Origin of the sequence: Mycobacterium montefiorense, assembly GCF_003112775.1 — a bacterium.
In the GTDB taxonomy this organism is placed as follows: Bacteria; Actinomycetota; Actinomycetes; order Mycobacteriales; family Mycobacteriaceae; genus Mycobacterium; species Mycobacterium montefiorense.
Genome location: NZ_BFCH01000002.1, coordinates 363,899 through 476,618, shown reverse-complemented (window position 1 = coordinate 476,618; position 112,720 = coordinate 363,899). Strand labels below are relative to the sequence as shown.

113 protein-coding genes, 1 tRNA gene and 3 pseudogenes (2 of these 117 cut by a window edge) are annotated in these 112,720 nt (G+C 64.4%); 55 read left to right on the top strand and 62 right to left on the bottom strand.

Annotation, left to right across the window (positions count from 1 at the left end):
• Positions 1-39, bottom strand: partial view of an aminodeoxychorismate lyase gene (locus DB708_RS03370; protein WP_108920582.1) — the beginning only. The gene continues 822 nt to the left of window position 1, outside the view; the window shows 39 of its 861 coding nt (coding positions 1-39); the start codon lies at positions 37-39; its stop codon lies beyond the left edge, outside the window.
• A gap of 136 nt (positions 40-175) precedes the next feature.
• On the opposite strand from DB708_RS03370, the gene ygfZ reads away from it, so the two are divergent.
• A complete protein-coding gene (gene ygfZ / locus DB708_RS03365; protein ID WP_108920494.1) occupies positions 176-1,267 on the top strand; it encodes a CAF17-like 4Fe-4S cluster assembly/insertion protein YgfZ in 1,092 nt (363 codons plus the stop codon).
• 147 nt (positions 1,268-1,414) lie between these two features.
• A complete protein-coding gene (locus DB708_RS03360) occupies positions 1,415-1,591 on the top strand; it encodes a DUF3073 domain-containing protein (protein ID WP_108920493.1) in 177 nt (58 codons plus the stop codon).
• Between the two features lie 63 nt (positions 1,592-1,654).
• Here DB708_RS03360 and purM read toward each other — a convergent pair whose 3' ends face one another.
• From purM to DB708_RS03345, 3 genes are all read right to left on the bottom strand, one after another.
• Positions 1,655-2,749: a phosphoribosylformylglycinamidine cyclo-ligase gene (gene purM / locus DB708_RS03355; RefSeq protein WP_108920492.1), complete on the bottom strand. Its 1,095-nt coding sequence runs from the start codon at positions 2,747-2,749 to the stop codon at positions 1,655-1,657.
• Positions 2,750-2,819: 70 nt separating this feature from the next.
• Positions 2,820-4,346 carry an amidophosphoribosyltransferase gene (gene purF / locus DB708_RS03350; RefSeq protein WP_108920491.1) on the bottom strand — a complete coding sequence of 509 codons (1,527 nt, stop codon included), beginning with the start codon at positions 4,344-4,346 and terminating at the stop codon, positions 2,820-2,822.
• Positions 4,347-4,476: 130 nt separating this feature from the next.
• The gene (locus tag DB708_RS03345) at positions 4,477-4,872 is read right to left on the bottom strand and encodes a sterol carrier family protein (protein WP_108920490.1); all 396 of its coding nucleotides are present in this window, start codon (positions 4,870-4,872) and stop codon (positions 4,477-4,479) included.
• Positions 4,873-4,891: 19 nt separating this feature from the next.
• On the opposite strand from DB708_RS03345, the gene DB708_RS03340 reads away from it, so the two are divergent.
• Positions 4,892-6,097, top strand: coding sequence for an MCE family protein (locus tag DB708_RS03340; RefSeq protein WP_108920489.1), 1,206 nt, complete (start codon positions 4,892-4,894; stop codon positions 6,095-6,097).
• A 1-nt stretch (position 6,098) separates the two neighbouring features.
• Here the strand turns inward: DB708_RS03340 and purL are convergent, their stop codons facing one another.
• Both purL and DB708_RS03330 read right to left on the bottom strand, forming a co-directional pair.
• Positions 6,099-8,387, bottom strand: a complete 2,289-nt coding sequence (purL, locus tag DB708_RS03335; protein ID WP_108920488.1) for a phosphoribosylformylglycinamidine synthase subunit PurL — start codon at positions 8,385-8,387, stop codon at positions 6,099-6,101.
• A gap of 102 nt (positions 8,388-8,489) precedes the next feature.
• Entirely contained in the window at positions 8,490-9,560 is a 1,071-nt protein-coding gene (locus tag DB708_RS03330) for a phosphotransferase (RefSeq protein WP_108920487.1), read from the bottom strand.
• 84 nt (positions 9,561-9,644) lie between these two features.
• On the opposite strand from DB708_RS03330, the gene DB708_RS03325 reads away from it, so the two are divergent.
• Complete coding sequence (locus tag DB708_RS03325; RefSeq protein WP_108920581.1) at positions 9,645-10,232, top strand: TetR/AcrR family transcriptional regulator C-terminal ligand-binding domain-containing protein; 588 nt, start codon at positions 9,645-9,647, stop codon at positions 10,230-10,232.
• Positions 10,233-10,235: 3 nt separating this feature from the next.
• Here DB708_RS03325 and DB708_RS03320 read toward each other — a convergent pair whose 3' ends face one another.
• Positions 10,236-11,492, bottom strand: a complete 1,257-nt coding sequence (locus DB708_RS03320; protein WP_165839710.1) for a M18 family aminopeptidase — start codon at positions 11,490-11,492, stop codon at positions 10,236-10,238.
• A gap of 10 nt (positions 11,493-11,502) precedes the next feature.
• Between DB708_RS03320 and DB708_RS03315 the strand changes: the two genes are divergently transcribed.
• Positions 11,503-12,564 (top strand): Dyp-type peroxidase, encoded by a 1,062-nt coding sequence (locus tag DB708_RS03315; protein WP_201263407.1) that lies wholly within the window; start codon positions 11,503-11,505, stop codon positions 12,562-12,564.
• Entirely contained in the window at positions 12,561-13,361 is an 801-nt protein-coding gene (locus DB708_RS03310; RefSeq protein WP_108920485.1) for a family 1 encapsulin nanocompartment shell protein, read from the top strand. The genes DB708_RS03315 and DB708_RS03310 overlap by 4 nt, the downstream gene beginning before the upstream one ends.
• A 32-nt stretch (positions 13,362-13,393) precedes the next feature.
• Here the strand turns inward: DB708_RS03310 and DB708_RS03305 are convergent, their stop codons facing one another.
• Positions 13,394-15,088 (bottom strand): MOSC and FAD-binding oxidoreductase domain-containing protein, encoded by a 1,695-nt coding sequence (locus tag DB708_RS03305; RefSeq protein WP_108920484.1) that lies wholly within the window; start codon positions 15,086-15,088, stop codon positions 13,394-13,396.
• Between the two features lie 28 nt (positions 15,089-15,116).
• Positions 15,117-15,824 carry an SDR family oxidoreductase gene (locus DB708_RS03300; RefSeq protein WP_165839717.1) on the bottom strand — a complete coding sequence of 236 codons (708 nt, stop codon included), beginning with the start codon at positions 15,822-15,824 and terminating at the stop codon, positions 15,117-15,119.
• A 191-nt stretch (positions 15,825-16,015) separates the two neighbouring features.
• On the opposite strand from DB708_RS03300, the gene DB708_RS03295 reads away from it, so the two are divergent.
• The 3 genes from DB708_RS03295 to DB708_RS03285 all read left to right on the top strand — a co-directional run bounded on the left by DB708_RS03295 (position 16,016) and on the right by DB708_RS03285 (position 18,331).
• A complete protein-coding gene (locus DB708_RS03295) occupies positions 16,016-16,885 on the top strand; it encodes an alpha/beta fold hydrolase (RefSeq protein WP_108920482.1) in 870 nt (289 codons plus the stop codon).
• Between the two features lie 76 nt (positions 16,886-16,961).
• Entirely contained in the window at positions 16,962-17,663 is a 702-nt protein-coding gene (locus tag DB708_RS03290; protein ID WP_108920481.1) for a TetR/AcrR family transcriptional regulator, read from the top strand.
• A complete protein-coding gene (locus DB708_RS03285) occupies positions 17,660-18,331 on the top strand; it encodes a TetR/AcrR family transcriptional regulator (protein WP_108920480.1) in 672 nt (223 codons plus the stop codon). Before DB708_RS03290 ends, DB708_RS03285 begins: the two co-directional genes overlap by 4 nt.
• A gap of 32 nt (positions 18,332-18,363) precedes the next feature.
• Here DB708_RS03285 and DB708_RS03280 read toward each other — a convergent pair whose 3' ends face one another.
• On the bottom strand, positions 18,364-19,509 hold the full coding sequence (locus DB708_RS03280) for an LLM class flavin-dependent oxidoreductase (RefSeq protein WP_108920479.1): 1,146 nt from the start codon (positions 19,507-19,509) through the stop codon (positions 18,364-18,366).
• Positions 19,510-19,982: 473 nt separating this feature from the next.
• On the opposite strand from DB708_RS03280, the gene DB708_RS03275 reads away from it, so the two are divergent.
• From DB708_RS03275 to DB708_RS03250, 6 genes are read left to right on the top strand one after another with little or no spacing between them, the layout of a single operon-like run.
• The gene (locus tag DB708_RS03275; RefSeq protein ID WP_235616596.1) at positions 19,983-21,026 is read left to right on the top strand and encodes a zinc-binding dehydrogenase; all 1,044 of its coding nucleotides are present in this window, start codon (positions 19,983-19,985) and stop codon (positions 21,024-21,026) included.
• A gap of 32 nt (positions 21,027-21,058) precedes the next feature.
• Complete coding sequence (locus DB708_RS03270) at positions 21,059-21,937, top strand: DUF427 domain-containing protein (RefSeq protein ID WP_108920478.1); 879 nt, start codon at positions 21,059-21,061, stop codon at positions 21,935-21,937.
• Complete coding sequence (locus tag DB708_RS03265; RefSeq protein WP_108920477.1) at positions 21,937-22,530, top strand: TMEM175 family protein; 594 nt, start codon at positions 21,937-21,939, stop codon at positions 22,528-22,530. Before DB708_RS03270 ends, DB708_RS03265 begins: the two co-directional genes overlap by 1 nt.
• Before the next feature lie 2 nt (positions 22,531-22,532).
• A complete protein-coding gene (locus DB708_RS03260; RefSeq protein ID WP_108920476.1) occupies positions 22,533-23,219 on the top strand; it encodes a haloacid dehalogenase type II in 687 nt (228 codons plus the stop codon).
• Between the two features lie 39 nt (positions 23,220-23,258).
• The gene (locus DB708_RS03255; RefSeq protein WP_235616595.1) at positions 23,259-24,389 is read left to right on the top strand and encodes a hypothetical protein; all 1,131 of its coding nucleotides are present in this window, start codon (positions 23,259-23,261) and stop codon (positions 24,387-24,389) included.
• Positions 24,390-24,431: 42 nt separating this feature from the next.
• The gene (locus tag DB708_RS03250; protein WP_108920474.1) at positions 24,432-24,899 is read left to right on the top strand and encodes a cupin domain-containing protein; all 468 of its coding nucleotides are present in this window, start codon (positions 24,432-24,434) and stop codon (positions 24,897-24,899) included.
• Here DB708_RS03250 and DB708_RS03245 read toward each other — a convergent pair.
• The gene (locus DB708_RS03245; RefSeq protein ID WP_108920473.1) at positions 24,893-25,291 is read right to left on the bottom strand and encodes a VOC family protein; all 399 of its coding nucleotides are present in this window, start codon (positions 25,289-25,291) and stop codon (positions 24,893-24,895) included. The genes DB708_RS03250 and DB708_RS03245 overlap by 7 nt on opposite strands.
• Positions 25,292-25,503: 212 nt before the next feature.
• Between DB708_RS03245 and DB708_RS03240 the strand changes: the two genes are divergently transcribed.
• The 3 genes from DB708_RS03240 to DB708_RS03230 all read left to right on the top strand — a co-directional run bounded on the left by DB708_RS03240 (position 25,504) and on the right by DB708_RS03230 (position 28,993).
• Positions 25,504-26,712, top strand: coding sequence for a cytochrome P450 (locus tag DB708_RS03240; protein ID WP_108920472.1), 1,209 nt, complete (start codon positions 25,504-25,506; stop codon positions 26,710-26,712).
• Between the two features lie 34 nt (positions 26,713-26,746).
• Entirely contained in the window at positions 26,747-28,429 is a 1,683-nt protein-coding gene (locus DB708_RS03235; protein WP_108920471.1) for an amidohydrolase, read from the top strand.
• Positions 28,430-28,528: 99 nt separating this feature from the next.
• On the top strand, positions 28,529-28,993 hold the full coding sequence (locus DB708_RS03230) for a type III secretion system chaperone family protein (RefSeq protein ID WP_108920470.1): 465 nt from the start codon (positions 28,529-28,531) through the stop codon (positions 28,991-28,993).
• A 6-nt stretch (positions 28,994-28,999) separates the two neighbouring features.
• Here DB708_RS03230 and DB708_RS03225 read toward each other — a convergent pair whose 3' ends face one another.
• Positions 29,000-30,064, bottom strand: a complete 1,065-nt coding sequence (locus tag DB708_RS03225) for an NAD-dependent epimerase/dehydratase family protein (RefSeq protein ID WP_108920469.1) — start codon at positions 30,062-30,064, stop codon at positions 29,000-29,002.
• Positions 30,065-30,209: 145 nt separating this feature from the next.
• Between DB708_RS03225 and DB708_RS03220 the strand changes: the two genes are divergently transcribed.
• Both DB708_RS03220 and DB708_RS03215 read left to right on the top strand, forming a co-directional pair.
• Complete coding sequence (locus DB708_RS03220) at positions 30,210-31,016, top strand: lysophospholipid acyltransferase family protein (RefSeq protein ID WP_108920468.1); 807 nt, start codon at positions 30,210-30,212, stop codon at positions 31,014-31,016.
• A gap of 38 nt (positions 31,017-31,054) precedes the next feature.
• A complete protein-coding gene (locus tag DB708_RS03215) occupies positions 31,055-32,416 on the top strand; it encodes a WS/DGAT/MGAT family O-acyltransferase (RefSeq protein ID WP_201263402.1) in 1,362 nt (453 codons plus the stop codon).
• On the opposite strand, the gene purQ is transcribed toward DB708_RS03215, so the two are convergent.
• The 3 genes from purQ to DB708_RS03200 all read right to left on the bottom strand — a co-directional run bounded on the left by purQ (position 32,387) and on the right by DB708_RS03200 (position 34,040).
• Positions 32,387-33,061 carry a phosphoribosylformylglycinamidine synthase subunit PurQ gene (purQ, locus tag DB708_RS03210; protein ID WP_108920466.1) on the bottom strand — a complete coding sequence of 225 codons (675 nt, stop codon included), beginning with the start codon at positions 33,059-33,061 and terminating at the stop codon, positions 32,387-32,389. The two genes, DB708_RS03215 and purQ, sit on opposite strands and share 30 nt — an antisense overlap.
• Positions 33,058-33,297 (bottom strand): phosphoribosylformylglycinamidine synthase subunit PurS, encoded by a 240-nt coding sequence (purS, locus tag DB708_RS03205; protein WP_108920465.1) that lies wholly within the window; start codon positions 33,295-33,297, stop codon positions 33,058-33,060. The genes purQ and purS overlap by 4 nt, the downstream gene beginning before the upstream one ends.
• A gap of 65 nt (positions 33,298-33,362) precedes the next feature.
• On the bottom strand, positions 33,363-34,040 hold the full coding sequence (locus tag DB708_RS03200; protein WP_108920464.1) for an ATPase: 678 nt from the start codon (positions 34,038-34,040) through the stop codon (positions 33,363-33,365).
• Between the two features lie 32 nt (positions 34,041-34,072).
• Here DB708_RS03200 and DB708_RS03195 point away from each other — a divergent pair, with 32 nt between their 5' ends.
• Complete coding sequence (locus DB708_RS03195; RefSeq protein WP_108920463.1) at positions 34,073-34,711, top strand: MBL fold metallo-hydrolase; 639 nt, start codon at positions 34,073-34,075, stop codon at positions 34,709-34,711.
• Between the two features lie 19 nt (positions 34,712-34,730).
• Here the strand turns inward: DB708_RS03195 and DB708_RS03190 are convergent, their stop codons facing one another.
• Positions 34,731-36,398: an FAD-binding dehydrogenase gene (locus DB708_RS03190; RefSeq protein WP_108920462.1), complete on the bottom strand. Its 1,668-nt coding sequence runs from the start codon at positions 36,396-36,398 to the stop codon at positions 34,731-34,733.
• Between the two features lie 49 nt (positions 36,399-36,447).
• Positions 36,448-37,152, bottom strand: a complete 705-nt coding sequence (locus DB708_RS03185) for a DUF2334 domain-containing protein (RefSeq protein ID WP_108920461.1) — start codon at positions 37,150-37,152, stop codon at positions 36,448-36,450.
• 236 nt (positions 37,153-37,388) lie between these two features.
• Here DB708_RS03185 and DB708_RS03180 point away from each other — a divergent pair, with 236 nt between their 5' ends.
• Together DB708_RS03180 and DB708_RS03175 are read left to right on the top strand one after the other, a co-directional pair.
• Positions 37,389-39,008 carry a DHA2 family efflux MFS transporter permease subunit gene (locus DB708_RS03180; RefSeq protein ID WP_235616594.1) on the top strand — a complete coding sequence of 540 codons (1,620 nt, stop codon included), beginning with the start codon at positions 37,389-37,391 and terminating at the stop codon, positions 39,006-39,008.
• A gap of 213 nt (positions 39,009-39,221) precedes the next feature.
• On the top strand, positions 39,222-40,862 hold the full coding sequence (locus DB708_RS03175) for a DHA2 family efflux MFS transporter permease subunit (RefSeq protein WP_108920578.1): 1,641 nt from the start codon (positions 39,222-39,224) through the stop codon (positions 40,860-40,862).
• 6 nt (positions 40,863-40,868) lie between these two features.
• Here DB708_RS03175 and DB708_RS03170 read toward each other — a convergent pair whose 3' ends face one another.
• Positions 40,869-41,432: a TetR/AcrR family transcriptional regulator gene (locus DB708_RS03170; protein ID WP_108920459.1), complete on the bottom strand. Its 564-nt coding sequence runs from the start codon at positions 41,430-41,432 to the stop codon at positions 40,869-40,871.
• A gap of 92 nt (positions 41,433-41,524) precedes the next feature.
• Here DB708_RS03170 and DB708_RS03165 point away from each other — a divergent pair, with 92 nt between their 5' ends.
• Positions 41,525-41,971 (top strand): DoxX family protein, encoded by a 447-nt coding sequence (locus DB708_RS03165; protein ID WP_108920458.1) that lies wholly within the window; start codon positions 41,525-41,527, stop codon positions 41,969-41,971.
• Here DB708_RS03165 and DB708_RS03160 read toward each other — a convergent pair.
• Together DB708_RS03160 and DB708_RS03155 are read right to left on the bottom strand one after the other, a co-directional pair.
• Entirely contained in the window at positions 41,900-44,062 is a 2,163-nt protein-coding gene (locus tag DB708_RS03160) for a S9 family peptidase (protein WP_108920457.1), read from the bottom strand. The genes DB708_RS03165 and DB708_RS03160 overlap by 72 nt on opposite strands.
• Positions 44,059-44,952: a phosphoribosylaminoimidazolesuccinocarboxamide synthase gene (locus DB708_RS03155; protein ID WP_108920456.1), complete on the bottom strand. Its 894-nt coding sequence runs from the start codon at positions 44,950-44,952 to the stop codon at positions 44,059-44,061. The genes DB708_RS03160 and DB708_RS03155 overlap by 4 nt, the downstream gene beginning before the upstream one ends.
• Before the next feature lie 57 nt (positions 44,953-45,009).
• Here DB708_RS03155 and DB708_RS03150 point away from each other — a divergent pair, with 57 nt between their 5' ends.
• Positions 45,010-45,630, top strand: a complete 621-nt coding sequence (locus tag DB708_RS03150) for a hypothetical protein (RefSeq protein ID WP_108920455.1) — start codon at positions 45,010-45,012, stop codon at positions 45,628-45,630.
• On the opposite strand, the gene DB708_RS03145 is transcribed toward DB708_RS03150, so the two are convergent.
• The 3 genes from DB708_RS03145 to purB are packed head-to-tail and all read right to left on the bottom strand — an operon-like array spanning position 45,627 to position 49,269.
• Positions 45,627-46,610, bottom strand: a complete 984-nt coding sequence (locus DB708_RS03145; protein ID WP_108920454.1) for a tellurite resistance/C4-dicarboxylate transporter family protein — start codon at positions 46,608-46,610, stop codon at positions 45,627-45,629. The two genes, DB708_RS03150 and DB708_RS03145, sit on opposite strands and share 4 nt — an antisense overlap.
• Entirely contained in the window at positions 46,607-47,854 is a 1,248-nt protein-coding gene (locus tag DB708_RS03140) for a cytochrome P450 (protein WP_108920453.1), read from the bottom strand. The genes DB708_RS03145 and DB708_RS03140 overlap by 4 nt, the downstream gene beginning before the upstream one ends.
• Positions 47,851-49,269 carry an adenylosuccinate lyase gene (gene purB, locus DB708_RS03135; RefSeq protein WP_108920577.1) on the bottom strand — a complete coding sequence of 473 codons (1,419 nt, stop codon included), beginning with the start codon at positions 49,267-49,269 and terminating at the stop codon, positions 47,851-47,853. Before purB ends, DB708_RS03140 begins: the two co-directional genes overlap by 4 nt.
• Before the next feature lie 38 nt (positions 49,270-49,307).
• Here purB and DB708_RS03130 point away from each other — a divergent pair, with 38 nt between their 5' ends.
• Positions 49,308-50,054 (top strand): DUF429 domain-containing protein, encoded by a 747-nt coding sequence (locus DB708_RS03130; RefSeq protein ID WP_108920452.1) that lies wholly within the window; start codon positions 49,308-49,310, stop codon positions 50,052-50,054.
• 4 nt (positions 50,055-50,058) lie between these two features.
• Here the strand turns inward: DB708_RS03130 and DB708_RS03125 are convergent, their stop codons facing one another.
• Positions 50,059-50,676 (bottom strand): TetR/AcrR family transcriptional regulator, encoded by a 618-nt coding sequence (locus DB708_RS03125; RefSeq protein ID WP_372510740.1) that lies wholly within the window; start codon positions 50,674-50,676, stop codon positions 50,059-50,061.
• Between the two features lie 61 nt (positions 50,677-50,737).
• On the opposite strand from DB708_RS03125, the gene DB708_RS03120 reads away from it, so the two are divergent.
• Together DB708_RS03120 and DB708_RS03115 are read left to right on the top strand one after the other, a co-directional pair.
• Positions 50,738-51,652: an alpha/beta hydrolase-fold protein gene (locus tag DB708_RS03120; protein ID WP_108920451.1), complete on the top strand. Its 915-nt coding sequence runs from the start codon at positions 50,738-50,740 to the stop codon at positions 51,650-51,652.
• A 75-nt stretch (positions 51,653-51,727) separates the two neighbouring features.
• Positions 51,728-53,311 (top strand): gamma-glutamyltransferase family protein, encoded by a 1,584-nt coding sequence (locus DB708_RS03115; protein ID WP_108920450.1) that lies wholly within the window; start codon positions 51,728-51,730, stop codon positions 53,309-53,311.
• Positions 53,312-53,589: 278 nt separating this feature from the next.
• Here DB708_RS03115 and DB708_RS03105 read toward each other — a convergent pair whose 3' ends face one another.
• The 3 genes from DB708_RS03105 to DB708_RS03095 all read right to left on the bottom strand — a co-directional run bounded on the left by DB708_RS03105 (position 53,590) and on the right by DB708_RS03095 (position 56,949).
• Positions 53,590-54,018: a hypothetical protein gene (locus DB708_RS03105; protein ID WP_108920448.1), complete on the bottom strand. Its 429-nt coding sequence runs from the start codon at positions 54,016-54,018 to the stop codon at positions 53,590-53,592.
• A gap of 141 nt (positions 54,019-54,159) precedes the next feature.
• The gene (locus tag DB708_RS03100; RefSeq protein ID WP_133250970.1) at positions 54,160-55,344 is read right to left on the bottom strand and encodes a lectin; all 1,185 of its coding nucleotides are present in this window, start codon (positions 55,342-55,344) and stop codon (positions 54,160-54,162) included.
• 846 nt (positions 55,345-56,190) lie between these two features.
• The gene (locus tag DB708_RS03095; RefSeq protein ID WP_108920446.1) at positions 56,191-56,949 is read right to left on the bottom strand and encodes a helix-turn-helix domain-containing protein; all 759 of its coding nucleotides are present in this window, start codon (positions 56,947-56,949) and stop codon (positions 56,191-56,193) included.
• 754 nt (positions 56,950-57,703) lie between these two features.
• Between DB708_RS03095 and DB708_RS03090 the strand changes: the two genes are divergently transcribed.
• Positions 57,704-59,314 carry a wax ester/triacylglycerol synthase family O-acyltransferase gene (locus tag DB708_RS03090; RefSeq protein WP_338103925.1) on the top strand — a complete coding sequence of 537 codons (1,611 nt, stop codon included), beginning with the start codon at positions 57,704-57,706 and terminating at the stop codon, positions 59,312-59,314.
• Between the two features lie 18 nt (positions 59,315-59,332).
• Here the strand turns inward: DB708_RS03090 and purD are convergent, their stop codons facing one another.
• Positions 59,333-60,601, bottom strand: a complete 1,269-nt coding sequence (gene purD, locus DB708_RS03085) for a phosphoribosylamine--glycine ligase (RefSeq protein WP_108920445.1) — start codon at positions 60,599-60,601, stop codon at positions 59,333-59,335.
• A gap of 25 nt (positions 60,602-60,626) precedes the next feature.
• Positions 60,627-61,034 carry a MarR family winged helix-turn-helix transcriptional regulator gene (locus DB708_RS03080; RefSeq protein WP_108920444.1) on the bottom strand — a complete coding sequence of 136 codons (408 nt, stop codon included), beginning with the start codon at positions 61,032-61,034 and terminating at the stop codon, positions 60,627-60,629.
• A gap of 73 nt (positions 61,035-61,107) precedes the next feature.
• Here DB708_RS03080 and DB708_RS03075 point away from each other — a divergent pair, with 73 nt between their 5' ends.
• Positions 61,108-62,202, top strand: a complete 1,095-nt coding sequence (locus DB708_RS03075) for an aldo/keto reductase (protein ID WP_108920574.1) — start codon at positions 61,108-61,110, stop codon at positions 62,200-62,202.
• Positions 62,203-62,230: 28 nt separating this feature from the next.
• Here the strand turns inward: DB708_RS03075 and DB708_RS03070 are convergent, their stop codons facing one another.
• From DB708_RS03070 to DB708_RS03055, 4 genes are read right to left on the bottom strand one after another with little or no spacing between them, the layout of a single operon-like run.
• Positions 62,231-62,665, bottom strand: coding sequence for a carboxymuconolactone decarboxylase family protein (locus tag DB708_RS03070; RefSeq protein ID WP_108920443.1), 435 nt, complete (start codon positions 62,663-62,665; stop codon positions 62,231-62,233).
• Positions 62,666-63,520, bottom strand: a complete 855-nt coding sequence (locus tag DB708_RS03065) for an NAD(P)-dependent oxidoreductase (protein ID WP_108920442.1) — start codon at positions 63,518-63,520, stop codon at positions 62,666-62,668.
• Positions 63,517-64,266, bottom strand: coding sequence for an SDR family oxidoreductase (locus DB708_RS03060; RefSeq protein WP_108920441.1), 750 nt, complete (start codon positions 64,264-64,266; stop codon positions 63,517-63,519). Before DB708_RS03060 ends, DB708_RS03065 begins: the two co-directional genes overlap by 4 nt.
• An 18-nt stretch (positions 64,267-64,284) precedes the next feature.
• The gene (locus DB708_RS03055; RefSeq protein WP_108920440.1) at positions 64,285-65,751 is read right to left on the bottom strand and encodes an aldehyde dehydrogenase; all 1,467 of its coding nucleotides are present in this window, start codon (positions 65,749-65,751) and stop codon (positions 64,285-64,287) included.
• A 232-nt stretch (positions 65,752-65,983) separates the two neighbouring features.
• Here DB708_RS03055 and DB708_RS03050 point away from each other — a divergent pair, with 232 nt between their 5' ends.
• The 10 genes from DB708_RS03050 to DB708_RS03005 all read left to right on the top strand — a co-directional run bounded on the left by DB708_RS03050 (position 65,984) and on the right by DB708_RS03005 (position 75,012).
• Complete coding sequence (locus DB708_RS03050; RefSeq protein WP_108920439.1) at positions 65,984-66,619, top strand: TetR/AcrR family transcriptional regulator; 636 nt, start codon at positions 65,984-65,986, stop codon at positions 66,617-66,619.
• Entirely contained in the window at positions 66,620-67,840 is a 1,221-nt protein-coding gene (locus tag DB708_RS03045) for a cytochrome P450 (protein ID WP_108920438.1), read from the top strand.
• Complete coding sequence (locus DB708_RS03040) at positions 67,840-68,664, top strand: SDR family oxidoreductase (protein ID WP_108920437.1); 825 nt, start codon at positions 67,840-67,842, stop codon at positions 68,662-68,664. The genes DB708_RS03045 and DB708_RS03040 overlap by 1 nt, the downstream gene beginning before the upstream one ends.
• The gene (locus tag DB708_RS03035; protein ID WP_108920436.1) at positions 68,661-70,013 is read left to right on the top strand and encodes a cytochrome P450; all 1,353 of its coding nucleotides are present in this window, start codon (positions 68,661-68,663) and stop codon (positions 70,011-70,013) included. The genes DB708_RS03040 and DB708_RS03035 overlap by 4 nt, the downstream gene beginning before the upstream one ends.
• A gap of 10 nt (positions 70,014-70,023) precedes the next feature.
• Positions 70,024-70,230, top strand: coding sequence for a ferredoxin (locus DB708_RS03030; RefSeq protein WP_108920435.1), 207 nt, complete (start codon positions 70,024-70,026; stop codon positions 70,228-70,230).
• Positions 70,231-70,235: 5 nt separating this feature from the next.
• Positions 70,236-70,781 (top strand): hypothetical protein, encoded by a 546-nt coding sequence (locus tag DB708_RS03025; protein ID WP_108920434.1) that lies wholly within the window; start codon positions 70,236-70,238, stop codon positions 70,779-70,781.
• Between the two features lie 153 nt (positions 70,782-70,934).
• Positions 70,935-72,062 carry an NDMA-dependent alcohol dehydrogenase gene (locus tag DB708_RS03020; RefSeq protein ID WP_108920433.1) on the top strand — a complete coding sequence of 376 codons (1,128 nt, stop codon included), beginning with the start codon at positions 70,935-70,937 and terminating at the stop codon, positions 72,060-72,062.
• Positions 72,063-72,077: 15 nt separating this feature from the next.
• Positions 72,078-74,132: an FAD-dependent oxidoreductase gene (locus DB708_RS03015; RefSeq protein WP_108920432.1), complete on the top strand. Its 2,055-nt coding sequence runs from the start codon at positions 72,078-72,080 to the stop codon at positions 74,130-74,132.
• 18 nt (positions 74,133-74,150) lie between these two features.
• Entirely contained in the window at positions 74,151-74,570 is a 420-nt protein-coding gene (locus DB708_RS03010) for a ketosteroid isomerase family protein (protein WP_108920431.1), read from the top strand.
• Positions 74,571-74,607: 37 nt separating this feature from the next.
• Complete coding sequence (locus DB708_RS03005) at positions 74,608-75,012, top strand: HIT family protein (protein WP_108920430.1); 405 nt, start codon at positions 74,608-74,610, stop codon at positions 75,010-75,012.
• On the opposite strand, the pseudogene DB708_RS03000 reads toward DB708_RS03005, so the two are convergent.
• Both DB708_RS03000 and DB708_RS02995 read right to left on the bottom strand, forming a co-directional pair.
• Positions 74,984-76,467 (bottom strand): annotated as a pseudogene (locus DB708_RS03000) (sensor histidine kinase). The gene DB708_RS03005 and the pseudogene DB708_RS03000 sit on opposite strands and share 29 nt — an antisense overlap.
• Positions 76,468-76,502: 35 nt before the next feature.
• Positions 76,503-77,222 (bottom strand): response regulator transcription factor, encoded by a 720-nt coding sequence (locus DB708_RS02995; protein ID WP_108920429.1) that lies wholly within the window; start codon positions 77,220-77,222, stop codon positions 76,503-76,505.
• A gap of 158 nt (positions 77,223-77,380) precedes the next feature.
• Between DB708_RS02995 and DB708_RS02990 the strand changes: the two genes are divergently transcribed.
• Positions 77,381-78,097, top strand: coding sequence for a hypothetical protein (locus DB708_RS02990; RefSeq protein WP_108920428.1), 717 nt, complete (start codon positions 77,381-77,383; stop codon positions 78,095-78,097).
• Positions 78,098-78,125: 28 nt separating this feature from the next.
• Positions 78,126-78,197, top strand: a tRNA-Thr gene (locus tag DB708_RS02985).
• 19 nt (positions 78,198-78,216) lie between these two features.
• On the opposite strand, the gene DB708_RS02980 is transcribed toward DB708_RS02985, so the two are convergent.
• Complete coding sequence (locus DB708_RS02980) at positions 78,217-78,996, bottom strand: DUF732 domain-containing protein (RefSeq protein WP_108920572.1); 780 nt, start codon at positions 78,994-78,996, stop codon at positions 78,217-78,219.
• Between the two features lie 203 nt (positions 78,997-79,199).
• Here DB708_RS02980 and DB708_RS02975 point away from each other — a divergent pair, with 203 nt between their 5' ends.
• The 4 genes from DB708_RS02975 (at position 79,200) to DB708_RS02960 (ending at position 81,166) form a co-directional block, all read left to right on the top strand.
• On the top strand, positions 79,200-79,505 hold the full coding sequence (locus DB708_RS02975) for a hypothetical protein (protein WP_108920427.1): 306 nt from the start codon (positions 79,200-79,202) through the stop codon (positions 79,503-79,505).
• Between the two features lie 128 nt (positions 79,506-79,633).
• Positions 79,634-80,086, top strand: a complete 453-nt coding sequence (locus DB708_RS02970; RefSeq protein WP_108920426.1) for a hypothetical protein — start codon at positions 79,634-79,636, stop codon at positions 80,084-80,086.
• A 103-nt stretch (positions 80,087-80,189) separates the two neighbouring features.
• Positions 80,190-80,630: a response regulator gene (locus DB708_RS02965; RefSeq protein ID WP_108920425.1), complete on the top strand. Its 441-nt coding sequence runs from the start codon at positions 80,190-80,192 to the stop codon at positions 80,628-80,630.
• A gap of 98 nt (positions 80,631-80,728) precedes the next feature.
• Entirely contained in the window at positions 80,729-81,166 is a 438-nt protein-coding gene (locus DB708_RS02960; RefSeq protein ID WP_108920424.1) for an ATP-binding protein, read from the top strand.
• 7 nt (positions 81,167-81,173) lie between these two features.
• On the opposite strand, the gene DB708_RS02955 is transcribed toward DB708_RS02960, so the two are convergent.
• Both DB708_RS02955 and DB708_RS02950 read right to left on the bottom strand, forming a co-directional pair.
• On the bottom strand, positions 81,174-82,364 hold the full coding sequence (locus DB708_RS02955) for a cytochrome P450 (protein ID WP_108920423.1): 1,191 nt from the start codon (positions 82,362-82,364) through the stop codon (positions 81,174-81,176).
• Positions 82,351-83,766, bottom strand: a complete 1,416-nt coding sequence (locus DB708_RS02950; protein WP_201263400.1) for an ABC1 kinase family protein — start codon at positions 83,764-83,766, stop codon at positions 82,351-82,353. Before DB708_RS02950 ends, DB708_RS02955 begins: the two co-directional genes overlap by 14 nt.
• Positions 83,767-83,838: 72 nt before the next feature.
• Between DB708_RS02950 and DB708_RS02945 the strand changes: the two genes are divergently transcribed.
• Positions 83,839-84,444, top strand: a complete 606-nt coding sequence (locus DB708_RS02945) for a TetR/AcrR family transcriptional regulator (protein WP_235616593.1) — start codon at positions 83,839-83,841, stop codon at positions 84,442-84,444.
• On the opposite strand, the gene DB708_RS02940 is transcribed toward DB708_RS02945, so the two are convergent.
• The 8 genes from DB708_RS02940 to DB708_RS27175 form a co-directional block, all read right to left on the bottom strand.
• Positions 84,445-86,085, bottom strand: a complete 1,641-nt coding sequence (locus DB708_RS02940) for a diflavin oxidoreductase (protein ID WP_108920422.1) — start codon at positions 86,083-86,085, stop codon at positions 84,445-84,447.
• A 123-nt stretch (positions 86,086-86,208) separates the two neighbouring features.
• A complete protein-coding gene (locus DB708_RS02935) occupies positions 86,209-86,979 on the bottom strand; it encodes an enoyl-CoA hydratase (protein WP_108920421.1) in 771 nt (256 codons plus the stop codon).
• A gap of 22 nt (positions 86,980-87,001) precedes the next feature.
• Positions 87,002-87,934 (bottom strand): MAP_0585 family protein, encoded by a 933-nt coding sequence (locus DB708_RS27410; RefSeq protein WP_201263399.1) that lies wholly within the window; start codon positions 87,932-87,934, stop codon positions 87,002-87,004.
• 51 nt (positions 87,935-87,985) lie between these two features.
• A complete protein-coding gene (locus DB708_RS02925) occupies positions 87,986-88,450 on the bottom strand; it encodes a lipoprotein LpqH (protein ID WP_108920420.1) in 465 nt (154 codons plus the stop codon).
• Positions 88,451-88,618: 168 nt separating this feature from the next.
• Entirely contained in the window at positions 88,619-89,263 is a 645-nt protein-coding gene (locus tag DB708_RS02920) for a S1 family peptidase (protein ID WP_108920419.1), read from the bottom strand.
• Between the two features lie 56 nt (positions 89,264-89,319).
• On the bottom strand, positions 89,320-89,892 hold the full coding sequence (locus DB708_RS02915) for a nuclear transport factor 2 family protein (RefSeq protein ID WP_108920568.1): 573 nt from the start codon (positions 89,890-89,892) through the stop codon (positions 89,320-89,322).
• 120 nt (positions 89,893-90,012) lie between these two features.
• Positions 90,013-90,888 carry an alpha/beta fold hydrolase gene (locus DB708_RS02910; RefSeq protein WP_201263398.1) on the bottom strand — a complete coding sequence of 292 codons (876 nt, stop codon included), beginning with the start codon at positions 90,886-90,888 and terminating at the stop codon, positions 90,013-90,015.
• Positions 90,889-90,912: 24 nt separating this feature from the next.
• Positions 90,913-91,083, bottom strand: coding sequence for a hypothetical protein (locus tag DB708_RS27175; protein WP_165839709.1), 171 nt, complete (start codon positions 91,081-91,083; stop codon positions 90,913-90,915).
• A 261-nt stretch (positions 91,084-91,344) separates the two neighbouring features.
• Here DB708_RS27175 and DB708_RS02905 point away from each other — a divergent pair, with 261 nt between their 5' ends.
• The 3 genes and pseudogenes from DB708_RS02905 to DB708_RS02895 all read left to right on the top strand — a co-directional run.
• Positions 91,345-91,845: a flavin monoamine oxidase family protein gene (locus tag DB708_RS02905; protein ID WP_108920418.1), complete on the top strand. Its 501-nt coding sequence runs from the start codon at positions 91,345-91,347 to the stop codon at positions 91,843-91,845.
• A 39-nt stretch (positions 91,846-91,884) separates the two neighbouring features.
• Complete coding sequence (locus DB708_RS02900; RefSeq protein WP_108920417.1) at positions 91,885-92,133, top strand: hypothetical protein; 249 nt, start codon at positions 91,885-91,887, stop codon at positions 92,131-92,133.
• A gap of 15 nt (positions 92,134-92,148) precedes the next feature.
• Positions 92,149-92,832 (top strand): annotated as a pseudogene (locus DB708_RS02895) (flavin monoamine oxidase family protein); the annotation flags it as partial.
• A gap of 56 nt (positions 92,833-92,888) precedes the next feature.
• Here the strand turns inward: DB708_RS02895 and DB708_RS02890 are convergent.
• Both DB708_RS02890 and DB708_RS02885 read right to left on the bottom strand, forming a co-directional pair.
• Positions 92,889-94,115, bottom strand: a complete 1,227-nt coding sequence (locus DB708_RS02890) for an alkyl sulfatase dimerization domain-containing protein (protein WP_108920415.1) — start codon at positions 94,113-94,115, stop codon at positions 92,889-92,891.
• Between the two features lie 86 nt (positions 94,116-94,201).
• Positions 94,202-95,350: a TDT family transporter gene (locus DB708_RS02885; protein WP_108920414.1), complete on the bottom strand. Its 1,149-nt coding sequence runs from the start codon at positions 95,348-95,350 to the stop codon at positions 94,202-94,204.
• A gap of 120 nt (positions 95,351-95,470) precedes the next feature.
• Between DB708_RS02885 and DB708_RS02880 the strand changes: the two genes are divergently transcribed.
• On the top strand, positions 95,471-95,677 hold the full coding sequence (locus tag DB708_RS02880) for a hypothetical protein (protein ID WP_372510766.1): 207 nt from the start codon (positions 95,471-95,473) through the stop codon (positions 95,675-95,677).
• A gap of 23 nt (positions 95,678-95,700) precedes the next feature.
• On the opposite strand, the gene DB708_RS02875 is transcribed toward DB708_RS02880, so the two are convergent.
• Entirely contained in the window at positions 95,701-96,225 is a 525-nt protein-coding gene (locus tag DB708_RS02875) for a DUF2510 domain-containing protein (protein WP_133250969.1), read from the bottom strand.
• A 379-nt stretch (positions 96,226-96,604) separates the two neighbouring features.
• On the opposite strand from DB708_RS02875, the gene DB708_RS02870 reads away from it, so the two are divergent.
• Entirely contained in the window at positions 96,605-98,188 is a 1,584-nt protein-coding gene (locus DB708_RS02870) for an LCP family protein (protein WP_108920411.1), read from the top strand.
• 41 nt (positions 98,189-98,229) lie between these two features.
• Here the strand turns inward: DB708_RS02870 and DB708_RS02865 are convergent, their stop codons facing one another.
• The 5 genes and pseudogenes from DB708_RS02865 to DB708_RS28145 form a co-directional block, all read right to left on the bottom strand.
• On the bottom strand, positions 98,230-99,021 hold the full coding sequence (locus DB708_RS02865) for an SDR family NAD(P)-dependent oxidoreductase (RefSeq protein ID WP_108920410.1): 792 nt from the start codon (positions 99,019-99,021) through the stop codon (positions 98,230-98,232).
• Positions 99,018-99,863, bottom strand: coding sequence for an SDR family oxidoreductase (locus DB708_RS02860; protein WP_108920409.1), 846 nt, complete (start codon positions 99,861-99,863; stop codon positions 99,018-99,020). The genes DB708_RS02865 and DB708_RS02860 overlap by 4 nt, the downstream gene beginning before the upstream one ends.
• A 166-nt stretch (positions 99,864-100,029) precedes the next feature.
• A complete protein-coding gene (locus DB708_RS02855) occupies positions 100,030-100,965 on the bottom strand; it encodes an enoyl-CoA hydratase (protein WP_108920408.1) in 936 nt (311 codons plus the stop codon).
• A gap of 93 nt (positions 100,966-101,058) precedes the next feature.
• Entirely contained in the window at positions 101,059-101,394 is a 336-nt protein-coding gene (locus DB708_RS28060; RefSeq protein ID WP_272889506.1) for a hypothetical protein, read from the bottom strand.
• A 339-nt stretch (positions 101,395-101,733) separates the two neighbouring features.
• Positions 101,734-101,931: pseudogene (locus DB708_RS28145) on the bottom strand (DivIVA domain-containing protein); the annotation flags it as partial.
• A gap of 590 nt (positions 101,932-102,521) precedes the next feature.
• Here DB708_RS28145 and DB708_RS02845 point away from each other — a divergent pair.
• From DB708_RS02845 to DB708_RS02835, 3 genes are all read left to right on the top strand, one after another.
• A complete protein-coding gene (locus DB708_RS02845; RefSeq protein ID WP_108920566.1) occupies positions 102,522-102,686 on the top strand; it encodes a hypothetical protein in 165 nt (54 codons plus the stop codon).
• Positions 102,687-104,171: an alpha,alpha-trehalose-phosphate synthase (UDP-forming) gene (locus tag DB708_RS02840; protein WP_108920406.1), complete on the top strand. Its 1,485-nt coding sequence runs from the start codon at positions 102,687-102,689 to the stop codon at positions 104,169-104,171.
• Between the two features lie 81 nt (positions 104,172-104,252).
• Positions 104,253-104,831: a hypothetical protein gene (locus tag DB708_RS02835; RefSeq protein WP_108920565.1), complete on the top strand. Its 579-nt coding sequence runs from the start codon at positions 104,253-104,255 to the stop codon at positions 104,829-104,831.
• Positions 104,832-104,841: 10 nt separating this feature from the next.
• On the opposite strand, the gene DB708_RS02830 is transcribed toward DB708_RS02835, so the two are convergent.
• The 8 genes in view from DB708_RS02830 to DB708_RS02795 are tightly spaced (at most 9 nt apart) and all read right to left on the bottom strand, a layout consistent with a single transcriptional unit that may run on beyond the window.
• Entirely contained in the window at positions 104,842-105,333 is a 492-nt protein-coding gene (locus DB708_RS02830) for a mammalian cell entry protein (protein WP_108920405.1), read from the bottom strand.
• The gene (locus tag DB708_RS02825) at positions 105,333-106,043 is read right to left on the bottom strand and encodes a mammalian cell entry protein (protein WP_108920404.1); all 711 of its coding nucleotides are present in this window, start codon (positions 106,041-106,043) and stop codon (positions 105,333-105,335) included. Before DB708_RS02825 ends, DB708_RS02830 begins: the two co-directional genes overlap by 1 nt.
• Positions 106,043-107,719, bottom strand: a complete 1,677-nt coding sequence (locus tag DB708_RS02820) for a virulence factor Mce family protein (RefSeq protein ID WP_108920403.1) — start codon at positions 107,717-107,719, stop codon at positions 106,043-106,045. The genes DB708_RS02825 and DB708_RS02820 overlap by 1 nt, the downstream gene beginning before the upstream one ends.
• Before the next feature lie 9 nt (positions 107,720-107,728).
• Entirely contained in the window at positions 107,729-108,880 is a 1,152-nt protein-coding gene (locus DB708_RS02815; RefSeq protein ID WP_108920402.1) for a virulence factor Mce family protein, read from the bottom strand.
• Positions 108,877-110,304: a virulence factor Mce family protein gene (locus DB708_RS02810; protein WP_108920401.1), complete on the bottom strand. Its 1,428-nt coding sequence runs from the start codon at positions 110,302-110,304 to the stop codon at positions 108,877-108,879. The genes DB708_RS02815 and DB708_RS02810 overlap by 4 nt, the downstream gene beginning before the upstream one ends.
• On the bottom strand, positions 110,301-111,365 hold the full coding sequence (locus DB708_RS02805) for a virulence factor Mce family protein (protein ID WP_409347547.1): 1,065 nt from the start codon (positions 111,363-111,365) through the stop codon (positions 110,301-110,303). Before DB708_RS02805 ends, DB708_RS02810 begins: the two co-directional genes overlap by 4 nt.
• Positions 111,355-112,407, bottom strand: coding sequence for a virulence factor Mce family protein (locus tag DB708_RS02800; RefSeq protein WP_108920399.1), 1,053 nt, complete (start codon positions 112,405-112,407; stop codon positions 111,355-111,357). The genes DB708_RS02805 and DB708_RS02800 overlap by 11 nt, the downstream gene beginning before the upstream one ends.
• A protein-coding gene (locus tag DB708_RS02795) for a virulence factor Mce family protein (RefSeq protein WP_108920398.1) crosses the window boundary here: on the bottom strand, positions 112,407-112,720 show its 3' end. It continues 889 nt past the right edge of the window; the window shows 314 of its 1,203 coding nt (coding positions 890-1,203); the start codon falls outside the window, past its right edge; it ends in the stop codon at positions 112,407-112,409. Before DB708_RS02795 ends, DB708_RS02800 begins: the two co-directional genes overlap by 1 nt.

The following is a 112,720-nucleotide window of genomic DNA, read 5'->3' as shown; positions in this document are numbered from 1 at the left end:
ATCGGGTGGATGTATTTCGCCGTCCAAAGTGACGATCACACCCGTCTGACCTGCCATGCCGACAGAGCCTAGCCGTCGACGTCAGGGGCGTAGCCGGGCGGCCGAATCCGTAGAGTTGACGAGTGAGCTGCGCTCGCGACGATGCAGAGCGAAGCGATGAGGAGGAGCAGCGCACATGAGCGCAGTACCCGCACCCGATTCCGGACCCGACGCCGGCGCTATCTGGCACTACGGCGATCCGCTGGGCGAGCAGCGCGCGGCCGAGACCGACGCGGTGCTCGTCGACCGCTCGCACCGCGCGGTCCTGACGCTGACCGGCGCGGACCGTCAAACCTGGCTGCACAACATCTCGACCCAACACGTCAGCGAGCTTCCCGACGGGGCCAGCACGCAGAATCTCAGCCTGGACGGGCAGGGCCGCGTCGAGGACCACTGGATGCAGACCGAGTTGGGCGGCGTCACCTACCTCGACACCGAACCGTGGCGCGGTGAATCGTTGCTGAGTTACCTGAGCAAGATGGTGTTCTGGTCGGATGTCACGGTTGCCGCCGCCGACACCGCGGTCTTGTCGCTGATCGGGCCGCGGTTGGCCGATCAGGCGGTGCTCGACGTGCTTGGCCTGGACGCGCTGCCCGACGACTTGGTCGCAGTTGCGCTGGCCGGCGGTGGCTTTGTGCGGATGCCCTCGTCAGTCGCCGGTCAGATGGAACTGGAACTGCTGGTGCCGCGCGGCGAGGCGGCCGGCTGGCAAACCCGCTTCACACAGGCGGGCGTGCGACCGTCCGGGGTGTGGACCTACGAATCCCATCGGGTCGCGGCGGTGCGTCCGCGCCTCGGCGTCGACACCGACGAACGCACGATTCCGCACGAGGTGCGCTGGATCGGTGGTCCCGGTGTCGGGGCCGTCCATCTGGACAAGGGCTGCTATCGCGGGCAAGAAACCGTCGCTCGTGTGCACAACCTGGGCAAACCGCCCCGGATGCTGGCGCTGCTGCACCTCGACGGCTCGGTGGACCGGCCAGCTACCGGTGACCCGGTGCTCGCCGGCGGTCGCGCCGTGGGACGCCTCGGTACCGTCGTCGACCACGTGGATCTGGGGCCGATCGCGCTCGCGTTGCTCAAGCGCGGGATACCGGCCGATACCGAATTGGCGACCGGTCCCGAGGTCTCGGTCGCGGCCGTCATCGACCCTGATTCGCTGCCGCCGACCGAGCAGATCGGCGCCGGGCGTCTGGCCGTCGAGCGGTTGCGGGGCGGCACCAGATAATGTCCGCTGAAGTCCAACACGGCGGGCAGGGGGCACCAACGCTCGTCCATGAGGCACGGTAAGCTGTCGGCAGGACAATAACGACACCAAGAGATCGGAGCCGCCTACTTGTTAGGCCGCTCCGTTATTGCGCGAGGGGGTTCCCCCATGGGCCGCGGCCGGGCTAAGGCAAAGCAGACCAAGGTTGCTCGAGAACTTAAGTACAGCTCCCCGCAGACCGATTTCGATCGGCTTCAGCGCGAGCTGGCGGGGACCGGTGAGGACGGATCCGGCGAGCTGGATAGCGACGAGGACTCTGCGGAACACGACGACTGGCGCCGCTAGAACTTCCTCCGTGCCGATGCTGCATGCATCGGCACAATGTTGTTCCCAGTTAGACGCCGGCTTTTAAAATCTCGGGTGCTGCCCAACCAGTTTTGCGCGTGGGCCTTCTTTTCCGCCCTTGCAGATTGTCCCCAACACCCAGCAGTTCAGATGCCGTGCGGTCAATATCGCCAACGCGCGGTCGGTGTCTTCGGGCGCGACGACGGCGATCATGCCGACACCCATGTTGAAGGTCTTCTCCATCTCTACGCGGGTGACCCGGCCGCGCTGGGCGATCATCGCGAACACCGGCGCGGGCGTCCAGGTCCCGCGGTCGACTTCGGCGGTCAGCCCGTGCGGGATGACGCGCTCCAAATTGCCCGCCAGTCCGCCACCCGTGACATGGCAGAACGTACGGACATGGGTTTCGGCGGCCAGCGCCAGGCAGTCTTTGGCGTAGATCAGGGTGGGCTCCAGCAACTCTTCACCCAGGGTGCGACCGAACTCCTCCACGTAGCCGGCCAGGTTCATCCGATCGATCTCGAGTAGCACCGTGCGGGCCAGCGAGTATCCGTTGGAGTGCAAACCGGAGGACCCCATCCCAATGATGACGTCGCCGGGTTTGACCCGATCGGGTCCCAGCACATTGTCGGCCTCCACCACGCCGATCCCGGTAGCCGAAATGTCGTAGTGGTCGGGTTCCATCAGCCCGGGATGTTCGGCGGTCTCACCACCTAGCAGCGCACACCCCGCCCGCATACATCCCTCGGCGATGCCGCCGACGATCGCGCTCAGGCGCTCCGGCACGGTTCGGCCGACCGCGATGTAGTCCTGCAGGAACAGTGGCTCGGCGCCGCACACCACGAGGTCGTCGACCACCATCGCCACCAAGTCGAGGCCGACAGTGTCGTGCTTGTCCATCGCCTGCGCGACCGCCAGCTTGGTGCCGACGCCGTCGGTGGACGCCGCAAGCACCGGCTCGCGGTAGTCGCCGCGCAACGCGAACAGTCCGGCGAATCCGCCCAGCCCGCCACGCACCTCGGCTCTGGTGGCTTTTGCCGCCAGTGGCTTGAACAGATCGACCGCGCGGTCACCGGCTTCAATATCCACCCCGGCCGACGCGTAGGTAATGCCCTGGCTGCCCGGTTCTTCTCCGGGGCTTTTTCCGGGATCGGTCATCGCGATAAAGGCTACCGGTAGGCGCTTCGCGCCGGTGTCAAACGTCTTTGAAGTACCGGGGCGAATTCCGTCAGCGGTCGACGGGAACCTCGTCGGCCGCGAGATCGCCCAGCTCGACGCCGCGCGCCGCGTTGGCGAGCATGTGCTCGATGACGTTCTTGCCCAGTGCGGTTTCGCTGGGCAGCTCGATCGGATACTTGCCATCGAAGCAAGCCGAGCACAGTCGTGAGGCCGGCTGCTCGGTCGCGGCGATCATGCCCCGCAGGGAGATGTAGCCCAGAGTGTCGGCGCCGATGGCATGCCGAACCGCCTCGAGCATCTCGTCCTCGTCCTCGACGGCGTTGGCGATCAGCTCGGCCGGCGACGGGAAGTCGATGCCGTAGAAGCACGGCCACTTCACCGGTGGCGAAGCAATGCGCACGTGCACCTCGACGGCGCCCGCCTCGCGCAGCATTCGCAGCAACGCACGCTGAGTGTTGCCCCGCACAATCGAGTCGTCGACGACGATGAGCCGCTTGCCACGGATCACCTCGCGAAGCGGGTTGAGCTTCAGCCAGATACCCAACTGGCGGATGGTCTGGGACGGCTGGATGAATGTTCGCCCAACGTAGGCGTTCTTCATCAGGCCCTGCCCGTACGGAATCCCGGACTCCTGCGCGTATCCCACCGCGGCGGGGGTGCCGGATTCCGGCACCCCAATCACCAGGTCGGCGTCGACGGGGCATTCGCGGGCCAGCCGGCGGCCGATCTCGAGCCGGGCGCCGTGCACCGACCGGCCGCCGATCGTGCTGTCCGGCCGGGCCAGGTAGACGTATTCGAAGACGCAACCCTTGGGCGTGGGGTTGGCAAAGCGGGTGGACCGCACTCCGTCCGCGTCGATCGCCAGCATTTCGCCCGGTTCGATGTCTCGCACGAACGAGGCACCGACGATGTCGAGCGCGGCTGTTTCAGAGGCCACCACCCAGCCGCGGTCCAAGCGTCCAAGCGAAAGCGGCCGCACCCCGTGGGGGTCGCGGCAGGCATACAGCGTGTTCTCGTCCATGAACGTCAGACAGAAGGCTCCGCGCACAGTCGGCAACAGTTCCAGCGCCGCCTGTTCCAGGGTGGAGTCGGCCGCGCCGTGGGCGAGCAACGCGCCCAGGATGTCGGAGTCCGTCGTCGCTGGAGCCGGGCAACGCTTGGCGATCAACCCCGCGTCGCGAGCGCGTGCGGCAAGTTCAGCGGTGTTGACCAGATTGCCGTTGTGCCCCAAGGCAACCCCGGTGCCGGCCGCGGTGTTGCGGAACACCGGCTGGGCGTTCTCCCAGGTGGTATCGCCCGTGGTGGAGTAACGGCAGTGCCCGATGGCGACGTGGCCCGGCATGGCCGCCAGCGTCTGCTCATCGAACACCTGGCTCACCAGGCCGAGGTCTTTGAAGACCAGCACCTGAGACCCATCGGCGACGGCGATACCGGCGGCTTCTTGGCCACGATGCTGCAGCGCGTAGAGACCGTAGTAAGTGAGTTTGGCGACTTCCTCGCCCGGGGCCCATACCCCGAATACACCGCACTCTTCGCGGGGCGAGTTCAGGTCCTGCTCGGATTCCTGGACGGTCACAGTGGGCGGCTCCCTAGCGAGGGGTAGTGACGCTACGAAGTTTACGGCTACGTAAGGCCCCCGCACGAATCTGTTGGGCGTGTTGAGCGTCAAGGTTCTCGGCGTGTCACCCTAAACCTGCAGTTCAGAGTTATATTCGGCTCACATCGAACAAGGGCAGCCAGTGGTCAATTTCACCCGCCCGAGAGCCCGACAGCGTTAGCAATCCGTTCGCCTGTGCGTCGGCGAGCGTCAACATGCCGGTGGCCAGCAGCAGCCAGGTCCTCGGGTCTGTCTCCACAACGTTGGGCGGCGTGCCGCGGGTGTGCTTCGGCCCGGACACACACTGCACCGCGACGAACGGCGGGACCCGGACTTCGACGCTGGCACCGGGCGCCACGGCGGCCAGAGTGCGCGCGGTGAGCCGTACCGCCGTCGCCAGCGTGGTGCGATCCGGTGCCCGGCGCGTCTCGTCGCACAGCCAATCCGCAACGTCCATCAGGACCTGTCGCGTCTGGACCGGATCAGCACTATCGCGGGCGGCCATACCTTAGGGTCTCAGAATCATGGAGTCGCGCCACGGGCCACCGTACAAGATCGTCGGCCTCGTGACGATCGCGGTCATGGGGCTCATCGGGTTGGCCCTGTACTCGGAGTTTCGTGGGGATCTCACACCGAAAACAAAGTTGACCATGGTGGCGGCCCGGGCGGGTTTGGTGATGGATCCCGGCTCCAAGGTCACCTACAACGGTGTCGAGATCGGCCGGGTGTCCGATATTTCCGAGACCAACCGGGACGGCAAGCCCGCCGCCATGTTGGTGCTGGACGTGACGCCGAAGTACGTCAACATGATTCCGGCCAACGTGACGGCCGAAGTGAAGGCGAGCACGGTGTTCGGCAACAAATACGTTGCATTGAGCTCGCCGAAGTGCCTAGCGCGACAATCGATTACACCGTCAAACGTAATCGACGCGACGGCGGTAACGACGGAATTCAACTCGCTTTTCGAGACGGTCACCTCGATCGCCGAGAAGGTCGACCCGGTCAAGGTGAACCTGACGCTGTCCGCGGCGGCGCAGGCGCTGACCGGATTGGGTGAGAAGTTCGGCGCCTCGCTGGCCAACGGCAACGCGATCCTCGACGACCTCAACCCACAAATGCCCCAGATCCACGTCGACGTCGCGCGCCTGGCGGCGCTGGGCGACACGTACGCCGACGCCGCACCGGACTTGTTGAATGCGCTCGAAAACGCGGTGGCCACCACGCGGACACTCGACCGTCAGCAAAGCGATCTGGACGCGGCGCTGCTGGCGGCGGCGGGGTTAGGCAACAGCGGTGCCGACGTGTTCAGCCGAAGCGGCCCGTATCTGTCACGCGCGGCGGCCGATCTGGTTCCCAGCGCTGCGCTGCTGGACGAGTACAGCCCCGAGATCTTTTGCACCATAAGGAATTTCAACGAAGTCGCACCGAAGATCCACAATGCGCTCGGCGACAACGGCTATGCATTAGGAGCTCACTCGTCGGGTTCTGTTGCGGGAGCACCTAATCCGTATATCTATCCGGAGAACCTACCGCGGACCAACGCCAGGGGCGGACCCGGCGGGCGACCGGGATGCTGGCAGTCGGTTACCCGCCAGCTCTGGCCCGCCCCCTATCTCGTGATGGACACCGGCGCGAGCATCGCCCCGTACAACCACTTTGAGGTCGGTTCACCGCTTTTTGCCGAACATGTGTGGGGACGCCAACTCGGCGACAACACCATCAACCCCTGAATCAGACCGCCGCTGAGCCAAAGAAATGTGGCAGCACCGCTTCGGACGTCGCGCGCAGTTCAGCCAGTGGCACCGTGAACAAGCCTTGAAATTCCACCGCGTCCGAGCCCTGGTCGACGACACCGATGCGCGCGGCCGGAAGTCCTCGCGCCTCGCACATCGAACGGAACCGACTCTCCTCGGTGCGCGGCACCGCAACCAGCACCCGGCCCGCCGATTCGGAGAACAGCGTCACGAATGGGTCATCACCCTCGGGAAGCACAATGCGGCAACCGGTTTCACCCGCCAGTGCCGATTCCACGATAGCCTGGGCGAGGCCGCCCTCGGACAGGTCGTGGGCTGCGGTCACCAGGCCGTCGCGTGATGCCGCGCTCAGCACCTCGGCCAGCAGCTTCTCCTTGGCTAGGTCGACCACAGGCGGCAGACCGCCCAGGTGATCGCCGGTTACCTGGGCCCAGATGGACCCGTCGAACTCGTCGCGGGTGTCGCCGAGGAGAAGCAGGGTCTCGCCCGGGTCGGTGCCCAGGGCGGTGGGGATGCGCCGATCGACGTCGTCGATCACGCCCAGGACTCCAACCACCGGCGTGGGCAGGATTGCGTCCGATCCGGTTTGGTTGTAGAAGCTGACGTTACCTCCGGTCACTGGAATCCCCAGGGCCACACAGCCGTCGGCGAGTCCTCGGACCGCTTGAGCGAACTGCCACATCACCCCGGGATCTTCGGGCGACCCGAAGTTGAGGCAGTTGGTCACCGCGACGGGGACCGCGCCGGTGGCGGCGACGTTGCGGTAGGCCTCGGCCAGCGCGAGCTGGGCTCCGGTGTAGGGATCCAGCTTCGTATAGCGGCCCGACGCGTCGGTCGACAGGGCGATGCCGCGGCCGGTGGACTCGTCGATACGCAACACCCCACCGTCGGCGTGCTCGGCCAGCACGGTGTTGCCGCGTACATATCGGTCGTACTGTTCAGTGATGAATGCGCGGCTGCACAGATGCGGGCTGCCCAGCAGCGCAAGCAAAGTCGCACGCAACTGGGCACCGGTGACCGGCCGCGGCAGGCTGCTCGACCGGTCGGCGTTCAGCGCGTCCTGCGATTCGGGGCGAGCCACCGGACGCTCGTACACCGGGCCTTGATGTGCCACGGTGCGCGGCGGCACGTCCACGACGGTCTCGCCATGCCAGGTGATGCGTAAACGATCACCATCGGTGACCTCGCCGATCACCGTGGCCAGCACTTCCCACTTGCGGCACACCGCCAGGAAAGCCTCGACGTTGTCGGGAGCGACCACCGCGCACATCCGCTCCTGGGACTCGCTGGAGAGGATCTCGGCGGGGGTCATGTTGGCCGCCCGCAATGGGACCGTCTCCAGTTCGACACTCATGCCGCCATCGCCAGCGGAGGCGAGTTCCGAAGTCGCACAGGATAATCCGGCGCCACCCAGATCCTGGATGCCGATCACCAACCCGGCTGCGTACAACTCGAGGCAGCATTCGATGAGCACCTTCTCGGTGAACGGGTCGCCGACCTGCACCGAGGGCAGCTTCTTGCGGCCGGGACCGCCGCCCTCGTCGCCACCGAACGTCTCCGACGCCAGCACGGACACTCCACCGATACCGTCGAGGCCGGTGCGCGCGCCGAACAGGATGATCTTGTTGCCGGTTCCCGAGGCGAAGGCCAGGTGTAGATCCTCCTTGCGCAGCACGCCCACACATAGCGCGTTGACCAACGGGTTGCCCGCGTACGACGCGTCGAAGACGGTTTCGCCACCGATGTTGGGCAGCCCCAGCGAGTTGCCGTAGCCGCCGATCCCGCGGACCACGCCGTCGAGCACCCGGCGGGTGTCCGGCGCGTCGGCGGCGCCGAACCGGAGCTGATCCATCACGGCGACCGGTCGTGCGCCCATGGCCATGATGTCGCGCACGATGCCGCCCACGCCGGTGGCCGCGCCCTGGTAGGGCTCGACGTAGGACGGGTGGTTGTGCGACTCGACCTTGAACGTGACGGCCCAACCGTCACCGATGTCCACGACACCCGCGTTCTCGCCGATGCCGGCCAGCATGGCCGCGCGCATCGCGTCGGTGGTGGTCTCGCCGAAGTAGCGCAGATGAACCTTTGACGACTTGTACGAGCAGTGCTCGCTCCACATCACCGAGTACATCGCCAGCTCGGTGTCGGTGGGCCTGCGGCCGAGAATCTCGCGAATCCGCTGGTACTCGTCGTCTTTAAGGCCCAATTCCCCGAACGGCTGCGGTTGGTCGGGGCTGGCGGCTGCGTGTTCGACGGTGTCGGCCACGTGAGTACGGGCGCCCGCTCCGGAGACAGTCACGCAGAACAGTCTAAAGAGCTACTCGCCGCGCAGCAGTCGGGCGCTTTGAGCGTCAGCCGCACAGCACACTCACGCGACGATCTCGGCCAGCGCCGACGCCGCATCGAGATCGGCGTAGGCGAACGAATACCGTTGTGCCAGAGCGACCGAGACGTCCGTGCGTTGCCACTCACCGGCGCTAGCGGTCACCAGCCACAGGGTCAGTCCGTGGGCCACCGAGGCCCGGTAGCGCAACCAGATCTCATCGGCACTGGGCAACTCGTCGGCCGCTAGTCCCAGCGAGTCCCGGTACTCGGTGAGCAGGTCGCGTTCGCTGCGACGGCGATCCTCAACCGTCAGGGCGCCCTGCAGGAAATAGCCCAGATCCAGCGACCAATTGCCCCGGCGTGCCACCTGCCAATCCAGGAATCCCACCTCGCCGCCGGGTAGCAGGTAGGTGTTCCCGATGTGGGGGTCGCCGTGCAGCAAGGTCTGCGGCGACGTGGTCAGCGACGCGATGTAGGGCTTCCAGATCGAGTCGATCAGGGTGTCGATGGTCAAGGACGTCACCTCGGTGGGAGCGTCATCGCCCAGGCGCTCGAGGGCGGTGGGCAACGGTGCCGCTTGCATGCCGTCCCAGGGCAGGAAGGGTTCGAGCCATCCGAGCGCCGGGGCACACAGCACGCGTTCACCCCAATACTGACCGTGCATTCGGCCCAGGCCACGCACGCCCGTGGCAACCTCATCGACGGTCATCGGCCGGGTGCCGTCGCGGGGATCGGCTCCCCGGGCTCGCAGATCTTCCATCACCAGGACGAAGTCGTAGTCGGCCTCATCGATCAGCGCGGTGTAGACGGCGGGATGCTCGAGCGGCAAATCGACCCCGCAGGTGAAAAGCCGCGGCTCGTGGAACATGCCACTGGTCAAGCGGATCAGAGCTTTGTGCGCGGGATCGGCGGCTTTGACGAAAACCGTCGCCGGACCCGCACCGGCGGCATAGGTGACGCCCAACCGGGCACGTCGGTTAGTGCCGTCGTCACGATGTTCGACGGAGACCGTGTCGACTTCGGCGCCGGGATAGTCCGGGGCCAGTGCGGCCGACATCCATTCGGGCGTGATGTCGTCCCAGGTCTTGGGCACCGACAACGACGTGGCACTCACCGGCGAGTCCTTTCGAAGAAACGATACGTATCGTTTCCTAAACTGTGCACCATGAAGTTAGCCCAACCGCGCCCCCAACCGCCAGTGCCCAACGAAAGGGTCGGTCGTCCGCGGGACGCACGGTTGAATCACGCGATCCTCGCGGCCACCCGCGAACTTCTCACTACCGGCAGTTACGCCGAGCTGACGATGGAAAGCGTTGCCAGCCGCGCACGCGTCGGGAAGAAAACCCTCTACCGGCGCTGGTCATCGAAGGCGCCGTTGGTCGCCGAAGCCGTGCTGGAGGCCTACGGCGGATCGGGATCGTTTCCCGTCGCCGAGACCGCAGACGTGCGCGCCGACCTGCAGCGTTGGCTCCGCGAGCATGCCGATTTCTTGGCCGGGCCGTCGCACACCGCTTTGGTTCGAGCCCTGATCGCCGCGGCCGCCGCCCGCCCGGCCGATGGCGAGGATCTCTACCAGCAGCTGAGTGCGCCCCAGATGGACGGGCTGATGACGCGTCTACGGTCCGCCGTCGAGGCCGGCCAGCTGCGCGCCGATGCCGACCTCGAAGCCGTCGCCGAGGCGTTGATCGGCACCTTGCTGTTTCGCGCGCTTACCGGCCCGGGCGCCGGCGGGCGTTTCGATGGGCTGCTCGACGCGATACTCGGGGGCGTGGCGAGGCCCGGGTGAGGATCACTCCGGGGAGAAGAACGCACGCATCGCCGCCGAGTAGGCGGCCACGTCGTGTGCGCCCATCAATTCGCGTGCGGAGTGCATGGCGAGCTGCGCGGCACCGACGTCGACGGTGGGAATACCGGTTTGCGCCGAGGCCAGCGGCCCGATCGTGGAACCGCACGGCAGGTCGGCGCGATGCTCGTAGCGCTGCAGCGCGACCCCGGCCTGATCGCAGGCCAGCGCGAATGCCGCCGCCGTACGCCCGTCGGTCGCGTACCGCAGATTCGGGTGCACCTTGAGCACCGGCCCCGCGTTGATCTCGATCAAGTGGCCGGGCTCGTGGCGCTCCGGGTAGTTGGGGTGGGTGGCATGCGCCATGTCGGCCGAGGCCAGTAGCGACGTGGGCAGCCGCCGCAGGAAGTCTCCCCGGCCACCGCCGGCCGCGAGCACGATGCGTTCCAGCACCGTGCTCAGCAGGTTGGACTGCGCGCCGTGGTCCGACGACGACCCGACCTCCTCGTGGTCGAACATCACCAGCACCGCCACGTTGCCGCGCGGCTCGGCCGCAAGCAACGCCTCCAGGCCCGCATAGCAACTGGCCTGGTTATCCAGCCGGGGTGCGCTGAGCAGGCTGGCGTCCGCGCCGATCACCGTCGACGGCGTCAGGTCGTGGGTCATCAGGTCGGCGGCCAGCACGTCGGCAGGAGCCACCCCGGCCCGCTCGGCGACGTAGTCCACGAACGCCCGCGCTTGGGGTCCAGCGCCCCAGACCGCATTGACGTGCCGCTGCGGATCCAGGGTCAGCGACTTGCGATCCTCGGCCAGATGGATGGCCAGCTGCGGGATCCGCAGAATCGGCTCGTCGATTCGGATCAGCCGATGATCCAGCCCTGAGCCGGCGCGCACCGACAACCGGCCGCTGATCCCCAGGTCGCGATCGAGCCAGGAGTTGAGCCACGCCCCGCCGTAGGGCTCCAGCGCCACCACCTGCCAGCCGGCGACGACCCGGTCCGGATGCTGCTTGACCCGCAGGTTGGGACTGTCGGTGTGCGCGCCAACGATCCGGAATGGACCGTCGGGACCGGTTGTGTTCCAGGCGACCAGTGAGCCGGCGCGGACGGTGAAGTAGCGCCCCGGTTGCCCGGGCCAGGGGTCGGCTTCCCGGAGTTCCGCGTAGCCGGCGGCGCCCAGTCGGCCGGCGACCGTGGCGCAGGCATGAAACGGGGACGGGGAGGCGTCGATGAATTCGCAGAGGCCTGCGGCGCTGGCCGACATGTTCAACATCATGGCTGTCCGCGATTACACAGTTAACGATAGGGTCGCCCATGTGCCTCCGGTTCAGCCCCAGCCCATCCTGGCGCCGTTGACGCCCGCCGCGATTTTCTTGGTGGTCACCATCGACGACGGCGGCGAGGCGCCGGTACATGACGCGCTGGCCGACATCTCGGGACTGGTGCGCGCCATCGGCTTTCGTGACCCGACCAAGCACCTTTCGGTGATCACCTCGATCGGCTCGGAAGCTTGGGATCGATTGTTCGGCGGCCCGCGACCCGCCGAACTGCATCCGTTCATCGAGCTGAGCGGTCCGCGGCACTTAGCACCGGCCACCGCCGGCGACCTGTTGTTCCACGTCCGGGCCGAGACGATGGACGTGTGCTTCGAACTGGCCGGTCGCATCCTCAAGTCGATGGCCGGCGCGGTCACTGTCGTCGACGAAGTGCACGGGTTCAAGTTCTTCGACAACCGAGACCTGCTCGGCTTTGTCGACGGCACCGAAAACCCCGATGGCCCAATCGCCGTCAGCGCCACCGCAATCGGCGACGAGGATCCCGACTTCGCCGGATCGTGCTACGTACACATCCAGAAATACGTACACGACATGTCGTCGTGGGATTCGCTGTCGGTTACCGAGCAGGAACGGGTGATCGGCCGGACCAAACTGGAAGACATCGAACTCGACGACGACGTGAAGCCGGCCGACTCCCACCTCGCGCTCAACGTCATCGAAGACGACGACGGCAACGAGCTGAAGATCGTGCGGGCCAACATGCCGTTCGGCGAACTCGGCGCCGGCGAATTCGGCACGTACTACATCGGCTATTCGCGCACACCGGCAGTCACCGAACGGATGCTGCGCAATATGTTCATCGGCGATCCGCCCGGCAACACCGACCGTATCCTGGATTTCTCCACCGCCGTCACGGGCGGACTGTTCTTCTCCCCCACCGTCGACTTCCTCGACGATCCACCACCCCTCCCCGCGCCACTCGAGACGGAGCGACCGGACCCGCCCACCGCACACGACGGCGCACTTTCGATCGGCAGTCTGAAAGGAACCACTCAATGAAGAACAACCTCTACCGCGATCTAGCGCCGATCACCGACCTCGCTTGGGCCGAAATCGAATTGGAGGCGACGCGGACGTTCAAGCGACACATCGCCGGGCGCCGGGTGGTCGACGTCAGCGAGCCCGGCGGTCCGGTCACCGCGGGGGTCAGCACGGGGCGCCTGGTAGACGTGCAAGCACCCACCGACGGCGTAGAAGCGCACCTGCGCACCAGCAAACCGCTTGTCCGCCTGCGGGTTCCATTTACCCTGTCGCGCGACGAGATAGACGACGTCGAACGCGGCTCGCAGGACTCCGACTGGGATCCGGTCAAGGCCGCCGCCAAGAAGCTGGCCTTCGTCGAAGACCGCGCCATCTTCGAGGGCTACCCTGCCGCGGAGATCGACGGGATCCGCAATTGCAGCTCGAACCCCGCACTAATGTTGCCCGACGATCCTCGCGCGATCCCCGACATCATCACGCAGGCGCTGTCCGAGCTGCGGCTGGCCGGTGTCGACGGCCCTTATTCGGTGCTGCTGTCTGCCGATATCTACACGAGGGTCAGCGAGACGACCGAGCACGGGTATCCGATCCTCGAACACATCAACCGGCTGGTGAACGGCGACATCATCTGGGCGCCCGCCATCGACGGTGCGTTCGTGCTCACCACGCGTGGCGGTGACTTCGATCTGCAACTGGGCACCGACGTCTCCATTGGTTACACCAGCCATGACGCCGACTCAGTGCAGCTATATCTGCAGGAGACCCTGACGTTCCTGTGCTACACCGCCGAGGCATCGGTCGCGCTGGGCGCTTAGGAAATCGGGCTAGCGCAACGGCTTTCGCTTATTCACAGATCCAGCACGAGGTCGGTGTCCGGCGCCGCCGAGCAGATCAGCACGCTGCCCGGGCCCGGCGCCTCCAATGGCGGCTGCACGTAGCTGGTCACACCCGCGACCACTCCGGTCTCGCACACGTGGCAGACACCGCTTCGGCAGGAGAAACGGGTCGGCACGTCGCAGGCTTCCGCGAAATCCAGGATGCTGCCGTAGTCCGAGGACCACTGGACGGTAAGCCCGCTGCGGGCGAAGGTGATCGACGGGCCGGTCCCCGGCGGGCCGGGCGGCACGTGTGGTGGCTTGCGCGCCGCGCCATCGACGATGCCGGGGTTTATCGGTGGCAGCGCACCGAAGAGTTCGCTGTGGATGTGCGCACCGTCGAGCCCGGCGGCCACCAGCGCCTCGCGCATGTCTGTCATGAATTGGGTTGGGCCGCAAAGGTATGCCGCGGCATCAGTCGGCAGTCCGAGTGCCGCGATGGCCGGCTGTCCCAAGCGCCCTTGGGTCTGGGTGTAGAACACGAGCTCTCGAGCCTGGGGCAACGACTCGACCAGAGTCGTGACTTCGGCCGCAAAAGCCTGGGTTTCGCGATCGCGGGTGGTGTGCAGCCACCATATGTCGCGGCTACTGCGGGTCGCGGCCAGCGCATGCAACATCGCCAAAACCGGAGTCACACCGATGCCCGCCGAGATCATGACCACCGGCCGTTCGTCATCGATGAGGTAGAAATCGCCACGCGGAGCCGCGGCTTCGACGATCGAACCGGGTTCGATGTGCGCGTGCAGCCACCGGCTCACCAGTCCGTGGTCTTCGCGTTTGACGCTGATGCGGTAATCGCTCGCCGCCGAGGATAGGGAGTAACTGCGCAGCGGCACCGGATCGCCGGCGCCCGGGATCCGCACCGTGAGGTATTGGCCCGGCAGTGCCGGTGGCAGCGCGGCCCCGTCTTCGGCCTGCAGACCAATAGACATCACCTGTGGGTTCTCCCGGCGTATCTCGCTGACCCGCAACGGGCGAAAGCCGTTCCACCCCGGCTCGAACCCGACGGTCGGCGCCGGACCGTCTTGCGAGGCGAGCATGTCGCGGAATGACTGCTGCCAGCCTGGGCTCAGCGCCGGAACGTCGACGACCTTGCGGAGTTGTTCGGCATTGCGGTCCGGCAGGTACAGCAGCGCGTCGACGTCGGCGACACTGAGTTCGTGACGGCCACGCCGGGTCCGCACGATGTCGTCGCCGGCCTGGACGCACCCCTCGGTGATGACGCGGAAATAGAAGCCTGGACGTCGTTGCGACACAAGCAGGTTCGGCATTTCCGGTTCGTCCAGCCGCACGCCGACCCGAAAGCAGGTGACCCGCGGCTGGGTCACCTCGAATTCGGCGTTCCCGATGCGGTAACGATCGCCGATGCACACATCGTGATCGGGCAACCCGGCGATGGTGAAGTTTTCGCCGAAGTGGCCGGGTTGCAGGTCGTCGCGGTTCAGATAAGCCTTCCAGAAGTCGTAGGACTCCGTCTGGTAAACCATGACCGCGCGTTGTTCGCCACCGTGGCCGCCGAGATCGCCTTGACCGTCACCGTCGATGTTGAGACGTCGCACCATGATCGGGCCTTCGACCGGCGTCTTCCAGATCCCGGTATAGACCGTCTTGTCGCGCCATCGCACGTTTTTGGGCATGCCCATATTCACCGAAACAAGCCTGCCCATCACTTCTCCTTTTGGCCGCTCCAGAAGCCTAAATCAGCGGCTCGCCGCCGTCGATCTTCAACGTCATACCGGTCATGAACGTGTTGGTCATGGCGAACAGCACCGCGTTGGCCACATCCTGCGAGGTCCCGATCCGCCGCACCGGGTTTCCGGCAGCGATGTGCTGGAAATAATCACGTTTGCCGTCCTCGCCCAGCGAATCCCAGGCGCCGGTATCGATGACTCCCGGCGAGATCGCGTTGACCCGCGTCGGTGCGAGTTCGACCGCGAGCCAACGGGTAAGGAAGTCCACGGCTCCATTGGTGATACCCACTCCGAGGTAGCCGGCGTTCAGCTTGAAGGCATGAACGCCCGAGAATAGAACGAACGATCCGCCCGGGTTAATATGCGGTGCAACATATTTGGCTAGCATCGTCGGACCGATGACTTTGGTGCCGAACGATAGCGCAAGGTTTCCGCGCTCAAGATCGGCCAGGTTCCCCCGGGCACGCGCCGACGCGGTCGATACCACGTGATCCACCGCACCCAACCGATCGGCCAGAGCGGCAATCGACGCGTCGTCGGTGAGGTCGACCACCTCGGCGGTGACGTCGGTGTCGCGGTAGGCGGTTGCAAGTTTGCCCTCGTCGCGCCCTGCCACGACGACGCGCGCACCTTCCGACCGCGCCAACAAAGCGACCGCTCGCGCGATCCCGCTGCCGCGTCCTACCACCACGACGGTCTTGTCCTGCAACATTTTACCCACGAATGCTCCTCGGCGTGGCACAGAATTGGGATAGTTGACCCAGAATATTCCCGGCTAATGGAGCGGTCAACTCCAGCGGGGGCTATTGCGAGCCGGTGGATTTGATGCATACTGGGATGTATATCCCAAAAGTGCGAGTGAGTCGGCCGACGACCAGACTCACCTGGCGCAGGAGGAATCTCATGTCCGCTGTCCATCATCGTTACGCCACCGTCGACGGCCATCAGCTGTTCTTCCGGGAAGCCGGCGACGCGGCGGCCCCCACGTTGGTGTTGCTGCACGGATTTCCGACCAGCTCGCACATGTTCCGGCGTCTCATTCCGGAGCTCGCCGACCGCTATCACGTGATCGCGCCGGATCACCTGGGCTTCGGACTCTCCGATGCTCCGGCTGTCACGGAGTTCGACTACACCTTCGATGCGCTGACCGACCTGACCGCGGGCCTGCTGCGCAGCCTGGGAGTCGATCGGTACGCGATGTACGTGCAGGATTACGGCGCCCCGATCGGATGGCGGTTGGCCCTGCGCGACCCGTCGGCCATTACGGCGATCATCAGCCAGAACGGCAACGGCTACGACGCCGGCTTCGTGGAGGATTTCTGGAAGGTCGTGCGGGCCTACCAGTCTGAGCCGACCACCGAGACCGAGGCTCCGGTGCGCCAATTTCTCGGCCTGGACGCGACCCGCTGGCAATACCTCACCGGCGTACCCGACGAGACGTTGGTCGACCCCGACTGCTGGCATCACGACTACGCGTTGCTGTCCCGGCCCGGTAATGACCTGGTCCAACTGAAGCTATTCCGCGACTACGCCACCAACGCGCCGATGTACCCCCAAGTGCACGAGTACTTTCGCGCCAGCAGGGTCCCGCTGCTCGCGGTATGGGGACGCGGTGACGAGATCTTCGGGCCCGCCGGTGCCGAGGCCTTCGCCGCCGACCTGCCCGATGCGCAGATCCATCTGCTCGACGGCGGACATTTCCTGTTGGAGTCCGCACTCGATGAGGTCACCGAGCTGATCCGCAACTTCCTCAAGGACCGCGTGCCCGCCTGACCGGGGCCCGGGCGGCGCAGCCAGCAATGGGCCATAGATCCCATAATCGGCGGTGCTCGCGGGTTAGCCTGACGCGATGGCCCATCCCGATGTTCGCGACGAACAACGGTTGACCGCCAAGGGGCGTGCCACCCGCGACAGGATTGTGCAGGCCGCCGCCCAACTGATCGTCGCCGAAGGCCTATCGGCCTCGAATATGGAGAACGTGCGTAAGGCCGCGTCGGTCAGCGGCTCTCAGCTCGCCCATTATTTCGCCGACAAGGGCGCCCTGATTCGCGCAGTGATCAGGAGTCAGATCGGGGTCGTTCTGGACTTCCACCGCCAGCCCCAGCTACGGGAGCTGGACTCGTTCGACGACTTCGAGCGATGGATCGACCTCAACATGCGCTACCTCCGGCGCATCGGAACCTCCGGTGGCACACCCACTTACCACGCGCTGACCGCGCAGTTGGCCAAGTCCGACGACGCTACCCGCACCACCCTGGCGGCCGGCTACTGGCAGTGGGTGGACTTGCTCGAGGCGGCCATCGGGCGGATGAAGGACAACAAAGTCGTGACGGCGAGCACCGATCCACGACGGCTGGCGCTGGCGATCATCAGCGCTCATCAAGGCGGCGCCACGTTGGCGTTCACCTATCGGGCGGAATGGCCGCACGCCGACGCCACCCGGTTTGCGGTCAACTACCTGCGAATGTTTGCCGCCGATCCCGATGAACGCACGCCACGGCCGCCACGGCGTTCTCGGGGTAGGCGCGCGAAGCCAAGGGCGGCAACATGACTGAAGACGGCAAGCCGCGCTTCACCCGCAAAGGACAGGCGACGCGCACTCGCATCATCGATGTCGCGGCCCGGCTGATGTTCGAGCGTGGCGTGGCCAACACCAGCATCGACGAGGTTCGTGCTAGCGCCGGGGTGGGCGGATCGCAGATCTCGCACTACTTCCGCGACAAACGCGACCTGACTCGCGAGGTCATCGCCGCGCGCCGCGACGACGTCATCGAGTTTCACAGCCAACCGCGGCTCGCTGCGCTCGACAGCATCGAGGCGCTGCAAGCCTGGGCCGACGCTTGCGTCGACGACATCGACACCGTGTATCGGCTGGGCGGCTGCGTCTACGGCTCACTGGCGGGCGAACTGATCGAAGCCGACAACGAAGTTCGCGACGACCTCGCGCGCGGCTACGACCAATGGCTGGAGCTGTTCCACACCGGCCTTATCGCGATGCGCCAGCGCGGCGGTCTGCGCCCCGACGCCGACCCGCGGCACTTGGCGGCCTCGCTGGTCATCGCGCATCAGGGTGGTGCGATGATCACGCACGCCACGGGTGACGCCGAGCCCTTACGGGTCGCCGTCAACGCCGCGGTCGACTACGTGCGTTCGTTCGCGGTCGATCCCGGGACCGGTAAAAGGGGCGCCAGGCCGTCTGCGCAACGATCGCCTCGATGACGCCGCGGCACGCCCCGCTTAGAGCAGTGGCGTCAAAGTCTCTTCAGGCCATGCACGACCTTGTTGAAAGCAAGCGTCGTAGCAAGGCCTTTGCGAAGACTCGGCTGCAGCACGCTGATATTTGCCACCACAAGATAGCGCAGGCCCTGAGCGCGCCACTGCGCCGCCTGCTCGACGACTTCGGAAGGCGTTCCGCACAGATGCGCTTGTCGCACCACCGAGACCGGGACTGCGGACGTGTAAGACCGAGCAGACTCCTCGTCCATGATGTACGGCTGAATATCCTGCAGACCGGAAAAGTCCTCTCCCAGAGGATGTATGGCGCCGCAGTCGGCGAACAGTTCCCCCGAGGCCGTCAAAGTCCAGGCTTTGACCAACTCGGACTCCATCACTTCGTTCACATCATCGCGGTTACGCCCCGTGATGACCATTGCCAACATGGCCGGAAGCACGGCCATCGGATCCCGCCCATAATCAGAGGCCGCAGTGCGGACGATGTCGAGATGCTGGGCGTACCGGCGCGAGACATGCGGCGAGTAGGGAAACCACGCGTCGGCAAAACGACCGGTAAGCCGCAGCATGCGAGGACCATGCGCGGCCACCCATATTTCAGGCCATTTCGCAGCATAGGGCGGCAGATCGAACACCGCGTTCCGCAATGGAAAGTAGGGCGACTCGCGATTGACGAGTTCACCACCGGAGTTCCACAGCGCCCGGATGGTGGCCAGTGCCTCCTCAAACCTGGCGACGGGCTTCGACCAGTCCACCCCATAGGGCTCATTGCCTTCGCGCTCACCCGTGCCGATACCAAGAATGGCTCGTCCCTTCGTGAGCAGGTGCAAAGTGGTCACGGCCTGGGCCGTAACCGCTGGGTTGCGCCGGCCCGCATCGGTGACCGCGACGCCGAGGCGGAGTTGACCGAGCCGGTTACGAGCGGCCAAGTAACCAAGCGTCGTCCATGCCTCTAAGTGCGCGTCGCTTCGCGGAATCAGCTTCGCGGCTCCACAGAATTCTGGCTTCCACAATGACCGCGGCAGTAGACCGTTGATGTGGTCGGGGCCCCAAAATGAGTCGACACGAGCAGCCGCGGCTGCCAAGTAGTTGGATCGCATCAGTACGTCGACCGCCGGCCGTGCAGCCAGAGCCGTGTCCATTACGCCAACCCGAAATCCGGTCAAAATGATGGCCTTTCGTCGCTGAGTATGGATTCACGGAGAAAACTGTTGTTACCAAAGCGTTTTCTAACCCGCGCCGCTACCCGGCGGGGTGCATTTGGCATCGCCGCGATCCTCTAATCTTGTTGCCAGGCTACTCATCTCGGGAACCACCGGGTGATTCGACGACATGAAATCCTTGGTGTCGACGGCCAGAAATCGCGAATGTCAGTTGCGCGGCTGCCTGGGCAGCTGGCATTCGCACTACTTACTCAAACCCGCGAGGATCTTCATATCGCCGAATCAAGCGGCGGGGACCCGTGGCAGTGGCTGCCGCCGTTGCGAGCGACACGACTTGACCCGGGCCGGCAACGGCCTGGACATTTTGGGTCTATCCGCCCATAATAATGGGTTATACAGCCCATTATGTCGATGTGGACACCGGGGCATAATGCAAGATGCGGCTTGTCCGCGAAACCTCTTGGGAGGAAATTTCGATGGTGACCGCCAGCAACACGCTGCCGACTGCGCCCGCCGTGGTACGCGAGGAATCCGGCGGGGAAACGATGCGGGCGATCATCCTGTCGGGGTTCGGCGACCTCGATCGCCTGGTGTACACCGAGATCCCCAAGCCACTGCCCAAAGACGGCGAAGTGGTGATTCAGGTCAAGGCCTTCGGCATCAATCACGCCGAAATACACATGCGTAAAGGCGAGTGGGCCGAAGCCGCCGAAGTCAGCGGCATCGAATGCGTCGGCATCGTCGACTCGTGCCCGGGCGGAGAGTTCCAGGCCGGGGCCAAGGTCGCCGCCCTGATGGGTGGTCTGGGGCGAACCATCAACGGCAGCTATGCCGAATACACCCGGGTCCGCGCGGCGAATGTCACCCTGATCGAATCCGATCTCCCCTGGTCACAGCTGGCGGCGCTGCCGGAAACGTATGCGACGTCCTGGACCTGCCTGTTCCGCAATCTCAAGCTGACGGCCGGACAGACGCTGGTGATTCGTGGCGCGACGTCGGCGCTTGGCCAGGCCGCACTCAAGATGGCAGTCATCACGGGAGCCCACGTCATTGCGACCGCGCGCAGCGAGGGGCATTTTCGGATGCTGGAGAAACTCGGCGCCGCTCGCGTCGAGGTGGAGCGGCCGAACCTGGCCGCCCATATTGCGGAGGCCAAGCAGATCGATGCGGTCCTCGATCTCGTCGGCAACAGCACTATCCTCGATTCGCTGGACATGCTGCGCGTCGGTGGCACTGCCTGCCTGGCCGGATGGCTGGGCGGTCTCGCGCCCATCGCTGACTTCAACCCGTTGGCGCGGATGGCCAGCGGTGTGAGCTTCAGCTTCTTCGCCAGTCCAGTCTTCGGGAATCCGGGTTTCGAGGTATCTGGCATACCGCTGGGCGAAATCGCCCAGCAGATCGCCGACGGCAAGCTCGACGCGAAGCCGGCGCGCGTCTTCTCGTTCGACCAGATTCGCGAAGCTCACCGGGTTGCCGAGTCAGGAGAAGCCGGCGGCAAAGTCGTCGTGGTCATGGACTGACCCGCGTGGGCGCCGAAAGATAGGATACGGCAATGGGATTGGCATGGCAGCAAGGTCCGCTGGCGACCGGATCGGTGGGACACTTCCTCACCGAACAGCCGTTGCCACCTCGCCTGCTGTACGCGGAGCCGTTGCGCCGTCGGATGCGGGTCCGGTTCGCGGACCGGTGGATAGCCGACAGCGAAGACGTGGTGTTGTTGCACGAGCCGAGGCGTTATCCGGTCGCCTATTTCCCCCAGCATGACATCGAAGACGGCATCCTGGTCGCCGAGGATCGCGTCACCACACACAAGGATCTCGGTGACACCCAATGGTTTACCGCCCGCGTCTTGAAACAGCAGGCGAACCACGCGGCGTGGCAGCACACCGGACTGCCCTCACATGCCGCGGTGTTGGGCACACGGGTGGCGTTTGCCTGGCGCGCCATGGAGGCTTTCTACGAAGAAGACGAGCGCATTGTCGGGCACGCGGCCGACGCGTATCACCGCGTCGATATCCGGTCTACCTCGAGGCATCTCGTGGTTCACGACGGCGACCGCGTGATCGCGGACACCCAGCATCCATTGGCTCTGTACGAATCCGGCTTCGCGCCGCGCTGGTATGTGCCGCGTGAGAATATCGACGAATCAGCGCTCAAACTCGCTGAGGGGCAAACTTTCTGCCCCTATAAGGGCATCGCCTCGTACTACGACGTCGGCGACAGTAAACACGCGGCGTGGTCCTACGTCAACGCGTGGACCGAAGTGGATCGAGTCAGCAACCTGGTGTCGTTCGAACCCGACAAGATCGACGTCTACCTGGACGGCAAGCAGCTGCACCTCGAGCCCGGTCAGACCGTCATTGCGCACGGCGTTGACCGCGGACTCGACACAGATGAGGTGCTAGGGAAAACACCGCCGGGAAACATCTAATGGCTGAGCCTAAGGCCGGCGCGGAGCGCGTACAGGCGTTCTCCGACGCCGTCTTTGCGGTCATCATCACCGTCTTGGTATTGGAGCTCAAGCCGCCCAGCGCCCACACCTTCAGCGCCCTGCTGCCGCTGTGGCCCACGGGGCTCAGCTATGTGGTCAGCTATCTGTTCATCGCGATCGTCTGGGTCAACCACCACCACTTGTTCGGCTATGCGCAGACGGCGACGCCACGGTTGGTGTGGTCGAATTTCGCCCACCTCTTCTCGGTCTCGCTGATTCCGTTCACCACCGAGTGGATCGCCGACAGCAGGCTGGCCGACGCACCAGTGGCGCTATACGCGTCCGTCTTCGTCCTGGTCAACATCACCTACATCTTGCTGTGCACCGAAATCGTCGATCGTCCCGCGCACGAAGATGTTTCACATCGTCTGCGCAGGCTGTTGCGGATGAGATCGTTCATCACGATCTTCGTCTTCGTCACGGCGGCGCTCATCGCACTCAGCTGGCCGGTCATCGCGATGGTGTTGATCTGCGCGTGCCTGATCGGATATTTGCGACCGGATCTTCCGAACCCGAAGAAGGCGCAGGAGTAGGCATGCCGACGACACCGTCCGTACTTGTTTTCGACGTAAACGAGACGCTGATCGATATCGAGTCGATAGCACCACTTTTCGCGGAACTGTTCGGCCAGGCGGAGGTGCTGCACGAATGGTTCGCTCAGCTCGTTCTGTACTCGATGGCGGTGACCCTGGCCGACCGCTATGTGGATTTCTTCACGCTCGGCCAAGGTGTATTACACATGCTGGCCGATGTATATCGGGTAGAGGTCACCGATGCCGACGTTGGCCGGCTACAAGAACAGATGCGCACCATGCCGGCGCATCCGGATGCACTGGAGGCACTCACATCGCTGCGCGACAACGGTTTTCGTCTGGTCACCCTGACGAACTCACCACACCGTTCCGGCGTCCCGACGCCGCTGGATAACGCCGGGCTCGCGGACCTGTTCGACCAGCAGCTCAGCGTGGAATCGTGTCGCGCGTTCAAGCCGTCGCCAACGGTCTATCAGCATGCGTGCGAAGCGCTCGGTGTGGTGCCCACCGATTGCATGATGGTTGCCGCCCATGTGTGGGATCTCCTCGGCGCCCAAAATGTCGGCTTCAGTACCGCTCTCATCACGCGGCCGGGCAATCCGCCACTGCCGGTGCAGGGCTTGCCGCAACCGACCCTGGTGGTCGGCGATCTGCACCAACTCGCCGAGGAACTGATCGCCGCGAGCTGACCCACGCAAACCACCGGCGACTCGGTTACTCTTCGACGCGTGCGGGGCACTCCCCTCCCGGTTGCGCGGAGCTCCGCCGGGTGCAGGTTGGCGCGCTCGGTCGTGGCCCTGTGCGCGCTCGTTCTGGCCGTCTGGCCCAGCGATGACCCACTCTCGGTACGGCTGGTCACCGAGGCGGTGAAAGAGCCGTTGCGCGGGCTGATTTCGATGGGCGCATACAAGTTCGCACCCGTGCTGGGTGAGCCCGAGAACTCGCTGGACACCGTGCGGCAGAAGGACGGCCTGGTGCAGGGCATCGTCATCCTGGCGTCGTGGCGTTCGCTTGAGCCGACCGCGACGTCCGGTCTCGCCGACAACAACGAGATCGATCAGGGCCTGGCCAACGTGCGAAAGTACAACCAGGACAACCCGAATGCGCCGCTCGCCGTGAAGATCCGGGTATGGGGCGGTTTCTGGGCACCCGACTGGGTGATGCAGGACAGCGGCGGCAAGATCCCCGTCGTGCACACCAACTTCCGGGGTGTCGCGAAGGACCGCACGCTGGGTCACGTGTGGGACGATCGCTACCACCTGCGCTGGGCGCACCTGCAGGAGCTCCTGGCTGCCAAGTACGACGGCGATCCGTTGGTCCATGAGGTCGCGGTCACCTCGTGCATGATGTTCACCGCCGAGCCGTTCTCCATCGACACGCGCCCGGCCGCGGTGGGTCCCCTTCGGAAGGCCGGAATGACCGACGCAAACTACAAGACCTGCCTGAACAGGATCGTCGACGACTACGCGCCGTGGAAGACGACTCGTTTCGAGACACCACTGAATCCGTTCAAGGCCACCGACAGCGGCAAGCCGGTGCACGATGTGGATTTCACGCTGGCATGGATGGCCGACTGCCGAAAGCGCGCGGGCGACCGCTGCGTGTTCGACAATCACGACCTCGACGTCCCGGCGAAGGTGGACAACGACCTCCGCAAGATCTACGCGGCGATGAAGCGCAGTAATGCCGAGGTGGAGTTCCAGACGGGCGGGGCGTCGCCAGCGGATCTGGCAGCCGTGATCGGCTACGGCGTCGAGATGGGCGCGACCAGCATCGAGCTCTACCAGGACTACGGAGGTTTCACCCAGGTGCCGGACGACGACCTGCGCAAATACGCCGCGATGCTCGAACACAATTGAGGCAGCGGCATACCCGGGGAGAAAAGCGGGACAATCAGCACCATGGCAACCACAGATGGATTTCACCCTGATTTCGCCGACGCCGATCAGCAGGCAACGCGCAGCCGGGTGCACCACATCAAGGCGTCGGACATCAGCTCCGACACCGCACAATCGGAAGGACTGCGGCGGTTCTCGGCGCTCAGCGGCAAGTCGGTCGGCGCCGAGAAGCTGTGGATGGGCGAGACACACGCATTACCCCAGACCGTCTCGTCCAACCATCATCACGGCGAATCGGAGACCGCGATCTACGTGCGAAGCGGCCACCCGGAGTTCGTGTTTCACGACGGCGTCGACGAGGTGCGCATCACGGCCGCGCCCGGTGATTACGTCTTCATCCCGCCGTATGTACCGCACCGGGAGGAAAACCCCGATCCGAACATGATTGCGGAGGTGGTGATCGCGCGCAGCAGCCAGGAGGCGATCGTGGTGAACCTGCCCGCGCTGCGTCCGCTCGAAAGCGGTCAGTAGACGGCGATTTCGACGAGATTGCCGTCGATGTCCCGGCAGTAGTGCGAAGTCATCGGCCCGAGCGCACCGGTCCTGGTCACCGGCCCCGCGGTGATCTCGACCCCGCAGGCTTGCAGGTGAGCACGGACCTCGTCGGCAGTGGAATCGGCGATGAAGCACAAGTCTTCGGAACCCGCCGCTTCCACGGACCCGGTGACCCAATCGGGGTCGTCGGCCAGCGCCCCGACAGGTCGTAGGTTGATCTTCTGATTTCCAAAACTCAGCGCGGTTCTGCTGGCCGGCCCGAACGCCTCACGCTTCATCCCCAGGACACGCTCGTACCACGCCGCGGTCGCCGCAATATCGTTGCAATTGACCACGATATGGTCGAACCGTTGCACCGCGAAACCCATCTTTGGCTCTCCTAGCGTTGTGCGTCGAGTGTGCATTCAGAAATTTCAGTGTACGCTCACGGCGCCGCACATGCACACGCGCCACCCAGAGCGCACACCCGATGCCGCCATCGCACAGTCCGGAACGTGTTTGCCCTGATGGCCTTGACCGCGCACGTACGCTAATGCTAAGCAGGTGCTCAGCACGCCTTGCTGGGGGTTGAGGAGGACACATGGCAACCGCGCACCTGGTCTTCGATCCGTTCTCGGAGCAATTCTTCACCGACCCGTATCCGACGTATCGGCGGATGCGTGAAGAGGCCCCCGTCTACTACGACGAGCGACACGACTTCTATGCGCTGACTCGCCACGAGGATGTCAGCGCAGCATTCAAGGATTACCAGACCTATTCCTCGGCGCGCGGGATCGACCTGGCCATGGTCAAGAACAACGCTCTGCCCCAAGAGTCCAAGTCGATGATTTTCATGGATCCCCCCGAGCACCGGCGAATGCGCACTCTGGTCAACAAGGTCTTCACCCCCCGCGCGATCACCTCGCTGAAAGACACCGTCACCGAGCTGATCGAGTACCACCTGTCCCGGATCGATCCTCACCGATTCGATGTGGTCGCCGACTTCTCCGCGCTCTTTCCCGTCGAAGTGATCAGCACGGTCCTTGGCGTGCCCGCCGAGCACCGGCAGCAGATCCGCCACTGGGTGGACACCTCGTTGCACCGGGAACCGGGACAGATCGAAATGGGCGAAGTCAACTGGGAGGCGGTCACCCAGATCGGCACGTTCTATTACAACCTGATCCAGGAACGCCGGAAAGCGCCGCAGGACGACATGATCAGCGGCCTTATCGCCGCGGAGGTGGAGCGCGAGGGCGGCGGCACCACACAGCTTGACGACTTCGAAATAACCGGCTTCGCAACACTTCTGGGTGGCGCCGGTGCCGAGACCGTTACCAAGCTGGTTGGCAATGCAATCGTGCAGTTTGCGCGCAACCCCGACCAGTGGCAGAAACTGCTCGACGACCGCGCCAAGGTACCCGCCGCGATCGAAGAGGTGCTGCGGTACGAGGCTCCGGCGCAGTACAACGTGCGCTGCTCGCTCAAAGACGTTGCACTGCACGGTGTCACGATTCCGGCGGGCAAGCCGGTGTTTCTGTTGGGGGGCTCGGCCAACCGCGATCCCAATGCCTTCACCGATGCCGACAAGTTCGACATCGACCGCGATCGCACCGAGGCGCAGAACCTTGGCTTCGGATACGGCGTGCACAGTTGCCTGGGCGCCGCGCTGGCCCGCCTGGAAAGTGCGATCGCGCTGAACAAGCTGCTGGACCTGATGCCGCGCTACGAGGTGATCTGGGACGACTGCAAGCGGGTGAGCATGCAGAACGTCGCCGGCTGGTCGAACGTCCCGGTGCGCGTGTTGCCCTGAGGTAATCCGTGTTGACCTGAGCGACAATCGATCGATGACAGTCGCGGTCACAACGCTATACCCGGCCCGGCGGGTGATCACCATGGAACCGAGTCCGCCCGCCGCCACCGCGGTCGCGGTATCGGGCGACCGGATCGTGGCCGTGGGGTCATTCGAAGAACTGCGCGACGACGGCAACGCGGTCGTCGACGAGACGTTCGCCGACTCGGTGGTGTGCCCCGGGTTCATCGAACAACACCTACATCCGGTTCTTGGAGCCACCACATTGGTCACCGAGGTGATCGCGACGGAAGACTGGGTCCTGCCCAACCGCACGTTCCCGGCCGCACACTCGGCGCACGAGTATCGGCACTCGTTGCGAAACGCGGAGCGCGCGCTGAGCGATCCTCGGGCTTGGCTGATCTCCTGGGGCTACCACCGGCTGTGGCATGGCGCGCTCGATCGCACCGTGCTGGACGGCATCAGCCGCGAGCGTCCGATCGCGGTGTGGCACCGCTCTTGTCACGAATGGTTCCTGAATTCCGCGGCCATCGATGCGTTGAGCATCACCCGCAACGAGATGGCCGGTCACGGCCCGGCTAGCGCCATGGTCGATCTCGACGGTGGGCATTGGTGGGAGACCGGGATGAACCTGCTGCTGCCCAAGCTGGCACCGATGTTCATGAGCGCCGACCGGATGAGCGCCGGCCTTCGTCAACTGGTCCGCTACCTGCACGGCACCGGAGTCACGGCTTTCAACGAGCCTGGGCTCATGTGGCAGCTGGAGCCGTGGGAGCTGTATCAGCAGATCCTCGGCGCCGAGGACACCCCGTTTCTCTCGACGTTTCTCGTCGATGCCCGCAGCCAAGCCGACGCCGGCATGGATCCCGCCGACGCGGTGGCCGACGCCGAGGCTCAGATTGCCCGCGCGGGTACCGGCAAAGTGAAGCTGCTACCCAAGCACGTGAAGTTGTTCGCCGACGGCGCGATCATCAGTCAACTCATGCAGATGAAAGACCCTTACCTCGACGACGCCGGCCACCCTGACCCCCACCATCACGGCGAATGGATGATGCAGCCCAACATTTTTCGCGCGTTCGCCAAGGTGTATTGGGATGCCGGTTGGCAGCTGCACGTTCACGTCAACGGCGACGCCGGATTGGAGCTGGTGCTCGACACCATCGAGGAGTGCATGGCGGCGCGACCGCGTGCCGACCATCGAACGGTGATCGTGCACTTCGCCAACTCGACCGAAGAACAGATCGACCGGATCGCTCGCGTCGGGGCCATCGTCTCGGCGAACTCGTACTATCCGGTCGGTTTTGCGGACAAGTACTCCGAGCACGGTCTTGGCGCGGACCGGGCCGACGCGATGGTGCGATCGGCGTCGGTGCTCCGGCGCGGTATCCCGTTGTCGTTTCACTCCGACCTGCCGATGGGTCCAGCCGATCCTCTCGCCCTGGCTTGGTGCGCGGTGAATCGCCGCACTCCCAGTGGACGGATCGCCGGTCCCGAACAACGCATTTCAGTCCATGAGGCGTTGCGTGCAATAACGATCGAGGCGGCGTACTCCTGGCGGATGGAGCACGAGCTGGGCAGCATCGCGATCGGAAAACTCGCCAGCTTCACCGTTTTGGGCGAGGACCCCTACGTCGTCGACCCGGAACGGCTGAATCGTATTCCGGTGCGGGGCACCGTCTTCGCGGGACGCTGGTACCCGTTGTCTGCCAGCGCGTGACTGGATCGTGACAAACTCAGCGAATTCTCACCAGATTCTTGGGCGACGCACTGCTCGGCTCAAAGCAACCGTAAAGCCGCAGGCCTCATCATTTATTTCATGACGACTGAAGCGTTGTCCGCGAACCTGATCGAACGCTACCTGTGCACCCGCGGCAGCCGGTACTTCCGCGGCCAGCACGACGGCGAATTCTTCTACGTAGCCAACACCCGTCCGCGGCGGCTGCACGTCCACCTCGGGATCTCCCGTTGGCACGGCGACGAGTTCACGATTCAAGTCACGCCTGGCTGCTTCTTCCCCGCCGCCGACGGCGCTGAACTGGCGGAGCTTGCCGATGCGTGGAATCACGCCAACCGCGACGTTGTGGTGACCGTCCGTGGATCCTCTGACCCGCAGCGGATCGGCGTCGTCGCGCGCAGCTCCCGCAAGGTCCGCGAGCCCGTCGCCTTCGAGGAGTTCGCCACCTACATCGACCACAGCATCGCGGCGGCGATCGAGTTCTTCGCCGAGCTGGGCTCGGTCGCCGAATGCGCAGTGCAGCCATTGCTGCTGGACGCCGGCTAAGCGGCGTCAGTTGCCGTCGGGCCGGGGCTCGCCGAATTCGGCGCGGATCGCGCCCCAGGGGTCGGCATAGTCTCCGGACGAATTCCGGTAGGCGTCACGGCGTTTGAGGAACTGGCGCGCGATCGGAGAGACCAGCCGCATCGGATAGCGCTGCCATCCTGCCGCCGCGCGCATCTCGGCCAGCATGTCCGGCCAGGGATGGCGCTGGAAACGCAAAGCCTGTTGCGCGCGTGCGGTATCCATCCAATCCGTCACGTACCAGTCGTCTTCGCTGTCGGGGTCACCCGGCCGGCCCGCGGGCAGCACGTTCACCAGACCCCTGCTGGCCGCCAGCGTCTTGCCGACATCCGACTGCCGGAGCAGATGCGACTCGTCGCCCCCGATCAGCAAGGTCTCACCGATCACATCTGCGGTGGTCGCATTCGAGAACGCGACCGCGACATCGCGCACATCGACGGTGTGAATTCGTCCGTCGGTCGGCAACGCGCTCTCCAAAAAGGGTGCATCCATACTTAGCGGCATCGCACCAAGATCGACGCTCATCACACCGGCGAGACGCAAGATCACCCAGTCCAGACCCGAGGCCCGGACCAGCTGTTCCGCTTCGACCTTGTGGGCGCCGTAGAGGTCCGCTGGCCGAACCGGGGTATCCGCGCGCAACCACTCGCGGTGCCGGCGCGGATTGCGGGAGCCGTGCACCGCATTGCTCGAGGCCTGGATGAAGCGCACCGGGCGCGGGCAGGCCTTCGCGGCCCGCAACAGCGCCGCGGTCGCGTCGACGTTGACTCGCCTGGCCAGCTTCGGGTGGCGATAGATCCCGGGCGGGATCATCGCGGCCAGATGAATGATCGTCGCCGGGGCCGTCTTGGCAACGAGGCGGTCGACCTCGGCGGGGTCGGTCAGGTCCGCCCAGTACGGCGCGGCTCCCGCGGGCAACGACCTGGCGGCCTTGCGCTGGGCAGACGTGCCGAGGTCGGACGCGACCACCCGATGGCCGTCGGCGACCAACTGACGCACGGTCTGCGAGCCGACCAACCCGAAACCACCGGTAACCAGAACATCTTCGGTCATTTCCCCCCCGATGCACGGCTACCCATAGCAAACGGATATGACATTCTCCTAAACAGAGAGTACCCTATGCCACACGCGGTGTGCCCTAGGGGATCGGCCTCGCGCTGGCAACGATAGGCAGGAACATAACCGCGGGGGAATCGCGATGGGCAACGCGCAGGCAGACAATCACGAAACCGCCAAATGGGATCCGGCGTTTACCGAACAGGTCAAGAACACGGTCGGCCCGGTGGTCAACCGCTGGCATCGGGCGCAAGTACGAAACCTGGAGAACGTCCCTTCGGCGGGCGGCGCGCTGGTGGTGTCCAACCACTCCGGCGGCATCTTCACGCCCGACGTACTGATCTTCTCGTCGGCATTCTACGACAAATTCGGGTACGACCGGCCGGTGTACACCCTGGCTCACTACGGGGTATTCATGGGGCCACTGGACGGCTGGCTGCGTCGGGTGGGGGTTATCGAAGCTAGTCGCGAAAATGCCGCCACCGCACTGCATTCGGGAGCGGTGGTGCTGGTGTTCCCGGGCGGTGACTACGACTCTTACCGGCCCACGCTGAACGCGAACAACATCGACTTCAACGGACGCACCGGCTACGTGCGGACTGCCATCGAGGCCGGAGTACCGATCGTGCCCACTGTTTCGATCGGCGGGCAGGAGACCCAGCTGTTCCTCACCCGCGGCAACTGGCTGGCCCGCAAACTGGGAATCACCAAAGCCCGCATGGACATTCTGCCGGTGAGCTTCGGCTTTCCGTTCGGGCTCAGCGTCATCTTCCCGCCGAACCTGCCGTTGCCGTCCAAGATTGTCACCGAGGTGCTCGAGCCGGTCGACGTCGTCGCCCAGTTCGGCAAGGATCCCGACATCGACGAAGTGGACGCACACGTGCGTTCGCTGATGGAAACCGCGCTCAAGCGGCTGGCCGGCCAACGCCGGTTCCCCATTCTGGGCTGACCCGTAGCAAACGCGGAATCACTACGGCGAGGTGACGTGTGAAAAGACTCAACGGCATGGACGCCATGCTGCTGTACAGCGAGACGCCCAACCTGCATACCCACACGCTGAAAGTAGCGATTCTCGACCCGTCCGATTTTGACGGTGAGTTCGACTTCGAGGCCTTCCGACACCATGTGCGCCGTCGGCTGCATCTGCTGGAACCGTTGCGCTACCAGCTCGTCGACATCCCGTGGCAGCTGCACCACCCGATGTGGCAAGAGGACTGCGACGTCGATCTGGACTACCACTTGCGCCGAGTGCAGGTGCCCGCCCCGGGTGGCCGGTCCGAACTGGACGAGGTCATCGGGCGCGTTGCCTCCACGCCGCTGGACCGCAGCCGCCCGCTGTGGGAATTCCACTTCGCCGAAGGCTTGACCGGCGGCCGGTATGCGTTGATCGGCAAGGTGCACCACGCGTTGGCCGACGGCGTCGCCTCGGTCAACCTGCTGGCGCGCGCAATGGATCTCGAGGGCATGGCGCAGGACGAGCGCGACCATGCCCGGCAGATCGCCGAGCTGCCCCGGCTGCTCATGGACGCCGCGGTGGGGATGAGCCGGGTGCGGCGCCGGTCCAAGCAGCGCGGGGATCACCCGGATCTAGCCGACGCCTTCGACGCACCGTCGACCTTCCTCAACCACGTGGTGTCCCCGCAGCGGCGATTCGCCAGCACCACGGTGCCGCTGGCCGAGGTCAAGGCGACCGCCAAGGCGTTGGGCGTCACCGTCAACGACATGGTGCTGGCAATAGCCACCGGCGGGCTGCGCACGCTGCTGTTGGACTATGACGGCCAAGCGCAGCGCCCGATCATTGCTTCGGTGCCCACTGCGACCGACAAGTCGGGCCGCGTTACCGGCAACGAGATCAGCGGTCTGATGATCTCGCTGCCGGTACACATCGCCGATCCCGCCGAGCGGGCGCGGCTGGTCTCGTTGGCGACCCGGATCGCCAAAGAGGACCACGAAATCATGGGCCCGGAACTCTACGGGCGGCTGATGGCCTATCTGCCCACAGCGTTCGCTCCGGCCGCCTTCGGCTGGCTGGGCCGTCATGACGTGCCGAACAAGCTGATGAACGTGGCGGTCTCCAGCGTGATCGGACCGCGCGAGCGAGGGCATTTCGGCGGCGCCACGGTAACCGAGATCTACTCCACCGGGGTGCTCTCACCGGGCGCGCCCGTCAACATCACGGTGTGGAGCTACGTCGACGGACTCGGCATCGCGGTACTCACCGACGACCAGACGTTCAAAGACCCGCATGAAGCAACCGATGCCATGACCAAGGCCTTCGCTGAATTACGCAGTGCCGCAGGAATTCCCGCGCAGAGTACGTCAGGCGGCGAGAACGGCATCCAGCGCTGAGTAGAACAAACCCAGACCGTCGTCGGAGGGGCCGGTCAACGCTTCGATGGCATGCTCGGGGTGCGGCATCAACCCGACGACGCGACCATTGGCCGAGCTGATGCCGGCGATGCCGCGCATCGAGCCGTTGATGTCGTCGTGATACCGAAACACCACGCGGCCCTCGCCCTCGAGTTCGTTGAGCACGTTCTCCGGTGCCACATAGCGACCCTCGCCCGATTTCAGCGGAACCAGCAGGTCCGCGTCGGGCTCGAAGCGCGACGTCCACGCCGTCGAATTCGATGCCACCCGAAGCCACACGTCGCGGCAGATGAAGTGCAAACCCGCGTTGCGGGCCAGTACCCCGGGCAGCAGCCTGGTCTCACAAAGCACCTGAAAACCGTTGCAAATTCCCAATACCGGCATACCGCGGCTCGCCGCGTACACCACTTCGGACATCACCGGGGCGAATCGGGCAATCGCACCGGCCCGCAGATAGTCGCCGTAGGAAAACCCACCCGGCACCACTACCGCATCCACCGCCTTGAGGTCGGCATCAGCGTGCCACAGGCTGACCGCCTCCGCGCCGACACGGCGCACCGCACGCGCGGCATCCACGTCGTCCAGCGTCCCGGGAAAGGTGATGACCCCGATCCGCGCTGTCACAACACTTCCCGGCTGATCGTCCAGTCCTCGATGACGGTATTGGCCAACAGCGACTCCGCTATCTCGGCGAGCGCGGTGTCATCGACGGTGTCGTCGACTTCGAGCTCAAACCTCTTGCCCTGACGGACATCTGAGATCCCGGGATGTCCGAGTCGGCCCAGCGCGCCGACAATCGCCTGGCCCTGCGGGTCGAGAATCTCCGCTTTGGGCATCACATGAACGATCACCCGCGCCACCGGCGTTCCTCCTCCTCGGATCTTTGTCGGCGCCAACTCTACCGGCGGCAGCTACCGGGTGCGGCTCACGGGCACGAGGCGATATAGGCCTCGCACAGCGGCGCCGTCAGCGAGTCCAGCACCTGAGCGTCTGCCATCGACGGCCAGGGCACCTGCGGCGGCGCGGCAGACCACAGCGTCAGTTCACTGATAGTGCTGCTTGAAACGTGTGCGACCAGGTAGGTATGCATGATCACCGGCCCGCTGATCACGGCGGCCATCCGGTTCGGCTCGTCGGTGGTGATCGACGGCGACTGCAATGGCGCCCCCTGCTGGCAGCCACGCAGCACCGCGACCGCATTGCCGAACACCGAGGACGCGATCGAGCCGCCACGGGCCGTGTCGCCGCGCCAGTGCACGATCTGGGCCTGCAGCTGCCATTGGCCGTCCGGGTGGACCACCGTCGCGCGGGCCGCGACCGCCGACGCGCGTGGGTCCTGCGCAAGTGGCTGCGTGCCACACAGCTCCTCGAACCGGAAACGCGGGCCTGCCCCGACGCCGGTCACCTGCACCGCCAGGCCCGCCAGCGGGGGCCAGTTGTAGGTCGAGTTCAGTGGCACGGCGCGCTGCTGTATCCAGGCGGTGGCCGGGATCTGGTCGCAGACCGGTGGGCAGCTCTCCGGTTCGGCCGGTGCCGGGACAACGAAAACCAGGGCGGCCACCAAGCCGCCGGCGACCAGTATCGTCGCGAAAACTACCCGCACACGACCACCCCCGTCAGGGCACAATCGTAGACATGCAATTGACGCATTTCGGCCATTCCTGCCTACTTGCCGAGTTCGACCACACTAGCGTGCTCTTTGATCCCGGAACCTTCGCGCATGGTTTCGAGGGAATCACCGGGCTGGACGCCATCCTGATCACACACCAGCACCCGGATCATGTCGACCCGGCGCGGTTGCCGGCGCTTATTGCGGCCAACCCCGGGGCCGCGCTCTACACCGATTCGCAAACCGCGGCACAACTGGACGCGCCCTTCCGGGCGGTTCAGGCCGGCGACGAGCTGACGATCGGTGAACTGACGATTCGGGCGCTCGGCGGGCAGCACGCCGTGATCCACCCGGAAATCCCTGTGATAGAGAACCTTTCGTATCTGGTAGGCGACGGCGACCACCGCGCCCGGTTGATGCACCCCGGCGATGCATTGTTCGTGCCCGACGAACCGGTGGATGTACTGGCCGCGCCGGCGGCGGCCCCCTGGATGAAGATCTCCGAGGCCATCGACTACCTGCGCGCGGTGGCTCCGACACGCGCGGTTCCCATTCACCAAGGCATCCTCACTCCCGAGGCCAGGGGTATCTACTACGGCCGCTTCACCGAGATGACCGACACCGACTTCCAGCCGTTGCCCGAAGAAAGCGGCGTCACCTTCTAGCTCGCTCAGCGCACCAGGGCTAGGTGATGTCGTCGGCGGTGCCGCGGCCCGCTGCCCGGCCGCTGAAAATGCAGCCGCCCAGGAACGTGCCCTCCAGGGCCCGGTAACCGTGCACACCGCCACCGCCGAACCCGGCCACCTCACCGGCCGCATACAGGCCCGTCAGCGGCGTGCCGTCATCGGTGAGAACTCGCCCAGCAAGATCAGTCTCGATGCCGCCCAGCGTCTTTCGTGTCACGATATGCAGTTTGACCGCGATCAACGGCCCGGCTTTCGGATCGGTCAACCGGTGCGGCGCCACCACCCGGCCCAGCCGGTCGCCCAAATATCCGCGGGCGGCGCGGATCGCGGTGATCTGACCGTCTTTGCTGAACTTGTTGGCCACCTCGCGATCGCGGGCGGTGACCTCGGCCTCCACCGTCGCATAGTCCAGTGGGACCACATTCGGCAGCTTATTCATGCCGGTTACCAACTCGCGCAACGAATCTGCGCTGACGAAGTCCACACCCCGATCGATGAAGGCTTGAACCGGGCCGGGCGGGCCGGAGCGGGCTCGGTTACGTAGCAGCGCGCGCACGCTCTGGCCGGTCAGATCGGGGTTCTGCTCTTGCCCCGAAAGCGCAAATTCCTTCTCAATGATCTTGGCGTTCAAGATAAACCAGGTGTAGTCGTACCCGGATTTAGTGATGTACTCACATGTGCCCAGCGTGTCGAAGCCGGGATACAGCGGAACCGGCAACCGATTGCCGTCCGCATCCAGCCATAGCGATGACGGGCCGGGGATGATCCGGATGCCGTGCAGCGGCCAGATCGGGTCGTAGTTGGTGATGCCCTCGGTGTAGTGCCACATCCGGTCGGGGTTGATCACGCGGGCCCCGGCCTGCTGGGAGATGCCGATCATCCTGCCGTCCACGTGGGCCGGCACCCCGCTCAGCATCTGCTCGGGCACACGGCCCATTCGCTTTGGCCAGTTCGCGCGCACCAGATCGTGGTTGCCACCGATACCGCCGCTGGTCACGAGCACTGCGGACGCACGAAATTCGAATTCCCCCAATGCCTTTCGCGAAGAGGACACGCCGCGCGGTTCGGTCGATGGCTGCAGCACGGTGCCCCGAACGCCGGTCACCGCGCCACCCTCGACGATCAACTCATCGACTTGGTGCCGGTGGGCGAAGCGGACGGTCGAGCGATCGCGCAGCTGACGCGCGAAAATGTCGACCAGGGCGGGCCCGGTGCCCCAGGTGATGTGGAACCGCGGCACCGAGTTGCCGTGCCCCTGCGCGTTGTAACCGCCACGCTCGGCCCAGCCGACCAATGGAAAGATCTTCAGACCCCGGTCGCGCAGCCAGCCGCGCTTCTCGCCCGCCGCGAAATCCACGTACGCGTGCGCCCACTGCCGTGGCCAGTAGTCTTCTTCCCGATCGAAAGCCGCTGTGCCCAGCCAGTCCTGCAACGCAAGCTCATGGCTGTCGCGTATGCCCAGCCGACGCTGCTCGGGACTGTCAACAAAGAACAGACCGCCAAAAGACCAGAACGCCTGTCCACCCAGATTGGCGCTGTTCTCCTGATCGAGGATCAGCACCCGCAAGCCGCGGTCCACCAACTCGCAGGCGGCCACCAAACCAGCCAGTCCCGCTCCGACGACAATCGCGTCAGCGGCGAAGCCTGCCGCCGAAGAATCGCTCATGTCGCACCAGGGTAATGCCCCCGATCAAGCGATTAATCAGATGACTTAGTCAGGCCGCGTCGAGAACCGCCCTGTCGGGTCGCCAGCGATACACCGTCGGCGTGCACCCGTGCATCGACGCGAGGTCGACGGCGTCCAGCATCGCCTGTAGCGGACCCGGCTTGCGTAACTGACGGGCCGCGACCGCCACCCGCACGATGCCGCCGCGACGGGCGATCCGCTCAGCGGACAGCACCACCAAGCGGCACCACCACGGCTCGGTGAGGAACCCCTCTCCAATGCCGAGTACACGGCTGCGCGCGGTGCTGTGGCGGACCAGATCGGTAATGCCGTGCAAATCCGCTAGCAGGCGAAAACCGTTGTCCGGTAATGCCTTAACGACACCAGGCGAGACGGTCCAGCCCGGCGCGGCGAACAGCCGGGTACGCAGCCCCAGGTATTCGAGCACGCGGTCAGCGGCCATCAGCCGAAGGTTGGCCTCGTGTGCCCGCAGCATGGCGAACTCGGCACGCCGCTTCTTGGTCGCGGCGTCGTCGTAACCGTGCAGCACGATGGCGTCACCGGTGGCCCGCCGGGCAGTAAGCCACTCGACGGTGCGCGGATCGTGGTCAAGCCGGTAGTCGCCGGACAGGCGTGGAGCCACCAGCAACGAAACAGGCACCTTACGCGAATCCATTTGTGCGCAGAACGCGTCGACGTCGGCCAGGGTGCGCTCGCCTATCCCTGAGACCGAGACGATCAATTTTCCAGACACACCCGCAGTTTGACGAGCGCAGGTGTCGAGATGGTGAAGGACACGCAGACGGCAAGCGTATATCGACGCGTATGCCAGATGTCACTCGCGGGCTGGAATGCGGCTTTCGCGCAACGGAGTTGGGCCGTCGACTCCGATCGCGGCGCGCACCACGCAACGCACCACCGCGCGACCGCCGCACAGCGGCACGCCGGCAGCTGACGCGGACCAACCCCAGATTCCGAAATCGGTTCGATATGCTAAGCAACGCCATGGACAAGGCCCGTTCCGCAGCGGGCGACGCTGCGCTGCCCACCACCCCCGCCGGGCTGTTGGGCGCCGAGGAACGTAGTTATCCCGACAAGCTCGACGCCCAGCTGTTGCGGATTTCCGGCGTGTGCCTGCTCGCCACGATCATGGCGATCCTGGACGTCACGGTCGTCACCGTCACGCAGCGCACCTTCATCGCCGAGTTCGGATCCAACCAGGCGGTCGTCGCATGGACGATGACCGGCTACACGCTCGGGTTGGCGACCGTTATCCCACTGACCGGATGGGCGGCCGACCGGTTCGGTACCAAACGACTCTTCATGGGCTCGGTGGTGGCGTTCGTGCTGGGTTCGCTACTGTGCGCGATAGCGTCAAATATGTTGCAACTCATTATATTTCGCGTGATTCAGGGTATCAGTGGCGGCATGTTAATGCCGCTGGGATTCATGATAATGACGCGCGAAGCGGGCCCCGGGCGCCTCGGCCGGCTGATGTCGATATTGAGCATCCCGATGCTGCTCGCTCCGATCGCCGGCCCAATCCTGGGCGGCTGGCTGATCGACACCTCCAGTTGGCGATGGATCTTTTTGATCAACCTGCCAGTCGGGCTGGCCACATTCCTCGCCGCCGGAATCGTGTTCCCCCGGGACCACCCCGCTCGGTCGGAAACGTTCGATGTAATCGGCGGGCTGCTGCTCTCGCCCGGACTGGCGACGTTTCTGTTCGCGGTTTCGTCGGTCCCACGCTGCGGGACGGTCGCCGATCGCCGTGTCTTGATCCCCGCGGCAATCGGCCTGGCGCTGATCGCCGCATTCGTTGTGCACGCGTTGCGCCGCGCGGATCACCCACTCATCGATCTGCATCTGTGCCAGAACCCGGTGCTCACCAGGGCCAATGTGACGATGCTGCTGTTCGCCGCCGCCTTCTTCGGCGCTGGCCTGCTGCTTCCGAGCTATTTCCAGCAGGTGCTGCACCAGACGCCGATGCAGGCCGGAGTGCACCTGATCCCGCAGGGGCTCGGCGCGATGGTGACCATGCGGTTGGCGGGTCCGCTTGTGGATAGACAGGGACCGGGCAAGTTCGTGCTGATCGGTATCGCGCTGATCATCGCGGGACTGGGCACGTTCGCTTTCGGCGTGGCCAGGCACGCCGGCTACGCACCTACTCTGCTGGTCGCGCTGACGATCATGGGCTTGGGGATGGGTTGCACCATGATGCCGCTTTCGGTGGCCTCGGTGCAGGCACTGGCGCCGCACCAGATCGCCCGCGGGACGACTCTGATGAGCGTCGGCCACCAGGTGGGCGGGTCGGTGGGCACCGCGCTGATGGCGATGATCCTGACCAACCAGTTCGACCGGAGCGAAGACATCGTCGCGGCGAACAAGCTTGCGGCGCTGCAACAGAAGGCCGCGATCAGCGGTGTCCCCGTCGATTCGTCACAAATACCACACCAGTCACTGGCCCCCGGCTTTTCGACTAATCTCTTGCACGATCTTTCGCACGCCTATACGTCCGTATTTGTGGTCGCAGCGATATTGGTCGCATTTACCATCATCCCGGCGTCATTTCTGCCAAAAAAGCCGGCGACTCAAACAATCGCACAATAGCATCGATCGATGCTTGAACAGCACTGTTGCCCTCCGTGAATGGTGTTACAGAAATGGTCGCGAGCATTGATTAGACAGGTCCTGAGAAGATGACGGATGCGCACAAATCGCAGCCCGGTGGGCCGTAAATAGCCGATTTTCCCCGGGAATTACAGCTTGGGGATACCGGGAAAGCCGCAAAATCGCAGGTCCGTCTTCGATATGCTCGGCCGCATGCTCAGCGACGCCATGGAAGGAGCCCATTCCGCAGCCCCCAGCGTCGCGGTGCCCTACGCTTCCACCGGACAGGCGGTTGCGAGCGGTCGCGACTATCCCGACAAGCTGGATGCCAAGCTGCTCCGCGTCGTCTTTATCTGCGGGCTGGCCGCTGTGATGGCGGTGCTGGACAGCACCGTCGTCGCGGTCGCCCAAGGCACCTTCGTCACGCAGTTCAATTCCAGCCAGGCGGTCGTTTCCTGGACGGTGGCCGCCTACATGCTCGCCTTTGCGACCGTGATCCCGGTGACCGGATGGGCGGCAGACAGGTTCGGCACCAAACGTCTGTTCATCGGTTCGGTACTGGTGTTCATGCTGGGCTCGCTGTTGTGCGCGATAGCGCCAACCATCATGCTGCTCATCGTATTTCGGGTGATCCAGGGTATCGGTGGCGGCATGTTAATGCCGCTGAGCTTCGTGATCCTGACTCATGAGGCGGGTCCGAAGCGCGTCGGCCGGTTGATGGCGATCGGGGGAATTCCAATCCTGCTCGGTCCGATCGGCGGGCCCATCCTGGGCGGCTGGCTCGTCGGCGCCTACGGCTGGGAGTGGATCTTCCTGATCAACCTGCCGATCGGGCTGCTCGCGATCGTCCTCGCAGCAATCACCTTTCCCAAGGATCGCCCAGCCCCGGCCGAAAAACTCGACATCGTCAGCGTGCTGCTGCTGCCGCCGGGTGTCACGCTGTTTTTGGCCGGAGTGTCATCGATCCCGGCGCAGGGCACGATCACCGCTCCCGCCGCGTTGGTGCCGACGATCATGGGGCTGTTGCTGGTCGCGGCATTCGTCCTGCATTCCTTCCGCACCGACCATCCGCTGATCGACCTTCGCCTTTTCAAAAATCGCGTGGTCACCCACGCCAACCTCGCCCTGCTGGTATTCGGTGCCCCGTTTGTCGGGCTCGGGCTGCTGGTCCCGAGTTACTTCCAAGTCGTGATGCACCAAACACCGATGCATTCCGGGCTGTATCTGCTGCCGGTCGGCCTGGGCGCGGTCTTGACGATGCCGCTCGCCGGGGCATTCATGGACAAGCGCGGACCCGGCCTGATGGTGCTGATCGGCCTTCCGACGATGGCGGTGGGTCTAGGCATCTTCACCTACGGTGTCGCCACGGAAGCCGCCTACAATCCGACGCTGCTGATCGGGCTCGCGGTGATGGGCCTGGGCGTCGGCTGCACCACGACGCCGCTGTCGGCGGCGGTCCTGCAGTCACTGGCCCCGCATCAGGTCGCTCGCGGCACCACGCTGGTCACCGTCAACCAGCAGGTGAGCGGATCGATCGGGGCTGCGCTGCTGGGCGTGATTCTGACGCAGCTGTTCGCCCACAACGAAACTCTGGTGACGGCGAGCAAGCTCGTCGCGGCCCAACAGCAAGCCAGCGGGCAACGCATGCCGATCGAGGCCTCGTCATCGGCCTGGAAAAGCATGGGCCCCGATTTCGCGAACAACGTGACGCACGGTTTCTCCCACGCCTACACGGCGGTGTTCGTGGTGGCGGTCGCGTTGCTGGTGCTGACGATCATCCCGGCAGCGTTTCTGCCGATGAAGCGGCCGGAGCCGGAGCGGGACCCCGAGCCCGCCGAAGCGCCGGCCGACTGACCCGGCTCAGCCCTCGAACAGCATCGTCGCGATCCGCAGTACGGATTCCATCGGGTCGGTCTCTTTGACCTGAGCACTGACCGCGTCGTTGAGCCACAGCATCGAAAACCCATGCACCAGAGACCATGCCGCCAACTGCGCGGCCGCGGGGTCGGCCTGCGCATGGGGATCGCGCAGCGTCGCCACGCCGCGCGCCAACTCGGCACCGGCGGCGGCTTCCGCGGCGGCCAGGTCGGCATCCTCGACGTCGAGCAGCGACTTGTTCAACATCACCTGATAATGGCCGGGATGGTCTAGAGCGAACCGCACGTAGGCCAGCGCCGCGTCGGCGAAGTGACCGCGAGCGCTTTTCAGCGCCTGCGCCAGCAGCGCAAAGCCCTGTGCGGCGAGCGCGGTGAACAGGCCGCGACGATCGACGAAGTGGTGAGCCGGCGCGGCATGTGACACGCCCGCGTCGCGGGCCAGTTCGCGCAACGACATCCGGTCCGCGCCGCGTTGCGCCACCAGGCGCGCGGCTTCGCTCAAGATCACCGTGCGCAGGTCACCGTGGTGGTAATTCGGACGGTCCATAGCGGCGAGCATACCGACCGAACTTGACAGTGGCTAGATAAGGGTTCTAGCGTGAGCGTTGATCTTGTCGTTGTCTAGATTGGAGAACTGAGATGGCTCCGCTGATCACCCTGCTGCTCGGCAGCATTGCCGCTTGGGTTATCGGCCGGCTCGGCGTCGATTACGTCACCGGTTGGACCGCGGCGATCACCGTCGGGCTGGCCGCCATGTTCGTCCTGACCGGAATCGCACACTTTGCGCCGCCCATGCGTCGCGACCTGATCGCGATCGTGCCGCCCCGGTTGCCCGCGCCGGGCCCGCTCGTCACCGTCACCGGCGTGCTGGAACTGCTGGGCGCCGCGGGGCTGCTGCTCCCCGCGACCCGAACCGCGGCGGCCGTGTGCCTGCTGGCGCTGATGCTGGCGATGTTTCCGGCCAACATCTACGCGTCCCGGATGCCCAATCCGCCCAAGTCGATGACCACGCGGCTACCCGGGCGAATCGCCACCGAGATTGTTTTCCTCGCCGGCGCCATCGCGGTTGCCGTCGGCAGCGGCTAGCAGCCACGCATATTGGAATGCCGTTTCCTGCCAGCCCCGGTAGCGTCCACTGACGCCACCATGGCCCGCGGCCATCTGCGTCTTGAGTAGCACCGGGTTACCGCCTGCGTTGGCGTGCCGCAACGAGGCGACCCACTTCGCCGGCTCCACGTAGAAGACCCTGGTGTCGTTCAACGACGTCATCGCCAGGATGGCTGGGTAATTCTTGGTCTCGACGTTCTCGTAGGGCGAATACGACTTCATGTATGCGTAGACTTCGCTGTCGCTCAAGGGATTTCCCCATTCGTCCCACTCGGTGACGGTCAATGGCAACGAGGGGTCCAGGATCGTGGTCAGCGGGTCGACGAACGGGACCTGAGCGAGAATTCCGGCGAACAGATCCGGCGCCAGGTTGGCCACCGCACCCATCAGCAACCCGCCCGCACTGCCGCCCAAGGCCACGAGCTGCCGCGGGCGCGTCACTCCCGAATCCACCAAATGCTTTGCTGCCGTGACGAAGTCGGTAAAAGTATTCTTCTTTTCCAGCAGCTTTCCGTGCTCGTACCATAGCCGGCCCATCTCTCCCCCACCGCGGACGTGGGCGATGACAAAGGCCATGTCCCGGTCCAGTAACGACAATCGCGCGATGGAGAAGGCAGGGTCCGTGCATATCTCGTAGGCGCCGTAGCCGTATATGAGTGTGGGTGCCGGAAATTCGAGGCCGGCCCGGTGCACGATCGACACCGGAATCCGAGTGCCGTCGGCAGCCACTGCCCAGTCGCGTCGTTCGACGTAGTCGGTTGGACGGTAGTCGCCGAGTACCGGTTGTTCACGTAGCAGCGTGCGCTCCCCGGTACCCAGGTCGACGTCGTAGACCCGCAACGGCGTGACAAGAGACCCGGCCCTGATCCGCAGCTTGGGCGAAACCCAGTTCGGATTGCCACCCAGCCCCGACGACATCAGCTCCGAATCGAACCCAATCTCCTCGGGCTCCCCGTAGTCACCATCGGAACTGATGGGCCACAACTGGATTCGCGGCAACGCCGCACGCCGATAGCTGACCACCAGATGGCCGGCAAAGGCATCCGCAGCTTCCAGCCGAACGTCGTCGCGATGCTGAATCAGGGTGCGTTGCTGCGCGGGATCGCTGACCGGCGCTTCGGTCAGCGTGAAGTTCACCGCACCATCGTTGTGCAGGATCAGGAATCTGTCCTGCCCTCCGACCACCGCGTGCTCGACCGAGTATTCGATACCTTCTCGACGTGGCAGCACGATAGTGAACTCAGCCTGCGGATCCGCGGCATCGGCGTAGCGGACCTCCGAGGTGACCGACGATCCCGAGGCGATGAAGACGTACGCCTCGCTTCGGCTCAGGCCGGCCCCGACCCAGAATCGTTCGTCGGCTTCGTGATACACCAATTCCGACGGCTCCCCGGAGCCCAGCCGATACCGCCACACTTTGTCCGGGCGGTGGGCATCGTCCAGGGTCAGGTAGTACACGGTGCGATCGTCGGCAGCCCATGTCACCCCGCCCGCGATGTCGGCGATCTCGTCCGAGTACTTCTCGCCGGTGCGTAAGTCCTTGAACCGCAGTGTGTACCGCTCGTCGCCGATGATGTCGACCGAGTAAGCGAGCAGATTGGCATCCAAGCTGACCAGCGCAGCGCCCAGGGCGAAGAAGTCGTGACCATCGGCCTCTTCATTCGAATCCAGCAGAATCTGCTCGCCCGGTATTTCCGTGTTCTCGTCCAGAACCGGCGGATTCCAATCATCGGGATCTGTTACCGGGCAACGGCACTGGACGCGGTACTGCTTTCCCTCGAAAGTTCGCGCGTAGTACCACCAGTCACCTTGTCTGGTCGGCACCGACAGATCAGTCTCCTTGGTGCGCGCCTTGATCTCGTCGAAGATCTTTTGCCGCAACGGTTCAAGGTGGGCAAGGCTCTGGTCGACGTAGTCGTTCTCGGCCTCGAGGTAGGCGATGACTTCGGGGTTCGACTTTTCGCGCATCCACTCGTACGGATCGACGAAAACATCGCCGTGGTGCTCGCGTGTGGTGTCGACTCGTTTAGCTAAGGGTGGTGACGGGATCTGGGTATCGGACCCTGTCATGCGCTCGGGCCAATCCAGTCGCCGAAACTCAAACCGGAAATCCGTTCGTAGGCATTGATATAACGGTCACGAGTGGCGGCGATGATGTCATCGGGCAGCGGTGGCGGGGGTTCCGAGCCGTGGCGGTCCCAGCCAGATTCGGGGCTGGTGAGCCAATTGCGGACGAATTGCTTGTCGAAACTGGTCTGAATCACCCCCACCTGGTAATCCTGGGCAGGCCAGTACCGCGAGGAGTCCGGGGTGAAGATTTCGTCGGCCAGCAACAGGTTGCCATTGCGGTCGGTGCCGAATTCGAACTTGGTGTCGGCGATGATGATTCCCGTCGTCAGCGCGTGATCGGCGGCCTGGACATAGATCTGCAGCGTGCGGTCGCGCAGTTGGTTCGCGACCACCGGACCCACCAACTCGATCACCCGGTCGAAGGCTATGTTCTCGTCATGGTCGCCCAGTGCGGCTTTGGTCGCAGGAGTGAACAACGGTTGGGCGAACTTGCTTGCCTCGACCAGCCCCGGCGGCAGCGTGATGCCGCAGACCTTGCCGGTCGCCTGATAGTCCAGCAGCCCCGAGCCGGTCAGATACCCGCGGGCCACACACTCCACCGGCATCATCTCGAGCTGGCGCACCACCAGCGCGCGTCCCAGCACCTCGCCGGGGATGCGCGGGTCGTCGGGGGGACCGGCCAGATGGTTGGGGGCCTCGACGAGGCCGAAGAAGAACACACTCATCGCGGTCAGGATGCGGCCTTTGTCCGGGATCGTGCTGTCCAGGACAAAGTCGTACGCCGATATCCGGTCGCTGGCGACCAGCAAGAGGTGCTCTTCATCGACGCGGTACAGCTCGCGGACCTTGCCGCTGGCCAAATGCTGATAGTCGGACAGTGCAGGGCGCATCCGGTCAGCCTATCGGGAAACCCACCCCGGGCCCGGAGCTGTGCTGGGATCGAGGTTATGAGATCGCGCTTTTTGCCCTACGCCACCACGCCCGGCCGATTGCTGGCCCAGCTGTTCAGCGACGCCGCCATCGTCGTATGGACGGCGATCTGGTTGCTTGTCGGCACCGCCGTCTACGACGCCATCTCGACGATCGCGCAAGCCGGTCGGCAAGTCGAGGACGGCACCCACAGCATCGCGGGCAACCTTGCCTCAGCGGGTCATGGCGCGCAACACATTCCGGTCGTCGGCGATACCGTCAGCAAACCGCTCAATTCGGCAAGCCAGGCGGCAGTCGATATCGCGGGCGCCCTACACGAGCTCGACACCACAGCGGGCTGGCTCGCGGTGCTGCTTGCCTTGGCCGTCGTTGCACCGCCGATCCTCATCGCAACCGCGCCGTGGCTTTACCTTCGGCTGCGGTTCTTCCGGCGCAAGTTGACGGTGACCGCCCTGGCCGCCACCCCGGCCGGCGAACAGCTGCTGGCGCTGCGGGCACTGACCAACCGTGCACCGGGGAAACTGGCCGCCATCAATGCGGACCCGGTCGGCGGGTGGCGGCGCGAGGATCCTTTCACGATCCGGGCGCTGGCAGCCCTCGAGCTGCGCTCGGCGGGGATCGCGCTTCGCGCGCGCTAATCCCCCGCGATCGCACGCCGGGCGCGTAGCAGCCCGGCGATCGCCACAATCAGCCACGCCGCCAACGCGTCCCAGCAGAAGACCAGCGACACGGTGATCAGCGATCGATGCCCAAGTTCCGCCGCCATCGTGTAGCTGGCCGCCGAGTACATGCCCAGCGGGAACACGAACGCCCACCACACACCGGCGAAGTGCAGCATCTCGGGGCGATGACTCATCCGATGCAATCCGAAGTAGATCAGGGGCGGTATCCACAGTGTGGCCGCCAGCCAGGTCACCACCGTGACGACAAGCACCGGCCCGGACAGCCAAGCGGGCGCCAGGCGGTGGATGTTGTCGCCGGCCAACGTCGCAATGGCCAAGCCGCCCATCAGGATCCAGGTATCGGGCTCGAACCCGGCCCGGTGCTGCCACTCGGCGACCGTGCGCCACAGGATCAGCCAGGTCATCAGCGCGTAGATGCACAGCGCCGCCACCCAGACGAACACCGCCGCCGAAAGCCACCAGTGCTGCGGCGGGTACCGGGCAACCTTGCTGGCGACGATCGCCAGACCGGAGGTCCCCACGCTGGCCAGCTCCCACGCCCCATGGGCCTGCCGTCGCAGCGCCGACCACCCTCGCGTGGACATGTTGCGGGCACTGAGTGCGACCAGCACCAGCCAGGACGCCAGTGCGGCCAGTCCCAGCACCCATAGCAATGCCGGCTGGCTTGCCAGCCGGCTGTCCAGCACCGCGCAGGCGGCGACAAACGTGAACAGCCGCAACGTGACATCGGGATCGGTGAAGTCCCAGCGCGCAAGCCGGCGCGTCACGATGACCAACGCGACCAGGACCAAAAAGCCGAGCGAAGCGAGGACGCCGAGTGCTTGGCTGATCACCCCGTAGTGGTGGTTGCCCGCAGCGATCGACAGAATTCCGGTCGCCATCACCGCGGCGAACACATCGGGTGACGGCTCGAAGTCGGCGAGCCGGAACCTCACGATTCCTCGAGCAGTTCCACGACCAGATGCCGGATGCCGGTGTGGCGGTTACTTCGCGTCCATTCGACAGGCCGCACCACCCGCACGGCGCCGAAGCGTGACAGCAGCTCCTCGAACAGGACCCGCAGTTCCAGGCGCGCCAAGTTCGCGCCCAGGCAGTAGTGCACGCCCTGGCCGAATCCTAAGTGCGGATTGGGCTTTCGGCCGATGTCGAACTCGTCTGCGCGGTCGAAAACGTCGGCGTCGCGGTTGGCCGATCCCTCCCAGATCTGCACCTTCTGTCCGGCTGCGATCGACTGGCCGCCGAGTACGACGTCGCGGGCGGCGGTGCGCCGCTTGGATGGCGACGGCGATGTCCAGCGCACCATCTCCTCGACCGCCGTCGGGAGCTTGCCGAAATCCGCTCGCAGCGCGTGTAATTGGTCGGGATGTTCGGCCAATGACAGCAGCCCACCGGCAACCGCGTTACGGGTGGTCTCCGCACCGGCGCTGAACAGCAGGCTGAAGAACAGATAGACCTCAAGATCGGACGGCGCTGGCCCATCCACCTCGTCGACCGTCGCGTTGGCGACGACCGACAACATGTCGTCGGTCGGGTTGGCGCGTTTCGAGGCGATCAGCTCCTGGCCGTAGCCGTACATCCGTGAACCTGCTTCTTCGGCGGACAGCTGGGAAAGCGCCGCCTTGCGCGCGCCACCGAAGTCGAACTGCGGCTCGATAGCCTCGAATAGCCAATGTCGTTCGGATTCAGGCACTCCCAGCAGGATGCAGATCATCTGCATCGGCAGTTCCGCGGCGATATCGACGAGGAAGTCGAACGGTTCGCCCGGTACCACGTCATCCAGCAGCCGTCGCGCCCGGGCCCGCAGGTCGTTCTCGACGGAGGAGATCATTCGCGGCGCCAGCCCGGAGCTGACCAATCGGCGGATCTGTGAGTGCCGCGGATCGTCCATCATGTTGAGCACCTGGCCCGCGATGGCCAGGTCCTGCAACAGCGTCCCGCCGAACGGCCGAGCGCCGCCGGTCACCGATGAGTACGTCACCGGATCCTTCAGCACCGCAAGAGTTTCCGCGTAGGACGCGACCGACCAGAAACCCTCTGCGTCGGGGGTGTTATCGGTCGGCTCGTGCCAATATACCGGCGCCTCGCGGCGGTGCACGGCGAACAACTCGTGCGGAAAACCGTTGGCGAAGTTATCCAGGTCGGTGAAGTCGATCCCCGACAGCGCGGCAGCCAGCGTCACAGGATCGCGCCCGGTGCGTATTTGGCCGCGTCCGGGTAGCGGCCCACCAACGTGTCGACCATCGCAGCGACCTCATCGACCTGATCGGCGGCGGCGCCGGTGAACGCCTTTCTGTCGGCCAGCGCGGCGTCCAGCGCCGTACGGTCCAGTGGCAGCCGCTCGTCGGCGGCCAACCGGTCGAGCAGATCGGGTTCGGCACCGCGTTCTCGCATCGCCAGCGCCGTTGCCACCGCATGTTCGCGGATCACGTGATGCGCGGCCTCGCGGCCCATGCCCGCGCGCACAGCCGCGATCAACACCTTGGTGGTGGCCAGGAATGGCAAATAGCGATCCAGCTCGCGCTCGATCACCGCCGGGTAGGCACCGAACTCGTCGAGCACCGTCAAGAACGTCTCGATCTGGCCGTCGATGGCAAAGAAGCTGTCCGGCAAGGTGACTCGGCGTATCACCGAGCAGAACACGTCGCCTTCGTTCCACTGCGCGCCGGCCAGCTCGGCGGCCATCGAGGCGTAGCCACGCAGCACCACCTGCAGTCCGTTGACGCGTTCGCAGCTGCGGGTGTTCATCTTGTGTGGCATCGCCGACGAACCGACCTGCCCTTCCGCGAACCCCTCGGTGACGAGTTCGTGCCCGGCCATCAGCCGGATGGTGTGGGCCATCGACGACGGCCCCGCGCCGAGCTGCACCAGCGCTGAGAGCACATCGTGATCCAGCGAACGTGGATACACCTGTCCGACGCTGGTCAAAACGGTTGCAAAGCCCAGGAATTCAGCGACACGACGCTCGAGCGCGGCCAGCTTGGCTGCATCGCCGTCCAACAGGTCGAGCATGTCCTGCGAGGTGCCCATCGGGCCCTTGATTCCGCGCAGCGGATAGCGGTCGATCAACTCGCGCAGCCGCGTCAACGCGATCAGCGTCTCTTGCGCCGCCGAGGCGAATCGCTTGCCCAGCGTGGTGGCCTGCGCGGCGACGTTGTGGCTGCGTCCGGCCATCACCAGATCGCGATAGGTCACGGCCCGCTCGGCGAGCCGTGCGACCACCGCCACGCCATGGGTAAAGACCAGCTCCAGCGACCGTCGGATCTGCAGCTGCTCGACGTTCTCGGTCAGGTCACGGCTGGTCATCCCTTTGTGCACGTGCTCGTGACCGGCCAGGCCGTTGAATTCCTCGATGCGCGCCTTGACGTCATGCCGGGTCACCCGTTCGTGCGCCGCGATCGAGGCCAGGTCCACGTCCTCGAGCACCCGCTCGTAATCGGCGACCGCTTCGGCGGGCACCGGAACACCGAGTTCCGTCTGCGCCCGCAACACGGCCAGCCACAGCCGCCGCTCCGCGACGACCTTGGCCTCCGGCGACCAGATCCCGACCATCTCGGCGCTTGCGTAGCGGGCGGCCAGCACATTCGGAATGCTCACAAGCACACAGTTTACGGTCGCGGTCATACCCTGTGGGGATGTACTACGCCGGGGTCGACCTCGCGTGGGGCACTCGCAACCCGACCGGTGTCGCCGTCGTCGACTCCGAGGGCGACCTGGTGAGCGCCGTCGCGGTCCGCGACGATGACGAAATCCTCGCGGCATTGCGCCCTTACGTAATCGGGCATTGCGTGGTCGGATTCGATGCACCCCTGGTGGTGAACAACCCCACTGGTCAGCGCCCAGCCGAAACCGCACTCAACCGCGACTTCCGCAGATTCGAGGCCGGCGCGCATCCGGTCAACACCGGGAAGCCCGAGTTCGCCAACGGGGCGCGCGGGGCGCGGCTGGCCGAGAAACTGGGGCTCGACATGGATCCACGGTCCTCGACCGCGCAGCGCGCGATCGAGGTCTACCCGCACGCGGCAACCGTCGCGTTGTTCCGGCTGGAGCGGACCTTGAAATACAAGGCCAAGCCCGGCCGTACCCTCGAGCGGCTCAAGTCCGAGCTGCTGTTGCTGATGGACGGCGTCGAGCGGCTCGCCACTACCGACGTGCCGTTGCGCGTCACCGACCACCGCGACTGGGTTGCGCTACGCAAACAGGTGACGATGGCGCAGCGCAAGAGCGATCTACGTCGCGCCGAAGACCCGATCGACGCCGTGCTCTGCGCTTACGTCGCGATGTACTCCCAGCGCTGCCCGGGCCGCATCACGATTTACGGAGACGCCGCCAGTGGGTACATCGTGACGCCGTCATTGCCTGCCGAGCTGACCGGCCAGTGATTGGTCAGATCCGCACGGGTCGTTCGTCGATGGGTGCGAGCACGTCGATGATGTCGATCACGGTGCCCATTGCCGAGGTGCGCGGATCGCGGCCCTCGACCAGCGCGGAAACCACCGAGCCATCGACGGCGCAGATCAGTGTGCAGATCAACTCGATACGCACGGCGCGGCCGGATCGCTCGATCGCCTCGGCGACCGCATCGGCACGCTGCCGCAAACTGCGACGCATGGTTTCGCGCAAAGCGGTCAGTCGGGTGCAGGCGATGTTTCGCTCGTATCGCGATATCAGCTGCTCGACGAGTGTCTGATCGGAGAGGTCGCCCACCAGCAGGTCGACCAGCACCTCGGCGGTGGTCTCAGGGCCGCGGCGCCGGCGGGACAACGCGTTGACACGCGCGCGCAGCTGAGCCACCTCGATCATCGCGATGTGTTCGACTGCCCGTGCGATCAAGTCGTCCAGAGAAGAGAAGTAGTAGGTAGTCGACGCCAATGGCAGACCGGCCCGCTGTGCGACCGCTCGGTGCCGCACCGCTTCGAACCCGCCTTCGGCAAGCAGCTCGGCGGCAGCGCTCACCAGCGCATACCGTCGACGTTCTCCTTTCGGAGTAACCGCTGCAGTCACGAGTAGCCATCGTGCCAGCCAAAGTGGTACTGCATTGCCATTTCCGCTAAACGCCCATGGCATGATGGCCCGCATGCCCGACTTGAGCCGCCGCTCCGTGCTCGGTCTTGGTGCCGGCGCGGCTATAGGTGCAACGGGCGCATTTGCGCTCGACAACCTATTGCACAGCACAACATCTCGCAGCATCCCGGTATCGAGGGCCAGCACGCAGGTTCCAATGGCGCCGCCCACCGCACCGCTCGACCCGGCTCCCGCGGGGGACCCGGCGCCGACCATGACGACCGGCTCCTTCGTATCGGCGGCACGGGGTGGGATCTCGACCAACTGGGCGATCGCACGGCCGCCGGGACAGACCAAGCCGCTGCGGCCGGTGATCGCGCTGCACGGCAAGGGCAGTGACGCGGCCACCGTGATGGCCGGCGGTGTCGAGCAGGGGCTGGCCCAAGCCGTCAATGCCGGACTACCGCCATTCGCGGTCGTCGCCGTCGACGGCGGCGGTAGTTACTGGCACAAGCGGGCTTCCGGCGAGGACTCCGGTGCGATGGTGCTGTCAGAGCTGATTCCGATGCTGGACAGCCAACATCTGGACACCTCGCGAGTGGCGTTCCTGGGTTGGTCGATGGGCGGCTATGGCGCCTTGCTGCTCGGCGGTCGGCTGGGACCCGCACGCACCGCGGCGATCTGCGCGGTGAGCCCGGCGCTGTGGATGTCTTCGGGGGCGGCGGCACCCGGTGCATTCGACGGCTCCGATGACTTCGCCGCGAATTCGGTGTTCGGAATGCCGGCGCTGGCATCGATTCCGATCCGGATTGATTGTGGCGACAGTGATCCGTTCTACGACGCGACCAAGCAGTTCATCGCCCAGCTGCCCAACCCGCCCGCGGGTGGCTTCTCCCCCGGGGGGCACAACCCCGCCTTCTGGAGTTCGCAGCTGCCGGCCGAACTCACCTGGATGGCACCACTGCTGACGGCCTAGGCCGTCGAGCCGCGAGCGTAATGTCACACAGCGGAGTATGGCGCCGAAAATCGTCGCGGCGCTACGCTCGCGGACGTGAGCGCACCCTTCGACTGGAACTTCCCGTATGCCTGGCCACGAACGCCCGTTCTGGGGGCAAACGTCGTGTGCACATCGCAGCCACTCGCCGCCCAAGCGGGTCTGCGGATGCTCGCCCAGGGCGGCAGCGCCGCCGACGCGGCCATCGCCACCGCCATCACGCTGACAATCGTGGAGCCGGTGTCCAACGGCATCGGCTCGGATGCCTTCGCCATCGTATGGGATGGCAAACAGCTACACGGCCTCAACGCATCTGGCCGTTCACCGGCCGCGTGGACGCCAGAGTATTTTGGCGACAACGGCGTTCCCGCACACGGCTGGAACTCGGTGACCGTGCCAGGAGCGGTGTCAGCATGGGTTCAGTTGCACGCCAAATTCGGCAAGCTCCCCTTCGAGCGCCTCTTCGAGCCGGCGATCTCCTATGGCCGCAACGGCTTTCCGGTCTCACCGGCCATTGCGCAGCAATGGGATGCGCAGGTGCCGCTGTTCAAATCTCAGCCTGGGTTCGCCGACGCCTTCCTGCCCGGCGGGCGAGCACCCAAGGCCGGTGAGCTTTTTCGGCTTCCCGCGCACGCGGACACACTCGAGAAGATCGCGGCCACCCACGGCGAGGCTTTTTATCGCGGGGAACTTGCGGCCCGACTCGACGCGCACGCAACGGCGAACGGCGGCGCAATGCGGGCCAGCGACCTCGCCGCTCACCGCGCCGATTGGGTGAGCACGATCAGCGGTGCCTACCGGGGCTATACCGTCCACGAGCTGCCGCCCAACGGGCAGGGCATCGTGGCGTTGATAGCGCTCGGGATCCTCCAACAGTTCGACATGGCCTCGCTACCAGTCGATTCCGCGGACAGCGTACATCTGCAGATCGAAGCGCTCAAACTGGCTTTCGCCGATGCGCAGGCCTATGTCTCCGACATCGACCACATGCCGCTGCGCCCCGAGAACCTGCTGGACGCCGAGTATCTCAAGCAGCGGGCCGCGCTGATCGACCGCAACCGAGCCAAGCCGGCGTCGGCGGGTACCCCGACCGGCGGCACCGTATATCTCACCGCTGCCGACGCCTCAGGCATGATGGTGTCGATGATTCAGTCGAACTACCTGGGATTCGGGTCCGGCGTGGTGGTACCCGGCACAGGCATCTCACTGCACAACCGCGGATCGGCTTTCGTTGCGAATCAAGGACATCCGAATCAGGTCGGGCCGAATAAACGCCCCTACCAGACGATCATCCCCGGCTTCGTGACCAGAGATGGCGCGCCGGTGATGAGCTTCGGCGTGATGGGCGGTCCGATGCAACCCCAGGGCCACGTGCAGGTGATGGTTCGTATCGCCGACTATGGCCAGAACCCGCAGGCGGCCTGCGACGGCCCGCGGTTCCGCTGGGTGCAGGGCATGCAGATCAGTTGCGAGCAGGGGTTTCCGGCGTCAACGCTCGACGAGCTGCGGCAGCGCGGGCACGACCCGCTCTCCGTGGACGACTACAACGCATTCGGCAGCTGCCAGGCGATCTGGCGCCTCGACGACGGGTACCTTGCGGCCAGCGATCCGCGTCGCGACGGCCAAGCTGTGGCTTTCTAAAGTCGGATCTTGCCCTCTTGCGCGACTCGATCCGCCTGCCGGATAACCGGATTGACGCGCTCCCCGCTATAGCACTACCCCCGACACCCGGTGCCCGATTGCAGCGAGACTAGCGGGCTGATCGTCCCCGACGACGCCGTCACCGAAATCCATCAGCGCTCATGCAGCATCTACAGCGGCAAAGTCAACCGCTGCGCGATCCTGGACTGCTGCTACCAGACGATCGCGGACCAAACATTTCACGACAACGCCGACTTTCGGGCGGACCACATGTGCTGTCAAGAATTGGAGAAGGTCGCCGTGCCGGTGGCGGGAACCGCAGACGTGTAGAGAATGTTGCTGAGGAACACACTTCGCGAGCCCGGAACCCAATCGTAGGTCCGTTGCGTGGTGTTGTGCTGAAGGAGCTGGGTGTATAGGTATCCCTGGTAGAGAAAGCCTTTCTTGCCGGCCGGGACGGTAAAGGTCATCGTCTCGGAGATCGATTTATTGTATTGAGCAGTGAACGAGATGCTCATGCCGAGCTTGATCGAATCTTTCTCGACAATGAAATTTACTTCGGCTTGAAACTCGATCGAGAAGGTGACTGTCGTGGACAGGCTGAATCCAGTTGTGACGGTCTTGCCCCAGGAACTTTCCACGCTCGAGGCGGTGTTATCGAGGCAGCCGATGTTCTGCAGATCAGGTGCGTAGAGCACCGCTGCCATCGGGTTGGGGTCAGATGGTGTGATCTGGAGCGAGTTGTTGAAGGTGTCCTGGGCTATTGGGGGGAAGCGCCGTATAAATCTTGAGCTGGTATTGAGGAACGGGTTCAGGCCTCGCCATTTGTGTCGAGAGGGAAGTCATGATCAATTACTCCTTACCGGGCAGAGGTTGCAGTCATCTGCGAGCTGATTGCCGATCGTGGTGGTGTTATTGTCGCCGTAAACTGAGGGGTAAAACATGGAGCGAGTCCACACCTCGAAGGAGGTGGTGTGGGTTTTATGCTTCTTCGATTTGTAGTTTTGGACTTGCAACCGCCATGTAACGTCGATCACCCCGACGCCGTCGCAATCGGTCACATTGCCCTGACTGTTGAATGTGGGATTGTCGGCGAAAAAGATGACCCGCTCCGAATCCTTTCCACCATTTGCTGTCCGACTGTCATAGTCGGATGAGCCTTCGTGCATGGTGGGATTCATAACGTTCGCCAACGCAGCTTCCAGGCTAGGGTGGTCCATACCCTTCACGGTGGTCGCCGAAATATTGTCGGCCAATTCGCTGTACTGCTTGGTGACCGCGTCAGAGGTGGACAAATCATTGGTGTAGGGAAAGTACGCGCTATAGTTCAGTCCCCACCGCTTGTCCGGTTGCTGGCCCTTATGGCAGCTGTACCTATCAACCTTCCCGCTCTTGCTGCTCAAACAATTGAATGTAGCCTGATTAATCACGTCGGAGAGCCCGTCGGACCACGGGCCGATTTGTGGTCCGTCTTCAGCCATCCAATCTGCAGTCGCGACAGCCTGGATATCTTTAAGGCTCAACTTGACCAGCATGAGAACACCGTAGGGATTGTCCCGGGCTAGGTCGTGGGCGAAAGCGGCGGCATCGGACTCCTCCCACGTCGCCTTGGTGAGCTGATTCACGTACTCCACGCCGCCCGGGTTGTCCTTCAAGATATGGCGATAAAAGTTGGCCGCATCAGGCAGCGACGCAGCCTCAGCAACGCGCGCATGGCTGACGGAATCAAACCCGAGGTGAGACACTGCGTCGAGGAACTGACCGGCCTCGGCCTGCAATGCTCTCCCTAACCCCTCAACTCGCGCGCCGATGAAGAAACCTTGGCTATCACCTGGCTGCTGCTGTGGGAAATTCGACCGCACCTCACCGATGAATTCCACGAGCTGACTATCGGAGGTCTGCTCACAGGTCAGGCCGACGTCGTTTAGCGACTGCTTCAACACCGGAACTCTGACCTGGCTAGCCGTGGCGGGCGTGATCTCGATTTGTTCACTACAACCGGGTACCGGCTCAGGCTTTCGATTCGATTTCATACCTCATGATCTCCTTACCTTGTAGCTTGAAAAAGCTCCACTGCAAAATGTTCGAATATGCGTAAAGATCACAGAAGCCCTCAAAAATGTTCGAGTGACGCTACGATTTAAATGGCGGGCCCACCCGCATCTCCTTCCTTACGCAGACATATTGATATGGACAAGTCGACCTGGCCTGCCAATGTGGACAAGATCGCCTGACGACACGTATCCAGAAGTTCTCAGATCACACGCATTTACTTTGCGTATGCTTATTGCACACCCTGATAAATTCGATGCGCAATGGTCTGGTCCGCTGAGCGGACGGGCAGCAGCTCGTGTTGGATTTTTTTAACGCAACACTCGCCCGGTGTCGCCGTCTTAGACCGCAGCTTTGAGCACGAACAAACCGTCGGCAACATCGAACGAATCTTGGAGATAGCAGCCTTCCGCGTTGATGCACCTTCATTCTTGCGAGGGTGCATGTAGTGACGCACCAGGGTCTCCCGGAGACGCGGGCCAGCATCAAATCGATGATGGCCAGCCTAACGCCGAGGTTGAGCAGATCATTGAAATGGTCGAGACAGCAACGTCGTCTTCGTGCGAGAGAGCAACCCTCAGCTAACCGCTTCGATATACGAGTTACGCGCCCTGTCGGGGCCGCCATCACCGAGATCCGGGGCCGGAGTCGTTGCGCGGGAATTGCTGCACAGCAGCAGAATTGGCCGCAAATGCGAAACCGGTCCGCACGCGTCGCGGAGATGGTGAACTCCACGCCGCGGGAACTGACCTCCGATCCGCGGCGAGATCGTGCTGCCCTTGGCGGGCACGACTACCGGGTTCCCCGCGTGAGTGTGCCCGGTGGATTCAACCAGCGCTTTGCACACCGCGTGTTGCTTCCAAATGAAGCCGTTGGCTGATGTCTTTAGCAGCGAGCACGACAAGGTCTTTGAGGCCCGAAGGCAGCACGGGGCCGACAACTAGCGCAGAAACCGCGGCGGCACACCGGTCGTCGCTACGCCAGATCGGCGCGGCCAACCAACGGATACCTTCGGTGGTGTCCTGGTCGTCGGTGACGAATGGTCGCCAATCCCTGAGATCTGACTGCAGACGTTGGTGCCAACTGCTTCCGCATTGGCCACTACTCGCACCATTGTCGCCGGCCGTGGCGAGGAGTACCCGCGCAACCGCAGTGCCCGGTAGGGATTCTGCATCCAGGTCACTCGGCGGTAGCCAGAAGCGACCCCGGGCCGCTGCCGCGGTGACAAGCTGGACGCGCTCTTCGCATAGTACGTATGCTGCTGCTGCAGTGTTGGCCGTCTCAGCAAGGCTGCGGATTGGCCCGTAAGCCGCATTGCGCAGCTGTGGATCGGGTTGCCAACGCCGGCCCAGCCGGGCAACCGTCGGTCCAATGAAGTAACGGTGGTCAATGCTTTGGGCTGCACCAACTTTGACGAGTTGCTCGACCAGCCGATACACGGTGGTTTTGGCCAACCCGGTTTCGCGCGAAAGCTCCGTCAGACCCAGTCCGTTGTCGGCTTGGCTGAGCACGTTGAGTAGCGTGAAAGCACCCTCGAGAACGCCTCGGCCGCATGGCACTTTCGCGACATTGCCGTCCCCGACCATCAACAAGCCTTACGCCGCGCTGGCGCCGGCAACGGCGCGCGGCGGAGTCGGGAACAGAAATTGTGCCTTGCGACACTGCGCTTCTCCAAGATTCACCCTTCCGCGTTGCTAGTCCGCCGCGTCTTATAACGGAAAATCGAGGCGCCGTCCCGTCGCTGATGCTGGCCGTCAGACGTAGTGGCGCTTTGACCGCATGAAGGAGATGTATGCATCCGCCTAGCATTGCCCCACTCGCTGTGTTGATGATGACGTCGAAAGCAGCACCAGAAATCTCCGATCTCCCTATCCGTTCGGGCAGCATTACTTTGGCTCGACCATTCAGCACTGAGGTACGGCCATTACGCGCGCATATATTGCGTGCCTTCACATTTAGCACGCAATAGGGTGGTCCGCTGAACGGACCGTTCGCGGCCTTCGGAAGATCCTCGCTGCATCAGTTCGCCGACACCGACGCACAACGGCATGCGCTTGGCTGTAACATCGAGGAAAAGAACATGTAAATCCCGTCTCGTCACCAGCATTGCAAAGACACACCAGACAAAGTCCGATCGTCGTCGGACCATTCACGATCCACGTTCGCACCGAGTGTAGTGCCGCATCGCGAGTTGCACTGGCCGAGCCGGATACTCATAGGATTTGACAAATCAGTGCTGCGCTACGCGCTGCGCGCCGCCAACGTTTCTGCCGTACATAACCGCGCCCGTGATTACCGGTCCGCTCAGCGGCTCGCGCTCTTTTGCGTGCCCACGGCTGGGTGTGCAATTGGGCACGCACGGAAATATTGATAGGTGAAAATCCCTCACACAGTGCAACCTGCGCAGATCGCTTTCGTGCTGGCGGGCGCAATCTGATGGGTCGTCATCTGAATCGGCCGGAGGTTGCCCTGCCCATGGGATTCTTAATGTCGCCCGCTGACGCGCTGTTCCTCATCGCCGAACGACCGCAACGTCCGCTCCACGTCGGCTCCGTTGCGTTGCTCGGTCCGCCCGAGGATGCCAAAGGATGTCACTTGCGAGACATGGTCACTGCAGCGCTAGCTCGCGAACGGGCCGCGCCCGAGTGGAGGCTGCGCCCGCATCGATCGCTTCGTTCGCTCGGGCAATGGCATTGGCGCACCGACCCCGAAATCGATCTGAGCTATCACGTAAGGATTTCGGCATTGCCCGCACCAGGTGGCCTCACCGAGTTGTGGGATCTGGTTTCGCGCCTGCATAGCGAGCTGCTCGACCGTACCCGCCCGCTGTGGCAGTTCCACTTGATCGAAGGCCTCGACGATCAACGGTGCGCCGCCTACATCAAGACTCATCCTGCATTACTTGCTAGGGTCTCGCTGGCACGGCTGGTGCAGCAAATCGTTGGCACCGACCCGAATCGGCGTGGCATGCCAGCCTTCTGGGAGACCGCCGAGCAGACTGGGCCACACAGCCTAACCCCACCCGTGGGCGGCAGCGATTGGCTGGACACGATCCAGGCTACGTGGGTGATGCCGAAGATGCTCGCGGGCGACGGCCTGCGCAACGCTGCTCGGGGCGCACTCGCCGCGGTCGCAGGGATGGCGGGGATGGCATTACCGCTCGCAGACACCACCTGGCGTGCAGCGTGCCGCCGAGGCGGTCCCCTGACTCTGGCCGCCCCGCGCAGCCCGCTCAATGTGCCAATCAGTGGCAATCGGGCCTTCGCGGGCTGCAGCTTCTCGATCGAGCGGCTGCAGCGAGTTGCCGCGCGCACCGACGCCACGATCGACGACGTTGTGCTGGCTATGTGCGCCGGGGCACTACGTCAGTACTTAACCACGCGCAACGCGTTACCATCAATGCCACTGGTGGCGATGGTGCCAATCGTAGTGCCCGGCAACCACCCTGCCGACAGGACAAATCCGGACACCGACTCCAAGCTCGGATTGCTGATGTGCTCATTGGCCACGCACTTGGCCAACCCTGCAGAGCGTCTGCAGGCCGTATGCGAGGGCATGCGCGAAGGCTTCACCGCGCTCGCCGCCCGTAGCCAAACACAGGTACTGGCGATGAGCGTGCTCGGCGCTACACCACTCGCATTGGCAATAACTCTGGGCCGTCCGATAACACTCTTGCACCCTCCAAATGTCATGATCTGCAATCTGTTCGGTCTTCGCGGCCCGCTGTACTGGAACGGTGCTCGCCTCGAAGCGCTCTACCCGTTGTCGGTTCCTGTCAGCGGGCAGGCGCTGAACATCAGCTACACCCGCATCGATAACCAGCTAACCTTCGGCCTGACCGCCTGTCGGTCGGCAGTCCCCGCGATCAACAGCCTGGCTGATCTCCTTGGCCGTGAACTTGAAATCCTGGACACTGCTTCACGATTCAGGATAAGACGCCAAATCAATTGAGGCCGAAGCTATGGCCTTCTAAAGTTGGATCTTGCCCTCTTGCGCCAACAATCCGATGTCGCTGCGAAAATGACTGCCCGGCAGTCGAATTGAGCGCAGGATCTCGTAGGCGTGCTCGCGCGCCGCGGACAGGTCGGCGCCGGTGCCCACCACTGACAGCACCCGGCCGCCCGAAGAGACGATTGCGCCGTCGTCGCGGCGCGTCGTTCCGGCGTGCAGCACACCGTCGGCTTCGGACCCGACGATGACGTCACCCACCCGGGGACGCCCCGGGTAGTTCTCGGCCGCCAGCACCACGGTCACGGCGGCACCGTCTCGCCAGCGCAACTCGCCGAAGTTAGCGAGTTCGCCGGCGCCGGCGGCATGCAGCAGCTGCCCGAGCGGTGAATCCAGCAAGGCCAGTACGGCCTGGGTCTCCGGATCGCCGAAGCGGCAGTTGAATTCGACCACTGCCGGCCCGTTGGAGGTGATGGCGAGTCCGACATAGAGCAGACCGGAGAACGGGCATCCGCGCTGAACCATCTCGGCCGCAACGGGTTCCACGATCGCGGTGAGCACTTGCCGGTATACATCGTCGGGAAGCCATGGCAACGGCGCGTAGGCGCCCATGCCACCGGTGTTCGGGCCCGCGTCGCCGTCACCCACCCGTTTGAAATCTTGCGCCGGCAGCAGGGGGACCACTGTCTTGCCGTCGACCACACAGAACAGCGAAACCTCCGGGCCGTCCAGAAAGGACTCCAGCAGCACGGGATGACCCGCTTCGAGCAGGCCGGCACCATGAGCGCGGGCCGCGTCGCGATCCGGAGTCACCACCACGCCTTTGCCGCCCGCCAGAGAGTCGTCCTTGACCACCCAAGCCGGATCCCCTGCCGGCGGGCCGAAGCGATCGAGGGCTGCATCCAAATGTGCTGGATTGTCCACGATTTCGCTGGACGCAGTGCGCACGCCGGCGGCCGCCATGACCTCCTTGGCGAATGCCTTCGAGCCCTCGATGCGAGCCGCATCCTTGCTGGGCCCGAAGCACACGATGCCGGCGGCGCGCACGGCGTCGGCTACCCCGAGCACCAAGGGGACTTCGGGCCCGATGATGACCAGGTCGGCCCGCACCTCGCGTGCCAAAACCACCACAGCCTCACCGGAGGTGATGTCGACGTCGTGTTGCTCGGCCAGCCGGGCGGTGCCGGCGTTGCCGGGAGCAACGGCAAGCCCTGTGACCTGCGGATCTCTACTGAGAGCCGACAGCAGGGCATGTTCACGGGCACCGGAGCCGATCACCAGAACGCGCACGAGAGGTCAGACTAGCGTCACGACGTTACAGGATTTTCTCGAGCAGGCTCTTGAGGTCCTTTTGCTGCGCTGCGCTCAGACGTCCCAGACGCTTGTTGAACTCGTCGGACAGCAACGACAGGCCTTTCTTGGCCGCTTGCCTCCCGGACGCGGTGAGCAGCAGCCGATGACGCCGCAAATCGGACGGATCGATCTCGCGGGTCACGAACCCCGCGGCCTCAAGCCGTTTCAGGTAAAGCGTCACCGTTGCCTTGGGCATGCTCAGCGTCGCGGCCAGTTCGGCCGGGTAGGGGTGCTCGTCGATCTCGGCCAGCAGGAACAGTTCCTTGGACTCGAGCCCCAATGCGCAGATATTGGGCTCGGCGCACGAGATGACGGAGAGCAGCACCCGATAATTCAGTGACCAGATCTTGGCCGCATCAACCGCAGACATCGACTTGCCAGATCGTTCAGTCGTGAACTAGTTTGGGAATGAACAACCTCATATCCGAACAATGTACCAGGAAGTGGGCACCATGCCGCTGGATCAATACGTGACACTCGGACGGTCCGGTTTGCGCGTCAGCCCGCTGTGCCTGGGCGCAATGACGTTCGGAGAGGATCTCGGCTGGGGTACCAGCGTGGAGGAGTCCCAGCAGATCATCGATCGGTACGCCGAACTCGGCGGCAACTTCATCGACACCGCCAACTTCTACACCCGCAGCCACTCCGAGAAGATCATCGGCGACCACATCGGGCGCCACACGGACCGCCGCGATCGCATGGTGATCGCGACCAAGTTCAGCGGCAACCTGTATCCCGGCGATCCCAACGGTGGTGGCTCGGGACGCAAATCGCTGATCAGCGCCTGCGACAACTCGCTGCGACGACTACAAACCGACTACATCGACCTGTACTGGCTGCACATGTGGGATCCGAACACTCCCATCGAGGAAACGATGGGAGCGCTCGACGACCTGGTTGCGGCCGGAAAAGTTCGCTACATCGGCGTCTCGGACACCCCGGCGTGGAAGATCGTCGAGGCCAACCTGATCGCCCGCTTCCGCGGCTGGTCGGCATTCGTCGGTCTGCAGATCGAGTACTCGCTGCTCGAACGCACCGTCGAACGAGAGCTGGTTCCGATGGCCAGCGAATTCGGCCTCGGCATCACACCGTGGTCACCCCTGAAAAATGGTGTGCTCAGCGGCAAGTACACCCGGCGAAATGCCGGTCAGCACAACGCCGATCGCGGCGCGCTGGTGGAGGCCACCCTCACCGACAGGACCTACGCGGTCATCGACGAACTCGAGGTCATCGCGAAAGCGCATCACACCAACGTGGCAAGCGTGGCGCTCGCGTGGCTGCACCCACGGTCCGCCGTCTCGTCGATCATCATTGGGGCACGCAGGCTTTCGCAGCTCGAAGACAACGTCCGCGCCGTCGACGTCAACCTCAGCGCCGAGGAACTAACCCGGCTCGACAAGCTGACCAAACCGAGCCTTGGTTTCCCGCAAAACATGCTGGGCATGGCTCCGGGCATGATCCAAGGCGGAACAACGATCAACGGGGTTTTCGGGCCGACCTCCGAATACGTGATGCCCGAAGGCGGCCAGCCCTACTAGAAGCGATCGCCCACCCCCGCGAGCCGACTTAGTCGGTCTTGCCCGAGTGCATCTTCAGCGCACCCTCGACGTTGGCTTTCTTGTCCTCGCCAGCACCCTTCGCGGCGGCTTTCTTGCGTTTTGCCACCACGGCTGAGACCGCCCCATTGAGCGCAGAACCGAGCGGGAACCCGAGATAGTGGGTGAGGAAGACAGCCATCTCCTTGAGCTCGTCCTCGGTGAGTTCCCCGTTCAGCAGTGCCGCATTGATCTGGATCTCGGCCAGGTCACGGCTTCCGACTGCCGTCACGGCCGTCAACGTCATGATCCGTTTGTCGCGCATCGACAAACCCGGCCGGTTCCAGATACTGCCGAACAGGTGGTCGACGGTCAGGTCGAAGTACGCGTCGCCCTCTATGTTGGGCATCTCCCACCCGTAGACCTCATTCATTTTCTCGAGGCCCTTGCGGCGCAATTCGTCCATTTACGTCTCTTTCTGTGTGTGCGGCACCCCGAGGCCGCCCGCCAGCCGTTCATATGCCAGCTGGGCGAGCGGCAGGTCAACCGATACGGCTTCGCCCAGACCTAACGCCAGGCTCAGATCTTTCTCCCCCAAGCCACGAGTGTGCAAGAACGGCTCGTACAGGAAGTTGCCCGGCTCAAGGTCTTTCATGTCCGCGCGCACCATGATGGCTCCCGGCCCGCTGGTCAGCGCGTCGGTGTGGCGCACCACCCGGCCCAGCGCCTGTAGATCCAGCCCCGCCGCCTCGGCCAGCTTCATGGCTTCGCATGCCGCCGCGTACGAGGTGAACGTCAACATGTTGCGCGCCAGCTTCATTCGCGTCCCAGCACCAGGCTCGCCGGCGTGGATGACCATCGCCGCCCAGTGTTTGAATGCCGGCTTGATTCGCTCGTACACCTCGCGCTCAGCGCCCACCATCGTGGCGAGCTCGCCCTTCGCCGCCGCGGCCGCCCCACCACTGACGGGCGCGTCGACGACATGGATGCCTTGCGGTTTGAGCTCGGCGGCCAGCTCGACGGCGGTGGTGTCGCTGATGGTGGAGTGGATCGCGATGACGGTGCCGGGCTTCGCATTGGCGGCCAGCTCGCCGACGACCTCACGCACCTGGGCATCATTGAGCACGGTGATATGGATGATGTCGGCGGCGGCAATGTCGGCGACGCTGTCGGCGATGCCGGCACCTTTTTCTATCAGCGGCGTCATCGCCTCAGTCCGGATGTCGTAAACCGTTACCCCGCCCGGCCATTCGGTCATCTTCGTGGCCATCGGCGCGCCCATGTTTCCCAGCCCGATATACCCCAGCTTCAGCTCTGTCATGACCGTATTATCTGTCCACCGTCAACGTTGAAGATCTGCCCAGTGATCCATTTGGCCTCATCCGACAGCAGGAACAGGCACATGCCCACCAGATCCTCTGGAGTTCCCATGCGCGACAACGGAAGACCCTTGACGATGTCGTCGACCATCTCCTTGGGCGTGGTGGTCCGGTTGGCCTCGGTGTCGATGGGGCCGGGCGCGATCGCGTTGATCCGGATGTTGCGGCCGCCCAGCTCGCGCGAGAGCTGCTGGGTCAGGCCGTTGATGCCGACCTTCGCCAGACCGTAATAGTTCGCGTACAGCCAGGCAGCGGTGGACGACTGGTTGACGATCGCCCCGCCGCCGCGTTTGGACATCTTTTTGTAGACCGCACGGGTACACCACAGCGCGCCATCGAGATTGACGCTCATGAATTTCTTGTAGTACTCGGGATCGATGGTGAGCAGGAAGTCCAGCTTCATGCCACCGAAGATCGCCGCGTTGTTGACGAGGTAGTCGATGCCGCCGAACTCGGCCAGCGTGCGATCGGCCATCGCTTTGGCTGACTCCGGATCCGAAACGTCGACCGGGATGCTGATGGCCGTGCCACCGTCCGCGGAGATCTGCTTGGCCACTTTCTCGGCAGCGTCCGCATTGATGTCGGCCACCACAACCGCGGCGCCCTCACGGGCCAGCGCCTCGACGTAGGCTTGGCCGATGCCGCCGCCCGATCCGGTGACGATGGCGACCTTGTTCTCAAATCTCATGCTTGCAAGCTCCTCTGGTCAAACCGCTGTCGCGATGGTCTTGGTCTCCAAGTACTCCTCGAAACCGGCCAATCCCATCTCGCGACCGTTTCCGGACTGCTTGTATCCGCCGAACGGCGCGTCGGCCGAATACCACACGCCACCATTGACATTGATCGTGCCGGCGCGGACCCGCGCGGCCGCCCGCGCCGCCCGCTCCGGGTCGGTGCCGAATACCGTGCCCGACAACCCGTATGCCGAATCGTTGGCGATACGCACGGCGTCGTCGTCGCCGTCGTGCGGAATCACAGTCAGGACAGGACCGAAGATCTCCTCGCGCGATACCCGAGCGTCGTTGCCCAGGCCCGCGATCAGGGTGGGCTCGATGAAGAAACCGACTTCGCGGCCGGCCGGCCGGCCGCCGCCGCACGCGAACGTCCCGCCCTCGGCGATCGCCGAGTCGAGGTAACCCTGGATGCGATCCCGCTGGCGCGCCGAAATCACTGGGCCGCAGATGGTTCCGGGGTCAGTCGGGTCACCGGCCTTGATGCCGCCCATCGTCGCGGCAGCGATCGAGACGGCTTCGTCGTACTTGGCCCGTGGCACGACCAGCCGGGTGGTGATCGCGCATCCCTGCCCGGCGTGCATGCACACCGAGAACCCGGCCATGCTCACCGCACCGCCCAGATCGGCGTCTTCGAGGACGATGAAGGCCGACTTGCCCCCCAGCTCGAGGAACACCTTTTTGATGGTCGCAGCGCCGTCGGCCATCACGGCGCGGCCGGTCGCCGTCGACCCGGTGAACGAAACCATATCCACCCGAGAGTCTTTCGACAACATCGCACCCACGCTGTGATCACTGGAGGTGACGATGTTGATCACACCGGGCGGAAAATCGGTGTGCTCGGCGACGAGTTCGCCCAACACGGCAGCACACCAGGGGGTATCGGGGGCGGGCTTGAGCACCACGGTGTTTCCGGCGGCCAGCGCGGGCCCGATCTTGGCGAGGTTGATCTGGTGCGGAAAATTCCACGGGGTGATAGCGCCGACGACACCAACGGCCTCACGGGCGATGGTGCGCCGGGTGGGGATGCCCATCGGCTTTGCCTCGCCGAGATCTTGGCTGTATTCATACGATTCGGCGGTATCCGCCGCGAACGCCAGGTCGTTGACCGGGACTTCGAGCTGAGCGATTCCGGTGAGCATCCGTGGCGCGCCGACTTCGGCGATGGTCATGTCGCGCAGTTCCTCGAGGTGCTGCTGCATCGCCTCGCGCAGCTGGCGCACGCACCGGACCCGTAACTCGGTGTTGCGCGACCAGTCCGTCTCGTCGAAGGCGCGGCGTGCGGCATCGATCGCACGGCTCATATCCTCGGCGTCGGCGTCGGCCGCCACGCCGAGTACTTCCTCGGTCGCCGGGTTGATGGTCGGGAAGGTACCGGCACCGCCGGCCGACATCTTGCCGTCGATGAAGAGTTCACTCACGCCGCCGGCCAACAAGGCCATCTCTCACTCCCGTCTATGCGTGGTTTACGCGTGGCAAATCGAAGGGGGAATCCATCCGTCCAATTGATGGACAGTTGTCCGATAATGTTCCATCGGACCATAGCCGTCGGGCCATCCAGGGTGCAAGAGCCGATCTGATGCCCAGCTGCAGAGTGCCGCGTAAATGCACATTAAGCTGTGTATTTTCCGGGCGGGCTTGCTTCGCCTCCCATCCGTCCGATAGCTTGGACATGTGTCCAGCGATGCCCTGGTTACGGCCGCAGCCCAGGCCGAGCAACCGACCGGTCAGGCGCCGCGCAATCGCCGCCAAGAGGAGACCTTCCGCAAGGTGCTTGCCGCGGGCATCGAAACCCTGCGCGAGAAGTCGTACGCCGACCTGACGGTGCGCGCCGTCGCGGCCCGGGCCAAAGTCGCCCCGGCCACCGCTTACACCTACTTCTCGTCGAAAAACCACTTGATCGCCGAGGTGTACCTGGACCTGGTCCAACAGGTCCCGTTCTTCACCGACGTCAACGACCCCATGCCGGTCCGGGTGGACAAGGTGTTGCGCCATCTGGCCCTGGTGGTTGCCGATGAGCCCGAGGTCGGGGCGGCATGCACGATCGCCCTGCTCGGCGGCGGCGCCGATCCCGCGGTAGGCGCCGCGCGCGACCGGATCGGCGCGGAGATCCACCGCCGCATCGCGACGGCAATCGGGCCCGGCGCCGACGCCGGCACCGTGTCCGCGCTCGAGATGACGTTCTTCGGCGCACTGGTACAAGCCGCCAGTGGCCAATTCACCTATCACCAGATCGCCGACCGGTTGGCCTATGTAGTGAGTCTGATCCTGCCCGGCACCGGGGAGACGAGCCAGGAGACAACAACTTAAATGACCGTCCATGTTGGAGACCACGAATTGGTCCTCGATCCTTACGACTATGACTTCCACGAAGATCCGTATCCGTATTACCGGCGGCTGCGCGACGATGCTCCGCTATATCGCAATGAGGAATTGAACTTCTGGGCGCTGTCCCGGCACCAGGATGTGCTGCACGGATTCCGCAACAGCACAACGCTTTCCAACAAGTTCGGCGTCTCGCTCGACCCGGTGTCGCGCGGCCCGCACGCCAGCAAGACGATGAGCTTCCTCGCGATGGACGACCCGGGCCACCTACGGCTGCGCACCCTGGTGTCGAAGGGTTTCACGCCACGACGCATCCGCGAGCTCGAGCCACGGGTCACCGAGATCGCGGTCAAGCATCTCGACACCATGCTGCAGGCAGCCGCATCCGGCGCCGTCGTCGACTACGTCGACGAGTTCGCCGGCAAGTTGCCGATGGACGTGATCTCCGAACTGATGGGCGTCCCCGAGGCGGACCGCGTCCAGGTCCGAGCCTGGGCGGACGGCGTGATGCACCGCGACGAGGGCGTCACCGACGTGCCGCCGGAGGCCGTCGAGGCGTCCATCAACCTGATCGTCTATTACCAGCAGATGGTGGCCGAGCGACGCACCACGCCGTCCGACGATCTGACCACCGCGCTGCTCGAAGCCGAGATCGACGGCGACCGACTCACCGACGACGAAATCATCGGGTTCATGTTCTTGATGGTGATCGCCGGAAACGAGACCACCACCAAACTGCTTGCCAACGCCGCATTTTGGGGGCACAAGAACCCCGATCAGCTGGCCGGGGTCTACGACGACACCGAACTGGTGACGCCGTGGGTCGAGGAGACCCTGCGCTACGACACGTCCAGCCAGATCCTCGCTCGCACCGTCGCCGGCGAGCTCACGCTGTACGACACCACGATCCCCGACGGGGACGTCCTGCTGCTGCTCCCCGGTTCCGCCCATCGCGACGAGCGGGTGTTCGACAACCCGGACAACTACCTGATTGGTCGTGAAATCGGCTCCAAGTTAATGAGTTTCGGTAGTGGCGCGCACTTCTGCCTGGGTGCCCATCTGGCCCGGATGGAAGCCCGGGTCGCGCTCACCGAGTTGTTCAAGCGAATCCGCGGATATCAGGTGGACGAGGCCAACGCCGTCCGCGTCCACTCCAGCAATGTCCGCGGATTCGCTCACCTACCCATCACCGTGGAGACCCGCTGATGCCTCGTTTTGCCCCCCTGCCCGAACGTCGACCGGCGATCGTGGCCGGCGCCTCCGCTGGCATCGGGGAAGCCACCGCCATCGAACTCGCGGCGCACGGCTTCCCGGTCGCCCTGGGCGCCCGCCGGGTCGACAAGCTTGACGACATCGTCGGCAAGATCAACGCTGGCGGTGGCGAGGCGGTCGGATTCCACCTGGACGTCACCGACCCTAACTCAGTGAAATCCTTTGTCGCACAATCAATCAACGCACTCGGCGACATTGAGGTGCTGGTGGCCGGCGCCGGTGACACCTACTTCGGCAAGCTCGCCGAAATCACTACCGACGAGTTCGAGTCGCAGCTGCAGATCCACCTCGTCGGCGCCAACCGGCTGGCCGCGGCGGTGCTGCCGGGCATGCTGGAGCGCCAACGTGGCGACCTGATCTTCGTCGGCTCCGACGTGGCGCTGCGCCAGCGCCCGCACATGGGCGCCTACGGAGCGGCCAAGGCCGCGCTGGTCGCGATGGTCACCAACTTCCAGATGGAGCTCGAGGGCACCGGCGTGCGGGCCTCGATCGTGCACCCCGGCCCGACGAAGACGTCGATGGGCTGGAGCCTGCCGGCCGAAAAGATCGGCCCCGCCCTGCAGGACTGGGCCAAGTGGGGCCAGGCCCGCCACGACTACTTCCTGCGCGCGTCGGACCTGGGGCGAGCCATCACGTTCGTCGCCGAGACACCGCGCGGTGGCTTCATCGCGAACATGGAGCTTCAGCCCGAAGCCCCGTTGGCCGACAACACAGACCGCCAGAAGCTCGCACTCGGCGAAGAGGGGATGCCGTCATGACAACCGCTATCGTGCCCCGGGTTTCCGGCGGCGAAGAAGAGCACGGCCATCTTGAGGAATTCCGCACCGACCCAATCGGTTTGATGAAGCGCATCCGCGAGGAGTGCGGTGACGTCGGCTGGTTCCAGCTGGTGGACAAGCACGTCATCCTGCTCTCCGGCTCGGGTGCGAACGAGTTCTTCTTCCGGTCCGCCGACGAGGACCTCGACCAGGCCGAGGCGTATCCATTCATGACACCGATCTTCGGCAAAGGTGTCGTGTTCGACGCCAGCCCCGAGCGGCGCAAGGAGATGCTGCACAACTCGGCGCTGCGCGGCGAGCAGATGAAGGGCCACGCCGCCACCATCGAGGGCGAAGTCAAGAAGATGATCGCCAACTGGGGCGACGAGGGCGAGATCGAGTTGCTCGACTTCTTCGCCGAGCTGACGATCTACACGTCGACAGCCTGCCTGATCGGGCTGAAGTTCCGTGAGCAGCTCGACCATCGGTTCGCGGAGTACTACCACGAACTGGAACGCGGCACCGACCCGCTGTGTTACGTCGACCCGTACCTGCCGATCGAAAGCTTCCAGCGCCGCGATGAGGCACGAGTCAAACTCGTTGCGGTGGTGCAGGAGATCATGGACCATCGGCTGGCCAATCCGCCCAAGGACAAGGCCGACCGCGACATGCTCGATGTGCTCGTGTCGATCAAAGACGAAGAGGGCAATCTTCGGTTCTCGGCCGACGAGGTCACCGGGATGTTCATCTCGTTGATGTTCGCCGGGCACCACACCAGCTCGGGGACCTCGGCGTGGACCCTGATCGAGCTGATCCGCCATCCCGAGGTCTATGCGGAGGTGCTCACCGAGCTCGACGAGCTCTACGCCGACGGTCAAGAGGTGAGTTTCCATGCGCTGCGGTCGATTCCGAAGCTGGACAACGTGGTCAAGGAGACGTTGCGCCTGCACCCGCCGCTGATCATCCTGATGCGGGTCGCCAAGGGCGAATTCGAAGTCGAGGGTTTTCCGATCCACGACGGTGACTTCGTCGCGGCGTCCCCGGCGATCAGCAACCGCATCCCGGAGGACTTTCCGGACCCGGACGCGTTCAAGCCGGACCGCTACAACAAGCCCGAGCAGGCCGACATCGTCAACCGGTGGACCTGGATTCCGTTCGGTGCGGGCCGGCATCGCTGCGTGGGTGCCGCATTCGCCCAGATGCAGATCAAGGCGATCTTCTCGGTTCTGTTGCGCGAGTACGAGTTTGAGATGGCACAGCCCGCCGATAGCTACCACAACGATCACTCGAAGATGGTGGTGCAGCTGGCCCGACCCGCCAAAGCCCGCTACCGCAAGCGCACCGCCTAGGGGTTCTGGCATGGCATTTCGCATCGAAGTCGACCTGGATCTGTGCCAGGGCCACGCCATGTGCGAACTGGGGGCGCCGGATTTTTTCCAGGTGCCCAAGCGGGGCAAGGTCGAGATCATTGACCCCGAGCCGCCCGAAGACGCCCGCGATGAAGTCCAGCGCGCGGTCGATATGTGCCCAACGCAAGCACTATTCATCAAAGAGAAGGAAGACTGAGGACAATGGCGTCACACTCTCGCGCAGATCTCGAGGCATGGGTCGACCGCTGGCTGCAGGCCAACAAGGACTGCGAAAAGGCCGGTGACTGGAAGCCGCTGGCCGACTTCTACACCAAAGACGCGACCTACGGCTGGAACATCGGCCCCAAGGAAGATGTGATGTGCGTGGGCGTCGACGAGATCCGCGATGTCGCGCTCGGCCTGGAGATGGAGGGCCTGGACAACTGGGTCTACGAGTACCAGAAGGTGCTCATCGACGAGAAGCAGGGCGAAATCGTCGGCTTCTGGAAGCAGATCGTCAACAAGACCGACGGCAGCCAGGACGAGATCTACGGCATCGGCGGCAGCTGGTTCCGCCTCAACGGCGAGGGGCTCATCGAGTGGCAGCGTGACTTCTTCGACTTCGGTCACGTCGCGAAGATGTTCGCGAAGCTCATCGAGTCCGGCGATCTCAGCGCCGGAATGCGCAAGCGCATCGAACGCAGCATCGCCGGCGAGAAACTGCCCGGCTACTACCCGCTCGGCCAGGCTCCTGTACCGATCTGGTGATCTCCCGACCGGTTGGTGGTCCCCCACTTGTCGACGGCCCGGTGATTCAGGTCATAATGGTCTGCGAATGAGAACACGTTCTAAAATTGCATCCGGCCGTGGCCGGTCCCTTTCACCGGCATTCGGGTCTGGGCACGTTAGTGGAGGTCCTTCATGAAGACAAAAGGCGCGCTGATCTGGGAATTCAACCAGCCGTGGTCGATCGAGGAAATCGAGATCGGCGACCCGGCCAAGGATGAAGTCAAGATCCAGATGGAAGCGGCCGGGATGTGCCATTCGGACCACCATCTAGTTACCGGTGGCATCCCGATGGCGGGCTTCCCGGTACTCGGCGGCCACGAGGGCGCCGGCATCATCACCGAGGTTGGCCCGGGCGTGGAAGACCTCGCCCCGGGCGATCACGTGGTGCTGTCGTTCATCCCGTCCTGTGGGCAGTGTCCGACGTGCCAGTCGGGCATGCGCAACCTGTGTGACCTGGGCGCCGGCCTGCTGGGCGGCCAGGCGGTTAGCGACGGCACCTCCCGTATCCAGGCCCGCGGGCAGAACGTCTTCCCGATGACGCTGCTGGGCACCTTCTCGCCGTACATGGTCGTGCACCGCGCCTCGGTGGTGAAGATCGACCCGTCGGTCCCCTTCGAGGTGGCTGCCCTGGTGGGTTGTGGTGTCACCACCGGGTATGGCTCCGCGGTCCGCACCGCGGACATCCGGCCGGGGCAGGACGTCGCGATCGTGGGCGTCGGCGGGGTCGGCATGGCCGCTTTGCAGGGCGCGGTCAATGCGGGCGCCCGCTACATCTTCGCGATCGACCCGGTGGAGTGGAAGCGCGACCAGGCGCTGAAGTTCGGCGCCACGCACGTCTACCCGGACATCGACGCCGCGCTGATGGGCATCATGGAGGTCACCTACGGCCTGATGGCCCACAAGGTGGTAGTCACCGTCGGTGAGCTGCATGGCGCCGACGTCGACAACTACCTCAACATCACCCAAAAGGGCGGCACCTGCGTGCTGACCGCCATCGGCAGCCTGCTGGACACCAACGTGAACCTGAACCTGGCGATGCTGACCCTGATGCAGAAGAACCTGCAGGGCACCATCTTCGGCGGCGGCAATCCGCAGTACGACATTCCGCAGCTGCTGTCGATGTACAAGGCCGGCAAGCTCAACCTGGACGACATGGTCACCACCCAGTACAAGCTGGAGCAGATCAACAACGGCTACCAGGACATGCTGGACGGTAAGAACATTCGCGGCGTCATCCGGTTCACCGACGCCGATCGGTAACCCGACCGGTCCTGAGTGACCAGCTTTCCGCACCTCTTGGCGCCGGGACGAATCGGCGCCATGACGGTGCGCAATCGGGTCGTCATGTCTCCGATGGAGACGATGTATGGCACCCCGGATGGGATGCCCTCGCAGCGCACCCGCGACTACTTCGCCGCGCGCGCCCGTGGTGGGGTTGGGCTGATCACATTGGGCGCCACCGGAGTTGACCATCGCCATCCCGAGACTCCCGGTGGCCTGCACCTTGGGACCGATGAGGCGGTGGACGCCCATCGGGCGCTGGTGGAGATCGTGCACGAACACGGCGCCAAGATCCAGCCTCAGATCGTGCATGCCGGTCCCGATGGCCTAGGCCCGGAGATCTTCGGCGTCACGTCGTTGGGGCCGTCGGTGATCCCGTCGTATCTCACCGGCCGTCCATCGAATGAGATCAGCCGCCAACAGCTGTGCGAGGTTTTCGACTTGTTCAGGGCCGCGGTGCGCCGCGCCGCCGAAGCCGGCTACGACGGTATCGAGCTGCATGCCGCACACGGCTACATGCTGCTTGGCTCTTTCCTTGCCCCGCAACGTAATCGGCGTATCGACGACTACCGGGGCGACTCGACGCGGGGCCGGCTGCAAGCGGTACTGGAGGCGCTGGCCGCAATTCGGTCCGAGGTCGGCGAGGCGCTGCCGATCACCCTGCGCATCTCCGGGTACGAACGCGTCGCGGGCGGCCGTCCGATCTACGAAACCGCCCGAATGGCACCCGAACTCGTCGCCGCCGGGGTGAACGCTTTCCACGTCAGCGGCGGGGTGATCGATCGACTGGTCACCGGGATGGTCAATGCCGCCGACGACGGCGACGCACTCAACGTCGGCGCCGCCGCCGCGGTCAAGCAGGTGGTCGATGTGCCGGTGATCGCCGTCGGCCGGATCCATGACCCCGCCCGGGCCGAACAGATCCTGGCCGACGGACGGGCGGACTTCATCGCAATGGGGCGTCCGCTGCTGGCCGATCCCGACCTGCCGCACAAACTGCAATCTGGTCAGGCGCACCGGGTCCGCAAATGCATCTCCTGCGAGAACTGCATCGATGCAATGGAACAGCGCTTCTCCGTCGACTGCGCCGTCAACCCGCGCACCGGCAAGGAGCGCGAACTGGCGGCGCCCCGCGCCGGGCGCGCCAAGCGTGTCGTGGTGATCGGCGGCGGGCCGGCAGGCCTGGAGGCCGCCCGGGTGGCTGCCGAGCGGGGCCACCGCGTCACGCTTTTCGAACGCGCCGGCCAACTCGGCGGCGCGATGCGATTTGCCTCCGTGCTGCATCCGGAAAACCAGCCGTTCCTGAGCTACCTGCGCGACGAGATCAAACTGAGCAGCGCGAAAGTCTATCTGGGCCATCCCGTTTCGGCTGAAGATGTCGCAGCGCACGCGCCCGACGCGGTGGTGGTGGCCACCGGCGGCCACGTCGCGGTTCCCACGATTGCAGGAGCCGACCTGCCACACGTGCACACCGGGCCGGGATTGCGTGAGTTGCTCGGCGGCCACGCCGAATCCACCGATCCTGTCTGGCAGCGGTTGGGCGCCTCACTGTTGGCGGGCTGGCGGCAGCGGCTGGTTCATCCCGCCGTGGTCCGGCTTGCCACCCGTGCCTGGATGCCGGTCGGCCGGCAGGTCGCCATCATCGGCGGCGACCTGGTCGCCCTGGAACTCGCCGAGTTTCTGGCGAGCCGGGACCGGCTGGTGTCGATCATCGAGGGCGGCAAGGACATCGCCCCGGAAGTGGGCAACAAACGCAAGACCGAACACATGGACCGGCTCGACCGCCTCGGCGTCACCGTCCACGTCCGTGCCGCTGTCGATCGCATCACGACGGCGGCCGTCGCGTTCACGCCCGCCGGTGGAACATCTCGAGAGCTGCCCGCCGACAGCGTCGTGATCGCCGGATCGGTCGAACCCGACACCGCGCTGTTCGACACGCTCAAAGCCGCCTTGCCCGGCGCGGACGTACACGCCGCCGGCGATTTCAGCGGCCTGGGACTCATTCGTAAGGCAACAGAGGAAGGCGCACGGGCCGCGTGCGCGATCTAGTGACAGGAGAAGAGAACCATGACCCAAACTGCCCAATCCCCGGCACTGACCGCGTCGCAGTCGTCGTGGCGCTGCGCCCAAGGCAAAGACCGGGACGGCTGGCTGGCACTGATGACCGACGATGTTGTCATCGAGGACCCGATCGGTAAGTCCGTCACCAACCCGGACGGAACCGGTGTGCGCGGCAAGGCGGCCGTCGGCGAGTTCTTCGACAGCAACATCGCCAAGAACCAGCTGACGATCACCTGTGAGGAGACCTTCCCATCGAGCACACCCGACGAGATCGCTCATATTCTGGTGCTGCAGAGCAAGTTTGAGGGCGGCATCACCAGCAAGGTGCGCGGCGTGTTCACCTACAAGGTCAACGAAGCGGGCCTGATCACCAACATGCGTGGGTACTGGAACCTCGACGTCATGGAGTTCGGCCAGCAGGACTGACTCCGGGTCGTCCGATCGCCGAACCTATGCTGGGGTCATGGCGTCGATCTTCACCAAGATCATTAACCGTGAACTACCCGGCCGATTCGTTTATGAGGACGACGACGTCGTCGCATTCCTGACGATTGAGCCAATGACGCAAGGGCACACGCTGGTGGTGCCGCGCGCCGAGATCGATCAGTGGCAAGCCGTCGACAGCGCAGCGTTCGGTCGCGTGATGTCGGTGAGCCAGCTGATCGGCAAGGCCGTGTGCAAGGCGTTCCACGCCGAACGTGCCGGCCTGATCATCGCCGGGCTGGAGGTGCCGCACTTGCATGTCCACGTGTTCCCCACCCGCAGCCTGAGCGACTTCGGATTCGCCAACGTCGACCGCAACCCGTCGGCGGAGTCGCTCGATCAAGCGCAGGCCAGGATCAAGGCGGCGCTGGAGCAGCTGGCGTAGGCCTCAGCCGACCTGGGCGGGTACGTCACTGACGCGCGGCAGGCTGACGCGAAAGCAGCAGCCCTCCCCCGGTGCGGTGCGCACGGTCACGTTGCCGCCATGCGCCTGCACCAACGAGTCGACGATGGACAGCCCCAGTCCGGTACCACCGCTGGCCCGGGCGCGGGACGAGTCGGTGCGATAGAACCGCTCGAACACCCGTGACGCATCCTGCTGACTCATGCCGGGGCCCTTGTCGGCGACTTCGACCACCGCGTCGTCACCCGAGGTGCCGACCCGGACGATGACGTCCGCGGTTGCCGGGGTGTGCTGCAAAGCATTGGCCACCAGGTTGCTCAGCACCTGACGGATCCGGGGCTCGTCACCGAGCACCTCGGGGGTGCCGGGGCCGTCGAGAACTTCCATCGTGATGGATCGCTTGGGGTCGATCGCCTGCCCGTCGTGCACGGCGTCGCTGGCCAGCGCCAGCAAGTCGACGCGATGGTGTTCCAGCGGGCGTTGCACGTCGAGCCGCGCCAATAGCAGCAAGTCGTCGACCAGCAAGCCCATCCGGCTGGCTTCGCTTTCGATGCGCGATAGCAGCATCGCTACGTCGCGCGCCGCGCCCTGCCGATACAGTTCGGCGAACCCGCGAATGGTGGTCAGCGGGGTGCGCAATTCGTGGCTGGCGTCTGTGATGAACCGGCGCATCCGGTCCTCCGAGCCGCGGGCCGTCTCGGCCGAGGACTCCGAGGACGCCAGCGCTTGCTGAATCTGGGTGAGCATTCCGTTGAGCGCCAACGAAAGTCGGCCCACTTCGGTTCGGGGATCACGTTCTGGGACACGACGATCCAGTTGCCCCGCCGCGATCGCGGCAGCAGTCTGTTCGACCTCGATCAGCGGCCGCAGGCTGCGGTGTACCACCGCGAAGCCCGCGATCCCAACCACGACCAGCACCGCAACCCCGATGCCGAACTGCAACCACACCAGTGACCGCACCGTGTGCTGGACGTCAGACAGGTCGATCGCGACGGTTGTCAAGCCGTTGGGCCCGCGTACCGTCACCGCGCGCCACTGGATGTCGGAGCCGTGGATCGAGGGCAGGGTCGTCGGGTTGGGGCCGACGTCGTTGTCGGGTGGCAGCGCCGGTTCGGCGTTGCGGTCGTTGATGGCCGTGAACGGTTTGCCGTCGGTGCCGACGCCGCGCACGTAGTACTTCGACGGGGGCCGGCCCGGGTCCGGGCCTTCGTAGGAGGACTCCGTCAACTGCCGCCGCGGTGCCGAGGCCCAGCCGCGGGATGCCTCCAGCAGCGTCTGGTCGATTCGGCTGATCAGACTGTGTCGCAGGATCGAAGTGACCATGATGCCCGAGGCCGCCAGACCGCAGGCCACCAAGACCAGGGTGGCCGCGACCAGCCCCACCCTCAGGGGCAGTCCACGCCGAACCTGGGTGGCCGTTTCCGTTTTCGTCGCCACCGATTACTACTTTCGCCGAGTTGCCGAGTGCGTGCTCAGCGCGGCTCCCGCAGAACATAGCCCACCCCGCGCAGAGTGTGCAGCAGCCGCTTGTCCCCAGTATCGATCTTGCGACGCAGATACGACACATAGGACTCGACGACGTTCACGTCGCCACCGAAGTCGTAGCGCCACACGTGGTCGAGGATTTTTGGCTTGCTCAATACCGTGCCCGCGTTGATCACGAAGTAACGCAGCAGCGTGAATTCGGTGGGCGACAACGACACTGGTTCGCCGGCCTTCCACACTTCATGGGTCTCTTCGTCCAACTCGATGTCGGCGAACGTCAGGCGGGCGTTGTGTGTTTCGGTGCTCCCCTTGCCGGCCCGCCGCAAGATGACCCGCAGCCGTGCGACGACCTCCTCCAGGCTGAACGGCTTCGTCACGTAGTCGTCGCCGCCCAACGTCAGGCCGGCGATCTTGTCCTGCAGGGAGTCGCGGGCCGTCAGGAACAAGGCCGGGGCGTCGATGCCATCGGCACGCAGTCGGCGCAGCGCCCCGAAGCCGTCCATCCCGGGCATCATCACGTCCAGGATCACCGCGTCGGGCCGCGCTTCACGCGCGCGGTCCAGAGCTTGAGCCCCGTTGGTAGCCGTGGCGACCTCGAATCCCTGGAACTTCAGACTCACGGAGAGCAACTCGACGATATTGACTTCGTCGTCAACAACGAGGACACGTGCCTCCGGTTTGGTTTCGCCTTGGCTTGCCGCTGTCATCTGCCTATATCCGCCCTTGGTTGAACGTTTGCTTTGCAGTCATTGTGTAAAACCTGGGAGCTCGGTAGCAAGACTCTGCTAGTAGTCTGCCAGGAATCATCGCATCAGCTTGGACCGGTCCCAGTTTTCCGGGGGCGCGTCGTGCATAGACTCGGGCTATGGATCTCGCCAGAAGCATGGTTGCCGTCGCGACGACGCCCGCGCGGGTCGGCCTTGCGGCTGCGGAAGCGAGCCTGAACCTCGCGAGCGCGGCAGTCGGGGTGGCGAAGCGATCGTTGGGCGAGGGCGGACAAACGCGTACCAACGCCGTCACTTCCATGCTCGGGCTCGACGAGACGATCAATCGGGCCAACCGCCTGGCCAGAATGATGGACGACGATGCGCCGCTGGGACGCGCGATGGCGGCCGACGGGCCGCTCGACCGGCTACTACGCCCGGGCGGCGTGGTCGACCTGTTGATGTCGGAGGACGGGCTGGTCGACCGCCTGACCGCCGACGGCGGCGGCCTGAAGCGCGCGCTGCAGCCCGGCGGGCTGGCCGATCAGCTGCTGTCCGAGGATGGGCTGATCGAACGGGTGCTGGCCGAGGATGGTTTGGCGGACCGGCTGCTTGCCGAAGGTGGTCTGATCGACAAGCTCACCGCCAAGCACGGTCCGTTGGATCAGCTCGCCGACGTTGCCGACACCCTGGCGCGGTTGACACCCGGAATGGAGGCGCTAGAGCCCGCCATCGCGACTCTGCAGGATGCCGTCACGGCACTCACCATGGTGGTCAACCCGTTGAGCAGCATCGCCGAACGCATCCCGCTACCCGGACGCCGGCGCTCCGTGTCGCGTCCGGTGACCTCACAGCGCATCATCGACAGCGACTCGTGACCCGTTAGGCTGGCAGCCGATTTACCCGGCCTCCTTAGCTCAGTGGTAGAGCACTCGCCTTGTAAGCGAAAGGTCGTCAGTTCAATCCTGACAGGGGGCTCCGAAATCTGAGACGGTGTTTACGGGTGGCCGGGAAGGCCGTCCAGCCCTCCCTGGATACCGTGCAGATCGTCTTGGATGCCTTGCAGTTTTCCTTCGATGGCCTGCATATCGGAGAGAGTGTTCTGATACGCGGGCACCTCGTCCGCCATGGACGGTCGAGACTGCGGGCAGTACGAGACGATGGCGCCCGCGGTGACGTCGGCGCTTTGATTGGCGTCCCATATCGACGATCGCTGCACGAATCCGACCGCCTCCGCCAAATTAGGTTGGCGCGCCAGGAAGTCGCAGACCGCGTGCCCTTGGGCCATCACGTATTCCTGGCTCGGAACCGGTATACCTTCCTGCTTCAGCGTGGCGATGAACACCATGTCGACCATGTCAATCCGCGGAGCAAGCGGTTTCGGAGCGGGCGGTTTGGTCGGCACGGGTGGTTTGGGCGGCACGGCCGACGGCGGGGTTTCCGCCGACTGCTCCGGCGAACTCTGGTGGTGCGCCGCGAACATCACCACCACCGCTGCGAACACGGCTATCAGAGATAGCGGCAACGCCGCGAAAAGGCTCAAGCGGCGGCGCGCGCCCTTAGTCCGGCGCGGCGTGGTTTTGTCGGTTTTGGGCTCGCGCAACCAGGAGTCGGGGACGTACACGATTTCGTCGGGCGACGCCGCGTCGGGAAGAGGCGTCCCCGAGCTGTGGGCCAGCAGCTCGTCGAGCAGTTTGTCGGCCTCGCGAGACGACGGCTGACCGCCCTGCGCAGCGATCCGCCGCAATTCTGACTCGATCGCCTCGCGGTCCCGCACATCATCCAGTTTGCGAGTGTCACGAGATTGTGACAAGTCCTGGTCGACACCGTTGCAACACCGGCTGATGGCGGTGAGGCACGCGGTTACATTCCCGCTGGCCACGCCACGCTCAACCACGTCGCAATGCAGCGTCATTCACAAAACACCCACACAGTGACAACACAGTTAACTCTCGGTTAACGCCCCTAGCATGACCCGCCATGAAGAAGTTGCTTTCTGCATTGGCGCTGATGATTCCGCTGGCTGCAATGCCTGACGCAATCGCTACGGCTCACGCCGACGCCGTCATCTTCCTTCCCGACTGGCCCAACCATCGCAACCAGACGGAAAAGACAATATGCGCCGCCCTGGCGCAGGGTTGGTCACGCCGCCAGATCGTGAACACTGCGGAAAATGCGAACAATTCCGAGCTGACCGGGCTAGGCGACGACGAAGCAGCAGAGCGCGCCGACGCATACATCGATGCCGCTCGCTACGACGATTGTCCGACGCTCAACGCGAGCTGATCGATCCACGCCTTGGGCATAGCGCCGGGTTTACCCGCACGGCGCGTCGGGTAACTCCCCACCTAATGCAGCTGATTCGGTGGGCCCCGGGCCCGTCGGTTCCATGTTGGGAAAAGAGGGGACTAATTGTGCGGGCCAAACACCGACTGGCCGGATCGCGCAGCCAACGCCGATCACTCGTCTACGGCGCCGCCCCCATTTCCATTCTGTGCGCGGCGAGCTTCGCAGCATGGGTGATCGACACCGAAAAGCCAACGGCACCTGACCATGTGACTTCAGCGATACCGACGGCGGCGGCTCCCCAGCCGGTGAGTCAGGAGGGAATCCTGATCGCGGTGTCCGCGGACTCGGTAACCGCGATCAGCGCCAGCGGGTACATCCAAACCTACTTCCTTACCCCTGACACCACCGTAGTCACCGGCGGTTCCAGCCACCCCGTCACCGCCACTTCATATTTCATGGTAAATGATGCAGTCGACATTGTCGGGACCGTCCATGATGGCCGAACCTTTGCCACCAGCCTGACCAACCACAATTTGGGACATGGTGACGGCCCGCCGATGGATGCCATTGCCAGCTAGTAGCTAAGCGCCACAGTCAGATTGGCGCCTAGCGAATAGGGGTACTCCACTTTTCACGGCAAACTCCTCAAGAGTCGCCACGCCCGAAAGGTGAAGCCCAGCAATGACTTCGGCCTATCCGATAGACGTGCTGCTTGTCGAAGACGACCCAGGTGATGAACTGATCACACGAGAAGCGTTCGAGCACCACAAGATCGCCAACCAGCTCCATGTGGCCCGCGATGGCGCAGAGGGTTTGGATTTCCTCTACCGCCGCGGTGAATTCCGCAATGCGCCACGCCCCGATCTCATTTTGCTGGATCTCAATCTACCCAAATTCGACGGCCGCCACGTCTTGGAAACCATCAAATCAGACCCTGAACTGCAAGACATCCCGGTCGTGGTGCTCACCACGTCGTCGTTACAAGAGGACGTCTTGCGCAGCTACAACCTGCATGCCAATGCCTACGTCACCAAGCCAGTCGACCTCGATCGGTACATGGCCGCCATTCGGCAGATCGACAACTTCTTTGTCCAGATCGTGCGGCTACCGTCACGCCGCTAGCCTTGCCTGCCAGCAGGTTTCGCGGCGTGTGATGATCTGTCGCTGAAGCGAAACGCGGCCCTGGTTTTTTCCAGGATCGACGGGGTATGCGAAAGCTTATGAGTGTGGAGCTTCAAACAGATTCGACCGCACCGGGCCCGCTACGTTGCGGGGGCGCAGCCGACGCCACTACTGCGTACAAGTTGCGCCATACCCTGCAGAGCTGGCTTCAAGAGGTGCCGCAGGCATCGGCGGACGTCGGCGAGGACATCATCCTCGGCGTCAACGAGGCGCTCGCCAACTGCGTCGAACACGCGTACCGCGCTCAAGACACGATCGGCACTATGACACTGCGGGCCGGCTACGACCCGGCCGCGCAGACCATCAGCGTGTGCGTCAGCGATCGCGGAACTTGGCATCGGCGCTCACCGTGCAAACCCCACGACCCTCGCGCGTCCCGGGGCATCATGTTGATGCATGCCTTGGCGGACCACTGCACCATCAACGCTCGCCCCGACGGCACCACCGTGTGCCTTGATTACTCTGCAAGCCAATAGCATTGACCTAGGCACCTTCAAAGGAAATCATCAGCTGCGCCGGCCCCCGGATGGCTGGAGTCTCCTGCCATTTCGGCTCGCCACGGAGTGCGGGCCGTCGCGCCAGGATGTGTTGCAACGCCACGGCGATTTCAAGCCGGGCGAGCGCGGCGCCGAGGCAATAGTGCGACCCGTAGCCGAATGCCAGCGGGGCAGGCCCGGGGCGATCTATCCGCAGTCTTCTGGGCCAGCTGAAGACCTCCGGATCGCGGTTGGCGGCGCCGATGACCGCGTAGGCCACCTCCCCCGCATGGATGGCGACGCCGCCCACGTCCTGGTCACGCGTGGCGGTGCGGCCGACGACTTGGACGGGCCCGTCAAGGCGCAGCAACTCGCTGACAAGTCGATCGTCGACCGTGTCGACGGTGTCCACGAGACGAACACCGGTAGGGCCGGGCTTCAGGAGGCGAATCATCGCCGCGCCCAGCAGGTTTGCTGTTGTTCCATGCCCAGCCACGAGGATGATCACCGCCGTGGTGACGACGTCCTCGAGTTCGAGGTTCGGGTCGGCGGCGATAAATCCGAGTAGGTCGTCGCGGCGGTGCGTGCGGCGGCGGTCGGCCGCCAGCGGGAGAAGCTCGGCGAGCAGTGTCGCGAACGCCGCCGTTCCGGCTTCGACTGCGCCGGTGTCTGCGATATCACTGATCATTGCGCCGATGGCCGGAGACTCGTCACCGATCAAACGTGCCGTGTCGACATCGAGGCCCATCCAGGCCGCGACGACGGCGATCGGTAGCGGCGACGCGATTTCGGTCATGAAGTCGAACTCGACTCCGGTGGGTATGCGGTCGATCGTTTCAGTGGCGATCGCCTCGATGCCCTCGTGGAGACCGGCGACAAAGGAGCGGGTGAAGACGTCGCGAACTGAATCGCGCAGCCGTTGATGGTCCACGTCATCGGTGAACAAGATATTGCTGCGCAACATATCTCGATCCACAGCCCGAAAGACATCCCGGGTGTTGACGTTCGCCAACGGGCTACTCGTCCAGCCGTCCCCTCCGAGGATCTGTTGCACGGAGTGATATCCGAGTATTAGCCAGGCCCCCATCCCGTGATCCCAGACCACGTCACCGTCACGGCGTCGAAGCTCGTAGTAGGAATAGGGGTCGGCCGCATCCCACGGCAGCCGCTCCGGCACCTGAAAGTCAGGGATGGTCATGGTGGTCCAATGCCGATGGAAGTCTGCGCTGGCGGACCCAGGCGTGGTGCAGCTTGCCCATCTCGGTGTTCGGCTTCACTACGCCGTCCATGTCGTCGATGATCGACCGGGCCGGCAACGTAGCACAAAGGCCAACGCACACACTGAATATGGCGAACTGGAGGCGGGGGCTGAAGACGTAATCGTCGGGCGCGCTCATGCGGTTCAGCGGATGGTCGCCGTTACGAAGGTTCAGCAACCCGTGCATGGTGCGCGCCATCGTCTCGGGCGTATAGGTGGCCGGCTGGGGTGCCGCGATGACCTCGTAGAGCATCTCCGACTGCCAGAGGTGTAGCTCATCGGCGGTCAGGTCGGAGTCGGTAGCGAGGAAGCCGGCCTGCACCATCAGGTCGCGGTAGTCGTGCTCGCGGCGCTCGATCAAGGCGCGGACCATGGCGACCCAGAGCCAGCGCTGCCGTTCGGGCAGAACCTTCACGCAGCCGTAGTCCAGAAAGCCAACGGTGCCGTCGGAGTTGAACCGGTAGTTGCCCGGATGAGGGTCGGCGTGCAGCAGATTCGCGTGCCGGAAACTGCCCTGGCTGAAACGCAGGATGGCCTCGGCCCAGCTGTTTTTCAGGTCCTGATCGGCCTGTTGTGCTTGCGCCCAGTCCATCCCGTCGAGGTAGGTCATCGTCAAAACCCGATCGGTGGACGCGCCGGAAATGACATCGGGAATTCGGATGAACGGGTGACCTCGATAGAGTTCACCGAAGGCCGTGATGCTGGTTGCCTCGTGACGATAGTCAATCTCTTCGGAGATCCGCCGCGCCGCCTCGCGCGCCACCGACCGGACATCCGGCTTCACTCCCGACGCCGACATGAAGAAACGCACAAACGTCGCCAGCAACTCCGTATTGGCCAGATCGTCGCGGATGGCCTGGCCCACACCGGGATACTGGATCTTGACGGCAACCTGGCGACCGTCGTGCAGGACGGCGCGATGCACCTGACCGATCGACGCGGCGGCCATCGGCTCATCGGTGAACTCGGCGAACTGGTTGACGGCTGAACCGAGTTCGGCATCGAGGACCTCACGAACCAGGTCGGGATGCATCGGCGGGGCGTCGGCCTGCAGCCGGCTCATGGCTTTCTGATAAGGCCAGAACCCGCCGGTGCCCAGCGCACGGGTGTCGATCATCGACATGATCTGGCCGAGCTTCATCAGGACGCCCTTGGAGTGCCCGAGCAGTTCGGTGTAGCGCTCGGCCGTGCGCTCGTGAAAGCGCTCGACAGCCCCGTCGTCGCCCGCTCGCCGGCGCAACCCCGCGACCAGTCGGCCCCCGGCAGCCCTCGCGGTGAAGCCCACCAATGGCATGGTGCGGCGGACCCGACCCTGCGGGAGCGGGCTGTCCTGATGCGGCATCTGGCCCTTCCACCAAACCCTGCCTTGTAAGTGGTACCTTGTACAAGGTAAGTGATCACTTTGGAGGCGTCAATGACCACACCCACGTCAACACGGGACCGGCTGGTCGGCGAGGCGATGCGGCTTTTCAGCGCCAAGGGATTCGATGCCACCAGCGTCTCCCAGATCGAAGCCGCCGCCGGGTTGGCCGCCGGCTCGGGAGCCCTGTATCACCACTTCAAATCCAAAGAAGAGCTGCTGAACGCGGGCATCGATCGCCAGCTGGACCGTCGCAGCGCCATGCGCGACATCCGCGCGCTATTCGCCGGCCTTGGCGACATGCACGCCGAGTTGACCGTCCTGGGCAGGTACCTGCTCTCCGTAGTCGACGAGGAGATCGAACTGCTGCAGATCGCCGCTCGCACTTCGGCGGGCCGCTCCGCTCGCCTCGATACCGCCTACGCCGCGCTTGTCGATACACTCAATACCGAACTGGCAGAGTGGATTACCACCTGGGCGCCCGCAATGACTCAAGAACAGGCCACAGTCTTGGCTGCGCTCGGCGTCAACGGCATCCTCGGCGCGCGCTTTGCCACCAACCTGTTTCACCAGCCGGAGGCACAGGTCGCCGACGACCCCTACCTCGCCGAGTGGACCGAGGTCCTGGGCGCCCGCATCCAAACGATCAGCGGCGACTAGTCAGTAGACGTCGCGCAGATAGCGGTGGTTCTTCATCAGGTCGTTGACATAGGCGTGCGCGGCGGCATCGTCCATCCCGCCGCAGCGGGCCACGATGCCACGCAGTGCCGCGTCGACATCCTTGGCCATTCGTTCGGCGTCACCGCACACGTACACATACGCGCCGTCCTGCAGCCAGCGGAAGATCTCCGCTGAGTTCTCCCACATACGTTGCTGGACATACTGTTTCGGGTCGCCGACCGCTCCATCGCGGGAGAAAGCCAGGTCAAGTCGGGTCAGCGTGCCGCAGCGGATGAAGGCACCGAGCTCGTCGTCGTAGAGGAAATCGCAGCGGCGCCGCCGATCCCCGAAAAACAGCCACGAGCGACCGGATGCGCCGACAGCCTGTCGTTCCTGCAAAAAGCCACGGAACGGCGCGATGCCGGTACCGGGGCCGATCATGATGATCGGCACGTCGGCCGCCGGCAGCCGAAACGAATGATTGGGGCGCAGCTGTACCCGTACCGCCTCACCACGCTCCGCCAGGAACGTCGAGGCCACGCCGCCATGCCGACGATCGCCGACCGTGTAGCGCACCGTCGCCACCGTAAGGTGCACGTGGTCGGGATACACCAGGGGGCTCGACGCGATCGAGTAGTCGCGCGACTGAAGAGGACGCAGGGTGTCGACGACTTCATCGATCGTCAGCTCGCCCAGCCTGATCAGGTCGAGCACGTCCTTGCCGTACCACCACGAGCCCGGTGCGGCAACGATGTCGCCGCCCGGCGCGCTTGCCGCGGCCGCGTCAGGAGTTCGGGAGGCGACCAGTGTCTGCAGGGCCCGCGACGGTGTCCGGATCTCGAGGTGTTCGGCGAGCAGCGTGCCGAGCCGCTCGTCATAGCCGGCCACCGCGTGTTCGGGCCCCACACCGAGCTGGCTCAGGATCTCGTCGACCAGGATTGGATCGTTGCTGGCATGCACGGCGATCGAATCGCCTGTGCGGTAGGCGATCCCGGATCCGAAGAGGTCCATCTCATAGTGGCGGACCTCCTTGTCTGACTCGGTCGTGGTGAGCAGTCGGTTGACCGCGATTCGGGCTTCGAAAAGCGGATGACTGCGATCCCGGCGTGCCGGCTCAGCGGTGTCGGCCGCACGTGGCTCCGGTGCGCTGATGACAGCCGCGGGGGCGGGTTCGGTGTGGTCGGCGGACAGCAGCTTGACCAGATCGTCCGTCCACGCCTCGGCCGCCTGGGTATAGACGCCGTCGACGTCGACACGTTCCACCAGCCGGATGCCGCCCAGGGCCTCCAGCCGCTCGTCAAGCAGGCGCCCAGCGTTGCAGAACAGCTCGTATCCCGTGTCGCCGAGGGCAAGCACCGCGAACCTCAAATGTTCGAGCCGCTCGGCGCCGCCGGCGTTGATCGCCTCCCAGAACAAGGAGGCGTTGTCCGGGAACTCGCCCTCGCCCCACGTCGAACACACGACGATGAAGTGGGACGCGGATTGCAGATCGGCCAGTTCGATCTGGTTGAGTTCGATAGCCGTGGCGCTGACACCGAGAGATTCCTCGGCTGCTTCGGCGAACGACATGGCGGCGTCTTCGGCATTGCCCATGTCACTGCCGAAGCCGACGACCAGCGAGAATTCGGGTTGAGAAGTCATGATCGCTCCCGTTGTTGTCGCGCGCGAGGCTTCGCGTCCCTAAGCTTAGGCTTACCTTAGTTTTGCCTGGCTAGCGCCGCAACAACCCTGGCCGCGCGTTCACGCGGTCAGCGGATGCCGAGACTAACTTTCGCCGCTCTTACGGGACAGGAACGCCTGCATGTGTTGCTGCGGCTCCCCCGTCAGGAATGACAGACCGAACTGCTCGATGCTGTCCTCGATCGCCCCGTGCACGGTCATGTCGAACCATTTGTTGAGTAGGCGCTTTTGTTGGCGAACCGCGGACGTGCCGAATCCACCGAGTCTCGTGGTGAGTTCGGCGATGCGGCCGTCGAGTTCCTCGGCGGCGACGACCTCATGCACCAGCCCCCAGCCGGCCGCCGTCTCGGCGTCGATCGTTTCGCCGGTGAGCAAGAGCCAGGCCGAATGCGACGCCCCGATCAGCGCGGGCAACAGGGCCGAATGGATCACCGATGGGATTCCGACGGCCACTTCCGGCATGCCGAATTTGGCCCCCGGCTCCGCGATTCGCAGATCACACGAGATCGCGACTTCCAGTCCACCGCCGAGGCACCAACCCGCAAGCCGGGCGATGACGGGCACGGGGCAATCGCGGATCGCCTCACACAAGGCCGCGAGCCGACGGATGAAAACCTCACCGGTGGACCGGTCCAGGGCGACCATCTCGTTGATGTCGGCGCCACCGATGAACGCCTTCTCACCCGCCCCGCGAAGCACCACGACGCGGACGTCGCCGTCTTGGCCGATCGCGTGGAAGGCGTCGGTCAGTTCTCCGATGGCGCCGCTACCCAGGATGTTGAGCGTCTTGGAGTTGATCAACTCGACGGTGACCAGGCCGCCGTCGCGGCCCAGCCTGACGAATCGTCTTTCCAACTAAGGGATGTCCCGGTCGCCGTCAGTAAAGCGGGATCCACACACCGAAGAACCAGTAGCCCCAACCGCCGAACTGCCAGTTGAAGACCGGGACGACGGTGAAGGTGTTGTAGGCGAACGGCGAGAAGTTGCTGCGCGCATAAACCACATCGCGCGGCGGCCCGGCCCATGGGCGGTTCCAGCCACCGGGAGGTGGCGGCCCGTTCCAGCCGCCCGGAGGCGGCGGACCCTGCCAGTGTGGCGGCGGGTGGCCCGGAGGCGGGCCGTCGTTCCAGCCCCAGCCCCGCGGCGGCGGCGGAGGCGGCGCACCGTGGCCGACAATGCTGAAGCCCACGTTCGAGTCCATCGGACCGCCGATGTCGGCGCTGGCCGTCAGATAGGTACCGCGCGGCTGGTACGGCTCGTGCGGGGGCTGAGTGCTCGGCGCCACGACGGTCCGGGTCGGCCGCTGTCCGGACGGCGACGTCGTTTGGCTGCCGGCGGGCGTCGTGGTCTGCGCGCTCGGTGCCGTGGTGGTTTGTTCGGCCGGCGTTGTCGTGTGCGAACTCGGCGGAGTCGTGGTCTGCTCGGCCGGTGTCGTCGTCTGGGTCGCCGGCGGCGTCGTGGTCGGGGTGGCCGGCGCGGTCGTGGTCGGCGCACTCGCGGTGGTTTGCGGCGCCGTGGTTTGTGGCGCCGTGGTTTGCGGACTCGGCGGCTCGGTGGTCTGCGGTGCGGCCGTAGTCTGTGGCGCCGCGGTCGTTGCGGGCGCCGCGGTCGTTGCGGGCGCTGCAGAGGTCGCGGGCGGGGCGGTGGTCTCCGGCGCCTGCGGGCTATGCGGCCCGCCGGGGCCGCCGCGGCACTCGCCACCCGGGCAAGGCGGCGGGTCGAGTGGGAAGGCACTCGCGAACCCCGGGTTCAACGCCGAGATGCTGAGTCCCATCGCGAGCGCCACCGCGCTGACACGCTTCCTAGACATAACTGCGTCCCCTCTGGGGCTTCTACCCCGACGACGTCTGGTTGGCCCGCATCACGGGCAGGTCAGGTCTATCTCGAAAGGCTTGGTCACCGTCTGCGGCTGCTCCGGATTGGTCATGTCGGTACCGGTCGCGGTGCCCTTGATCGCGTAGGTCTTGCCGTCCACCGCGGCCCCAGCGTTGCTGCCTTGGTTCGGCGCGGCATCGGAATATCCGAACGCGACGCCGTTGACGCTGCCCAGCCCGACCGCATGAACGATGGGCGGGTTGGCGTTGCTGATTACCGCACCCACACCGGCGCTGGCGTCACCGATTCCGATGTTGATGTTGTCGCCGGCCGGCGCGCAAGTGACCGGACCACTCACGTTCTGTTTCTGGCCGTCGACGATGACCTGCGGGCCGGACGGCGCTGCTGCCGTGCTCGACGCGCCGGTGTTGGACTTGTTGCTCGAACAGCCGACGCAGCTCGCGACCACCATGGCCACGCTAGCTGCGCCGATCACGATCCCACGCTTCAACGCCCGCTCCTTCGTGTTGCTGGTGCCGCTACCTTCGCGTTCGCCTCTGTCAACACCTACGGACCCTACCGGTCCCCGCCCATCCGTAGGCAAGACACCGCAGCGGCTTGTACCCAATACCCACCTCGACGAAACCACCGCTCTGACGCGGCCTTTGCTGAGCGTGCGTCAGGGCAGAATGTGTATTCCCCACTTGCCCAGCAGCGGCTGCACGAGAGTGAAGTACGTGGTGTTGTCGTCACCGTCCGGCGAGGACATCAGGATGCCGACGGCACTGACGGTGCCGTCGTCGTTCACCACGTAGCCGGGACTGCCACTGTCGCCATTCAGACTGAAGACGCTGGCTTCGACCACGTTGCCGTCGATGCCGGTGATGGTGCCGCAGGTCTCCGCCGTGACCGCACCCAACTTACAGAACGGCATGCCCATCTTAATCTGGTTGCGGCCCAACACATCCCGAACCGGCTTGGCCCCGACACCACCGGCGGGCTCGCCGACGGCGGGCACCAGCCGGATTATCGCGGCGTCGCGCTTGTCGCCTTCTTTCTCACTGGCGGTGATGGTCCCGAGCGGGACGCTCTCGCCGTAAGTCCAAACCGACCCGTCGTGCGCGTCGCAGTGCCCGCTGGTCAGCAAGTAGTAGTCGCCATCGTTGCCCTGCGCCGCGAAACCCGCCGTGCACCGGCCACTTTCATCATCGACCTGCACGCCCGGCGTCGGCGGCACGTCAGCCGCAGCCGTATTCGCAAACACCGTCGCCACCGTCGCCACCGCGACGAACAGGCCCAACCCCCGCAACCGCGCTATACCCACGCCGCTCTCCTTTGTCGGGCCAGGATGCTACCAGCCCGTGTGCGGCTTGACGCAGGTCAGAGCGGCGAACGGAATGCTGTGGTGTCTGTGCTAGCCCGCGCCGCCTTCAGCGGGCGGGTGTAGGAGGGGTCGCTGCGGTCGCGTGCGGCGCCCTTGACGCCGGTGAGCATCGCGACGACTTCCTCGCTGATCAGATTCGTCGAGTCGACGATCCACTCGGCGATACACACCCGGTCCACGATCGCCCAGCGGCCGTCACGTCGCTCGAGGCGGTCGATGTAGCGGCCGCCGGAGATGGTCATGTGGTTGGCCGGTTCGCAGTCTGTCCCGACGAACAGGTAGTAGGTCTCGGCGTGCGCCTCGTCGCCGTCGACTTCCGACGTGTGGTTGAGCAGATAGTGCTGGTGCCGCGTCTGCGTGGAGTGGTAGGCGAACGCCCAGTCGATGAAATCCTCTGCGGGGCCCACAAATCCGATGTGATCGTCGATCGCGTCGTCGTGATAGGCCGACCGCAACAGCACCCGGTCACGTCGGTCGATCCCCCGCGCGTAGCGCTGCACACAGTCGAAGATCTCGGCTCGAGCCTCGAGGCGGGCCACCCGGTCGCGCAATTCGACGTCGGTCGTCATCGGCTGTTCCATTCGGTTGTGCCAACGCTGCGACGCCGGCTGTGGTCTATCGGAACAAATATTAGGGAACAGGGCGGGTCAACACAACGACCTAGGCGCAGTTCGCAAAACAGCCCGGCGTTAGCCCCCGTCAACGTGGCGGGACAAGAAATCCAGAACGGCGCCCGCGAAGACGTCGTTTCGATCGCCGGCCACCATGTGTCCGGCACCGCGCACGTCGGTGAACTCGACCTGAGGAAAGCGTGCGAGAAATTCGTCGGCACGCTCCTGGCTGACCAGGTCGCTCACTTGGCCACGAATCAGGAGCATCGGCACACCGCTGCGCAGAATCGCCTCGACGGCGATATGCATGCGCTCCGCGTCGGTGACCTCGAATGGCGGAAAAGCCGCAGTGCCGCTTATGAATTGGGGATCCCAGTGCCAATACCAACGATCCCCCCGGCGACGCAGGTTCGTCGTCAGCCCGTCCAGATCGGTAGGCCTGGGCCGGTGCGGGTTGTATTCGGCGATCGCGTCGGCAACTTCTTCGAGTGAGGCGAATCCCGATTCCACGCGGTCGGCCATGAAGTTGTGAATGCGATTCGCCCCTGATTGCTCCATATTGGGCACGATGTCGACGAGAACGACGGCACTGGCGATGCCGGGCGAGATCTCCCCGGCCAGCAGCATCGAGGTGAATCCGCCCAGCGAGGCGCCCACCAGCACCGGCTTTTCGGGCAGGCCCCGCAGCACCTCTTGGACGTCGGCGGCAAAGCTGACCACGCGGTAGTCGCCTTCGCTCGACCAGTCGGATTCACCATGACCCCGCAGATCGATCGTGACCGCTTGCCAGCCGCGTTTGGCCACTGCCGCGGCCGCCCGGCCCCACGAGCGCCGGGTCTGGCCGCCGCCGTGCAAAAACACCACGGCCCGCGACAGCGGATCGCCCTGGCGGTCGGCGACGATGCGGACGCCACCCATCCCTGAGGTGGAGAACTGTTCAGGAGCAGTCGTCATCAAGAGATCGTAAGACCACCTCGCTCAGCCGGTGCCACCTGGGGAATCATGTTCGCCGCGAAAGAACTTGGCGACCCGCGCCACGACACGCCCCAAGGGGCTTCCCGGTCGCTGGACTTCCTTGATCTTGTCGTGCGTTTGCTTTCCTTCTCGGGCGTAATCCTCGACCGATTCGTCGCCTTCTTCAGCGCGCATGCGCTACCTCCATTCCTCGACGAGCCGAGTTTTATGTCCGCGCTTGACGGTTACCCCTCGGATCGGTTCAACCTTGCCTACCCGCCGAGCCGGTGTACTAAAACGCTGTCGGGCCACGCGTCGCCGGCATAGTCGCAAAACGTTGGGCGCCTTGTATTTACGCACGCGTCAGCATTTGCCAGTAAGATCGGAAAACTTCGCCCGCCAACTACCGACGGCGCGTAGAGTTCCGGTCGACTCTCACGCGGCGAGAGGACAGCGATGCCTGAGCTTGAAGCCGATTTCTGCGTCGTCGGTGCAGGATACGCGGGATTGACCGCGGCCCACCGCCTTCATCAAGCAGGCCACTCCGTGACGGTGCTCGAGGCCTCACCGCGCATCGGCGGTCGCACCTGGAGCGCGCAACTCTCGGACGGCACCCTGTTCGAGATCGGCGGCCAGTGGGTGGCCGACGCGCAGGCGCAGCCCGACGTCCGACGGCTGATGGACGAACTCGGCGTCGAGGTGTATGCGCAGTACGACCAAGGCAAGACCATATTCGTGGACTCGTCGAACAAGGTCCATGAATACGACGCCCACGATTCCAATCCCCTGAAGGCGCTGCCACCGATTTCCATGCCCGCGAAATTGGATCTGGGCAAGGCCATCCTCAGCATGGAAAAGATGTCGGAGGTCGTCAATCCCGAGGCACCGTGGCCGAGATCAAGTTTCCGTTCACGGTCAGCCTGGGACCCGGCACTACGCGCGAAGCCGACCAGATAACCGTTCAGTCGTGGTTCGACCTGAACATCACCACCAAGGGTGCCCGGCACTGCTGGGCGCCGCGATCGTGGATACACGGGCGTCGAACTCGGTGCATGCTCACTACTGCACTGGCTTTTCGTGCTCAAGACCTACCGGAGCAAGTTGTTCAACATGAGCGGCCAGAGCCCCGGACAAGCGCAGCAGTATCGCGTCCGCGGCGGAATGCGGCAGATTGCCGACGCGATCGTCACCAAGTTAGGCCCGGAAAGCGTCCACACAGCGTCTGCGGTGCGCCAGATCTCCTAGGACGCAAGCGGAGTCACCGTCAGCGCGGTGAACGTCAGCGTGCGGGCGCGCCGCGTCGTCGTCGCGACGAATATCTCGATGACGAACTTCATCGGTTTCGATCCGATACTGCCGCCGGACCGCGCGCAACTGCAGCACCGAGTGCCGACGGGTTCCTTCTGGAAGATCTGGCTCTGTTACGACGAAGCGTTCTGGCGCAAGCGCGGGCTGGTCGGCGAATCGATCTCGATCTACGCGGGCGATTACAGCCCCAATGCGCGGGAAAGCGCGTTCGACGAGACCAGCGACAAACCCGGCCTGATGAGCGTTTTCATCGCCGGCGATAGGGCGCGCGACTTCAATCGGCTGACCCGGGCCGAACTTAAGGCGCAGGTACTGAAGGAAATATCGCATCGATTCGGAACAGACGGCGCGCAGCTCTCTGAACGGGTCACGTTTCCGGCCATCTTGCCGCAGAACCCGAAGCCTGATTCCTACTTCGAGTTCAACTGGTCGATGGACGAATGGACACGCGGCGATTTCGCCGGCTGCATGGGACCCGGCGTCTGGACGGGGTCCGGGTTCGGTCCGGCCGTGCGGGAGCCAATTGGACGTGTGCACTGGGCGGGCGTCGATACGTCCACGTACTCCTATCACTGCGTCAGCGGTGCAGCGCAATCCGGCGAACGTGCAGCCAAGGAAGCCCTTGCGGCGGAATAGGTCCCGCGCTGTGGTGTCGAGGTCGACGATAATTCCGACGTGGTAAAGGTTCAGGCCTAATCCGAATCCTGCGGCGCGGCGCCCTTTATCGCCTGCTTGAGCCACTGCACCTCGCTGAAGTTCTCGCGGCCGCTGCTCTCCAGAAGGCACTCGAGCGCGTGCTTTTTCACCCGCAAAGCCGCGGTATCTTGCGGGCAGTGGTGCAGCACGATGTCGATGAGATGCAACGCTTGCAGTGCCCGCCCTTGCTCGACATGAATCCGCGCCCGATCAATGAGTGCGTCTGTGCCACCAGTTAATTCGATGATGTCTCCCCAAACCGCCGACAGCGGTGTGTCATACAGCTCGGTGGTGGACTCGTAGCGGAACCACCCGACGTGCTCCTCCCAGATCGCACGCACGATCCAGGCAACCTTCCCGTGCACCTGGGGCAGCGCCAGCTCGGGGGGAAGCCTGACGTCGCGCATCAGTGTCCAGAGGTCGTCGCCCGCATTCATGCCCTCGATCGTTGCCTCGCGCAGGTACGCCGTAGCGGCCCGCACCTTGGTCATGGTCTGCCGGATCTGGTCGGCTCCGCGGAAAACCTCATGTCCGTTGATCAGCGTTTCGGGTGCCAGCGCGATGACTCGGTCCAGCGAGTGCAGGAAGGTCATCGCGCTCCGAATCTTGTCGCCACGCAAGGTGTAGAGGTTCGGAACGTGGCCGAAGAACGGCCCCATCAGGTTGCCGACGAAGACGGTGCGATGCTCGGGCATCCACACGACGAGGGCGTCGGTGGTCTCGCCGCCAGGTGTCGAGTACAGCTCGAAGCATCGCCCACCGAGTTCGAACGCGTGGTTGTCGACGAAGGTGGTTGTGAGCACCGGTTCCGGCGGAAGCTTCATCTGCGCTGTGTCGACATCCATCACCGCACCCCAGAGCGCCGTGATTCGCCGGGCATAGAAGGGATGCAGACGTCGCCAGTACTCGCGCACATCCGGGTGGTTGGCCTGGGCGATCGTCTGGACCCCGGCCACGTTGAACAGATCCCATCCGCCGACATGGTCGGGATGGCCCTGGGTGAAGGTGATCGCCCGCAACGGCGCCGTGCTGGCTCGGGCAAACCGCTCCTTGATCGCGTTTGCCTCGAAGTCGGTGCCGGTATTGATCAACAAGTTACCGTCGGCCGTCGTCACCAAGTAGCTGTTGGCGATGTTGCGGGACATGAAGATTCCATCGCCGAGGTCGACCGCGTCCTGGTCGCCGTTACCCTGCTTGACGAGCGCATCCAGCGATTGGGCCATCGTCGACCTCCTGTGGGGATGGTCCGACGATAACCTAATATTTGTTCGTCACATACGGCGCATCTCGCGCCGCGGCGCTTCGTCGGTCAGGACACGTGCTCCTTGCTGGCCTTGATCGGTGCGCTGCTCGGCGGCAGCTTCAGCAGATTGCCGCGCAGGCTGCCCCGCGCCGTGCGGATGGCCACCAACAACCAGGTGAAGAGCAGGCCGGAGTAAGCGATGGCAGCGGCCACCTTGAAGGCGGGCAGGTGCGTGTGTGCGGCGAGTTGCGATGTTCCGGTCACGAAGGTGCCCACCGGGAATGTCAGGCTCCACCATGTCAGGGCAAACGGCATCCCATGACGCAAGGTACGCACCGTGAGTGAGGTGGCAAGCGCGATCCACAACACGGCGAAGCCCCATACCGGCACCCCGTACAGAATTGCGAACGCGTTCATTTCCTCGGCCACGTCACGCTGGACGGCCAGCTTCGCGGCCGCGCCGAGAAGCCCTGCGGCCGTGATGGATTGGCCAAGGGGGCCCAGCACGATCCACAGTGTCGGCACCCGCGCGGTGCCGGAGGTGCCGTACAGAACCAGCCGGCTCCAGATCATCGCGATGATGTTCAACGACGCCAGCAACGACAACCCGAACATCGCATAGCAGCCGTAGAGCATGGTCTGGCGGCCGGTGCCCGCCTCCATATGCGAAATCAGTAGGGCACCCATCGCGGCCGACACCATCGGCGGAACCACGGGCATCAGCCACCCGCCGAAGGCGGCATCGGGTTCGACGGCGTGCTGGGTGAACATCAGAAACGGAATGCTGACCGCGGTGAACAGCCCGCCCAAGGTGCCCGCAGTCCACAGCACCCAGTCCAGATCGACGGCGATGCGCTCGCCGATCAGGTCCCTGCCGACCACGATCGCTCCGCCACCGACGGTCATCAGCGCCATCGGCGCGGCCCCGTAGAAATGGGCCATCTGCGGATTGCGGGCGTGGCCGCGCGCCACCGTCGGGTGGCGTAGCCAATGACCACCGACCAGGACGATCAGCACCACGAGCAGCGCGGCGGCGATGCCCCACACCACTTCGGCGAATGCGCGCAGCCCCAACACGTGGATCGGTAGCGTGGCACCGCCGATCGCGACGATGCCGGTGCCCATTACCGAGGCGAACCAGTTGGGCCCGATGTTGCCCAGCACCTCAACCCGAGTTTGCGACGGCGGCGGGTTCTCAGGGATTGCACGCGTCATAGCTGTGAGACCTTACTTCCCCGAGATTGCTCGATGTTGCGCTTACACTCCTTCGATGACGAACTCGGTGCAAACGAGGCCCAAAGTGAAAAAGCCCCCGTCTTGGTCGGAATCGTCGTAATGCTGGTGATCGCAATGCTCGCGATGCCGACCAAACAGAGGTGCGGTGCACCGGGCCTGACGTGTGCGACGGCATTGGACAAGGACGGCTACGCCCACTACTACTATGAGGTTGAACCGGTCGGTGTGTACCTTGCGGAAATCATCACCGGGTCGAATCTTCCCATCTTCTACTATTCCGGCGAAGACCTGGTAAAGGTCCGCTAGCCTTTCGGCCACAACAGCTTTCGTCAACCATGGCAGATCTGCAACGCGTAAGTCACCGGCTCGTCAGCCGGCCCGCCGAGCTCAGATGAAACCGTGAGCGCCGGGGTCACGAACTCGTTGTCAATACCGAATTTCGATAGGTCCAGCGTCATCTCGACGGTGTCGGGTGCTGTGCGGCTGGCTTGGGCGCCGAGGTCCGTCCGGATCTCGGAGCCGTTGGGTCGGAGGCTGCGGATTGTCAGGTCGTCGCTGCCCGGCCGCTGGTTCAGCACGGCGAACGCGGTGCCGTTATTGGCGAGACGGTAGGTCAGTTGGTAGGCCGACGCGGCCGGCAACGGTTCGGCGAATCGGACCGCGAGCGCTAGCACGTTGGCCCGGGGATGGCTGACACCGACCGAGACCACGTTTGTTGCGGGCGGCGGGACAGTTCCGGACTGCACCTGGCAAACGAGTCGGTCGGGCAGCCGCGACCAATCATCCCCCGACGGCCGCACCCAGTTATAGAAGCCAACCACGACGACACCCACCAACACCGCTAGGGGTAACACCGTCCGTAGGCCTGGTGGGATCCGCTGCCAGATTCGGCGTAAGCCGTGCTCAGGCGGCTCTGGGTCGGCATTGTGTCCGTCCGGTGACGGGTTGGGATCGATTTCGACAGTTATGTTTTCCCCCTGAGACCTACCCGCAACGTCTTCGGGTCCGAAGCTCGTGGCATCGTAGCCAAAACATGCTGGTAACGGGCAGATTACCGTCGGCGATTCGGCTGATTCCCGGGGGTGAGAAGGGCCACAGTGGCCTCTTCCAGGCCGTCTCGATTGGGGGCTTCACAGCAAGCTAACGCATACTTGACCGCATGCTTTTCGCGTTATCACCGCAAACCGCTGATGCGGTATCGAGGGGTGCGCGGATTAAGGGTCACGGTCTCTGATGGCGCGCTCCGGCGGCGCGCATCGCCGCCATCGAGCCGTTCGCCGAACGTCGCCTCTGCGCAGGGGGGTAACGCGGACATTCATGACGCTGGTCTCCACGGCGGCGGTGCTGATGACCGGGGCGGGGTATTACGTGGCGCACGGGGCGCTAGGCGGCATCACCGTCTCGCAGGCCCTGAGCCCCGACGATCCGCGGTCCAGCGGCGACAACATGAACATCTTGCTGATCGGTCTGGACTCGCGAAAAGACCAGGAGGGCAACGACCTCCCGAATTCGATCCTCAAGCAGCTGCATGCGGGCGATTCCGATGACGGCGGCTATAACACCAACACGCTGATCCTGGTACACGTCAGCGCCGACAACAAAGTGGTCGCCTTCTCAATCCCCCGCGACGACTGGGTGCCGTTCAACGGTGTCCCGGGGTACAACCACATCAAGATCAAAGAGGCCTACGGTCTGACCAAGCAGTACGTCGCCCAAAAGCTGATCAACCAGGGGGTGAGCAGCCAAAAAGAGCTGGAGACGAAGGGCCGCGAAGCCGCCCGGGCGGCGACATTGCGAGCGGTGCGAAGCCTGACCGGTGTTCCGATCGACTACTTCGCCGAGGTCAACTTGGCGGGCTTCTACGATCTGGCGCAGAGCTTGGGCGGAGTCAATGTGTGCCTCAACCACGCCGTCTCCGACTCCTACTCCGGCGCCGACTTCCCCGCCGGGCCGCAGCGGCTGGACGCCTCCGAGGCGCTGGCTTTCGTCCGGCAACGTCACGGCCTCGACAACGGCGACCTGGACCGTACCCACCGGCAGCAAGCCTTCATTTCGTCGGTCATGCGTGAGCTACAGGATTCGGGCACCTTCTCGAATCTGGGCAGGATGCAGAGCCTGATGGCCGTGGCCCGCAAAGACGTCGTGCTCTCAGCGGGCTGGGACGAGAACATGTTCCGCCGGATCGGCGAAATCGCGGGCAGCGCAGCGGCAAACCAGGTGGAGTTTCGGACGTTGCCGGTGGTCCGCTACGACAACATCGGCGGCCAGGACGTCAACATCGTCGACCCGGGCGCGATCAAGGCTGAGGTGGCCGCGGCGATCGGCATCGACACCTCGACCAGCTCGTCTCCTACGACGGCCGCCAAGCCGAATCCGTCCACCGTCGTCGACGTGGTCAACGCCGGCAGCATGAGCGGTCTGGCCAGCCAGGTGTCGCGTGCCTTGAAGAAGTACGGCTACACCCCAGGCATGGTCCGCGACCGTACCTGGTTCGATCCGACCAAGACGTCCATCCAGTACGGCACCGGCGCCGAAACCGACGCGCAGAATGTGGCGAATCTGCTCAGCCTGGATGCTCCCAAGCAGGCCGATCCCGGTGTCGAGCCCGGACACGTTCGCGTGACGGTGGACACCAACTTCTCGATGCCGACGATCGACGAGTACATGGACGATTCGTCCTCGTCCTCGTCCTCTTCGTCGTCGACCACCACGACGAAGAAGACGAGCAGCTCGAATTACGGCTACGACAACAACACCTACCCGACGCCCGACCAGGGCAAGCCGATCGACGGTGGCGGAGTGCCCTGCGTTAACTAGCGGCGATCGCAAGCGGCGCGTAGCGGGTCGTCGCCGAACGCCTAGGCGTGCGTGCCGCCGTCCATGCGGATCTCGGTGCCCGTGATCCAGGCTCCATCGTCGGACACCAGCATGGCGATCACACCGGCGACCGCATCGGTTCCTGCCATCCCCGCGCCGCTGGATTCCGTCGTGGTCGGCAGGATCGGCATCAGCCGGGGAAACAGCGACCAGTCCGCGTCCTTCGGGATGTATCCACCGGTCGCGTCGGTGATCCCGGACTTGATGCTGCCAGGGGCCACGCACGCCGCGCGCAGACCCTGCTTGGCATATTCGAGCGCCAAAGAATGTGTGAAGGCCTGGATTCCGCCCTTGCTCGCGGCGTAGGCCGCCATGTACGGGTGGGCAAAGGACGCGGAGGTTGAGCTGAAGTTCACGATCGCGCTGCTCGAATTCGCCAGCAAGGCCGGCAACGCCTCCCGGACCACCAGAAAAGTACCGGTCAAGTTCACGGCGATGATTTGATTCCACTGGTCGGTGCTGGTCTGGTGAGTGTGCCAGGAGCGCAGAATGCCCGCCGCATTGACGAGCGAATCCAGGCCGCCGAGCTTATCGACGGCCGCGCGGACGCCGTCGATCACCGAATCTTCGTTACCGACATCGATCGGCATGGCGCTGAGCCGATGCGCGGTTGCGGCCTCGTCGGCTCGGGCCTGAGTGACCCTCAGACCGTCGGCCGAGATGTCGGCGGCCACCACGCTGGCGCCCTCGCTCAGTAGCCGCAGCGCTGTCGCCTGGCCGATCCCCGACGCGGCGCCCGTCACCAGGATCCGCTTGCCCTCAAGTCTGTTCATGATTGTTGGACCACTCCGCGTAGCGCATCTTCACCGAACATCTGCACCATCATCGAGGAGTAGTCGGGACCGCGGCGCAGAATGTGGCCGCCGTCGACGTTGATGCACTGCCCGGTGATCCAGTTAGCCGCATCGCTGAGCAAGAACAGGGCCAGGTTCGCGACGTCGGAGACCTCACCCACCCGGGGCAGCGGCGTGCACAGTGCGTAGTCGGCACTGATCTCCGGTGACTGAATCACGCTGGCATCAACGAGATCGGTGCGAATCAGCCCGGGGCGGATGCTGTTGACCCGCACCCACGACGGCCCGAGTTCGTCGGCGGCCAGCATCATCATGTGGTCGATGGCCGACTTGGTGACGCCGTACGGCCCGAACCAGCGGTGTGTGTTGCTGGCGGCGATCGACGAGATCCCGACGAACGAGCCACCGCCGCCGCGCACCAACTCCCGCCCCACGTGCTTGAGCACGTACATGGTGCCGTTGACGTTGAGGTCGACGGTGTTTCGCCATGCCTCCGAATCGGTGTGGGTGATCGGCCCGACGGTCAACGAGCCGCCCGCGCAGTGCACCGCGCCGTTCAGCCGACCGTGCCACGCCGTTGCGGCGTCGACCGCACGAGTTACCTCTTCTTCGTTCGTGACGTCGGTGGGCTCGTAACGGATCGCACCGCCGTTGGCCGCCAGCGGCTCGATCTCCTCGACGGCTCCTGCCAGGCGGTCGGGGTTGCGGCCGATGATCATGACGGAGGCCCCGGCCGCGACCAGACCGGCAGCCACACCCTTGCCGATTCCACTGCCACCGCCGGTGATCAAATACGTCCGGTCGTCGAAAGTTAGCTGCACGAGGGCCCTCTCAAACTGGAACAGGTTCTAGATATAGAAGCATGCAGCACCGACGGTGAATATCGCTACCCCCGGTCTCGTTAGGCAGCGGACACCGATGTGAACGACGAACATGTCGCGTTGAGGCGGGCGGATTGGCCGTCGCCTCCGACCAGTGCGGTAGGTGCTACGGCGTATCGCGGCGAGCGACCTTGGTCGGCTTCGCGTTGCGCCAGTCCTCGACGTGCGGCGGCTGGCCGACAGGCCACCTGTTCTCGTTGAAGGCTGCCCAGTGCGCGTGCCCCAACAGGTGAACATGGAACGCGTGCCGTAAAGCCTCTGTGTAACCCATCGCATCGGAGGCGGCATTGACCGAATCCTTGATCAGCAACGACGCCATCGTAGGCCGCTCGGCAATGCGCCGGGCGAATTCCAGTGTCTTTTCCTCTAGTTCGTCGACCGCGAACACCTTGGACACCATTCCCAGCCGATATGCCTCGTCGGCGTCCAGCGAATCACCAGTCAATAGCAGCTCTTTGGCTTTACGGGGACCGAATTCCCAAGGGTGAGCGTAATATTCAACGCCTGGCATGCCCAGCCGGACGGCGACCACGTCACTGAACTTCGCATTGTCGGCCGCGACGATCAGGTCGCATGCCCAGATCAGCATCAGGCCCGCCGAGATCGCGTTGCCCTGCACCTGGGCGATGGTGATCTTGCGTAGATCGCGCCAGCGGCAAGTGTTTTCAAAGAAGAAGTGCCACTCCTGGTGGTACAGCTTTTCCATGATCGGCTCGTAGGTCGCGCCGTGTGAGCGGAAGGTCGGATGCTGCCCCGGTCCGGGTGCACGCTCCGCCAGGGCCTGCTCGGAGCCCAGATCGTGGCCGGCGGAGAAGTTCTTGCCACGCGCCGCCAGGATCACCACGCGAACGGTGTCGTCGGCCTCGGCCCGGCCGAACGCCTCATCGAGCGCAACCAGCAGTCCGCGACTCTGCGCGTTGTGCGCATCGGGCCGGTTAAGCCAAATCCGCGCGATGCGACCCTCATCGAGGGTCTCGTAGGCCACCAGCTCTGCTGAGTTGGAATTGGCCGCCGCGGCGTCGGCTTGTTCGGAGACTGTCATTCCGCCCACCTCGTTAGTCGTTGAATCGCCTTGTTTACACATTACGGCGAGTATGTAAGCGACTCCGAGTTGGGTTGGTAGCCGCCAGCCGAGCTACGGGCCGTCGAGCGCGGCCGCCAGCAGTGCGGCGGCGGATTTGAGCAGGCTCAGCGAGCGGGCAAGTTCGGCGTTCTCTTCCTTCAATTGTTCGAGTTCAGTGGACCGCTCAGAAGCGACGGCCGCGTTGACATTCTCGATAGCGCTCCGGCGGGTCCGCTCGTGCACCGTTTCGGTCATCGTGTTGCCGAGTGTGTCGGTAGTCGCCCGGATGGCCATCCGCTCCATGTCGTGGCGACCGTGCACCGCGGCGACCGGACGCATCTGCTCGAGGTGCGCCGCCCCGTTGACCGTGCCGGGCGCCGGCACTGCCCGCAATTGCAGTCGTGCCATCTGGCTCGTTGCACCCTCGGTGGCCGCCTGGCGAAGCTCCGACTCCCACTGGCTGAGCTCGGCTTCCCGGTGGCGAAGCCCTGATTCGCGCTGGGTCAGCTGGGCTTCGCGCTGAGCTACTTCGGCCTCGTGCTCGGCGCACTGAGCCTCGCGCTGGGCAACCTGGGCTTCCCGATACCGCAGCTGGGCGACCTGCTGGGGAAGCGGCGTCCCCCGCTGGGCGAGCGCAGCTTCCTGATGGCGGACCTGGTCTTCGTGCTTGTGAATTTTGGCCTCGTGCCTGCGAATTTCGGTCTCGTGCTCGTGCAGGGCGGCTACTCGCTGGGCTATCTCGGCTTCCCGCTGCTTGAGCCCACCGTCCCGGTTGCGCAGCTCGGCGTTCCGGTGACGCAGCTCCGCGTCCTCTTCGATGTGGCGAATCAGCTCTCGCTCAACCAGATCAATGAACAGATCGACTTCCTGCTCGCTGTAGCCACGCTTACCGACACGCGCCCTGCTAAACGCAACATTGTGAACATCGGCCGGCGTGAGAGCCATTGTTCTTCTCCCGAAGTATTCGATGTCAGCGCAAGACCAAAATGAGGTGCGCTGCGGCTTAGGATAATGCCTTTGTCGCGGTGGCATCCTGGTTTGCCTTTGAACAACTGGACAGCAGTCCGTAGACAGACAGGGGCGAGGCGAGGCGGCGACCGCCAGGCAACCCGGCCAACCATCGTGTGACGACATATTTCCATGTCGCAGCCTTGGCGCAAATTGCAGTGGCCCAACTCAGCGGCTCGCTTGACCGTCCATTAAGAGCGGCGCGCAGCACACCGGATCGCCAGCGCCACGGTCACCGCAAACGTTCGCCACGTCGCCTCGCAGCTGACCTCCGATAACGCTCTGAATGCGTATCTTCTGATTTAATCTCAGCCATTTCGTTGGGGCAGGTGCGGAGTCAAAGAACGAATCTCATCCGGCGGAGAATTCGGAATTCGTTAACAATTGCGGATATTTGTATGACCGAATAGCTGCGCAGAGGTTTCCGCCAGATGTGGGGCATCGACAAACCGGGTCCCGCGGGCAGGCCGAGCCCACCCCGCGCCGGACGGCTGCAGACGAATATCGGCGTCGCATACAGTTGTGTCATGCCTACGAAATCTGATCCTGGCGAAATCGGCGATGTCGAGCCCCTGGCCGACAGCACCGCGAGCCAGGCCAGGCGGGTCGTCGCGGCGTACGCGAACGATGCCGATGAATGCCGCGTTTTCCTGTCCATGCTTGGTATTGGACCGGCGAAACTCGACGCCTAAATGGCTCCCCGGGGTGGCCAGAACTCGAAGAAGTCTTCACACTTCGGGAATTCCGACTTTGTGGTGGTCGCCAACCGGTTGCCGGTTGATCTCGAGCGGCTGCCCGACGGCTCCACAACCTGGAAACGCAGCCCGGGGGGCTTGGTCACGGCCCTAGAGCCGTTGCTGCGCCGCCGCCGGGGAGCCTGGGTGGGCTGGCCGGGAGTTGTCGACGAGGAAGTGGACGTCGACGACGAACCCATCGCCCAAGATGAGCTGCAGCTCTATCCGGTGCGCTTGTCCGGCGACGACGTCGCCGAATACTACGAGGGATTCTCGAACGCGACCCTGTGGCCGCTTTATCACGACGTCATCGTCAAGCCCATCTACCATCGCGAATGGTGGGACCGCTACGTCGAAGTGAACCGCCGCTTCGCCGAAGCCACGTCACGAGCTGCCGCGCAGGGCGCGACCGTGTGGGTGCAGGACTATCAGCTGCAGCTGGTCCCCAAGATGCTGCGCGAGCTACGCCCGGACCTGACCATCGGCTTCTTCCTACACATCCCGTTCCCGCCGGTCGAGCTCTACATGCAAATGCCGTGGCGCACCGAGATCATCGAAGGTCTGCTCGGCGCCGACCTGGTCGGATTTCACCTAGTCGGCGGCGCCCAGAACTTCCTGATCCTGTCCCGGCGACTGGTCGGCGCCAACACCTCGCGCGGACCGGTCGGTGTGCGCTCGCGGTTCGGTGAGGTCGAACTGAAGGATCGCCGGGTGCGGGTCGGCGCGTTTCCGATCTCGATCGATTCCGGTGCGCTCGATCAGACCGCCCGCGACCGCGATATCCGGCGCCACGCCAAAGAGATCCGCGCCAATTTGGGCAATCCGCGCAAGATCTTGCTCGGCGTCGACCGGCTCGACTACACCAAGGGCATCGACGTCCGGTTGAAGGCATTTTCGGAGTTGCTCGCCGAGGGGCGGGTCAAACGCGACGACACGGTGTTCGTCCAGCTGGCCACACCGAGCCGCGAACGTGTGGAGAGCTATCAGCTGCTGCGCAACGACATCGAACGCGAAGTCGGCCATATCAACGGCGAATACGCCGAAGTCGGCCACCCGGTGGTGCATTACATCCATCGCGCGGTTCCCCGCAACGAACTCATCGCGTTCTTCGTGGCCAGCGACGTCATGCTGGTCACTCCGCTGCGGGATGGAATGAACCTGGTGGCCAAGGAGTACGTCGCCTGCCGCAGTGATCTAGGTGGCGCGCTCGTTCTGTCCGAATTCACCGGCGCCGCAGCCGAACTCCGGCAGGCTTATCTCGTCAACCCGCACGACCTCGAGGGCGTCAAGGACGCGATCGAGGCGGCGCTCAACCAGACCGCCGACGAGGGCCGCCGCCGGATGCGGGCGTTGCGGCGCCAGGTGCTCGCTCACGACGTGGACCGCTGGGCGCGGTCATTTCTCGATGCGCTCGCCGAGGCGCATCCGTCGGACGCGAAATAGCGGCGGCAGACCCATGGTGTTGACGTCGAAACGCTGTGATACTCAATGCAGTGCGCAGGGATGGCCAGAAGGGAGGGCACTGTGAAAATCCGTCGCGCGCTGGCCGCAGGGGCCGGCGTCTTCTCAGCAGTGGCAATCGGAATCGCGCTGGAGTCGGATAACCCGGCCCGCGCGCTCGGACCACCGGCCGACGGCACCTACACCTACAACGAGGCGGGTGTCTCGGGAGCTAGCTGGACAATATCGGCACTGTGCGATCAGCCCTCCGGAACCCGAAACATGAACGACTATTCCGACCCGATCGTTTTCGCGATGCAATGTGCGCTGAACATCGTGAGTTCGACGTCCGAACAGATCAGCGCTGCCGACAAGCTGCAGAACTTTAGCGGCCGGGCCCGGATGTCCAGCATGCTATGGAGTTTCAAGGTCGACAAGGCAGACGGCGTCTCATGTCCGGGTGGTGGCACGGCGCCATCCACCGAGACCTTTGCGTTCAGCGATGAAACGATGAGCGGCACCCACACCACCATGCACGGTGCCGTCTGCGGCATGGAACCGACGATGAAAAAGACACCGTTCTCGCTGCAGTTAGCCGGACCGCCGCCCAGCCCAGTGCAGCGTTATCCGTTGTACTGCAACGGCATTGCGATGTGCTACTGAGCGGATCCGTCTAGATCGGCGTGATGTAGTTGATCAGCCATTTGTTGCCGATTTTCTTGAAGTCCACCCGCAATCGACTACCGTCGTAAAGAGGCTGCCGCGACTTGTCGGTCACAGTGCGATTCATGTACACCATCACCGACGCCGAATCCCGCTTGGCCGACATAACCCCAACGCCAACGACATTGGCCTGGACAACCACCTCGCGCTTCTTCGCCTCGGGGATGATCTGCGCATTGGCGCTCTTCTGGAACTCCTGGCGATAATCAGGCGTCAGCATCGGATACGCGTCGGCGAGGCTGCGTTCGACGGTCTGGTAGTCGTAGGCGAAAACCGCGGGCACTTCTTTGGCGGCCAGCTGCGGCAGCACCGCCCGCGCCGCCTGCTCACCACGGATCTCCACCCGTTCCCAGTAGAACCAGCCGGCAGCCGCAGATAAACCGACAATGGCTGCCACCGCAAGGTATCCCGTGATGGCAATGAGCCACCGCCGCAACCGCATCAGTTTCCCCCGTCGGGATACTTCAGGTCGTAACCCGTCATGTGGCCCCGTTCATCCTCGTGCACGATGACCCACAGCCGATAGGGCTGGGACGGCTTATGGACTCCGTCAATGTCGGCCACCGTGACACGCACCGACACCAACACCGAAGCGTTATCGGTAACTGTGTCAATGCCTTCCAGCGCCGACCCGTTGATCACTGCCTCAGATGTCGCATTGGTGGAACGGAACAGAGCCTTCAGGTTTTCGATGTTGTTGTTGGCGCCGAGCATGCCGCGCAGGGGTCCGCTGGTGCCGTTGTAGAACCGGTTCACGCTCTCGTCGATGTTGTCCTGCTTGTAGCTGAACATGTTGACCACTGTCTGCGTGGCGGTGTCGACAAAGCGCTGATCGCGAGCCCGCCCCGCTTCGGCGTGCCGCTGCTGGACGATCAAGGCAGTCAGGCAACCGGCCAGCGCGCCAATCGCCAACAACGCGGCGGCGAACGAAATCCAGGCGACCTTAACCCCGTTCGGTCGGCGCCGCGGTGGCGGCTTGACCGTCTTGAGGGATTTGGCGGGTTTCGCCGCTGGCTTCTTCGGCTTCCCCGGACCCGCAAGCTGAACTTCGGTGGCTGCCCCCGACTCGCTTTTCGCCGGGCCCGCCGCGCGCGACGCTCGGCGCCGAGCACGCTGAGCCGTAGTTTGATCGCTGCTAGCTGCAGAGGCCACTACATCGGCCTTGGATCAAGCATCAGGTCCACCCAATTCTCGGCGCTGGATGTATTCGCGCCGGCCGCGAAGATACCAGTGCCTCCCGCCGGGTCCCTGAAGGCTCCGGTGGTTTGGTCATAGGTGGTGTAGGCGGGGCCACTGGCCTGCGGACCCGGTCCGGGCGCCGGGGCTTCCGGCGCTGCCGGGGGCGGCAGCCACTTCGGGTACGGGACCTGCGGCGGTACCGGGGGCACGCCCGGCGGTTGCCATGACGTGAAAGGCGGTGGCGGTCCGTTGTCGTTGGGCGGCGGCGGCGCGTAGGCGGGCTGGTGGTTGGGCAGCGGCCCGGGCCCCGGCACCACACCCGGCGGGGGCGGCCCGACGATGGGAGTACCCGGATCCGGCTCCGCTTCCGGCGGAATATAGGGGAACTTGTTGGGCGGCAGGGTGTTTAGCCCATTTGTCTGCGGAGCGTTGTACGGGACCGGCGGACCGCGCCACGGGTTACGGCCAACCGGCACGTAGCCCCGCGGGTCACGGCACTGCTGAACCGTCGGGGCCCGTTTGCCCGGGACCTCCTGGCAGGGATAGTTACGCGCGCCACGCACGGTGCTGGGATCGTTCTGAGCGACCTTGCAGTACATGTCTCGCGGGAGCTCGCGCACCGTCTCGTCGGCGGGCGTGCGCATCAACGGTGGTGGCAAAAAGCCGACGGCACACGGCGGGGGGTCGTTGAGGTCGAGCTTGAAGTCCAGCTTGGCGCCTTCGTCCTGGGGGGCACCACCCGCGGCCGTGGTGATCGCGGCGAACAAGGCGGGCAGAACCACCAGCAATTGCTCGATCGACTTGTGGTAGATCACACCGACCCGGCCCAGATTTGCCAGGCTGGCGGCCAGCGCCGGGAATGCCGGCCGGATACCGGAGAAGGCGGTGCTCGCCTCGTCGGTCGCGCCCGGCGCGACCGACAATGTCGAACGAAGCTGCGGGTCGGCTTGATGCACCTCTGAGGTGAACCGGGCCAGTCCGTCGGCGAGCGACTTGATGTCGGCGCCGGCGCGAATCTGGGACTGCAGGAACGGGCCCGCCTGATCGATCAACTGCGAGACTTGTGGGTAGTCGGCGTTGGCCTCGTCCACCAGCAACCGGGCCGATTCAAACAGCCGGGCCAGCTCTGGACCCGACCCGTTGGCCGCCTGGAACGTCTCGTGCAGCAGCTCTCGCAACTTTGTGTCACCGAGGCTGTTGACCAGCGTCTCCGCCCGCTTCAACAGATCGGCGACATCCTGACCGATTCGGGTGTTGGCCCGATCGATCCGAGATCCGTTGTGCAACTTGGCCGATGCCGGGTCCTGCGGCGGCACCAGGTCGATGTACTGCTCACCAACGGCCGACACACTTTTCACCGTGGCGGTGACATTCGACGGAATGGCAGTGCCACTGTTAAGCCGCATTTCGGCGGTGACGCCATTGGGGTTAAGCCCGACCGACTCCACCCTGCCGACCGCGACGCCGCGATAGGTCACGTTGGCGCTCTTGTACAGACCGCCGCCGGCAACGAAGTCGGCGTTGACCAGGTAGGTCCCGAGGCCGAATGTGGCGGGCAGGCGGAGGTAGAAAATCGCCATCACGGTGAGCGTGATAGCGGTGATCACCGCGAATATCCAGAGCTGAATTCTGGTGAGTCTGTCTATCATTCCCGGCCCCTACTGTGCTGCCGTGCCGGGCGGAATCTTAAACGGGTCGGCCGCCTGTCCGGACAGGTTGGCCAGTTCGCCGATCAAGAAGTCGGGCGGGTTGAGAATCTCGGACATGTGAGCCATGTTCGGGTCGAAGTACGCCGTGGTGAAGAACGTCTCACCGAGCCGGCGCAAGGTGAGGTCGAACGTGGTGAACACGTTGAGATAGTCGCCGCGCACCGCTTGTTTGATACCGAAGTTCGGGAACGGGAACGTCAACAACAACTGCAGCGACGTCACGAAATTCTTCCGGTTGTCGTTGAGTGCCTTCACGGCCGAATACAGCCCTTTGAGGTCTTCGGCGAAGTCCACCTTCGTCTTTGACAGCACGTGGGAGGTGACCGTCGCCAGCTTATTCAGCGCGCCGAACGCCTCGACAATGTGGTCCCGGTTTTTGTTGAGCACACGCAGTGCTTCAGGCAGGCTATCCAGCGCCCGGCCCAGGTTGTCTTTGTCGCGCGCCAGGTTCGCGGAAAATCGGTTCAGACCGTCGACCGCATTGATGATGTCGCCAACTTGCCTGTTGAGTCCCGACGTCAGTTCCGCCAGCCTGGGCACCAAGCCGGTGAACTGGTCTTGCCGGCCCGCCACAGCCTGGAACGTCTCGTCGGTAATCTCTTCCAGCGCACCGAGATTGCCCTTGTTTACCACGACACCGAGAGCGGAAAACACCTCTTCGGTGGTGGGGAAGCGGCCGGTGTTCGACTCCGAGATCTTGGATCCGTTAGCCAGCCTGCCAGTCGCCGGCTTGCCCTTCGGCGCAGCCAGATCGATGTGCAACGAACCCAGTAACGACGTCTGCGCGACGGTTGCAGTCGCATTGACCGGCAGCACTACATTTTTGTCCAGCGTCAATTTTACTGCGGCATAAAATGATCCGTCGCTGCGCTGCTCGGCAGAAATACCGGAGACGCTGCCGACGGTGACATCGTCGACCATCACCGGTGAGTTCTGCGGCATCGTAGCCACGTCGGGCATTTCCACGGTAACCGTGAATGCGCCGCTACCGTGACCGGCCGTGCCCGGCATCACCAGGGAGTTCAATCCGCCGTATTGGCAACCCGCCAACAGGGTGACACCCGCCACTAATGCACTGCAGCGCAACAAGATTCGTCTCATCCGCCAGACCCCTGACCATTTTGCAGCCCGGCGGAAGGCCCTTGGTTGGGCGCCGGACCGGGCAGTGGCCCGAACGCGGAGCCCGGACCGGGTGCATTCGCGCCAGCGGGCGCCCCTGGCGGCGGGACGGCCTGCGGGGCCGTCGGCACCAGCAAGGCCTGCAGATCGGCCGGGTTCTGGGTGGGAGCCGGCGGAGCACCCTGGGCCGGTACCCAGGTCAGCTGCGGAATCGGCGTCTGCGCCTTGGCTTGGGTTTCCGGGGTGTCGTAAATGATCTGGCCCTTGTACGCCGTGATCGTGTTGAGCGGGTGGAACATGATCGGCGGGTAGTTGACTGCCAGCCGGCGCAGCACCGGCCCCAGCCGCTCGCGGCACAGCTCGGCGCGCCGGTAGTAGTCGGGTGCTCGCGGACCGCCGGCGGTTTCGAAGGAACCGCCGCAGATGAACTGCACCGGGTTGGCGAACTCGGGTATCGACAGCAGACCGTTCAGGGTGCCCTGCGCGGGATCGTAGATGTTGTAGAAGTTGGCGATACCGGGGCCCGCGACGTGCAGCACCTGCTCGATGTTGTCGCTCTGATCGCTCAGCGTCTTGCTGAAATCGTTGAGCTGGTTGACCGTATCGATCAGCGTCGAGTTGTTCTCGTGCAGGAAGCCGCGGATGTCGGACAGCGCCTGATTGAGAGTGCCCAGCGTGTTGTCCAGATGGCGCGAGCTATCAGCGAGGACCTGCGAGACGGAGGCGACGCTTCCGGCGAACTGCACGATCTGCTCGTTGCTCGCCGACAAAGCGTTGACCAGGACCTGCAGGTTCTTGACAGTGCCGAAGATGTCACTGCGCGAATCCCCAAGTCGCCCAGCGACTTGCGAAAGTTGCTGCAGCGCATTGTGGAACGACTCACCCTTGCCGTCGAACGTATCCGCGGCCTGGTTGATCGCCGCGCCCAACGGTCCGTGCATGGATCCGGTCGTCGGACCCAGCGAGACGGCCAGTTGGGTCAGCGCTTCCTTCACCTCGTCCCATTCCACCGGGACCGCGGTGCGGTTCAGGTCGATGCTGCCGCCATCGGGCAGCACCGCACCGCCGGTGTATGCCGGGGCAAGCTGAATGAACCGCGCCGACACCAGGTTCGGTGACATGACGACGGCTCTGGCATCCTTCGGGATCTTTACGTCCGTGGGGACCGTCATGGTGATTTTGACGTCGGACGGCCGTGGTTCGATCGAGTCGATGGTGCCAATCGGGACGCCGAGAACGCGGACCTGATCACCGGGATACAGCCCGACTGCAGATGTGAAGTAACCGACGATGGTGCGGTTATTCGCTTGCGTAGAAAGCACATACACGCCCCCCACCAGCACCGCGACCAGCGCGATGATGGTGGTGTAGCGCAGGCCGCGGCTGCCGCTGATTCGCTTGATCACGGTGACTTTGGCCGGATCGTCCAGCGTTCCTGGATCAAGCCGCGCAGGTAGTCGGAGAGGCTGGCAGGCAGCTTGCCCGGCTGATAGAAGAAGTCGAACATCGCCGCGAGCAGGGGCGCCGGGATCACGCCGTAGACGTTGACGTTGAATCCCGGTCCGGATCCGACCACCTCGCCGAGCTCTGTCGCATAGGTAGGCAGTCGTTTCAGGGCTTCGGTTATGTAGTCGCGGCGCTCATTGAGATTGCTCAGGACGTCGTTGAGCTTGCTCAGGGCGGGGCCGAATTCCTTACGGTTATCGGCGACGAAGCCGGAAATCTGAGCTGACAAACCGTTGATGCCGGAGATCAATTGGCCCAGCGAGGCGCTGCGCTCATCGAGCGCGGCGAACAGCTCGTTGCCGTCGTCGACCAGCTTGTTGACTTGGTTGGCGCGGTCGGACAACACCGAAGTTACCGACTTCGCGTGTGCCAGCAGGCTTTGCAGGGCTTCGTCACGGTGGTTGAGGGTGCGAGACAGCGATGTCACCCCGTCCAGCGCACCGCGCAGTTCCGGGGTGGCGCCGTGCAGCGTGTCGGTGAGCACGTTCAAGGCCTGCTCGAACTGGGGCTTGTTCAGGTTGCCCGAGTTTTGGCCCAGGTCCTCCAGCGCGCCCGCCAGTGTGTACGGCGTGGTGGTGCGGCTGCGCGGAATCGTGGTCGTCTTGCCATGCCCCGCCGGAGTGACAGCAATCGAGCGCTCGCCGAGGATCGTGTCGGTGCGGATCGCGGCCAGCGACTGATCGCCGACCGCCACATGCCGGTCCACCGAGAACGTCACCTTTGCGCTGTCTCCGGCCAGACCGACGGACTGCACCTTGCCGACCTTGAAACCCGACACGTAGACGGAGTTACCGGGCGAGATCCCGCCGGCGTCGCTGAAGTAGGCGTCGTAGACCCGGCCCTGCGGGTAGAACGGCAAGTTGGCGTAGCCGAATGCAAGTAACACGACGCAGACGACCAGCACCACGCCGAAGATCCCGGTGCGCAGTGGATCGCGTTCACGCTTTGGGCTATTTGACAAAAGCGCACCTCCCCTGGCTGGGATCCACCTGACCACCGAGGGGCAGCAGAATGTCGCTGCCGGCCGGTCCGTTGATCTTGATGGTCACGGAGCAGAAGTAGATGTTGAAGAACGACCCATAGGCGCCGAGTGCGGCCAGCCGCAGGTAATCCTCGCCCAGCTGCTCAACGTCGTTGTTCACCTCGGCCTTGCGGTTGTCGATCTCAGTGGCCAGCGGCCGGGTGTTTTCCAGGATGCCTTGCAGCGGCCGGCGTGAATTCTTCAGCAGTTCAGTAAGATCCGTCGTTGTCGATGCCAGTGGCGGAATGGCGCCCGCGATCGAGTCCTTGCTCTTGGCCAGCCCGCTGATCAATTGCTGCAGCTGATCCACGCTCGCCGAGAATTGCGCACTCTTTTGGTCGATGGTGCCCAGCACCGTGTTCAGGTTAGTGATCGTGTCACCGATGAGCTGATCGCGCCGGCCCAGCGCCGTCGAGAAGGCGCTGGTGTCGGCCAGCACGTTCGACAATGCTCCACCCTGGCCCTGCAGCAGCTCGATGACAGCACTGCTGATCGTGTTGACCTTGTCGGCATCCAGGCCTTTGAGAACCGGCTTCAGTCCACCCAGCAACGCATCCAGATCCAGCGCCGGTTGGGTGTGTTGGGCGTTGATCGTCCCGCCCGGTGCCAGCTTGCGCAGCTCCCCCGGGCCCGATGTGATCTCGAGAAACCGGTCGCCGACCAGGTTTTCGTAGCGGATCACCGCGCGCGTCGACGAGTACAACGTGTAGCGGCTGTCGATTCCGAATGCCACGTCGACACTGTTGTCCGGGTTGAGCTTGATGCCGTCCACCGAACCGACCGGCACCCCGGAAATGCGGACCTTTTGGCCGGCCTTCAACTTAGATGCATCGATAAACGTGGCGTGATAAGTATTTTCGTCGCCGAACCGGAAGTCGCCGAAGACAACCACCAGGCCCGCGGCCACCAGCAACATCGCCACCGCGAAGACGCTGACCTTGATCACCATCGACCGGTGCGACGGCATTTCCGAGTCCACCATCAGAAGTCGTCCCGTTCCGCGAACGAGCCGTGGAACAAGAACTGCAGCGTCGAGGGGGCGTCGAACTGCAGTTCGGTGAACGGCTCGTACGGAATGTTGGCGTTGTCGGTGACCAGGAATGGTGCCCGGTAGAACGACCCACCCGTCTGCTTAGTCGGGATGTCCGGCAATCCCCGGCAGTTCGGGCCACCAGATGCATTGACGACCGGCAGGGACTCCGGGAAGGTGTAGGCCGGCGCGCCCAGTACGAAGCTCGACGAGGTGAACAGTCCCGCTTTGCGCACACCGAGCAGCGGAGCAAATTCCTTGATAC

Excerpts from the sequence above, each read along its gene's own strand:
- DB708_RS27410 (WP_201263399.1), bottom strand. The coding sequence starts at position 87,934 with ATGTCTAGGAAGCGTGTCAGCGCGGTGGCGCTCGCGATGGGACTCAGC.
- DB708_RS03340 (WP_108920489.1), top strand. The coding sequence starts at position 4,892 with ATGGAGTCGCGCCACGGGCCACCGTACAAGATCGTCGGCCTCGTGACG.
- DB708_RS03360 (WP_108920493.1), top strand. The coding sequence starts at position 1,415 with ATGGGCCGCGGCCGGGCTAAGGCAAAGCAGACCAAGGTTGCTCGAGAA.
- purM (WP_108920492.1), bottom strand. The coding sequence starts at position 2,749 with ATGACCGATCCCGGAAAAAGCCCCGGAGAAGAACCGGGCAGCCAGGGC.
- DB708_RS03160 (WP_108920457.1), bottom strand. The coding sequence starts at position 44,062 with ATGACAGGGTCCGATACCCAGATCCCGTCACCACCCTTAGCTAAACGA.
- DB708_RS02950 (WP_201263400.1), bottom strand. The coding sequence starts at position 83,766 with ATGCCGCATCAGGACAGCCCGCTCCCGCAGGGTCGGGTCCGCCGCACC.
- DB708_RS03180 (WP_235616594.1), top strand. The coding sequence starts at position 37,389 with ATGCTAAGCAACGCCATGGACAAGGCCCGTTCCGCAGCGGGCGACGCT.
- DB708_RS03150 (WP_108920455.1), top strand. The coding sequence starts at position 45,010 with ATGAGATCGCGCTTTTTGCCCTACGCCACCACGCCCGGCCGATTGCTG.
- DB708_RS02915 (WP_108920568.1), bottom strand. The coding sequence starts at position 89,892 with ATGACGACCGACGTCGAATTGCGCGACCGGGTGGCCCGCCTCGAGGCT.
- DB708_RS03105 (WP_108920448.1), bottom strand. The coding sequence starts at position 54,018 with ATGGCAGCGGTGCTCTACGCACCTGATCTGCAGAACATCGGCTGCCTC.
- DB708_RS02945 (WP_235616593.1), top strand. The coding sequence starts at position 83,839 with ATGACCACACCCACGTCAACACGGGACCGGCTGGTCGGCGAGGCGATG.
- DB708_RS03040 (WP_108920437.1), top strand. The coding sequence starts at position 67,840 with ATGCCTCGTTTTGCCCCCCTGCCCGAACGTCGACCGGCGATCGTGGCC.
- DB708_RS02845 (WP_108920566.1), top strand. The coding sequence starts at position 102,522 with ATGCCTACGAAATCTGATCCTGGCGAAATCGGCGATGTCGAGCCCCTG.
- DB708_RS03285 (WP_108920480.1), top strand. The coding sequence starts at position 17,660 with ATGACTGAAGACGGCAAGCCGCGCTTCACCCGCAAAGGACAGGCGACG.
- DB708_RS03190 (WP_108920462.1), bottom strand. The coding sequence starts at position 36,398 with ATGAGCGATTCTTCGGCGGCAGGCTTCGCCGCTGACGCGATTGTCGTC.
- DB708_RS03045 (WP_108920438.1), top strand. The coding sequence starts at position 66,620 with ATGACCGTCCATGTTGGAGACCACGAATTGGTCCTCGATCCTTACGAC.
- DB708_RS02960 (WP_108920424.1), top strand. The coding sequence starts at position 80,729 with ATGAGTGTGGAGCTTCAAACAGATTCGACCGCACCGGGCCCGCTACGT.
- DB708_RS03120 (WP_108920451.1), top strand. The coding sequence starts at position 50,738 with ATGATGGCCCGCATGCCCGACTTGAGCCGCCGCTCCGTGCTCGGTCTT.
- DB708_RS03070 (WP_108920443.1), bottom strand. The coding sequence starts at position 62,665 with ATGGACGAATTGCGCCGCAAGGGCCTCGAGAAAATGAATGAGGTCTAC.
- DB708_RS03250 (WP_108920474.1), top strand. The coding sequence starts at position 24,432 with ATGGCAACCACAGATGGATTTCACCCTGATTTCGCCGACGCCGATCAG.
- DB708_RS02905 (WP_108920418.1), top strand. The coding sequence starts at position 91,345 with ATGCCTGAGCTTGAAGCCGATTTCTGCGTCGTCGGTGCAGGATACGCG.
- DB708_RS03300 (WP_165839717.1), bottom strand. The coding sequence starts at position 15,824 with ATGTTGCAGGACAAGACCGTCGTGGTGGTAGGACGCGGCAGCGGGATC.
- DB708_RS02800 (WP_108920399.1), bottom strand. The coding sequence starts at position 112,407 with ATGGTGGACTCGGAAATGCCGTCGCACCGGTCGATGGTGATCAAGGTC.
- DB708_RS03055 (WP_108920440.1), bottom strand. The coding sequence starts at position 65,751 with ATGGCCTTGTTGGCCGGCGGCGTGAGTGAACTCTTCATCGACGGCAAG.
- DB708_RS03035 (WP_108920436.1), top strand. The coding sequence starts at position 68,661 with ATGACAACCGCTATCGTGCCCCGGGTTTCCGGCGGCGAAGAAGAGCAC.
- DB708_RS03295 (WP_108920482.1), top strand. The coding sequence starts at position 16,016 with ATGTCCGCTGTCCATCATCGTTACGCCACCGTCGACGGCCATCAGCTG.
- DB708_RS03245 (WP_108920473.1), bottom strand. The coding sequence starts at position 25,291 with ATGGGTTTCGCGGTGCAACGGTTCGACCATATCGTGGTCAATTGCAAC.
- DB708_RS02855 (WP_108920408.1), bottom strand. The coding sequence starts at position 100,965 with ATGACAGTCTCCGAACAAGCCGACGCCGCGGCGGCCAATTCCAACTCA.
- DB708_RS03005 (WP_108920430.1), top strand. The coding sequence starts at position 74,608 with ATGGCGTCGATCTTCACCAAGATCATTAACCGTGAACTACCCGGCCGA.
- DB708_RS27175 (WP_165839709.1), bottom strand. The coding sequence starts at position 91,083 with ATGCGCGCTGAAGAAGGCGACGAATCGGTCGAGGATTACGCCCGAGAA.
- DB708_RS03130 (WP_108920452.1), top strand. The coding sequence starts at position 49,308 with ATGTACTACGCCGGGGTCGACCTCGCGTGGGGCACTCGCAACCCGACC.
- DB708_RS02865 (WP_108920410.1), bottom strand. The coding sequence starts at position 99,021 with ATGAACAGACTTGAGGGCAAGCGGATCCTGGTGACGGGCGCCGCGTCG.
- DB708_RS02880 (WP_372510766.1), top strand. The coding sequence starts at position 95,471 with ATGCTGGTGATCGCAATGCTCGCGATGCCGACCAAACAGAGGTGCGGT.
- DB708_RS03310 (WP_108920485.1), top strand. The coding sequence starts at position 12,561 with ATGAAGAACAACCTCTACCGCGATCTAGCGCCGATCACCGACCTCGCT.
- DB708_RS03065 (WP_108920442.1), bottom strand. The coding sequence starts at position 63,520 with ATGACAGAGCTGAAGCTGGGGTATATCGGGCTGGGAAACATGGGCGCG.
- DB708_RS03170 (WP_108920459.1), bottom strand. The coding sequence starts at position 41,432 with ATGGACCGTCCGAATTACCACCACGGTGACCTGCGCACGGTGATCTTG.
- DB708_RS02840 (WP_108920406.1), top strand. The coding sequence starts at position 102,687 with ATGGCTCCCCGGGGTGGCCAGAACTCGAAGAAGTCTTCACACTTCGGG.
- DB708_RS02995 (WP_108920429.1), bottom strand. The coding sequence starts at position 77,222 with ATGACAGCGGCAAGCCAAGGCGAAACCAAACCGGAGGCACGTGTCCTC.
- ygfZ (WP_108920494.1), top strand. The coding sequence starts at position 176 with ATGAGCGCAGTACCCGCACCCGATTCCGGACCCGACGCCGGCGCTATC.
- DB708_RS03100 (WP_133250970.1), bottom strand. The coding sequence starts at position 55,344 with ATGAAATCGAATCGAAAGCCTGAGCCGGTACCCGGTTGTAGTGAACAA.
- DB708_RS03230 (WP_108920470.1), top strand. The coding sequence starts at position 28,529 with ATGACGACTGAAGCGTTGTCCGCGAACCTGATCGAACGCTACCTGTGC.
- DB708_RS02955 (WP_108920423.1), bottom strand. The coding sequence starts at position 82,364 with ATGACCATCCCTGACTTTCAGGTGCCGGAGCGGCTGCCGTGGGATGCG.
- DB708_RS03025 (WP_108920434.1), top strand. The coding sequence starts at position 70,236 with ATGGCGTCACACTCTCGCGCAGATCTCGAGGCATGGGTCGACCGCTGG.
- DB708_RS02990 (WP_108920428.1), top strand. The coding sequence starts at position 77,381 with ATGGATCTCGCCAGAAGCATGGTTGCCGTCGCGACGACGCCCGCGCGG.
- DB708_RS02870 (WP_108920411.1), top strand. The coding sequence starts at position 96,605 with ATGGCGCGCTCCGGCGGCGCGCATCGCCGCCATCGAGCCGTTCGCCGA.
- DB708_RS02975 (WP_108920427.1), top strand. The coding sequence starts at position 79,200 with ATGAAGAAGTTGCTTTCTGCATTGGCGCTGATGATTCCGCTGGCTGCA.
- DB708_RS03060 (WP_108920441.1), bottom strand. The coding sequence starts at position 64,266 with ATGAGATTTGAGAACAAGGTCGCCATCGTCACCGGATCGGGCGGCGGC.
- DB708_RS02885 (WP_108920414.1), bottom strand. The coding sequence starts at position 95,350 with ATGACGCGTGCAATCCCTGAGAACCCGCCGCCGTCGCAAACTCGGGTT.
- DB708_RS03010 (WP_108920431.1), top strand. The coding sequence starts at position 74,151 with ATGACCCAAACTGCCCAATCCCCGGCACTGACCGCGTCGCAGTCGTCG.
- DB708_RS03260 (WP_108920476.1), top strand. The coding sequence starts at position 22,533 with ATGCCGACGACACCGTCCGTACTTGTTTTCGACGTAAACGAGACGCTG.
- DB708_RS28060 (WP_272889506.1), bottom strand. The coding sequence starts at position 101,394 with ATGGCACGACTGCAATTGCGGGCAGTGCCGGCGCCCGGCACGGTCAAC.
- DB708_RS02890 (WP_108920415.1), bottom strand. The coding sequence starts at position 94,115 with ATGGCCCAATCGCTGGATGCGCTCGTCAAGCAGGGTAACGGCGACCAG.
- DB708_RS02820 (WP_108920403.1), bottom strand. The coding sequence starts at position 107,719 with ATGATAGACAGACTCACCAGAATTCAGCTCTGGATATTCGCGGTGATC.
- DB708_RS03270 (WP_108920478.1), top strand. The coding sequence starts at position 21,059 with ATGGGATTGGCATGGCAGCAAGGTCCGCTGGCGACCGGATCGGTGGGA.
- DB708_RS03275 (WP_235616596.1), top strand. The coding sequence starts at position 19,983 with ATGGTGACCGCCAGCAACACGCTGCCGACTGCGCCCGCCGTGGTACGC.
- DB708_RS03345 (WP_108920490.1), bottom strand. The coding sequence starts at position 4,872 with ATGGCCGCCCGCGATAGTGCTGATCCGGTCCAGACGCGACAGGTCCTG.
- DB708_RS03175 (WP_108920578.1), top strand. The coding sequence starts at position 39,222 with ATGCTCAGCGACGCCATGGAAGGAGCCCATTCCGCAGCCCCCAGCGTC.
- DB708_RS02940 (WP_108920422.1), bottom strand. The coding sequence starts at position 86,085 with ATGACTTCTCAACCCGAATTCTCGCTGGTCGTCGGCTTCGGCAGTGAC.
- DB708_RS02830 (WP_108920405.1), bottom strand. The coding sequence starts at position 105,333 with ATGCGGTTGCGGCGGTGGCTCATTGCCATCACGGGATACCTTGCGGTG.
- DB708_RS03315 (WP_201263407.1), top strand. The coding sequence starts at position 11,503 with ATGGCTGTCCGCGATTACACAGTTAACGATAGGGTCGCCCATGTGCCT.
- DB708_RS03020 (WP_108920433.1), top strand. The coding sequence starts at position 70,935 with ATGAAGACAAAAGGCGCGCTGATCTGGGAATTCAACCAGCCGTGGTCG.
- DB708_RS03080 (WP_108920444.1), bottom strand. The coding sequence starts at position 61,034 with ATGTCTGCGGTTGATGCGGCCAAGATCTGGTCACTGAATTATCGGGTG.
- DB708_RS03225 (WP_108920469.1), bottom strand. The coding sequence starts at position 30,064 with ATGACCGAAGATGTTCTGGTTACCGGTGGTTTCGGGTTGGTCGGCTCG.
- DB708_RS03290 (WP_108920481.1), top strand. The coding sequence starts at position 16,962 with ATGGCCCATCCCGATGTTCGCGACGAACAACGGTTGACCGCCAAGGGG.
- DB708_RS02965 (WP_108920425.1), top strand. The coding sequence starts at position 80,190 with ATGACTTCGGCCTATCCGATAGACGTGCTGCTTGTCGAAGACGACCCA.
- DB708_RS03235 (WP_108920471.1), top strand. The coding sequence starts at position 26,747 with ATGACAGTCGCGGTCACAACGCTATACCCGGCCCGGCGGGTGATCACC.
- DB708_RS03165 (WP_108920458.1), top strand. The coding sequence starts at position 41,525 with ATGGCTCCGCTGATCACCCTGCTGCTCGGCAGCATTGCCGCTTGGGTT.
- DB708_RS03030 (WP_108920435.1), top strand. The coding sequence starts at position 70,024 with ATGGCATTTCGCATCGAAGTCGACCTGGATCTGTGCCAGGGCCACGCC.
- DB708_RS03265 (WP_108920477.1), top strand. The coding sequence starts at position 21,937 with ATGGCTGAGCCTAAGGCCGGCGCGGAGCGCGTACAGGCGTTCTCCGAC.
- DB708_RS02910 (WP_201263398.1), bottom strand. The coding sequence starts at position 90,888 with ATGACGACTGCTCCTGAACAGTTCTCCACCTCAGGGATGGGTGGCGTC.
- DB708_RS03320 (WP_165839710.1), bottom strand. The coding sequence starts at position 11,492 with ATGTCGGCCAGCGCCGCAGGCCTCTGCGAATTCATCGACGCCTCCCCG.
- DB708_RS03095 (WP_108920446.1), bottom strand. The coding sequence starts at position 56,949 with ATGGTCGGGGACGGCAATGTCGCGAAAGTGCCATGCGGCCGAGGCGTT.
- DB708_RS02815 (WP_108920402.1), bottom strand. The coding sequence starts at position 108,880 with ATGAGACGAATCTTGTTGCGCTGCAGTGCATTAGTGGCGGGTGTCACC.
- DB708_RS03155 (WP_108920456.1), bottom strand. The coding sequence starts at position 44,952 with ATGCGCCCTGCACTGTCCGACTATCAGCATTTGGCCAGCGGCAAGGTC.
- DB708_RS03240 (WP_108920472.1), top strand. The coding sequence starts at position 25,504 with ATGGCAACCGCGCACCTGGTCTTCGATCCGTTCTCGGAGCAATTCTTC.
- DB708_RS03305 (WP_108920484.1), bottom strand. The coding sequence starts at position 15,088 with ATGGGCAGGCTTGTTTCGGTGAATATGGGCATGCCCAAAAACGTGCGA.
- DB708_RS03220 (WP_108920468.1), top strand. The coding sequence starts at position 30,210 with ATGGGCAACGCGCAGGCAGACAATCACGAAACCGCCAAATGGGATCCG.
- DB708_RS03195 (WP_108920463.1), top strand. The coding sequence starts at position 34,073 with ATGCAATTGACGCATTTCGGCCATTCCTGCCTACTTGCCGAGTTCGAC.